A 115,343-nucleotide genomic window follows, 5' to 3' on the forward strand; every position below is an offset into this window, starting at 1 on the left:
CTCCATTGGTCCGGATTTCCCCGTGATCTGTAACCAGCCTCGGCAGATACAAACCTCACTTCACCAAAGGATTTTTCCCTTACAATTCTCTTAATTTCATTCGTGTATGGTTCAGACTGCAATCTATAGCCCACTCCAAGCTTCACTCCTGCTGCATTACAGGCATTGATAATATCATCGCATTCCTTCACACTAATAGCCATGGGCTTCTCGCAGATCACATGCTTCCCTGCCTTGGCTGCTCTAATACAGAATTCAGCATGCATGGAATTCGGCAACACCACATAGACAATATCGATATCATCATTATCAGCAATGGCATCGAAGTTGTCATAATTGTAAATATTAGCAGTAGGGATTCCGTATTTATCTGCCCATTGCTTTTCCTTCACGGGCGTTCCAGTTACCACACCTGCCAAATAACAATGCTGCGTATCCTGAAGTGCAGGAGCCAATTGGTAAGTGCTGTAACTCCCAAGTCCCACCAAGGCAACGCCAAGTTTTTTACTTTGGGGCGCACAAGCTGCACTCAGCGGAAATGTACTCATCAGAGCCGCAGCCCCTGCCCCTTTTATCATGGTTTTATTAAAGTCTCTTCTTGTGGCCATATACAATGTGAATAAGAACTGAATATAACCAGACCCGAACCATTAGCGACAAATAATTGACGAATGGAAGTATCTATTCATATTTAAGTGTAACCGCAGGGTTGATTTTCGCCACTTTTCGAGTGTGAAAAAGTACGGTACTCATGCAAATAATCAGGGTAACTGCTCCAGCAAATACAAAAGGCCACACTTGCAAATCAACACGATAGGCAAAGCCAGTTAGCCAAGCTTCAATTAAAAAGTACGAAGCCGGAATACTGATAAGGAAAGCAAGCAATATCAATAGCAAAAACTCCTTACTCACCAGTCCAATTATTTGTGCATTTCCAATACCTAGAACTTTCCTGATACCAAGCTCCTTTGTTCTTCTTTCAACACTAAAAGTCACTAAACCAAACACACCCAAGCATGCCACTATAATGGCCAAAACAGAGAATATAACGGTAATAGTGCCCAAAGTCTGTTCGGCTGCATAAACATGCTTCAGCCTATCATCTAAAAAGAAGAAGTCGAATGGTCTATCAGGCAGTACGGATGCCCATGCTTTATCCAAATCCGAAATGGACTGTTGCAGATTTTCACCATCTACCCTAACCGCCATATACTTTATAAACAAGTTGAAAGCGCCAGGCATGGTATTCAAATCAATTACAATTGGGCCTATGTTGTGGTGTTTTGAAATGAAATTGTAGTCCTCCACCACACCTACAACTTTCCCCATCAGTTCATTTCTATGGTAAAACTTTTTGCCAATAGCCTCTTGCGGACTGCCCCAACCCATGGCCTTTACCATTGCCTCGTTCACCACATGTGCTAGCGTATCGTCAGTTACGAATTCACGGTCGTAATCACGGCCAGCAACTAACTTAATACCCATGGTTTCCGTAAAATCGTGCCTTACAAAAAAGCGCGGAAATGGCTTAGAACGATCCATTCCTTCGTACTGATAGTTGTTCACCTGATGCTTCTCGCCTATCACTTCTTCCACTGCAGTAACCGATTTTATATAAGGACTTTGCAGCGCTCTATTCCTAAACCCTTCGTAGTGCTGCCCCATTCCCGACCTGATTACCGGAACCAACAACACGTTTTCCGACTCAAACCCAGGGTCTTCATTCAGCAATAATTTAGATTGACTAATAGCCACTACGGTACCAACTATTAAAAACATGCTGATGGCGAATTGTGCAGTTACAAGCACTTTTCTGAACTGAACACCACGGGCTTTCAACCTTTCCCCTTTTAGCACCGAAACGGTTCTAACGTTGGAAAGAATAAATGCGGGGTAAATACCGGATAGTAAGCCCACAATCAAGCCAATGGCAATGCCTCCGATTATAAACTGAGGTTGGAATAGTGTACCAAAAGCAATGGACTTGCCTATTAGATTATTAAAGGCTGGCAGCAGTAAGGCAACCAAGCCTAATGCCACCACTATGGCAATGAAAGTGAATAATACTGACTCAAAGATGAACTGGGTGATGAGTTGAGACTTTTTGCTTCCTAGTGACTTTCTCACCCCCACTTCTTTGCCTCTTTTGGCTGCCTTAGCCGTACTAAGGTTGATAAAGTTGACTGCAGCAATAAACAGCACAAAAACAGCAATAGCCCCAAAAATATAGATATTGTTGATGTTGCTATTGGCAGCTATTTCATAATCAAGTTTAGAATGAAGGTGAATATCTTCCAATGGCTGGAGCTCCATTGTAACGTCTTCTCGAATAAAATCGGGAAAGTACTTGTTAACAAAATCAGGCAATTTGGCTTCGAAGGCAGTTGCATCCGTTTCATGCTCTAACAGCACATACGTCCAGCACGGGTTCCAATACCAAGTTCTGGGCAGTGTGCCGCCATACCAATATTTTAAACTGGAAAATGAAGCAATAAAATCGAATTGAAAATGAGCATTGAGCGGAGCATCGGCTAAAACTCCGGTTACTTGTAAGGGTTGTTGGCCTTGAAATTCCAAAATCTTCCCCATAGGATCTTCATCTCCAAAGTACTTTTGAGCCATCGATTCGGTTATGAGCAAAGCATTCGGATTGTCTAGTGCGGTTCTCGGATTTCCCTGAACTAGCGCATAATCGAACATGGAGAGAAAAGAGCTATCGGCAAAAAAGAAACGCGACTCGTTAAATGCCTTGTTTGCTTCCTTATAAGCCAGCGCAACCGTTGGCGATTGAAAATTAAAAAACCGCACCTGTTGCTTCACTTCAGCGGGATATTCACCAGCCAAAGTCGGCCCCGTAGGAAAAGGCAGACTAGCAGAGTGTTCGCCCACACCTTCACTTTCAAAATTCTCGACCAACCGGTATATCCGGTTAGAATTTTCGTGAAACTTATCGTAACTCAATTCATCTTGAATAAAGAGCGCGATTAACACAAAGCAGGTTAAGCCGATGGCCAAACCACTGATATTGATAAAGGAAAAGACCTTTTGGTTGATCACATTTCGGTATGCGACCATTAAATAAGTTTTAAACATGTTGACCTGGGTTGTATTTCGAGTTCGTTTTAAAGCAAAAGGGCGTAAAAGATCAAACACTTCGAAGAAGTAGAAGAAGTTGGCCCAAGCCCTTCCCTTTTGCGCCAACCTTTCTGCGTAGAGTTCATACAAGTCCCCTCTCAACACCTCCAATTCCTCAGACCTACAAAGCCATCCGAACAGGCGATCGAGCCATTTGGGCGGTTTGTCTACACGCCTACTCATTCGCTAAGTTTATGTTGGGCAGTGTTTGATAAAGAGACGACCGCAACTCATAAGCATAATCCAACGCCTTGCGACCAAAGGCTGTTAATGTATAATACCGCTTTCTTCTTCCACCACGTTCGCTTGTTGCCCCACCTTCTTCCGACTTTAAAAAGCCTTTCTTTTCCAATCGGTTAAAAGCCGAATGCAATGCACCAATGCTAGGGTTTCTACCTGTTTTTGTTTTAAACTCATTTTTAATAGAAATGCTGTAGGCATCGTCACCCAAGGCACCAATAATTAAAAGCACAAGTTCCTCAAACTCACCAAGCTGCGTACTCTTCATAAAACAAACATACGCAAGCCGTTTTTATTTGTTTCCTATTCGTATAAATAATGAGTCGAATGCAAAGGTTGAAAGGACGAACGGCAGGGGTTGGAGAACTAACGACTACTAAAAACTACAATTAAGGTAAAAATATTTCTAGCCTCGTATTGACCTACAATCCATAATAACTACATTTAAGGTAAATTATAGATCATGGGTAAAAATCACTTGGGTGAATTCGAAGAGATTGTACTGCTTACAGTAGCCATTTTGCATGGAGAAGCCTATGGAGTAGCCATTATAGATGAAATGGAATCGAGGCTGAACCGCTCCGTGAGCATTGGCTCACTACAAACCGTGCTGCGTAGACTTGAAGACAAAGGCTACCTCTCCTCTGAATTCGGAGAAGCTACCAGCGTACGCGGTGGTAAGCGAAAGCGCTTTTTCAGTGTAACCACGGCCGGCAAAAAAGTATTGAGAGAAGCCAAAGAGCAGCGCATGAACCTTTGGAATGCCATACCCGAAATAGCACTGACCGATTAACGTCATGCGGTCACATGACGACATAAAACCACCCAGCTTTTGGCTTCGGTTCTTCAGGTGGTACTGCAGGGCCGAATATGCCGAAGACATTGAAGGCGATCTGGTCGAGCGCTTTGAAATGCGGGCGAGTAAACACGGTGCTAAGCAGGCAAAAAGGCGGTTCAGAGCAGATGTACTGAAACTCTTTCGCCCTAGCATGATCAAAAAATTAGAAGGAAATCAAAAACTCAATTATTACGGTATGTTCAAACACAACTTTAAAATCACTATTAGAAGCTTCGCAAAATACCGAAGCACCTTTATCATCAACCTTCTGGGCCTATCCACTGGCTTGGCCAGCGCCTTGTTCATTTACTTATGGGTACAAGCCGAAATGAGCATGGACAAATTTCATGAGCATGATGAACAGCTTTATCAGGTTATGCTAAACCATGAGGAGTCAGGAAAAATCAACACAAAAGATGGCACTCAAGGTTTGTTAGCCGCAGCCCTTGAAGAAGAGGTGCCCGAGATTGCCACAGCTATTCAAGCCACCCCTACTCATTGGTTCGGTCAAATGCCTTTGAGTACCGAAGACAAAACCATCAAAGCCATTGGTAAATTTGCCGATCCGGCATACTTCGAAATGTTCTCGTTCCCATTCATTCAAGGAGAACCCAAAACAGCACTGAAAGACAAAGGCTCAATTGTTATTTCCAATAGCCTTGCAACCCGGTTATTTGGCAGTCCAGAAGCCGCGTTTGGCCAAACAATCAAATGGCAGCTGCTCAACTTTACAGATGAATACAAAGTAGCTGGCGTTTTCAAAGACCTGCCTTCCAACACCACTGATGATTTTGAGTTTATTCTAGCTTTTGACAAGTTTCGCGATATTCTACCTCCAGAAGCTATTCACTGGGGCAACTACAACGCAGAAACCTATGTTTTGCTAGCTGAGGGAACAGACGTAAACGCCTTAAATGCAAAACTCAAAAGCTTTGTAAAGGATAAGGTAGAATGGTCTAATGTAGAGCCATTTGTTCGCCCGTTTTCCGATAGGTACCTCTACACCAAATATGAAAATGGCGTACAGGCAGGCGGAAGAATTGAGTACATAAAACTCTTCACCGTTGTATCGGTTTTCATTCTATTAATTGCCTGCATCAACTTTATCAACCTTTCTACGGCAAAAGCTTCTACCAGAGCAAAAGAAATTGGGGTTAAAAAGGCTATTGGCGCGAAAAGGAACAGCCTTGCAGTACAGTACTTGCAAGAAGCAGTACTTATGACGGTGATCTCTGTGATAGTAGCGATTGGCTTGGTGATACTGTTACTTCCACAGTTCAATCAAATTACTGGCCACCAGATTCGGTTAAATTTTGATCTTCCACTGATTTACATACTTATAGGAATTTCGGCAACCACGGGCCTTCTTGCGGGCAGCTACCCTGCCATTTTTCTTTCAAGCCTAAAACCAGTAGCTACACTCAAAGGAAAACTCAACGTTTCGTTTGGAGAAACTTGGATACGCAAAGGCTTGGTGGTTTTTCAGTTTGTGCTTTCCGTGGTTTTAATCTCTTCGGTATTGGTGGTCACCAAACAAATAGCCTTTATTCAGAAGAAAAACATAGGCTATAATAGAGACAACCTTGTGCTTTTTGCCAACGATGGAAAAATTGCTGATGACTTCAACACCTTCCTTTTAGACCTACAGAACATCCCTGGTGTAGTTAATGCCGGAGGAACTACCCACACCATTATAAGCGGTGGCAACTATACCACGGACTTCCATTGGGAAGGCGAGAACCCTGAAGTTCAAACCCAGTTTGGCAACATGACGGTAACCTACGACTTTATTGAAACCTTAGGCGTAGAAATTAAAGAAGGCAGAAGCTTTTCACGGGAATTTAGCACCGACACGGACAAACTGATACTCAATGAAAAGGCCATAGAAGTAATGGGCTATGAAAACCCTATTGGTAGAAAAGTAAGGCTTTGGGGCAATGACATGACGATTATCGGAGTAGTAAAAGACTTTAACTTCAGCTCATTGCACGAAGACATCATCCCTATGTTCTTTAAACTCGATAATGTTTCAACCTTCAATATCCTAACCCGCATTCAGGCGGGAAATGAAAGCAACACGCTAGATAGAATTGCTGAACTATACAAAACATACAACCCAGAATACGAGTTCGCCTACAGCTTTTTAGATCAGGAATTCGCCAAACAATATCTGGCAGAACAGCGCATTTCAAAGCTCACCAAATACTTTGGCATATTAGCCATAATCATTTCTTGCCTTGGTCTTTTCGGCCTAACTGCCTTTACTATAGAAAGAAGGTTAAAGGAAATAAGCATTCGCAAAGTACTTGGTTCCAACGCTTGGAGTATAATTACACTACTGAACAAGCAGTTCTCTATGCTAGTGCTTTTGGCCATACTCATTGGTCTGCCAATTAGCTATTGGACTACTAAAGAGTGGCTAAATGGCTATGCCTATAAAATTGAATTGCAATGGTGGTTCTTTGTATTAGCCGGAGCACTCACCCTGCTCATTGCTTGGCTCACAGTAAGTATTCAAACTTTTAAAACTGCCAAGCTCAATCCGGCCAAATCGCTGCGCACTGAATGATGAAAAATAGAAAGGCCGCTCAAATGAGCGGCCTTTCCTTTGACAAATATTCAACACACATATTAGTTCTAATTCAAAATAAGGTCGACCACGCGCACCCAGCCTTTTGGCCCAACACCCGAAATACCTTGTGCCGTTACATCGGCAAGTTCAGCCCATTCACCATCCGGTCGCTGCACTAAAAACGGATTATCTACAGCCGCCAGCATTTCTGCATCATTCTGACTATCCCCAATGGCAAAGGTTTCTAGGTCATCGTTTTCGCGCGCATATAGCTCTATCAGTATCTCAACTGCCTTGCCTTTATTAGCATACTTGCTTATCACAGTTTCAAACTTGCTACCAGGAATACTTCTAAACCCGTTGGCATCAATGGCAGTGTAAAAACTCTCACTCAAAGACCCTCTCAAAATGGTTTCGGAATAATCCCTGGCCTTAGCTCTTCTGGCCGATTTTAAATCCAAACCAGTAAGCATGGAAATTTCTTCGGGCGGAAGGTCTTCGTACATCATAAAATTTAGCCCCAACTGCTCTCTTTTCGCCAAAAGCACCGAACGAATACTATCTACCGACTTGCCCAAGCAAATCACCTCATAATCGCCAGTTACATAAGTATTGTAAGGAATTGATTGCTTAAAGTAGCCTTTTGGGATGTATATAGCTGAGCCATTTTCCACAATAAAAGGATCTCGAATCCCCAAGCTCTCACGATAAAACTCTTGTTCGTTTCGTGTTTTTGAGCTGCAAAAAATAACCGGCACCCCAGCCGACTTTAACTTTTCGATTGCTTCGATTGACTGCATGAATGAATACGATTTCAAGTCTAGCAGGGTGCCGTCTAAATCAGTAAATACAAGTTTCTTCATTTATTTTACTTCAAGCTTTTCGTGTTTTTCAGGTAAATGGTCGGTAGTCACCACCTTTTCTCTCATTAACCCATTTCTACCATTTATATACTTATAGTCCTTCAAATCGGCTTTCAAGTATTCAGCGTAAGCTGTCTTCTTAAGCGTGTCTTTAAACTTCAGCATATTCACTTTGGTAAGTGCAGGGTAATAGCGTAGCGTATTCGGCACCTCTTCACCCTCGGCAATCAATCCGCGGCTAATCAGGTCTTGGTGAATTTCTTCCTTTAAATGGTCGGGACAGATGGGTGAATGATAGATTGACTCCATCGCTTCCCTACTCATCGATTTAACATGCTCTTCTCCCTTTACTTCATGCAAGTGAGGGTTTCTACTTTCAATCTGATAAAACTCCACGCCTTGCTTCATTATTTCTGGTTGCGGAGAGCCTACAATCCCACCAAATCGCTCCAGCACATTAATGTAGTGGTAAGGCTCTATGGAATATCCCGAAGAATAATCGATGTTCATAGCCAAATCGAGCGACATGGCATGCTCACCAGCATTTCCTGTTTTGATAATTTCGGTACCGTAGCCAGTGTAGCTCGAAACCAAGCTGTTGAGAATTTTATTGGTATGCTCAGAGGCACGGCCCCTTTTTGCAAAAAACAGGTTCGACTCTACAATTTTTGGTTTGCTGTGCCAGGCAATGCGTACCATCGCATATTTCGACTTGGCTGCATACAAAGCCGCACTGTATTCCTGCACATATTCATAAACCGCCCCAGGGAAGTAATTATCAGAATCGATAAAGCCGATGTACTTTTTACCACTTAGATAAGCCAAAATGGTACTGAGAATCATTCCTTCGGCTTTACCATTACGCACCAAACCATTATCGTCTAAAATATGCGGATAACCCGCATTTTTACAGGCTTCCGCCAGCTTAGGGTCCTTTTGATGCACAATGAAGATCTCCTTCTTCATAAACTTGGCAATGTGCTCCAAGGCGTCTTTTTCAATTTTAAAACGATCGACCGGTGTTCGCTTACTGTTAGAAACTATAATCACCTGGCAGTGATGTGGAATACCAGCCAAAACCCCTTCTAGCAATTTGATTTTTTCGTCCTTAATCGGAACCACTATGGCCATTTCTTCCTGCACAGCCTGAATAGATTCGTAGGCCACACGAGTTATCACCCTTCTCTCCTTTTCTTTTGGTTCGTTCTTGGTGTGCTTTAGTCCAGCATCAAGCTCCCACACCTTTTGCACATCGTGAAACTTAATGGGACCAAATCGCTCAACTTCTCTAGGGATTTCAATTCTCATAACGTAAATCTAATCAACACACGTTAAATTTTAACCCAACTTTTTATTAAAAAACGCAAACGGTTTCTAAAACAGTTATTTTTTAAACCAATCAAACGATAATCAACAAAAAACTATCACCTACCCACCTATAGACAACCCTCTTCTGAGGTAATTTTTGAGATTCTTTAACAAACAGAGCAAATGAAAAGCCCGAATAATTTCTTTATTTCGTGACTTGAATATGAATGTGATGAAAAGACTGTTGGTTATTACCCTATTTACTTCGCTTGCTGTGCTAGGCTGCAAAAAGGACAATGCACCGGTTGCGACTAACTACTACTTTAACTACAAAGTGAGAATTAGTGACAAAATAGACGAACCAACCATCATCAATGGCTATTACGGCAAAGTGCGAAAGTACGAAGGCAACTTTATGCCTAGCCCAGATACAGAGGCAAGACAGCCAGAAGTAGCAGAAAACATTCTTCTATTCTTTGAAGCCCGTTTTGAAGAGGAAATTGCAGAAACTGAAATAACCAAAAACGGCACTACATTCTTCAATTTAAAAGCCATAGAAAAGAAAGGCATTCAACCAAAAGTGATTGTTTTCCCTAATGATGACGGCTTTTACCAAATTGACACCAACGGAAACGAATACATTGCCCTAATTCGAATTAACGCCAAACACGGCTATTACAACGGTGGTCTTCAGAAATTTGGCGGACTTAACAACGAACTCAAAGAGCACGAAATGCGCATTGATTACAATGCAACTTTCTAAGCGCAATTAAATTCTTCCAAAACACCTTCCCGCTCATTATGTTTGTCTTAAAGGCAATCAGTAATTGTGAGCGATATATCTCCGGCTTTAGCATGGTTTAAGTCCAAGGAATGGACGGCATTTGAGTTTCAGCAAGCAACTTGGCAAGCTTACCTTGCCGGTAAAAGTGGGCTATTAAATGCACCCACAGGCAGCGGTAAAACCTACGCTATTTGGCTAGGTTGCGTACTAGAAGCCCTGCAAAGCCCAAAAGTAGAAACGGGCCTTCAGGTAATTTGGGTAACCCCATTACGCGCACTTGCCAAGGACATTCGCAATGCCATGCAGTTAACCTGCAATGAAATGGGCTTAAACTGGGAAGTTGGTCTGCGCACAGGAGACACCTCGACCAAGGAACGCGCGGCACAGAAAAAACAAATGCCTCAAGCCTTGGTAACCACCCCAGAGAGCATACACGTGCTTTTAAGCCAAAAAGACGCAGCCAAGACCTTTAAAAAACTAAAGACCGTTGTTGTTGACGAATGGCACGAACTTATTGGAGGAAAACGCGGGGTCCAGATGGAACTTGCCTTAGCCTATTTCAGACACCTAAACCCAAAGCCTATAAAAACCTGGGCCATATCGGCCACCATTGGTAATCTGCAAGAAGCTGCCCAAGTTTTACTAGGCGACCTTTACAGCGACTGTGCTATAATTCGCGCCAATCTCAACAAAAAGATAGTGATAGAATCAATACTACCAGATGATGTAAAGTCACTGCCATGGTCGGGCCATTTAGGCACCAACATGCTCCCCAGCGTTATTCCGATTCTCGAAGCCAACAACTCCACCCTACTTTTTACCAATGTGAGGTCGCAGACAGAGGTTTGGTATCAAAAACTGATGGACAAAGCACCAGAGTTAGCAGGCTTGGTTGCCATGCATCATGGCTCATTAGATACTAAGGTGAGACAATGGGTAGAAGATGCTCTTCATGCCGGAAAACTAAAATGCGTGGTTTGCACCTCTAGCCTCGATTTGGGCGTAGACTTTCGCCCTGTAGATATGGTTATTCAAGTAGGAGGACCAAAAGGTATAGCCCGTTTCTTTCAGCGTGCCGGCCGTAGTGGCCATCAGCCAGGCGCCACTAGTAAAATCTACTTTCTACCTACCCACTCGCTCGAACTTATTGAAGCAGCAGTACTTAAAGAAGCCATTGCTAACAAACAATTCGAAAGCAGAAACCCACTTAAAAAATCGATAGACGTGCTGGTGCAGTACTTGGTTACACTGGCCGTTGGACCAGGTTTTTATCCAGAAACCACTTTGGAACAAATAAGACAAAGCCATGCATATGCTAAACTAACTGACCAAGAATGGAGCTGGTGCCTTGAATTTATAACAACAGGAGGCAGTTCACTTAGCGCTTATGATGAATACGCCAAGGTAGAAATTGAACCAGATGGCAGGTACGTTGTAAAAAGCCGAAAAACCGCCATGAGACATCGTTTATCCATGGGGACAATAGTTTCGGACCCCGTTATAAAAGTGCGTTATGCTGGTGGAAAGTACATTGGCACTGTTGAAGAATACTTTATTAGCCATTTGAAAATAGGAGACACTTTTTGGTTTGCGGGCAGAAATCTAGAACTGGTGAGACTAAAAGACATGACAGCTACCGTTCGCAATTCGAAGAAGAAAACCGGGCCAATTCCTCGCTGGGGAGGCGGCAAAGCATCATTCACATCTCTCCTTTCCGATGCCATGCGCCAAAAAATCGAAGACGCGTCAAAAGGAGTTTTTGAAGGCCCAGAAATGCAAAAACTAAAGCCATTACTGGAAAAACACGCAAAGCTTTCTGCCCTACCACACACCAACCAGCTTTTGGTAGAACAAATTAAGTCTGACGAGGGAACGCATATATACATGTATCCGCTCGAAGGCAAATACATTCACGATGTACTGGCAGCACTACTGGCCTACCGAATAAGCGTGAGCCAGCCAATTTCCTTTTCCATCGCCTCGAATGATTATGGTTTTGAAATCTTAACCGACCTAGACATTGAAATTGAAGACTTTTTAGAACTAGACCTCTTCAGTGAAGAAAACCTGATGGACGACATATATGCCAGCATTAACAATACTGAAATGGCCAAACGCAAGTTTAGAGATATTGCTGCCATTTCTGGGCTTATTTTTCAAGGTTACCCAGGTAAAAACGTTACAAACAAACACCTACAGGCCTCTTCCAGCATGATCTTCAAGGTTTTTCAAGATTATGACCCAGAGAACCTCCTACTGAAACAAGCCAACGAAGAAGTACTTTCGCTTCAGTTTGAAAAATCAAGATTGAAATCTGCATTATCGAGAATCAACCAACAAGAGATTATTGTAAAAAAGTTATCTCAACCCACCCCGTTCTGTTTCCCTATAATGGTAGACCGCTTACGAGAACGCTACACAAACGAACTACTATCCGAAAGAATAGCCAAAATGCAACTGGAGTTCGGAGACTAAGATACACCCTAGGACTATTCGAAAAGAAAACTCTAATTTCAAGCCACAAACCCACACAAAAGACAAGAAAGTGCAGAAAATTATGTTGAGCCTTGAGAAAGCTGCCTCAGCAAACTCTAAAAAAATCCACTTTTTTTCCTTTAACTAAATCCAGCTAGCACACCTGCTTCGTAAGGTTAAATAAGTGTTTATAGTATTTCAACTAATTAGGTTTTGGTTGATAAGGTTGAGTCTGATCCCGGTAATGTTATTATCGGGATCTATTTTTTATAGCCAAAGTTCTTTTGACAAACACAAAAGGATAATTTAACCACCCTCACAAACAGGTTATTACAATAAAATTCAGAATTTATTCTAATCTATTAAATCCAATCACCCAGGTTACTTAGTAAGTATGGTTACAACAAAAGAATAACAACCATGTTAAAACCTACAAGAAAATTATTTCAAAACCTTAGCAAAGTTCTCACTTTGGTATTTGCGTTTACAATTGTCGTTTCCTGCGACAATGATGACGATGCACCTGCCCCACCTTTGACAGGCGACAAAGTTACTTTTAGCCTTTCTGCCGTTGGCTCATCTGGTGTAATGGGTTCTGCAATCTTCGAAAAGAGAGAAGACAACACTACAATTTTAACGCTAGACTTGAGCGGAACCAGTTCGGGAGGCTCACACCCTTCTCACATTCACTTTAACACTGCTGCAGAAGGTGGAGACATAGCTGTTAGCCTTACTCCTGTAGATGGCAGCACCGGAATGAGCGAGACAACCATCTCGATGTTAGATGACGGTACAGCGATTACTTATGACGAGCTGATTATGTTTGATGGATACATTAATGTTCACAATAGCTCGAACGACTTAGCTACACTACTTGCACAAGGCGATATTGGAGAAAACGCCCTTACTGGCAACATGACCAGCTATGATTTGGCAGCTGTAAGCGACCCAGACATTATGGGAACGGCAACTTTTTACGAAAGAGCCAACAACGAAACCCTTGTTGAAATTAGCTTAATGAACGACCCTAGCGATAGCGATAGACCAATTCATATTCATGAAAACACCGCTGTTGAAGGCGGAGATATCGCTATTACCCTGAGCAACGTGATGAACGGATGGAGTAAAACTAACGTGGCATCGTTTGACAACGGCACCGCCATTACTTATACCGAATTAACCAATTACGATGGATACATTAATGTTCACGCTAGCGCAAATGATTTAGCAACCCTAGTAGCCCAAGGCGACATTGGACAAAACAAACTAACGAGCATGTCTGAGGAATACCCACTTTCATCGGTGGCAGACCCCGACATTTCCGGTACTGCAACATTTACCAAACGCATGAACGGAGAAACCTTGGTAACCGTAATGCTAGAAAATGATCCGAGTGACAGCGATAGACCCATGCACATTCACATGAACACCGCGGCTGAAGGCGGAGGAATTGCTGTAACCTTGAATAGCGTAATGGCCGGATGGAGCAAAACAAACGTAGCAATGCTAGATGCCGGTGGCGATATTACTTACGATGAACTAATTACGTACGATGGCTACATTAACGTACATGCCAGTGCTGATGACTTAGCTACACTGGTTGCCCAAGGTGATATTGGACAGAATAAGTTAACTGGCGAATCTAAAGCCTATACTTTAGGCGAAAAAGATGTAACAGGTATTAACGGTACATTCACAGTATACGAAAGAATGAATGGCGAATCTTTGGGAATTGTGGCCCTTAACGGAACCATTACAGGCGGCTCTCACCCTGGACACATCCACATGAATGCCGCTATAGAAACAGGCGGAATCGCATTCACCTTTAACCCAGTTGATGGCGCCACAGGCAAATCAGTAAACAATATTGCCATGCTTGATGACGGAACTGCCATTACGTATGATGAGCTATTGAATTACAATGGTTATGTGAATATTCACAACAGCACAGCAGACCTAGGTACAATTATTGCCCAAGGCGACATTGGCGCCAATGAGTTAACTGGTACTTCAATGAGCTACACCTTAAATGAGGTAGACCAACCAGGCACAAGCGGAACCATTACTTTTATGCAAAGAAAAGACGGTACTACGCTTTCAAAAATTGAATTGATGAATACCATGATCACAGATTCACACCCTGGTCATATTCATGAGAATTCTGCTGCCGAAGGCGGTGACATCCTATTCACATTTAACAATGTGGACGGAAGCACAGGCATTGCAATGACCAACATTAGAATGCTAGATGACGGCACAAGCATAACTTATGATGATATACTGAGCTTAGACGGCTATGTAAACATTCATAAGAGCGCTAACGACCTAGCTACACTTGTAGCGCAGGGCGATATAGGCAGCAACGCAAATTAATTAGATAGTTCTTTTTGTTTAAAAGAGGCTGTCTCAAAAGCTAAACGTCATTCCCGACACCCATCGGGAATCTCCTCAAACTAGATCCAAAGCCTGAAGGAGATTCCCAGTCAAGCTGAGAATGACGATATTAGTCGGCTTTTGAAGACAGCCTCTTTTTTTATACAATAGGTACTCTGTTAAAAACATTGAGACTTACCTTTGCAGCATGATCAAAGCCCTCAGCATTCTTGCCATTTTAGAAGGCATTAGCTACTTACTTTTACTCGGAGTGTGCATGCCATTAAAGTATATTTTCGGCATTCCAGAACCAACCTACCCTGTCGGACTCGCCCACGGTGTTTTATTTGTAGCTTACTGCGCCATGGTGGTATTTGTAGCCATAAGCATGAAGTGGAAAGCAAAAACCACATTAATGGCACTAGCCGCCTCCCTACTCCCATTTGCCCCATTCGTAGTCGAGAAGCGTATTTTAAGAGAATACACTGTTTCAAAATGAAACATTTCATCAGGCCAGCGAAACCAACAGAATTCAACCAAATAGGCGAACTCTTGGTCGAAGTATTCGGGAATATTCCAGGCTTTCCTACTCCCGAAACCCAACCTCGCTACTTTGATGTGCTCCGCAACATCGGGGAACTCATAAAACGCAAGCACACCCAACTGCTCGTTTGTGAAACAGCCGGAACAATAAGCGGTGCCGTAGTATACATTAGCCATATGAGTGAATATGGTTCGGGAGGAATAGCTCCCAAAGAAATCGACACGGCCGCCTTTAGGCTGTTAGCTGTCTCCCCACAACACAAAGGCAAAGGTATTGGCAAATCACTCTCACAATGGTGCATAGCAACCGCCAAAGCAGCCGGTTTTAAGCAAATGATCATTCATACAACCGAATCCATGCAAGTGGCATGGGGAATGTATGAGCGACTAGGTTTTAAACGGGCAACCGATCTCGACTTTATGCAGGAAAACCTACCGGTTTTAGGTTTTAGACTTATTTTCAACAAATAGCCAACTTTCCAAAACAGTTTTAACCTTCCACAGTTTGTTCATTTTGAATTAACTTTTAGATGAAACCTCATTTCTACCTCACACTCTTACTCTTATGCGTTTACTCAAGCGCACTAAGCTATCAAAACAAAGCTCAAATTGCTGGCTATGTTACTGATGCAAAGACAGAAGAACCGATCCCTGGAGCAACCATTCAGCTGGTTGGCACAACCCAAGGGGCTATCTCCGATGAGAATGGCTATTTCTTGATCAGCAACGTTGAGCCAAACACCTATACGCTTCAATGCTCATTTATTGGCTTTGAGAGCGTTTTAAAGTACGGAGTGATTGTTCGTACAGGCGGAAGCCCAAACGTTAATTTCAGCCTACAAGAAAGCGCTGAGGAGCTGGAAGAAGTTGTGATTACTGCCAACCCATTTGAAAAACTGGCAGAAACGCCCCTATCCATTCAACAACTAAATGCCGATGAGATTGCCAACTATCCGGGTGGAAACAATGATATCGCCAAAGTAGTACAGTCGCTGCCAGGGGTATCGGGCTCCATAGGCGGTTTCCGAAACGATGTGATCATTCGAGGTGGCGCGCCTAACGAAAACGTGTACTACTTGGACGGTATTGAGATACCAAACATCAACCACTTTACTACCCAAGGTAGCGCTGGCGGACCTGTCGGCTTGCTCAACGTAAGCTTCTTTGAAGGCGTGACACTTGCTACAAGTGCGTTTGGTGCCCAATACGACAATGCCCTCTCTGGCGTATTACAGTTTGACCAAAGAAATGGTAACAACCGCAGGTTCAAAACCAACTTTAGGGTAAGTAGTAGCGAGGCTGCTTTAACAGTAGAGTCCCCGCTATTTAAGGGCAACAATGAGACATCAAAAACATCGTTTATTGCCTCGGCCAGAAGGTCATATTTGCAGTTTCTCTTTCAAGCAATAGACCTTCCTTTTCTCCCAGATTACTGGGACTATCAGTTTAAAGTAACACATCAAATAGATAAGTATAATGAACTGATTTTTACAGGAGTTGGGTCAATCGATGATTTTAGTATAAATGTACCCGATGAGTATGACCCTGAACAACAGGCCACACTGGAGCAGGTACCCATTATAAATCAGCGGACTAACACTATTGGCGTGAGTTGGAAGTCGCGTTTTAAAGATGGTTCAGGCTTTCTGCAAACCACTTTAAGCAACAACACCTTAAACAATGATTTTCAGCGTTTTGAAGACAATGTAAACGAGAACGGGCTTTACTTTCAGAACATCTCTGAAGAAAACGAAACCAAACTGCGCGTAAACTACACCAAATTCAAAGGCGATTGGACTTTTATAACTACCGCCAGTCTTCAGGCTGTCTCCTACTCCAACAACAACATTGACCTGGTAAACAACAACAGCTTTAACGACAAAATTAGCTTTGCCAAGTACGGAGCCTCCTTTCAGGCAAGCAGGTCTTTGCTTTCTGATAGGCTCGATCTTTCAGCCGGAATTAGAACTGATGGCAACTCTTTTACCGACTCGGGCAACGAAATGTGGAATACACTAAGTCCACGTATTTCAGCCAGCTATACTTGGGATGCACAACGCAAGTGGTCAGTTAATGCATCGCTCGGCAGATACTTTAAGCTACCTTCCTATACGGTACTTGGCTACAGTGCCTCTGGGCAATTTGTGAATAAAGACACGGAGTACATCAGCAGTAACCATGCTGTGTTTGGGGTCGAATACTTGGCTACACCGTCATCGCGCTTTACTATCGAAGGCTTTTATAAAAAATACAACAACTACCCAGTTTCACTTGAGAAAGGAGTTTCGCTAGCCAACTTAGGTGGCGATTTTTCTGTAGTTGGCAACGAGCCTGTAAGCAGTATTGGCTTAGGCAGAACCTATGGACTGGAGTTTTTATATCAGAAAAAATTCACCGGTAACTACTACGCTATTCTAGCTTATACACTTTTTAAAAGTGAGTTTTCTGGAGTAACGGAAGACTACTTACCTAGTGCCTGGGATAGTAGACATCTACTCACTTTTACTGGTGGTTATAAGTTTGGCACCAACTGGGAGGCCAGTGCCCGCATGCGATTAATCGGCAAAACGCCTTACGCCCCTGTAGACCTTGACGCTACGCAAAACAGCTACCCGGCTATAATTTTGGACTACAACCAATTGGGTTCGGTATATCTTGATACGTTTAACCAAACCGATGTGCGAATTGATAAGAAATGGAATTTCAGCAATTGGACGTTTAACGTGTACGTAGAAATTCAAAACATCTTTGGGCAAAACATTCCTTCGCAGCCGGAGTATGGTTTGAATAGAGATGAGAATGGTAACATCATTCAGCCCGAAACGGTGGTACAAATTGCTGAAACCGACAACTCGAGTATTTTACCACAAATTGGGATTGTGATAGATTTTTAATTTAGATAACAACCTGTTGAGTGTTACAAAAGCCTTGGTAAGGACACCAAGGCTAGAAGGTCTCAATGAATGCCGATTAAGGAAAAAGCTTATAAATATCTTTTCTATGGGCAACTCTAGCAAACTCAACGCGAGTTCCATCAACAAAAACACCTATTCTATAATTACCTGAACGAATTCGAAACGCGTTTTCAAAACCAGACAATTTCTTGACTCCAGCAATACCATCTATAACCTCAACGGATTTGACGAGTTCAATGATCTCAGCTATGGATTTTAGGTCTTTTGACTTTTTAATTTTATCTAAATCCTTATAAAACTTTTTAAGGAAAACTACTTCCATCAGCCGTTTAGCTTTGACATAATTTCTTCTTCGGATACAGTTTCAGTTCGATCGGCTTCTCTCATCAATAGCGCAAGCCCAAGGTCTTCGCTATCCTCATCAGAGAGTACTTTTGACTTTACTCCTAACTTTTTCAATAGCTCAGAGATAAACTTTAACTCTTCGGAGCTTTTGGGATTAATAACTATAGAACTCATAATTCAAATATAATTAAATGCAAAAACGCATGCTAGTGTTATTAGTTCGATTATCCACTAACCATATAGCCATTAAAAAGCCTTGGTGAGGACACCAAGGCTGGCAGAAGAATTACCAGCAAATGTCTTGTACCTAACGGCACAATGGTTGGCTTTATATTCTATTGGCTACCCATGTGCTGTCCCTACGGGACAAATGGTTCGGGTAGGTTCTAGCTATGGAGAATTTAAGGTTCTGAAAAGTACGAAGCCCTATTATACTTTGCAGCCACTACCAAGTCCCAGAGGGACTAAATATTGGTAGCATATACGTACCTGGTTACCTACCGTGCCTTTAGGTACGGAACTCTGACAAACTAGCTAAAAAGCATAAACGCCTTGGTGAGGACACCAAGGCTGGCTGTAAAACACCCCATTAATGTGTTCTACCGGACATATAATTTGGACTAACGGCAGGCACAAATTCTCTGAAACAAATTCACCATTTACCTAATCCACCAATTAGCTCAGCCTACTCTGTTCTTGTCCACACTACAGTTTTGCCGAACATGGGTGCACCGATATAGCCACGAACTTCAAGCTTCTCTTTTTTTAAGCGCATGCGGCAGCTGTAAGTCTTACCTTCTTTAGGGTCGTAGATTTCTCCATCCTCCCACTGTCCATCGTCAAACACAAAATCCTTCACCAGTTTCATTCCAATAATCGGGCGGGTTTTGAGTGCGTCATCCGGGTTTTCCTTATCCAACTTCGGTTTTCCTTGCTCGTTCAATGGTTCCTTAAGCCAAACGATTTTGCCGTGGTATTTCCCAGCCTCTTTAAAAATCTCAATCTTCGCACCGCCATCATCGGTCATCCAAAAACCTAAAACATCATCGGGGTTATTTTGCATGGCCGTACCTAAAACAAACACGGTAACTAGGGCAAAAAGGGAAAAGGCGCTTTTCATCATCAATCTGAATTTTATATTTGAGTTTCAAATGTTCGTCTATCACAACGTGAGCATTCTAAAGTTAACATGACAATTCATAAAATTTTAGGTCAAACATTCTATTTACTTCCCGAACGTGCAATTTTCTGGAAAGAAACTGAACACCTGATTATAGCCGACTTACACTTAGGTAAGGCGGGACATTTCAGAAAATCTGGCATACCCGTTTCGGACTTGGTTCATTCTAAAGATGTTTACTTACTCGATAGACTAATTGATAAACACAAACCTCGAACCGTTGTTTTTCTTGGCGACCTTTTTCATAGCGAAGAAAACCAGAGTTGGACTCAGTTCCGCCAATGGTTAAAGAGCAAATCTGCAACCCACTTTCAGCTGGTTTTGGGCAATCATGATATTTTGCCCGAACAGTCTTACCGTCTACCAAACCTTGAGGTTTTAGAGCAATTAGAATTAGCTCCATTCACGCTTACGCACATTCCAGAGGATACCACCCAATATAATCTAGCGGGGCATATTCACCCAGCTGTTAGGCTTTCGGGCAAAGGCCGACAAAGCCTGCGCTTACCTTGTTTTTACTTTGGGTCAAACAACGGAATTCTACCAGCATTTGGACAGTTTACAGGCACTGCTCGCATTCCCATTACTAAGCATGACGATGTTTATGCCATTACCGAAGATAGTGTCGTTAAGGTGTGCTAACACACCTTTCTCAATTTATAAGCACCTCCACCTCTGCTCCGCTCAATTCGGTTTGCCCATTCGTTTCATTGAGTAAGTTGCCTTGAATCACCTTTATTGAAGCGCCCTCTTGAGGAAAAACCAACCTAAATGCCGCATCAGTTTGGGTTACAACTAAACGCACTCCCTCCGCAGTTTTTCGGTAGCTTATGCTCAGTTCGTTATCCCCTACTCGGATGCGCTCCAAGCTTGCTTCTTCCCAAGTTGAAGGCATTTTTGGCTGAATTACAGCCTGGTTTAAATGCACCATCGGCTCTATTCCAAAGAACTGTTTCACCAGAGGAACGGCATAGGAATAAATATTCCAAGCCTGGGCGTGCATTCCAAAGTCCGGACTTACTTCATACATGGAGCCCGGCAAAGCATAACTAAATGAATTGGTCATTCTTTGTAGATATTCCAACGCATTATCTGGCCTGCCATAGTTATTCTCGGCAATGGCTTGCACGCCTGTCGGTAGTGTCATTACGGCTCCGGTATAAGAGAATATTTTCATCTTTTTGGCAAAACCACTATCATCTGTACCAGCAGACTCATCGCGGTCAATTCCAGTTACAAACATTCCGAAAGGATTAACATACTTGCTTCCTGTATTCAAAGCCTTGATGGCTTTTTCAGGCTCAGCTACCCCGACTTCCATAGGTGTGTTGACCACCCAATTATGATAGAGTACAAAGCCTTGCTTCTTATTAGCAGGGTATTGACTAACGCTTCTTTGCGTAGCTTTCAACTCTTCTACAGCCCAAGGTTTATTTAAGGTATCAGCTCGAACGATAGCGCCTTCAATCAGGTGATTAGCGTCCTTTGCTCTGCCGATAAAATCAGCATACGAGCTGAATTCATCCACCCAAAAGTCGTTATTGATGATTTCAGCGAGCTTTTCGGCCTTGCTTCTGTAATTCTCTGCCTGCGCTGTTTTACCCAATACTTCGGCCATTTCTGCAGCATCTACAAAGGCTTTATAAGTATAGGCTGCCACATCAATCATTTCCGATTCTAAACCATGAATCTCCATCATGCCATAGCCATCAGCTAACAGGTTTCCATCTTCATCGTTTTCCTTCAATAGCCAGTCTAGGCCAGCCTCCACGGTCGGATAGTACTTTCTTAAAAAGTCCTTATCTCCCGTCCATTTGAACACCTCCCATATCAGCGTAGCATATTGTGGTGTTTCATTCAAATTACCTGGGTTGAAAACTACCCCGTTGGTGCTCATTTCGTGAATGATTTTGCCTGAACCATTATTCACTGCATTGGAAACGCTATCAATCATTTGAATGGTGGAATAGACAATATCCTTCATGCCGATAGCCATAGCACCTTGCAAGGCATATTCTGAATCTGCACCAAAGAACCATGGATAATCAGAGTTTCCGGCAGTAATTCCTCTACCCAAACCATCTACTTCATTGATGAGCCAATCGGTATTGTACTTGACCCAGCGGAAAGCTTCTTCGAGCTTCTTATCAGGAATAGTAAGTTTTGCCTTGTCAGCTATGGCCTGGTATCGGCTAGCTTTTGTTTGAAGCATTTCGCCAGCATTGGCCTGCACTTTCTTCAAGCTTGAAATAGCCTCAGCCTTCGACTCATCGGAACCTGCAATTACAAATGGGATAACCGCATTACCATAGGGCGGAATTTCAAGGGTGTAACTGAGCCATGCATTTGCACCCATTCCATTTCTTTCATAGTCGCAGGTGCTCGCGTTCAAGTCGTGACTCTCTGGCTCAAGAGTAGAGGCATAAACCACATGCCAGTCGTTATTTACATCCTTCCCTTCTATTCCTTGAATCGATTCATTCCACTTAACTTCATCTTTCGCATCAATCATCCCAGATCGTTCACCCAGCCACACTGGTCTTAGGTCTACAAAACCATTGAAAGTAAAGGTCAGTTTTTGGATTTTTTCGCTGTTATTGGTGAGCTCATATTCCACATAAGCTGCCTCTTCGCCATCGGGTACGAACTGTTTTCGAGTAGCTGTTAGCTTAAGTGCTTCAACCTCAAATTCATGAGAATTAGCGAAAGGATAGTTCACAAACTGTTTGGCACTATCGAGACAATAGGCTGCCCCGTCTTTACTGATTTGAGCCGAAAAGCCATCCATTAGTTTGATTGGGTGGTTCCAAATTCCGCCCATTTCGCCTGTAACATGCCAGCCCAAATCGGGGAAAGTACCATCTTGATGCCCCACCATATAGGTTTTATCACCGGGAGTCAGATATGGGGAAGCCAAATATTCCGGCTTGCCGACAATGCTTTCGGTATTAGATAATACTTGGGAAAAAGAATTGTTTTGAGGAGCATTATTGCACGCATAAATGCATAATGCTCCTAAGATTAAGAGGGGAAACTTCTTCATACAATCGATTTGAAAACCTAAGCTATGAGAATGCTCACTGTTTAGCAAAGTCGGTTGCGAAGAAAGTTAGTTAACTCAACAGATAAACAACCCGCCACAACCATCGGTAGTTACGGTGAGCGTTGAGGTAACACTACTACTTGCCCACGAACCGTAAAATTTAAAGGTGTAGGTGGTACAAGCTGATAATACCCAAGGTGTGCTGCCTCCATGGCTAATGGTACCGCTGTCGACCATAGTTCCACCCAACCAAATTTCGTACGGGTAAGTACCAACTATTGGCGATGTGGTTCCGTGGTAATAAACATTGGCGTTAAAACCATAACCGCATGGTGATAATGAAATTTCGGCCAAAGGTGCTTTGGGAATCGGTTCTCGTTTAGTTTGTGCATTAACATTTGCAGCAACACATGAGATTGCCACAATCAATAGTGTGTTGAATAATAGTTTCTTCATAGTTATAATTTATTCAGAATAAAATATAACTAAATAAATCATTCTTCCCTTAAAACATCCGCGGGATTCTCTCTGGATACTTTCAATGATTGTGCAATGGTAACCAGCCAGCTTAATGCCAGAAAGCCCATGAAAGCTGCAATGAAGATCAATGGGCTTATGTTTATCCTATATTTAAACTCTTCTAACCAACCCTGCATGGCATAATAAGCTATTGGAGAAGCCACAAGAAAGGCTATCAATACCAGAATGGAGTATTCTCTATTAAGCATAAGAATAAGCCTTTGGACTGAGGCTCCTAAAACCTTTCTAATGCTGACTTCTTTTCTGCGCTGTTCAAGGCTATAGATAGTCAATGCAACCAACCCAAGAAGGGAAATAATCAATGCGATTGTAGAAAACAGCTGGAACAGTTTAAACTGACCTTGTTCCTTCTTATAGAACTCAGCAATCTCATCGTCTAGAAAACTAAACTCAAAAGGCCTTCCAAAAAATGATTCATATCGATCTCCCAGACCCGCAAGCGTGGTTGAAAGGTTGTTCATATCTACTTTAACAAGAATGTTATGTATCCCCCAATCATTAAGGTAATAGATGGATATGGACTCAATCCCATCCTTTAAGGATTTCATATGGAAGTCTTCAACAATAGCAACTACCTTTTTCCCCACCTTATCATTCCATCCATAGATGCGTTTATCTTGAGGGTTATCAAGCGCACCAATACTTTGGGCCATGGATTTATTGATAATCACTTGTCCTTCCCTGAACTCTTCAATGGCTGAATCATACGCTTGCCAATAAACCTCCATTTCCATCACGTCTATAAAAGAGGCATCTCCAATTATGGCCTCTCCTCCAAGGCTGTTTGCATCCTTTCCATTTTCATTGGGTGCATCCATAGCCGTTATGTATGCATATCCACCTGGTTTAAACCCACCTAAACTTGCTTTCTGAACTCCGGGTATTTTCAAAAATTCTTGCTGCAAAGGAAAGTATGACTGTGTAGAATCACTATCTAACGTGACGCTGATAAGCGCTTCAGGAGCAAACCCAAGATCTTTTTGTTTCAGATAATCCATTTGGCCAATCATGATGGATAGGCAACAAATCAGGATAGCTGTAACGGTAAATTGGAAAAGCACCAAAAACTTTCTGAAACTTGTATGCTGTTTACTACCACTCGTTGATGACTTAATAATGGCGAGAGGCTTCACTTTCATTATTTGAATAGCGGGATATAAGCCAGAAAGTAGACCAATGACAACCCCTGCGACAATTACCCATAGAAAGAATGTTGAGCCAAAGTATTGAAGGGTTACATCTTTATCCAGCAGCGCATTGAATTGTGGCAATAACCTTTCTGTAACCGCAAAAGCAAGAACAAAAGAAAACACAACTACCACAATTGACTCTGCAAACTGATAAATCATCAACTGGTACCTCCCTGCTCCAATCACTTTTCGAAGCCCTATTTCCTTAGCCTTTTTAGCAGCTTGCGCAGTCACAAGGTTGATGTAGTTAATAATGGCCAATAGAAGTACCACTATAGCTATACCCCCAAACAACTGTAGATAACGAATGTCATTTTTCTCAAAAAATGTTACGACATAATCAGCATAAAGTCTTTGATCTGTGATTGGGGACAATCCATACACCTGATCCCTAGTCATTATGGTATAAGGGGTTTTGTCTTTAGCTTCATTGATTTTATCAAGCACATGGTCTAATGAAACATCTGGCTGCAAATTGAGATAGGTGATAACATTCCTTAAACCAGAAGTTTGCTCGAAATTATTCTTAAATCTTCCTTCCTGATAAGTAACCAACTCAAACTGAATGGTGCTATTTGATGGCGGATCTTTCACCAAACCGGTAATAGTGTACACCTCTTTTCCTTTTTCAATCAGCAGTTCTTCTCCAATCGGGCTTTTTTCTCCGAACAACTTTTTGCTTAAGGTTTCGGTAATAACAGCACTGCCTGAAGTAGCCAAAACAGATGAAGGCACACCATCAATTAGATCGAAAGAGAAAAACTCGAAGAAGTTGCTATCAGCTGATAACATACCTTTAAAGTTTAACTCCTTCCCTCCTCCTGAAGCTAAGGTCGTCTCGTCCTTAACGCTTATTCGAGAGAAGCTATTTAACCCAACAACATCATCTTTGAAAAACTGAACGTAATCGCTTGCAGTTACTCCCCTCCATTCTCTATCTCTATATTTCGATGTTACCCTATAAATATTCTCTTTATCCTGATGGAATTGATCAAAGCTGAGTTCATGCTTTATGTACAAGCCTATCATCAAAAATGCGGTTAACCCAACCGTTAAACCCAGCACATTAACCAAGGAAAAGACCTTCTCTTTACGAAGTCTTCTAAACACGAGAATGAGATTGTTTTTAATCATAGTGATTTGGACTATTCGTTTCGTAAGGTTTCTACTGGGTTAAGGCGGCCGGCTTTGAGAGACTGGAAAAGAATAGTAGCAAAGGCTATGGCAAGGGCACATACTCCGGCTACGACAAAGCCTATAACACTCAAATCAATTCTATTGGCGTAAGTATCGAGCCATAAGTTGACTCCATAAATGGCTACTGGTATGGAAACAATAAAGGCGAGTAGCACCAGTTTAATAAAATCGAGACTGAAAACATGAACAATATCTCTCACATTTGCGCCCAGCACTTTTCGTATTCCAAACTCATGTTGTCTTTGGTCGGCTGCAAAGGCAGCTAAACCAAAGAGTCCCAGACAGCTAATGAAAATAGCCAGCACTGTAAACACTATAATGGCATCCCCGTTTTGCTTTTCCTTGGTAAATATTGAAGCAAAGTTCTCGTCTAGGAATTTGAATTCGAACGCATTTCCTCTCAAGTCATCCCATGTAGCCTCCAATTTTGGCAAGGCATCCACCAGTGACTGAGCATTCAGCTTAATCGCCAGTTGGTTGGGTGTTTTAGGGTCATAAGCCATAATGGCTGGCCCTACTTTGGTTCTATAGTTGTCGATAAAAAAGTTTTCAACCACCCCAACTACGCGCCAGTAATTACCAAACACTTGCCCAATAGGATTGCCTTCCAAGCCAATAGCATTAACGGCCGACTCGTTGAGCACTACCAGCGAATCGGTTTGCATTTGATCTTCTGCGAACCAAGCTCCTTCAATTACATTTAGGTTAAGAACATCAGCAAAGTGTGGATCTGCCTGAAAAACATCAAGTGTCAATGTTTCTTCGGCACTCAACATAATTGAGAGTAGATTGGCTGAGTGCTCCGCAGGCATACGGCTTGTAAAACTGGCCGCTTCTACTCCTGGTATTTTCAGCAATTCATTGCGAATTGCAGACCTGTCATCATCCTTTTGTGGAGTATATGGAACCACCAAAACTTGCTCTTTATCAAAGCCAATGTCCAGTTGCTTTATATGCTGCAACTGATGGTAAACAAAGTATACACCGATAATCAGTGTTGAAGAAGCCGCAAACTGGACTACTACCAAACTATTTCGCAATACCCGGGCATTCCCCATATTCAGTACTTGCCCGAGTTTCATCCCTTTTAACAGCGGAATGATTTTCACCGATGACAGATAAAAAGCTGGGTAAACACCTGCCAAAAAGCCAACAAGGAACACCCCTAATAAGATAAGACCTCCAAGGCTTGGGTAGCTAATTATAGAAATACTAATTACTTCGCCCAATGACTGGTTGAGTAAAAATATGAACAGTTCACAAAGTCCCGCACCAATAATCGCTGCAAGCAATGTAATCACCACCGACTCTAAAAGAAACTGTATCACTAGCCCTCTTCTGCTCGTTCCCATCACTTTGCGCACACCAATCTCTTTGGTTCTCAATGATGATTTAGCCGTTGACAAATTCATAAAGTTGATGACTGCAATGATGAGTATAAAAACTCCGATGATAGTAAGCGTGGCGCGCGACTGTGGATCTCCATTAACGCTGAATTCAAACTCTACGTCCTCCTTCAAATGAATGTCGCGAATTGGCTTGGCAAAAAACTGAACCTTATTAGCCGATTGCAACCATTCATCTTTTGTTAACTGGCTATTGTTAACCACTGGATAGGCATAAGTTTTAGCTATTTCGTCAAGCCGATTGTCAATATCCTGCGGCTCCACCTGTTCATTCATCTTTACATATAGGTAGCCTGCAATCATCCACCACCTACCATCAGCATAAGATGGGTTGAAAAGATCTGAGCAGATAAAGTCAAAACTTAAATGACTTCTGTAAGTGGTAGCATCTAACAATCCAGTTACTATTACCTCCTCATTTTGGTACTGAAAGGTTTTGCCAACCACCTCCTCGGTATCAAATAGTTTTTGAGCATACTCCTTTGTAAGAACCACTTTGTGCGGTCCATCTAGTGCAGTAGCGGCATTGCCTTGTGCAAGTTTAAAGTCGAAAACATCAAAAAGGCCCTCAGTGCTTTTCAGTACACGTGGAGACCTTAGCTTCTTTTCACCAAGTGCTGCCCATGACGACCGGTCTGCAGTAATATTTAAACGCACATAGCTCTCTACACCAGGTATTTCATCTAGCTTATATTGCAAGTTGGGGGTTGAGGAAGCGCTTCGGCCCATACCCAAAAACTCCTCCTCAATTCTGTAAATTTTATCGTAGTCGGAAAAGCCCTTTTCATAAGTATTCTCCTGATAGAGGTATAGCGTAATTACCAAAAAACACCCTAACCCAACACTAAGCCCCAGTATATTCAGTAATGAAAGCAATGGGCTCTTTCTAATGGCTCTAAGCGATATTTTCAGGTAATGGCCTATCATAGTATAACTATTTATTCGTCTCTAAGTGATTGAACCGGATTGGCTGTGGCGGCCCGCATTGAACGATAACCTGTTGTGGTTAATGCAATAATCAAAGAGGCGACAATACTGATTATAAACACGAGCGGCCCAATACTAATGCGGTACTCATACTGGCTCAGCCAGATGTTCATAAAATAGTACGCCAATGGAGCTGCAAGCAGGAAGGCAACTCCCACGAGCAGGATAAATTCGAGCGAGAATCTTCTCATGATGTTAGCCACTGAAGCGCCCAGCACTTTGCGAATTCCAATCTCCTTCGCCTTTTGGTTTGCCATAAATGACACTAAGCCATAGAGCCCGAGGCAACCAATGAATATGGCTATACCAGCAAAAACTGTCAGCATTTGCGACATCTTTTGCTCCATCTCGTAGTAGTTTACTATCTGGTCATCTACATATTGGTAGTTAAACTCATATTCCTCGTTCACTTGGTACCAAATATTTTCTAATGAGGCTACTACACTTTCGGCATTGGCTGCATTTACCCTAACCCCCAGCGTACTGTAATTCTCTATGTCGTTAAAAAGCGCCACAGGCTCAATTGCCGCACTAAGTGTAGAAACGTGAAAATCCTTTACCACCCCTACAATTGGAGCCCTTCTGCCCCATATCTGCATGCGTTTGTTAATTGCCTCATCTGGTGAAAGGCCTATTTTTTTCACGAAAGTCTCGTTCACCACAAACTGGTTTGTGGTATCACTATCATTCAACCATTGGCCAGAGAGTAAGGTCAAACCGTAAGTATCCAAGTAGTTTTTATCTGCCATTTTCACCTGTGCAGTCATTTCATCACGCACGCTGTCATTAGCATATACATAAGCATCTGTTGCAGAAATAGACCCAGAAAATGGCGGTCGGAAATTGAAAGAGTAGTTTTCAACACCAGGAATATTTTGAATTTCAGACTCCCACAAATCAAGTGCTTGCTTATCGCGATTGGCCAAGCTGATATTGAGAATCCATTCCTGATCGTAACCCATATCTACTGAAAAGAAATACTTCATTTGCGTAAGGGCCACCACCGTTCCGAAGATCAAAACTTGACAAATAAAGAATTGAAAGAACACCAAAAACCGTCTGAAAGCCATACCGCCTTTTTTATGGGTGAGGCCACCTTTTAGCGCGAGAATTGGCTTGGTGCCCGAAAGCACAAACGCAGGATACAAACCGGCAAAAAGGGACACTGTAACTAATATTCCCAACAAATAAACCAACAAAGCCAAATCGGTAAGTGGCTTAAACGGTATGGTAATGCCCATAAAATCGTTAATTACCAGCGGCATTAAGCGCTCGGTTATTGCCATGGAAAGCAAAAGTGCAATAAGTGTTATCACAAAGGTTTCGCCCAAAAAGCGGAAGATTAACTGCTTTCTGTCGCTCCCCAGTACTTTCCGCATGCCCACCTCTTTGCCACGCTTAACCGACATGGCGGTAGACATATTGATAAAGTTTACACAGGCTGTTACAATCAAAAATGCTCCGATTATGATATAGGTATAGAGCATTGATTTTGGAATGATGCGATAGGAGAAATTGCTAAATCGCTCATCAAAGTGATATTCAGTAAATGGCGACAGCACAAAAGTGGTCTGCTCCCTTCTATCGGCATTCCAGTGTTTTTCCACAAAATCAGGAAACTGCTCCTCTATTTGGGCTGGCGTTACATTATTTTCTAACTGAAGGAAGGCCACATTATCGCTTGAAATACTTCCCCAACGCGTAAATTCTTCTGGATCCTGAGAGCGCTTGGTTTCCATGGAAATGAAAATACCGAAAGGAAAATCAGAGTCCTCTCTGTCGTCTTCCAAAATAGCTACTACCTTCAAATCGAGCTGTTTATTTAGCCGAATGGTCTTACCCACAGCCGACTCGTCCGGAAAGTATTTCTCGGCAATGGTCTTGCTAAGCGCAACTACATTGGGTTGCTCTAAAACGTCTCCATCCACACTCCCCTCAAGTGTTTTCCAAGTAAACACTTTAAAGAAGTTTGGCTCCACATATACCAACTCCGGGTCTTCCTCATAGTGCTTTACTTCACCTGCATTGCCTTTTACTGAAATGAGTCCGTAAGCCTCGTGAGCAACCAGCGTTACCTCTTTTATCCCTACGATTTCTTCCTTAACAGCAGGAGGCATTACCAAAGGCAAACCACCGCCTGTATACTGCCTACCATCAACCATATCGATATGACCAAGTCGATAGATTGAGTCTAAATCTTCATGATAGCGATTAAAGCTAAACTCCTGTTTTACAACCAGAAACATCACCAAACTACAGGTAATCCCCATGGTTAGGCCGAGTATGTTTATAATAGTGAAGGCCTTGTTTCTGGCAAAATTCCTTCTAAGTACGTTTAAGTAGTTTTTAAGCATGGCTTTGTTGTTATTTTGAGTTGACTGTTGTTATTCGTTTCTGAGAATTTCTGAAGGGTTTATGCGTCTGGTTCTTCCTATCTGAAGCACGATTACACTTAGTGAAATAACCAGTGTTGCAATTACTGCCGAAGAAAATGAGAATACACCTGGTTCTATTCTGTAGACAAACTGGGCAAGCCAATCGCTTATGAAATAGTACACCACAGGTGCAGCTAAGGCAAAACCAAGTAAGATCATGCCTATGTAGCTTCGGGCAAACAGGTGGAAGATCTCTCTATAATTAGCTCCCAAAACCCTTCTTAAGCTTATCTCTTTAATTCGCTGCTCTATGGTAAAGGTAGAAAGACCAACTATTCCCAGAATAGCGATGAAAATGGCCAGACTTGAAAAGAACAGAAACATTTCGCCAAGCCTTTGCTCTACGGAATACTGGCTATTATAGGCCTCATCCAAGAACTTATATTGCATCGGGCGACCAGTTTCCATAGCATCCCATTTCTCGGTTATTTGTGCTACGGTTTCCTTTACCTCGGTGCCTGTGAGCCTTACAAGTGCGAACTTCGAAGCATTGCCATTGAAGTATATTACCGAAGGTCGGATTTCGGATTTAAGCGATTCATTATGAAAATCTTTCACCACACCAATCAGCGGTAACTTTGCACCATCCAAGAGCAAGGTTGGATCGCTTTTGTCTTCCCAACTAAATGCCGCTAAAGCCGACTCGTTTACCACAATTCCTTGTGCACTTTTTGTCGGAAATTGTCCCGAGACGAACTCCATCCCCAAAGTATTTAGGAAATCTTCATCCCCATTAAAAAAGTCGGTAAGCACTTCTTTTTCTTCTTCAACACCCAATTCATCTTTGTTCAAAATACCGAAGTCAGCATATGAAATTGAGGAGTTGGCCATAGAAACACTTTCAATCCCAGAAACGCTCAAAAGCTCATTTTTAAAGACCTGAGCTTTTCCATCCATCTTATCGTGAAGGTCAACTTCCAAGAGTAATTCTTTATCGTAACCAAGGTTTTTGGTCTGAATAAAGCTGAGTTGCTGCTGAATAATTACCGTGGCAATAATGAGCAGCTGCGCGATAAAGAACTGCACCACCGTAAGCCCTTTTCGAAGCTTAGATTTGGACCCAATTTTACCTTGCCCTAAGGCATGCAACGGCTTGGCTTTAGACAGCACCAGTGCCGGGTACACCCCCGACAAAAAGCCCACAAGAGCCGTTGTACCAAACACCAATACAAAGAATTCAGCAGAGAAATAGTTGAGTACCATTTCCTTTTGGAGCACATTATTCACCCAAGGCAAAAGGCGCTCCGTTAAAGCGAAAGCGAGCATAGCGCCTATAAGCACAAGAGAGAATGATTCAACCAGGTAATACGATAAAATTTGGCTTCGAGAGGCGCCAATCACCTTTCGCAAGCCAACCTCTTTGCCCCTTTTAATGGATTGTGCGGTTGCTAAATTTGTGTAGTTAATTATTGCAATAACCAGTACCAAAAAGCCAATAGCACCGAATAAGTAGACATAACGAATGTCACTTGTATCACTACTTGTATAGTCTAAATCAGCTTTTAAGTGGTAGTCGGTAAGTGGTAATAAAAAGATGTTTTGATCAGTAGCGGTATTGGAGTAGCGTTGGCTATAAGGCATGCTCATGGCGATAGCCTGCATCTTTTCTTGCACGGTCGCCTTATCGAAACCGTTCTGCATCAAAAACCAGTTTTGGGCCGGAAAGTAACCCGCCTCATTATCCATTAACTTACTTCGCTTGTCAAAAAGCTGATTTTCGATCGATAGAAAATCGAACTGAAGTGTAGAGTTGGAAGGAACATCTTTAAGCACTCCAGAAATTACGTACTCGTCTTTTTCATCAACCGAAATAGCCTTGCCTAATGCAAGCGTAGCATCTCCAAAGTATTTTTCGGCCATAGTTTGGCTTACCAGCACCGACTGATTATCGGCCTCTGCAACACCATAGATTAAGGGAAAGTCAAAAACCGACAGGAAATCACTATTAACATAGGCCATGTCATTGTCCAAAAAGGTTTGGCCTCCGGCAGTCACCAACCTATTTCTAGATTGAAAGCTAGCCAGCTTCCGCACTTCAGGAACTTCCTCAGCTATTTGCTTAGCTAAGCCATAGGCCATTCGATCACTTTTCACCTTGTTTGTGCCCATTAAATGCCAGCTTAGGTAGATGTCTTCCTTTTGGTGGTGAAACCTATCGAAGCTCAGCTCATCGCGAATAAAAAGGGTAATAAGCAGCACGGTGGTTAACCCAAAGGTGAGGCCACCAAGATTGAGCAAAGAAAAAAGGCGCTCCTTCCTGAATTTTCTAAAAAAAGTAGTGATGTAAGTTCTGATCATAAGCTGAGTTTTCTATTCTGATCTAAGTGATTTTACCGGATTAGCAGTAGCCGCAGTTAGCGAACGGGCTGCAACAACTGTAAGAATGAATATTGCTGCTACCCCACCAACCAGTACAAAAGGTGCGACACCAATGTTTATGTGATAAACAAACTCATTCATCCATTGGCTTACTGCCAAAAACGCAAGTGGTATGGCAACCAAAAACGAGATTCCAATCAAGGCCAGCATTTCTTTACTCAATAACCCGAGGATTTGAGGTACCGATGCGCCCAACACCTTGCGAATGCCAATTTCCTTTACGCGCTGATCGAGCGTATAAGTAACCAAACCAATAAGCCCAAGAATGGCCACAAAAACGGCCAAACCTGTAAACAAGTTAATTACCTGGCCCATTTGCTTTTCTTTATCGAATAACTGATCGAATGAGCGCTCGAATAATTTATAGTCAAATGGCTCTTGTGTAAACTGCCCAAACACAGTTGCCGTAGTTTCTGTAGCTTGCTTAATATCTCCGCTAAACTTCACAGAAATAAGCGAATGGATTGGGCTGTAATAGAAAGCAACTGGCCCTATGGCTTTTCTAAAGTCTTCGTAGTGGAAATCCTTTACCACACCTACAACTTCAACATTACTACCATTTACACCAGCATCGAATTTGCGTCCCAATACATCACCTCCTAGATTTTTGGCCAATGTTTCATTTACTAACATGGCCTCATCATCCAACTCATCGCTTAAAAAACGACCAGCAACAAGTTCCATACCCATGGTTTCGGCATAGTGTGTATCGGTGTACTTATATTGAATGCGCTGCGATTGTGGATTATCCACTCCGTTTTCAATAATCACGTTAAAGGCCAACCCCGTAAGTTCATAATGGCTGAAACCAACCTCTTTTATTTCAGCATTTTTCAGCAATTCATTTCTAAATGCCTCTGCCGATTCTCCCAACTGCCCCTTTGTGTTATCAATCATCAACACATTGGTTTTATCAAAACCTAGGTCTTTTTTCATGCTAAAATGCAGCTGCTGACCAATAAAAACTGCAAAAATTGCTAGCGAAAGCGACACCGCGAACTGAAAGATCACCAGCCAATTTCTGAATGACTTACTCTTACCACCTGTATTGAAATCTCCCTTTAGAACAGCCGAAGGCTTAAAGTTGGTCAGGTAAAATGCCGGGTAAATACCAGCCGCAAAGCCTGTAAGCACAGCCACTGAAAAAACCGCAGCTACCAATTGGGGAAACTCGGTAATATTGGCATCAAAGTGTGCAAAGCCACCGCCCTGAAGCAATTGCAGCGCTGCTTCGGCCAAACCAAAACCAATGAGTACGGCCGTAAGAGCAATCAAAACAGACTCAGCTATAAACCTGGAGATCAATTGATTTCTGAATGAACCCAAAACAGATCTGATACCAATTTCTTTAGCTCTTTTGGAAGCCTGAGCGGTAGATAAGTTTACGTAATTGATAGCGGCCAGAAGAATTACAAAAACCGCAATCGATAAAAATACATAAAGATAGTTGGCGTTGCCCGACTCAGACGATTCAAACTGAATATTCGAGTTTAGATGAACATCCCTTAGGGGCATTACCAACAACCCTGATTGGTAAGTCTTTTTGAATTCATCCATTGGCTTACCCTCTCCATATCGACTATGATTAATCGGTAACATAGCCTCTTCAACCGCCATTTTAAGCTGTTCTTCCGTTACATTCTCCTTGGTAAACAAGTAGCTATAGCCAGTAGTAAAGGAAAAACTGTATTGATATGTATTCTGAAAATCTTTCGGCAACCTTCCCAAGGCAGAAAAAGGTAAGCTAACATTTGAAGGCAAGTCCTTAATTACACCGGTTACTTGAAAATCGTTTTGTGCAATTTGGGTGATCACGCTCACCTTCTGGCCTACTGGATTTGCCTTTCCAAACAGCTTTTTAGCCATTGTTTCCGTTAGAATAAGGCCATTTGGAACACTCAGGGAAGTTTCGGCATTGCCCAATACATAATCTTGTTCAAATACAGTATTGTACCCTTCCGTAGTGTAGAAAAAGTCTTTAATTACCAGACTTTTATCTGCTGCTGTTTTTATGGTAGCCGAAGGGTTGGGCATTAAGTTCACCACTTCTTCTACCAAAGGAGAATACTCCTTCACTTGGTTTAAATGAGCTATGGAAGAAAGCGCAAAGTTGTTAGCGCTCAGCCTGTAAATTCTATCATGATTTGCATAGTGCTCATCGTAAGTAAATTCACTTTTAACATACACCGAAATTAGTGTAGCTGCAGCAAAACCTATGGCTAAACCAATAATATTGATTGCAGCATAACCCTTGTTACGCTTTAAGTTTCTATAGATTGAAAGGAGGTGATTTTTTAGCATGATTATTCGCTTCTAAGAGAGTCTACAGGGTTACTAACAGCCGCTTGTAAGGAGCGTAAAACGGTGGTGACCATTCCTACCACCAGTGTAAAGGCCATGGCAATTACAAACACCCAAACATTCAATTCTATTCGGTACTCGAAACCCGAAAGCCAGTCATTCATAAAGTAATAACCAAACGGTACGGCTATTAAAAATGCAATGGCAATAAGCACCAACATCTCTCTGGAAAAAATGTTGAGGATTTGGTTTACAGAGGCGCCCAATACTTTGCGCACGCCAATTTCTTTCTTCTTTTGGTTGGCCATAAACGACACCAAACCATATAAACCAAGGCAACCAATAAGAATAGCAATACCCGAGAACAGCTGGAATAATGTAAGCACATTCGCCTCATCATTGTAGTTTTCCATAATCTGCTCCGAAAGCATGGTATAGTCAAAAAGAGTGTCCGGATACTGGGCCATCCAAGCCTGCTCAAGTGCAGCAATTAATTCACTGGTTTGGCCCTCGTCACCATTAAACTTAATGGCACCTTCGTAGAAATAATCTGGATAAGTTACCATTACCATTGGGTCTCGCTTTTCCTTCAGGTCTTTGTTATGAAAGTCCCTGAATACTCCCACCACTTTCTTCGGCCCTGCAAAACCAGAGCTTATTTCTTTGCCAATCGCCTCATTCGGATCATCCATTTCCATCAGCTTCAGCGCTTCCATCGAAAGCAAAGCTTCTGTTAGCGTATCGCCTTTCTTAATATCTCTTCCGGCCAATAGCTCAATCTCATACAGTTCCAAATAGTTATCATCTATTACCTTATAGGCTACGTCAAACTGCCCCTGTGTTTCAAGCGGAGCGTAACCAAAAGTAGAACCAATGTTGTTGGTTGAAAGCGGGCTCCCGAAGGCATAACTCACATTCTGCACACCTGGAAAACGCACCAGTTCATTGCGCATTACTTCCAATTTCGATGCTTCCGGACTCGGTAATGGGAAGGTGATAATCGATTCTTTCTGGAAACCTAAATCAGAATTACCAAAGTATTTCATTTGGCTGATTACCACCAAAGTACAGATAACCAGCACTTGCGAAATAAAGAACTGAAAGATAACCAGCCCTCTACGGGTATTGATATTTCCTGACATTGCCGTTTGGCCTTTTCCTCGTAAAACAGTTACCGGCTTAAGTTTGGAAAGCACAAAAGATGGATACAAGCCGGCAAAAAGTGTTACACCAACTATCACAGTCAATACTACCGACAGCAACTGCATGTCATTGAACAAGTCGAGCGAAAGATTATAGCCAACCAACTCCTCCATATTGGTCATTATCAGTTCGGCAACGCCCATAGAGAGCAGCACCGAAAGGATGGTGATCAGGAATGTTTCGCCCAAAAACTGAAGTATCAACTGCTTTTTATGGCCACCTAGCACCTTGCGAATACCAACTTCTTTGGAGCGTTTAATCGCCAAAGCGGTTGATAGGTTAACGAAATTCACGCAAGCAGTAAGAATCAAAAATACACCAACAGCAATTGGTACTGTTAGCAAATCAGGATTGACAGCCGAATTTTCATAAGTATTAAACTCAGGCTGAAAATGCATTTCGGCCAAACTCTGTACATGGAAACTAGTGGCGTTTTCTGACTCTGGAATATACTTCTTCGCAAAGTCTGGCAGTACATCTTCTATTTGCTTTTGAGTAACATTATTGTTGGCTAAAAAGAAAACCTGCGCATTGCTAGAGGTAGAAGTCCAAGACTCTGGCTGATAGAAATCGAAAATCTTAGCAACTTCTTCGTACTCCATAATCAATTTAAAAGGCACCGAAGCATTTTTTGGCGGATCGGCAACCACACCGGTTATAAACACCTCCACCTTATTGTTCATTTTAACCGCTTTGCCCAACACGCGGTCGTAGCCACCATCTGTTACGCCAAAAAACTTTTCGGCAAGCGAAGTTGAGATTACCGCTGAACCTGGCTTGTTAAGTGCCGTTTTCGGGTCGCCAATTTTCCAATCATAATCGAAAAGTTTAAAAAAGGTAGAATCGGCAAAAGCGATGCCGTCTGGTTGTTCATAGTGCACCCAATCGCCTGTTAGGTTTTTCACACTCAACTGATTTTCGCCCGTATAAAATGTGCGGCAAGCTGTTCCCAGCTCGGGATAGTCGATCGAAAAAGACTTGGCAAAAGGGTTTGGCACCCCTCCTTCCAGGTCGACCATATTTGGGCTTTCTACTCTTTTTGTAAAGCGATAAAGCCTATCATAGTTGGACAAATAAGTATCGAAGCTCTTCTCGAAAATTACGTACTTAAAAAGCACCAAAGCTGCGCTAATCCCCAGTGCCAGACCAAGCACATTAATAACAGTGAAAGAGCGATTTCTTTGAAGATTTCGGATTGCGGTGATGAAATAATTTTTGAGCATAAGTGTTGTTTTGCGCTTTTCCTTAGCCAAACGGAGTGCCAAACTCGTAAAACACTGAATAACTGTAAGTTGAAAACTATTTTCATTTTACACTTCCGGTTATCCGTTTGTTTTCAATACATTTAGGTGTTTGAAAACAAACACTTTTCATGGCCAAGATAGAAGCTAAGATACTGGTTGTTGACGATGATATTGATGTATTGAATACTGCGCGCATTTATTTAAAGCAGCAGTTTAGTTTGGTACAGATTGAAAACGACCCACAAAATATCCCCTTGCATTTTGAGCGCGATTCGTTCGATGTGGTGCTGCTCGATATGAACTTCCGCAAAGGAGAAAACGATGGTTCTGATGGGCTTTTTTGGCTCAACAAAATACTCGAAATAGACCCGAATGCTATCGTTATTTTAGTCACCGCTTATGGCGAATTCGACTTGGCTGTGCAGGCTATAAAAGCTGGCGGCACCGACTTTATTACCAAACCTTGGAAGAATGAAAAGCTATATGGCACCATTACTTCTGCCCTACAACTGCGCAAAAGTAAGCTCGAAGTTGATAGGCTAAAAAACACGCAAAAAACGCTCGAAACGGACATTGACTCCAAATACGAAAACTTTCTGGGCGATAGCCCTGCCATGCAGCAAGTTTTCTCGCTAATAGACAAAGTAGCACCAACCGATGCTACCGTTTTAATTTTGGGTGAGAACGGAACGGGTAAAGAATTGGCCGCACGTGCTTTGCACAAAAGATCGAAGAGGGCCAATAAAGTGTTTATAAAAGTGGACCTTGGTTCCATTAGCGAAACACTTTTTGAAAGCGAATTATTCGGCCATGTAAAAGGCGCCTTTACCGATGCTAAGGAAGATAAACCGGGGCGTTTTGAGTTAGCCTCGGGCGGTACGCTTTTCTTGGATGAAATTGGCAACCTATCCCTCCCACTTCAAGCCAAACTACTATCGGTGCTACAACAGCGAAAAGTAAGCAGAGTGGGTTCAAATAAAGAAATCCCAATAGATATTCGTTTGGTTTGCGCCACCAATATGCCGCTTTACGAAATGGTAGACTCCGGTAAATTCAGGCAAGACTTACTGTATAGAATTAATACCGTAGAACTGAACATGCCATCGCTTTCGGAGCGTACGGAGGACATAGAAATTTTGGCCGCGCACTTCATTAATGTATTTGGCAAAAAGTACAATAAGGACAAAGTGCGAATTGATGCGGCAACCATAGCTAAGCTGAAAAAGTACTCTTGGCCAGGTAATATTCGTGAGCTAGAACATGCGATAGAACGCGCCATCATTCTAGCCGATGGCAACAAACTCAGCACGCAAGATTTCCTACTCAACACCTCTAAAGTAACCGAGTCGAGCGACAGTGAAATAATGAACCTGAGTGAGATGGAAAAACGACTGATTTTGAAGGCTTTGGATAAGCACCAAGGCAACGTAACACGTGCCGCCAAGGAGCTCGGCATCGATCGACTGGCACTTTATAGAAGAATGCAGAAGTACGGGCTGTGAGGGGTGACGGAAGACCGAAGACGGCCTGCCTACACAAGTTGCGGCAGGTAAAAAGTCAGAAGACTAGAAGCTAAAACAGTGGCATCCCTTCAGGGATTAAGGGTGAGAAGACGGGAGACCGAAGACGGGAGTCGGGAGTCGGAAGTCGGGAGTTTTAACTAGGCTGGTTAATTAGCACTAGACAAAAGAACTGAGAAAGAGCTGTCCCTTTAGGGATTAAGGGTAAAAAGCCGGAAGACCGAAGACGGCCTGCCTACACAAGTTGCGGCAGATAAAAAGCCAGAAGTCGGAGAAGCTAAAACAGTAGCATCCCTTCAGGGATTGAGGGTGAAAAGATGGAAAACAGAGAAACTAAAACAGTGGCATCTCTTTAGGAATGAGGGCTAGCATTAGAAAAACAACAACAAACAAGTCGATTGTCAATTGACCATTGACCATTGACCATTGACAAAACATGGTATCAAAACGATTCGCAATTCTGGTAATTCTTCGCATCATTTTATTGGTGGTAACCATTACTGCCTTGGCCTTTATTTTCGCCAAAACAGAGCTATTTTTCAATCAGATCATCCTGCTGGGCATTATCGTTTTACAGGTAGCCGAACTTATCCGCTTTGTCACCTACACTAACCGCGAATTAGCCCGTCTGCTACTTGCCATTCGCTATGCCGACTTCTCCATTAGCTTTAAAGGCAAAAAGCATGGTAAATCCTTTGTAGAACTGCAAAATGCATTGGTTGAAATTGTAGAAGCCTTTAAAAAGGTAAGTGTTGAAAAAGAGGCTCAATTTAAGTTTTTACAGGTAATTGTAAACACTATGAGAATTGGTGTAGTGGCTGTAAAAGAAGAACACACCATTGAATTAATGAACCAAGAAGCCGAAGAAATTCTCGGTATAAAAAAGCCCAACTACCTTAAGCAGCTCAAACAGCTTTCTCCCCGTTTTGTGGCAGAAACAGAAGAAACAGGAGACAATGAACGCAAGTTGATTGAATGGCAAAAGCAAGAGAAAAAGCTGCAACTCTCCATTCAGGTAAACCGACTAAAAATCTTAAACTACCGCTACTCTATCATCACTTTCCAAAACATTAAAAGTGAGATTGAGCAGAAAGAAATTGAGGCCTGGCACAAGCTTATCCGCATACTTACGCACGAGATAATGAACTCTATTACACCAGTAACTTCTATGACGGAAACGATGATCATGCTGCTAGAAGATCAAGGACAACCAAAGCATGCCGAGGCACTTGACGATGAAACACTGGAAGACCTACGTTTTAGCCTAAAAACCATCCAAAAACGTAGCGAGGGTCTTTTACACTTTGTTGAAGACTACAGAAAACTTACCCGAATAAAGCATTTAGCACTCGAAACCGTAGAAGTGGAAGACCTGCTTGGCTCAATGGAAATACTGATGAAAGCAGAACTGGAAAAAAACGGCATCCAGTTAACCATACAGTCTCAACCGGGGCTTAAAATTAAAATGGACCGTAAGCTGATAGAGCAAATCTTGCTGAACCTGATCACCAACGCGCGCCATGCCTTGGCAAACCAGTCAGCACCACAGCTTACGCTAAAAGCATTCTCCAACGCGAACACTAAGTTTATAGCGGTAACCGATAATGGCACCGGTATAGACCCGGCCAAAATGGATCAAATTTTCATCCCTTTCTACTCCACCAAAGCCGAAGGCTCTGGCATTGGGCTTAGCCTTTCCAAACAAATTATGAAAAAGCACAAAGGCGACCTTTCTGTAAAATCTACCTTGGGAGAAGGTGCCACATTTCAATTGGAGTTTTTGAGGTGATAACTAGGTAATAGCCTCCAATTCGGTAGTGAGTTAATCAAAATGAAAATATGCGGAACGCTACAAAAATCGATACAATATCAATTGTAAAAATTGGTTATTGAGGAGTTATTTAGGAAGTTCCATATATAAACGAGTTACAGCCCATACGGAATATGAACAAAGAGCATCTCTTCAAACATTCAATTTCCAAAAATCTCGATAAAACACTTATTGAATTGGGTTATTCAAGAACACGTGAATACAAGGGTCTTTTAGAATATCGCAACTCCAAAAACATTCTAAATTTTATCTTTGAATGGAATAGAGACTATAGTTTTTATTGTCAAATAGAATTTGCTGGTGAACAAACAGACTACCCTCTTTCAAGCGTGATAGAAAGACTGAAAAACTCAACAGACACCAAGCCAGCTAAATTTGACACACAATTTGGAGAACGTGTAAACAAATGGACAAAAGAACTTAAAAATGATATACCAAAATTGGGTATTCACCTTCTGACCAAATCTTCAGAAGTAATTTACAAACTCAAAAATGAAATTGAACAACAAAGCTTGGAATACAACCAACTACTCGAACTCGAGGCTCTAAAACGATCAGCCGATGAAGCATGGAACTCTAATAACTATCAGAACTACATGAATGCTGTCAACGGCAAACTAGGGCAACTGCCATTATCTTATTCCAAGAAATTAGAAATTGCCAAGAAACAGATTATGAAGAATAACGGGCTGTAACAAAACCTAAAGTGCAGCACCTCATAAAGCTTCGGTTTTCAAAAGACCATTTAATCTAAGCCTTACCGCAAAGCCTCGTGGAGAAGGCAACGGCTGTGTAAGTGTTGGCCAGAGGCCAATTTTAATTCTATATCACGCGGGCGTTCCCTCCTACTTCTGTACTTCCTCGGACTTTGCTATATTTCGTTACATTAAACAAAACACAAAAGCGGCAGCCGAACATTAGCCTGACCGTTGTGAAGAATCACTGATGACGAATAATCCAATTTCAAAACACAAATGAGAACTTTTTTATTATTGCTTTTAGTCATATTCTGCGACCACTATGCTAACTCCCAACAACCAGACTATAGCCCAAAATCTTTCCTAAATAATGGAGACACGGTAGAACTAGCTAACAAGATCAGACTTGCGCAAAACCAATCTGTCAGATTTATTTCTGCAAGAACTGAAGTAATGGATATTGATGATAATAAAACAACTCATGTAAAAGCTGAATTGGATTTGTTACTATGTATTGTAGGAGATTTCTCGAAGAAACTGAAGAATGGAAAGTACCAAACGTTTGTCTTTCTTCAACCACAAAAAATGCCAGTCAGAATCTGGGAACAAGATTATGTAAATGACACACTAAGTGGGAATTGGAAAACCTATAACATTGAAGGAAAACTAGTAAGTGAAGAAATGTACGAGGATAACAACTTGCAAGGCATCTCACGATTTTATCAAATAGATGGTAAAACTCCAATGTCAGACATCGAATATAGTAACAACAAAATCATTGAAAGAGAATATTCCGATTCTGGGGTACTACTACAAGAAAGGCCATATGTAAATGGGAAATTAAATGGAACTGGCACTCGCTATTATGAAGATGGAACTCTTATGGAAGAAGTAGATTTTACGAATAGTGAGTTTAATGGTCATTACAAATATTTCTATCCAAACGGAAAAATTTGGGTCGAGACCATATACAAAAACGGAAATCCATGGACCGTAATAGGCAATTATTTACCGACAGGCAAAGAGAGAGATGCCGGTACATTAAAGAATGGTAACGGAACACTAATCTATTATTCTGAAAGTGGGGATGTAAATGAGGTTCACGAATACAAAGGAGGTATAAGAATAAAATGAAACTCCTCACAACAAATACTATCATTCATAAGCTAACTAAGCTGTTTGCAAAGGCTAGTGTGATCAGATACATTTATAGAAATTTGAAAAGTCCCGCTTACGGATGATAGCCAAAACGTTCCTACAGTTTCCACTCACCGGTCAATACAGAAAGACACCGTTTACCTGTATTTTAAGGTTCTAAGGATTCAATAAAAGTATAGAATTTTCGGAGCAGACCACTTCCCTACTTTAAGCGGTACAAGGGAAAGCGAAACACCGCTCACTTTTAAACTCCCTACCACCGATAGCCATGGAAATACTGGGATGCTGAGGTTCAGTTCAACATGCTAAGGATTCTCAAACCGCTTAGCACTTTTCTATAAATTCAGCTCACCTAAAAATCAGGCAACCCCATACGCTAGTTATGGTTGAGAAGCATACTAACTTTTATTTCACTATCATTACCCTAAATTCTATCACCATAAAACCTCATTGTGAAGTACCTGTATTTATTCACCCTAATTGCTTTCTTTTCTTTCTCACTTCAATCGCAGAGTGGAAACCTGACTACACAGGGCTATCAATTTCTAACTAGCATAGACAATTCATCTGTTATTGAGAGCATTCAGGAGAACCCAATCAGAAGTTTTACAATAGACTTCGGGCAGAGCTTTATCAGAAAGGTAACAGTAGATTTCAACCGTGCTTCAGGAGAACTTATCAACAGCTATTTAGTGCGATTCGAAGACCCTATGGCCAGGACTATCATTGAAGAATCTCTAAAAGACCCAATGAGCGTCAACTACATAAAACAAATGGATTATTTGAATGAAGATAGCAGCCTGAGCACTTCATTTATATATAACGCCATGGGGCTTAGCCAGTACATTACCATAGATGAAAAAGGAAATAAAACTATTAGAATTTTCGAGTCAGGAAATGCAACTGAAATCTTTCAAACCACTAATAGAAATGGTAAAGTAACAGATGAAAACGAGTTTAACGGCTACTCCAAAACTTACTACAACACCAACGTATTTACAACAGGAAATAGTGAGCCCACCAAACAAACTGCCGCTGAAGGCGAGCGAGTTAACGGACTGAAAACCGGAACATGGAAGTTTTACCATCCAAATGGACAATTTCAGAGTGAATGCACCTACTCAGAAGGTTTGACTAGTGACTATTGCAACGTTTATTTTGAGAATGGAGAGCTCTTCAATAAAGTTGATGTAAAACTGGGAGGAGAAGCGACCTCTACCTATTACTTTCCTTCTGGAAAGACAAATGCCACGTTTAAGATGACAGACTATGTCAACAATGGAGCCTCTGTGATATACCAGGAAAATGGAAACAAAGAGGCAGAGGGCCAGTACAAAAACGGCTTCAAAAATGGGCTCTGGAAATTTTATTCGGCCGATGGCGCTTTAGCAATTGAAATTGAACATGCAATGGACAAATACCACGGCACTCTGAAGTACTATTCCCCAGACGGCAAAGTGCTTGACACTGAAGAATACCTATATGGCTACAGGGTGAAGTAATCGTAAAAACTAGCTCACTCATACTCTTTTTGCCCTTTTTTGGTATTCCTCACCCACAAACCATCTGCTCCGAAATACAATTGCAAAGGTTGGTTATTGCGGAATTAATTGGAAAACCCCATTACAAACGAGTTGTAGCCAACTTAAGACAAGGGTGTAAATTAAACCTTTCGATAAAATAAAATTCTAACATCCAGTGTCTAAGCAGAAAACGGTACAATGAAAAAAGTAATTGCAAGTGTGATAATCGGAGTTATGGTATTGATAGTCGCTTGTTCAAAAGACGACAACGGTACGATCGAACCAATTGACCCATTTGCTGAATTGAATTTGCCTGACCAATATTTCAATTATGCAAATATTCAACTCCCCAACCATTACACAAGCAACGGATTCCCTTCACAATTTCAATTTCAGCAAGCAGCTACTGAATATGACAATACGCCAAGCGATAACCCGATAACTGATGCGGGAGCAACATTGGGAAGAGTACTTTTCTATGACAAAAAATTAAGTGCAAATGGAACAGTTTCTTGTGCTTCTTGCCACCAAGCTACACATGGATTTTCTGACCCGAAGATTTTAAGTGAAGGCTTTGATGGTGAACAAACAAGAAGGCACTCTATGGGAATAGTAAATGCTCGATTTTATGCCACTGGAAAATTCTTTTGGGACGAACGTGCCGAAACTTTAGAAGATCAAGTTTTAATGCCTTTTCAAGATGATGTAGAAATGGGGTTGACGCTTCAAGAATTAGAGAATATTGTGAGCAGTCAAACTTACTATCCAACATTATTCGAAAACGCTTTTGGAGATAACTCAATTAACAGTAATAGAATTTCTAAAGCATTAGCCCAATTCATTAGAAGTATGGTTAGTACAACTTCACGATACGACCAAGCTAGAAGTGAAGTATCTTCTCCTATTATGGATTTCCCAAGCTTTACAGCCCAAGAAAATCAAGGAAAAGAATTATTCTTTCTACCTAGAAGATTAACCAACGGGCTCAATGGAAATTGTGCCGCTTGCCACGTTTCAGAGGCATTTGTCGGTCCTATTCTAAGAAATCAAGGCAGAACAACATTTGCTACAATTAACGGACTTGATTCAAATTCAACAACAGATTTGGGCGTAAATGAAACAACAGGAAACCCTAATGACATTGGTAAATTTAAGGCACCTTCCTTAAGGAATATTGCGATTAGACCGCCCTATATGCACGATGGACGATTTGCCACTTTAGAAGATGTTATCAATCATTACAGTTCAGGCATTCAAAATCATTCAAATTTGGCTTCGCCATTAGTCAATTCAAGTGGTCAAGTTGGACAATTCAACCTCACAGAGGTAGAAAAAAATGCTTTGATTGCCTTTCTTAATACGTTAACAGACGACCAAATGCTTAACGATGAAAAATACAGCGACCCATTTAAATAAAAAGCTGGTTACAAACAGTTTATCTTAACCAAAGTCCTCAGGGATACCTCTCGCCCCCATTTCAAGACTCTTACGGTTTAATAAAGCATAGAATCTTCGGCTCAGGCCACCTCCCTATTTTATTATCTTCTATCTTTATAGTCTGTTTTACTAATTCATATACTACCCAACTCTTCCAAATCTGGAGGAGATTCCTAATTGCTTGAGCGTCTCGCGTCATCAAGATTAGGACAATTACACCCTTTTATTTCATCATCATTTAATCAAAAGGATCGAATCTTTTGTCGACTCCCCTATTGCGTTTTGCCAATGCTTTACGTAATAGTTCAATTCATAAACATGAAAAGTAAACAGCTAATAAGCAGCAACATAGATCTCTTTTATACCAAGGCATCGGAAGAAACCAGACTGAACAAAGGAATGGGAATATTCGAGTTTGAAAGAGTAAAACAACTAATACAAAGACATATAACCGAAGGCCGCTCTCTAACAATAATGGACATTGGCGGTGGAACAGGAAAATATGCGGAATGGCTAGCAAACAATGGACATCGGGTGCACTTGATTGAGCCTGTACAGAAGCATCTACAGATCGCTCAAAACAGGGCAAACAAGTTGAAAAACAAATTCAGGGTGCATTGTGGCGAATCGCGAAAGCTGAATTTTAAGGCTAACTATGCTGACTTGGTTATTCTTCATGGCCCCCTTTATCATCTTCAAAACGAGCACGATAGAAACCAGACCATTCAAGAAGCCAAAAGAGTATTGAAGAATAACGGAATCATTTTAGCCTTTGCCATCAACTATACAGCATCTACCTTGGTGGGGCTATTACATGGCTTAATTCACAAAAGAGCATTCTTTGAAATGTGTGCGGAAGAACTGAGCAGTGGAATACACAATCCACCCGATGACTTTCCATGGCTTTTAGCCGAAGCATATTATTACAATCCAGAACAATTGAAAACAGAGTTCGATAATCAAGGATTAAAGTACCTTAACACCTACGCAGTGGAAGGGTTGGCTTGGTTGGACAAAGATTTTTTCGCTAGCATGGCAGATGATGAGCGAAAAGACACCCTAATGAGGTTATTATCACTTACAGAAAACGATCCTCAACTATTAGCCTTTAGCCCACATATGATGATAGCCACGCAAAAGCAACATTTCGGATAAATGGATAAGTGTTTAAAACAAAGCCCCAGTTTGATAAATCTAGCTTGGGGTTTTGTTTTGACTCATTCAGTCATTCAACTTTTGAGTTTTAAAAAACGCTTCCTTACCCTTTTCGGTCAGGTATGGATAGACTACCTCGAATAATAGCGCGTGATAATGATCAACAACAGACTCGGTATTATTCAGCAAAGCAGCGGCATTTATCCAGTTATCGCCAAGGATATTCATTCGCTCGTAAAGCCTTTTATATTCATTGGTAAACTCTTCAGGCCTCAAAAGCCCCTCGGTTATCATATTTGTGAACAGCGCCAAAAACTGTTGTTTACGCGTTTGCTGTAACCCAACATAGTGTTGTTTTAGCTCATCATCTGAATCTAGCACCGCATATAAGTCTTTGGTAATAAACCTATAGTCGTATAAAACGCGCATAGAAATAAGTGAGCTTTCGCTCAAAAAGGACATTATCGGTTGGCTTTGCACCAGTTGACCGATTTCAATATTCATACGCTCTACCAGCTGAAAGTATAAAGCAGAAACGATGTCACTCTTCACCTTGTAATGGTAGTTAAGGTTACCCTGGCTAATATTCATGGCCTTGGCGATTTGGCGCAGGGTAACTTCCTTCAGCCCATTTTTATTGAATAATTCTAACGCGGTGGCCAGTATTTTCTCCTTTGTTTTCATAAAATTAGTACACTTGACCTATTTTAGTATATTTGACCTAAAATTACAAAATAGGTGGAAATTGCAATCATAGGTGGCGGTATAACTGGTCTCACTACCGCCCTAGCTTTAAAACGACTAAATATTGACGCAACGGTATACGAAAAAGCACCGCAGCTCAACGAAATTGGTGCAGGCGTATGGCTACAACCCAACGCCATAAGGGTGCTGCAATGGCTAGGCATAGCGCAAGAAGTGCAGTCGCAAGGCTTCCTGTTGAACAAAATGGAAATTACCGACAGTCAATTAAAGCCCTTCAAAAAGATAAAAAACGATGTGGTTTCAGACCAATTCGGTAATCAAACCATCGCTATTCACCGAGGGAAATTACAACGCCTGTTGCACGACAAGCTTAGCCAGCATTCAGCGGTTAAGCTAAACAAGGCCTTCCAATCTTTCAGCATTGAAAATGACCGAGTGCATATTCAGTTTGAAAATTCAGCAACCACAGCAGACACCGTACTCGGTGCCGATGGCATTCACTCTAAAGTCCGCAGTGCTATGGGTCTTCCTACTCAGTTAAGAAAATCAGGCCAAATATGTTGCAGAGGTATTGCCAACTTTCAGATGCCCAAAGCACTACAGCACGAAGGCAAAGAAGTTTGGGGTAATAAACTACGCTTCGGCTTTTCACAGCTATCGAAAGAAACTGTTTACTTCTTTGCAGTGATCAATAAATCGATTTGCCCGAATGAACTGAACAGCGCTACTTTGAGCACGTTATTCAAAGATTTCCACCCTGTTCTTCTTGAGCTAATCAACAATGCTTCAGGCCTACATATTAGCGAATTAATGGACCTGAAAAGGCTGGACAGTTGGCACAATTCAACTACCTGCCTGTTGGGCGATGCAGCCCATGCCACTACCCCGAATATGGGCCAAGGTGCTTGCCAAGGAATAGAAGATGCGTACTACATCAGTCAGCTGCTCAATAAACACCTGGGTGCCCCAATAGACGCCTTCCAAAATTTTGAAGATAAAAGAAGAGCTAAAGTAGACTACGTGGTGAATAATTCGTGGCGTTTCGGCAAAATGGCGCACCATGCCTTCGGCCAAAAAGTATTAAAAGGAATGATGCAGCTTACTCCAGAGAGCATGATGAGCAATCAAATGAATAAGCTATACAGCATTGAAGAGATTCAATGAATTAATAAACACCGCTATGAAAGAGAGACTAACATAGCCATTTACCTGCTATTTGGCGCTTTATTATATCAACTAAGGCAAGTTTTCCGTCCGCAATACTCCCCAAAACATTACCGATTAACCACGATTTTATATCCTTGGCCGCGCACATTGATAATAGCAATAGCTTCGTCACTCTTCAGCTTCTTTCTTAACCTAGAAATAAAAACATCGAGGCTTCGTGAGTTAATAAACGAATCACTTCCCCACACACTCAAGAGTAAGCTTTCTTTGGTTAGCAAAACCTCTTTATTAATGCAAAGCAAACGGAGCAGCTCCGTTTCTCTGGCCGTAAGTTTCACCTGTTCTTTATTATTCACCAGTACTTCAAGCCTGTTTGGTCTTAGCTCCGAATTGCCAATTGGAAAGCTTGTAAGTTCACTCTGCTTGTTTGAGACCAACTGAACACCGTCAAGCACTACCTTCACCCTCATCAATAGCTCTTCCATACTAAAGGGTTTTCTGATATAATCGTTGGCACCAACCTTAAATCCCTGTACCACATCTTTGGCTTGTATTTTCGCAGACAGAAAAATTATTGGTGTGGTCTTGTCTACCTGCCTTATAGTTTGTGCAGCATCAAACCCATTGAGCTTCGGCATCATAACATCCAGAATAATCAGGTCAGGAGTATGTCTTTTAAATAGTTGAATAGCCTCTTCGCCCGTTCTGCCGTGATGAACCAAGTAGCCCTCGCCTTCCAACCCTTCTTTTACCAATAATGCCAGCGATGCTTCGTCTTCAACCAATAGTATTCTGCTAGTTCTCATCCCCTAGGTTTAGCTTTATTTCAAACACACTACCGTTAATGGAGGAGCTGATTAAGCCTAAACTCCCCCCTAGGCTTTCCATTATGGACCTTGAGACAAATAATCCAACCCCTAACCCTTTAATGGATTCGTGTGCTAATAAAGGCGCACGGTAAAACTTATTAAAAATCGCCTCTTGGTGTTCCGGAGGAATACCCCGGCCATTATCCTCAATTCGAATAACTAGCTCGCTCATACTCTTTTTAATATCCACAGCCAAGCATGCTTGCCCTTTGTCACAATACTTAATGGCGTTGTCAATTAAATTATTCAGTACTGTTTTCAATAGCTCCTCATTTGTCACCACATTAACTTTTTGGTCACCCGAAAAGGAAGTTTCAAATGGTATTGAGCTCACCAACTTATTGTAGGTTAAAACCTCATTAATCACGCTAACTACCTCAACCATTTGCTTGGGCACTTCGGCCTTCACATGTTTATGCAAACCTGAATTCAATACGTTGTGGGTTATATCGGTTATGCGCTTAAGCTCCTGATCAGCAATCTTAAGGTATTTTGACTCATCATTTTTGTTTCGCTGTCTTTCACTCTCCAGTGCCAATTTGAGCGTTGCAATTGGTGTGAGCAGTTCGTGAGTTACACTATCGATAAAGTCGTCCTTTAGCTTAGACAACTTGCGCTGTGTGTATAAAGATCTAACCAATAATAAGAAGCTGAACAAGACCATTAAAAATAATAAAAAAGCCCCAATCAGTAGTGCCAGAGAGCGTTTAAGCACCTCGAAAAACGGATTCTGGAACACCGCATATATGTAGTCATTTTCAGCCCCACCAATCAGTTCCTTGGGCATGGTTATCATTTCCTTAAGCGAGCTGTCCACTATTCCCTCATCGGTTGTTATTAAAAGCTCAAAATCGACATCAATAAAGGCCTCGTCAAGCTTTCGCTTCAATGTGTTTTTCAAATAATCCTGGTCTATTGAAACCGTATCTCTATAGATGTCAAACCGATTGTGCATTATACTGTGTAATAGCCAATAGTGGTTATCCTGATTGGTGTTGTTCAGAAAATAGTGGTTAAAAAGAGCCTCTTCGGTCAAAGAGTCAATCGGAAGGCTAGCACGTTCGGTGGAAATAGAAGCTTCATAATTTTGTTCTACAACATTATAAATGCTCAATGAAGGAGCCTCATCATTTAAGTCATATTCAATTTTAACAATGGAGGTATCGCGTAAATCATCAATGTACATCTGGTTGAGTCTGCTACTCCGCTCTGCTTTAGCCGAATCTAAACTTTCGGTAAAGAACTGGTTTACATCTTGCCTAAACTCGGCTCGCTTATCTAAATAATCACCTTGAATTAGTATGGCTTGAAAAACCAATATACCCAATAGTGAAACACAAATGAGCAGTATGTGAAGATTGTTTTTATTTCTCATACCGGTGAAATTAGACTTATCTAAAGCCCTTCTAAAATCTGTTAACATAGATTTACACTTCGCATAGAACCATAACACTAGTGAAGATATGAGGTAGAATATTACTTGTTATTTAAAATTCTCAGAAAACTGAAAAGGATTAAAGGTGTAGTAATTTGTTGGCTCCTTAGCTCTCCCCACCTAAACTAATTCATCAACTATTGGTTGTTTTAGTGTATCTTAAACTTAATGAACAAAAAGCTCCGCGCACTTCTCATCACCCTACTGTCAATTTTTATCGGAGGCTTCCTATTTGTCACCTTCTTTTTAGAAGGCATTATGCGAAAGCAACTCTCCGCCAAACTCGATGACACCTTTCAGCAATACTATCAAATCAGTTTTGAGGATAGCCGCAACGGACTTAATGGACTGAAGCTCAACATCAAACTATTGGGTGTAAAGTTCACCACCGATACGGTAGAAAACCCTCTGGCTGCGCAGCTTCCCGCCATGTTCTTCGATACGGACGAGTTCGACATTCTGGGCATTCACATGATGGATCTGCTATTTAGAAGCAAGCTTAGCATAGACCAAATTGGGTTGAAAAACCCACAGCTTTTAATGGTTGCCCCAGAAAGAGGTACGCTTAGCCTCAAAGCACCCCAAAAGGGTGATTCGAATATTAAAGACTTACTAAAGTCGCTCACTTTTAAAGAGGTAATGATTGAAGGCGGCAGTGGTGCGCTCGTTTATGGAAACAATACCTTAGACACCCTTTATGGTGGAGACAATCTCTCGCTTAAAGGACAATCACTCACTTTGGACCTTGAAAAAACAGGCGCTGTAAAAGACTACATGTCGATTGATGGGCTAGTAATGTCTCTGGAAAACGCGCTCTTTATTCCACGCTTTTCTCCCTACCGATTTGCCATGAATAGCAGCGAAATGGACTTGAAAGAAGGCAAACTAACTAATGCCGGAGTTAAGGCCTTGCCCAAACGAAACCTCTATCAGGCCAGTGTAAACCAAGACTTTAGAAAAACTATTTTCAATATCAGCATAGACACTATAGACATCACTGGCCTGCACTTTAAATCGCTGCTGCATGAGAATACGATCAAAGCTAAAAACATAGCGCTGATTCAGCCTGATATTACGCTTTTTCAAAACATGAACATTCCGCGCAATGAGCAGAAAGAGAAGCCTGTTTTTGGTGAACTGATCACAAAAATTCCACACCATTTGGATATAGATTCCGTGCTGATAGCGCATATGAACCTGAAGTACGAGGTACTAGCCAAAGAACAGACACAGCCCGCCACAGTGTACTTTGAGAACGTAAACGGGTATTTTGCCAACTTTAGAAAGAACGAAAATGTAGCAGACACCATCTACTCCCTGCTAGAAGGCAAGTTTATGGGCGAAGGAGACCTATCGCTTTCGGTAGACTTTCCACTTTCGGCACCGGAAACACAAACTTATTCAGGTCACATTTCGGCCATGTCCTTCGAGAGCTTCAACCCAATTTTTGCCAGCATGGGCAAAATCAACCTGAAAGATGGAAAGATCAACAACATTTACTTTACGGGAAAGTGTGACAAATACCACAACACCGGCCAAATGATCTTCGACTATCAAGATTTGAAAGTAGAGTTTAAAAACAAGCACGACAAAACTAAATGGCTCAAGTCGGGCATTGCCAATCTGCTAGTAAAGAATAACTCGCATGATGAAAAGTCTGGCGATCGATACTCCGTAAACTATCACTACACGCGGCCGCTATATATTGGCGAACTGGGCTTTTTAGTGCGCGGCCTAACCGATGGCGTTGCTCAAGTGGTTATGCCAAAGGCCATGTACAACATCTACAAGAAAAATTGAGCAAGGCCTCAGATTTTTAAACCATTCGCTATATTTTCGATAAACCATAACAGCTTATGCACTTCGATGTATTTACCATTATTACAGTTCTAACTGTTCTTTCGGCACTTTTTGCTTTTATTAATACCAAGTTCTTAAAACTGCCTTTTACCATAGGACTAATGATTATTGCCATGTGTTTTACACTGGTTATCATTGGATTGGGTCACTTTAACAACAGCGTAATGGTAAACGCCAAGGAGCTAATCAACTCGATCGACTTTAAAACGCTATTGCTGGAGGTAATGCTGAGCTTCTTGCTTTTTGCCGGAGCCCTACACACCAAACTCGATGCATTGGCCAAACACCGAGGCCCAATTATGCTATTCGCTACCTTTGGAGTGGTGGTTTCTACCTTTATCGTTGGCGGAATTTTCTACTATGTCGCCATAGCGGTCGGCCACCAAATAGATTTCATTTACTGCCTGCTGTTTGGCGCACTTATCTCCCCTACCGATCCCATTGCCGTTTTGGGTATTCTTAAAGAAGCGAATGCGCCTAAAAAACTAGAGATCAAAATTGTAGGCGAATCGCTATTTAATGATGGTGTTGGCGTAGTGGTTTTCTTGGTGATTTTCTCCATTGCCCAAAAGGGAATTGCTGCCGTAGATGCTGAAGAAGTTGGCTTCCTATTCTTCGAAGAGGTATTTGGCGGCATAGCGCTTGGTCTTGTAATGGGCTGGCTGGGCTTTAAGCTAATGAAAAGCATTGACCACTACGAAACCGAAGTACTGATTACTGTTGCCTTAGTGATGGCTATTTACACCATTGCCCATGCGGTGCATTTCTCCGGCCCGCTAGCGGTAGTTGTTGCAGGTATTTTAATCGGAAATAAATCGCCAGAAATTGCTTGGTCTAAAACCACACAAAACTATGTAGACAAGTTTTGGGAAGTTATTGACGTATTTCTAAATGCAATCCTATTTGTGCTTATCGGTTTCGAATTGCTGATTATCACCATAAACGGTGAATATATATTGCTTGGATTGTTGGCCATTCCTGTAACCTTAATTGCCCGCTATATCGCCCTAAAAGGGCCAATTATGCTGTTTAACAAAAAGCTAGAGTTCATCCCTAAAACAGACATGATTATGACTTGGGGTGGAATAAGAGGCGGTATCTCGATCGCCTTGGCACTTTCGCTTCAACCAGAAATGGAGCGCGAACTATTTGTAACTGTCACCTATGTAATTGTGGTTTTCTCCATTATAGGCCAAGGTTTAACCATTGGGCCTTTGGTTAAGCGAGTGATTGGGAAGAGTGAGGTTAAATAAAACAATGTCTTATGGGGCTAATTAATTGAACTTTAGCCCCATTTACAAGAAATATAATGCCAAACCCGTTACCGAAAATTTAGCTCCCAACAAAGAACATATGTGTAAAGCATTCAACCTTGGCTCCGCCAGCTTTGGTGTCCTCACCAAAGCATTTACCTACCCAAACTAATACACACCGCTTTCGAATAAACCAAAGCATCGCCAGTTACCACAGTAAAAGTTTGTCAAAGGGAGTTAAGCCATTACCGCAATAATCAACTGATTTATTGCTCTATTTTCCCTTAGCCTGAAACAATGGGCAATAAATTTACTTTCATTACAGAAGCCTTCTTACAAATATGAATGTACTTCTTACCGGTGCTACCGGCTACATTGGCAAACGACTTTTACCTGTGCTTGTGGAACAGGGCCATCACGTAATCTGCTGTGTTCGCGATAAGCAGAAATTCCATGCTGGCCCTTCGGTGTCCAAAAGCATTTCCATTATTGAAGTAGACCTCAACAAACCCGAATCGCTCAAAAACATTCCGAACAACATAGATGCAGCCTACTACTTAGTTCACTCCATGTCGACCTCCATAGACTATGAGGAACTTGAGAAAAATGCCGCCATCAACTTTAGAGAACGCATAAATGATACTCAAGCCAAGCAAGTAATTTACCTAAGCGGAATTGTCAACTTTGAAACCCTTTCAAAACACCTTAACTCACGAAAAAACGTTGAGATAGCCTTAGGAAAAGGCAGCTATGCACTCACAACCATACGTGCCGGCATTATCATTGGATCTGGCAGTGCCTCGTTCGAAATAATACGCGATTTAGTCGAAAAACTACCCATTATGGTCGCTCCAAGGTGGTTGAAAACCAAATGCCAGCCCATTGGCATTTCAGATGTAATTTGCATTCTAACGGGTGTTTTAAACAACGAAACCACCTTCAATACCAGCTACGACATTGCCGGAAATGAAGTATTGAGCTACAAGCAAATGTTATTGGATTTCTCTGAGGTAAGAGGCTTAAAAAGATACATTTGGACAGTCCCCGTAATGACTCCCAAGCTTTCCTCCTACTGGCTCTATTTCATCACCTCCACTACTTACTCCTTAGCCGTTTCGCTTGTTGATAGCATGAAGGTGGAAGTAGTGGCCAAAGACGATAAGATTCTCCGCTTATTGAATATAAATCCACTACCCTACAAGGAATGTATTAGGCGCGCATTCCGAAGAATTGAACAGAACGAAATTGTTTCTAGCTGGAAAGACTCCACGGTAAGCGGTAGACTCGACTATAAAATTTCAGACTACATTAAAGTACCTACTTACGGCTGCTTTAAAGACCTGCGTGTACGCAAGGTGAGCAACGAAGACAAAGCCATTGATAGAATATGGCGAATTGGCGGTGATACTGGCTGGTACTATGCCACCTGGCTATGGAAAATAAGAGGCTATTTGGATAAACTTGCTGGGGGTGTTGGTTTAAGGCGGGGAAGAACAAATTTAGACCACATTCAAGCAGGCGATACGCTCGATTTTTGGCGTGTTATTTATGCCGACAAGGAAGAAAAGCGGCTATTGCTTTTTGCAGAGATGAAGCTACCCGGTGAAGCTTGGCTGGAATTTCAAATTAAAGATGGTGAACTCCACCAAACAGCTACATTCCGGCCTAGGGGACTTGCCGGCCGACTTTATTGGTACGCTGTTTTACCTTTTCACGGACCAATTTTCAAAGGTATGGCCAGAAAGATCTGCGCTTAATTGTGTAGTACGAGTTTCGGTATCCTCACAAAAGCGTACCGTTATCATCAACTTAAGCACCTAAAAGAAAGTAACCCACACCGCCTCAAAAGCATACCATCACCGCCAGCTTTGGTGAACTAATAAAAGGTATGCCCGCACCGCCAGCTTTGGTGTCTTCACCAAAGCACATACCAACCCAAACTTTGACAAACTGATGCTAGCAACTTTACAATAAGCAGGACCATCATCACTTACCCCAGCCAAAAGTTTGTCAAAGCGGAAGGCCACTGGTTACGCTATAATCGCCAAAGTTTTTAAGCACAATAGAAAACTTTTAGCCTGATTTCTTAAATTGACTCAATGCATGACTATGTAACCAGCCTTTTCACCACATTTATGGCCTTTTTTGCCATAATGAATCCTTTTGCCAACTTACCAGTGTTTCTAAGCTTGACTAAAAAGACATCGAAGGAAAAAAGGAATGAAATCGCTTCAAAGGCCTGTATTAATGCTTTTTTTATTGTTGCGGTGTTTATGTTCGGGGGCAATTACATCTTCAACATATTTGGCCTAACCATAGAAGCGCTGCGTATTACGGGCGGCATTATCATTTTCTATATTGGCTTCGAAATGCTACTAACGCAAAGTTCCAAAGTACAGTCGAACGACACCGACAACATCGATATTGGTATTGCCATTTCGCCTTTGGCCATACCCATTCTGGCTGGACCAGGAACCATCGTTACAGCTATTAACCTCACGGCCGACCAACCAATTAAGCATGTGGCTACTGTAGCCCTAATGTTTGCCGGAATCTGCCTATTAACCTATTTAACCTTTCGGTCGGCTACCTATTTCTATGAAAAACTTGGAGAAAATCTGATCCAAGTAATCTCCAAACTGATGGGACTAATTCTTGCCGTAATTGGCATGGCAATGCTCATTGGCGGAATTAAAGAAGCATTTAACATTAGTTAAATCATTGGTATAAATGAAGAAGGCCATTCCAAACTTACTCTTCTTTATTGCGGTGTCGGTTTCTTTAATTTGCCTAGCTTCCTATTTTGCAAAGTGGCACTGGAGCCTCGATTTACTAAGTCATTTTCGTTTTCAGTACTTAGTAATTTTAAGCATTTCAACAGGCCTACTTATATTTTTAAAGCGAAAGAAGGCAATACTCTTTACCCCAATCGTGCTCTTACTGCTTATAGAAATTCTCCCCTTCTATTTTGGTGGAAAAAAGGTTGTCAGTACAGAGGACAGTGTAAAGCTATCTTCGATTAATCTGCTAAGCTCCAATAGTGCCTTTTCTGAGGTTATTGCTTTCGTAGCAGCAACCAACCCAGATATTCTAGTACTTCAAGAATATAACGGTAAATGGCACACCGCGCTTTCCAGCATTTCCTCAAATTACCCGTATCAGTTAGCCATTCCACAAGAAAATAATTTTGGCATTGCAGTATTTAGTAAGCTGCCCTTTTCTGAATTAAAAATGGTAACTATGGGTAGCGCACAACTACCATCGATAGTTGGGGAATTCAACTTAAACGGTACCAAAACCACACTAATTGCAACGCACCCCTTGCCGCCTATTGGAGCCGAGTATGCCAATTTGCGAAACAATCAATTGGCAGCAATTGCAGCGTTTGTTCAGTCAAATAATCACGAGACTATACTGGTTGGAGATTTAAACACCTCTTCCTTTTCCCCTCACTTTAAATCACTGCTAAAAACTACTGGCCTAGTGGATAGCAGAAAAGGCCATGGACTTCAGCCAACATGGCCGGCAAACATCACTCCCTTAAGAGTGACTTTGGATCATTGCCTAGTAAGCTCAAGGCTGTTGGTTAAAAGCAGAAAAATAGGAGAGCGAATTGGCTCAGACCACCTACCGATTGTTGTTGAGCTGGGGGTTAATTAACTCCATCTAATCATTGCTCCTAGCTGGTGGTAAAGCTCTGTGAATTCTGTCAACTAGTTTACTGAACGGCAGACTCTGCAGATACACTTTCCCTGGCCCTGTAAGGTTGACTAAGAAAAGTCCTTCGCCACCGAAAAGCGCATTTTTAAAGCCTCCAATAAACTGCACATCGTAGTTAACTGTAGGGGCAAAACCAACCAAGCAGCCTGTATCTACGCGTAGTGTTTCACCCGGTTTTAAATCGCGCTCTATTATGGTCCCACCTGCATGAATAAAGGCCAAACCATCGCCAGTGAGTCTTTGTAAAATAAAGCCTTCACCACCGAAAAGCCCTGCTCCAAATCGCTTGGTAAAAGCCACTTCTATTTCGATACCATGCGCTGCACATAAAAAGGCATCTTTTTGGCAAAGGAACTCCCCTCCTTTCTGCAAAAGATCAATAGGCACAATTTTACCAGGATATGGTGATGCAAAGCCCACTTTTTCCTTCTCCCTGCCCTGATTGGTAAAGGATGTAATGAAAAAGCTCTCTCCGGTAAACATGCGCTTTAGCCCCTTCATTAAACCGCCACCCGTTCCGGTGTCCATGTTAATGTGCTGATCCATGTACATCATGGTTCCGGCCTCTGCCCTAACCGTTTCATTCGGATCGAGAATTATCTCGACCAACTGCATATCATCACCAATTAGGTTGTATTCAATTTCGTGTGCCATAATTTGGGTAATTAGTTAAATGGGTAATTATTCGTTTATTATTCGATGATGTAATCTACTACTACCAAGTCTTCAATAATACCACCGTGTGTATCGCCAAAATCCTTATGTGCGGGATGTGGTAAATATTCATCGCGTGCCTTAGCATTTTCAAAGGTCAACTGAAAAATGTGCGTCATGCCTTTATCGAAACCCTCGGGACTGTTATTCAATCCCCACTCAAACGCTTTGATCTGCGGAATGTCTTTTTGAAGTCCTTCGAATGCTTGAATAAGGGCTTTCACCTGTTCTTCGCTAGCATCGGGCTTAAATTTAAACGACACCACATGCCTTAGACCTTCTGCCGGAACAGTATTACTGGAACATGCCGTCATAATTAAGGCAATGGTTATACATAGCAATAGCTTTTTCATTTTCGATTGATTTAGTGATCATCAATGCAATTTATTGAATCGGGTGAAAAACAATATCATGCTACCGTAAAAGCTGACCGCTATTCTAAAGTCTGTGGTATCAAAACAAAAAGAATCTGTCCGTTAAATGCAGTGCAATCAACAAACAGATTCTTTCGGTCGACCATTTCTCTAAGGAGAAATTTTCTCCCTCAGGATGACGTTAGCCATCTACAGCCGTATGGTTTTAAGATAGATTATCTATCAATTTCGATTGGAATGCCTTTTTGCAATACCAATCGATCGATAAAGAACTCCATCATTCTTTCTCTATCCATTGCCGTGTGGCCTTTATCTGGACCTACTTGCACCTCAAAGCTCTTTCTTGCTTTTTGCAAAGCGTCAATTAGCTGTAGTGAATTAGACGGGTGCACATTGTTATCACTAGTTCCGAAAAAGATCATCAACTCGCCATCCAAGTCTTTGGCCATATTCATCAGGCTAGAAGCTTCATAGCCTTCCAAGTTATCTTCCAAGGTGCTCATATAGCGCTCAGTGTAAATGTTGTCATAGTTTCTCCAGTCTGTTACTGCCGAGTTTGCAACAGCGGCATGGTATACGTCTGGGTACCTTAAAAGGCTGGTTGCTGCGGTAGTTCCTCCGTAAGAAGTTCCGTAAACCCCTACGCTCTCTTTATCGAAATACGGTCTGTTATAAAGGGACTTAATACCAGCGGCAAAGTCGTCCATTTCTACAATCCCAAGGTTTCCGTACAGCTGGTCTAGCAGCTCTTTACCTCTACCGCGTACATTTCTACCATCAATATTGGCTACTAAGAAACCGTACTCTGTCAAAGCATCAGGGTAAGTAAATGTTTCTCTGAATGCATTAGTAGCCGGGCCACCGTAGTTGCTCAAAATTAGCGGGTATTTTTTGTTCGGGTCGAAGTTGCTTGGGAAGTGCAACATACCGTGTAGCTCAGTCTCACCATCGGCCGAAGTAAAAGTGAATACCTCCACTTTTTTCAAACCAAGCTCATTGAATTTGGTCATATCACTCTTGGCCAATTCAGCCACCACTTTGCCTTTGGCATTAATTAGGTTAGTGAATGGAGCCACATCGTGCGTTTGTGCCACATCGACAAAGTGTTTGCCGTCAGGTGCAATGCTTACACTGTGGTTATAGGCAGGATCTGTTAAACGCGTATCCTTTGTTCCATCAAGCTTTACACGGTGCAACTGCATTTTCATGTGGTTTTCTCCACTTCTTGCCATGTAGTAAACCTCACCAGCTTCTTCATCAACCTTCACAATGTTCGATACCTCAAAGTCGTGCTGAGTAAGTGCATTGATCAAAGTGCCGTCAAAATTGTACAGGTAGTAGTTATTGAAACCAGATCTTTCAGAAGCCCAGATAAAACGCTGACCATCGGCCAAAATCTCCATCTCAGGGGTGTTTTTAGTAAAGCTTGGCAACCACTCCTCGCGCACAACCACTCGGGTTTTACCTGTATTAGGGTCGGCAGCTTTGTACTCCATTATATTTTGTCTACGGTTGGTGCTGTGGAAAAGCAGCTCCTTACCATCAGGTGTCCAGTCAATACCATAAATGTAGGTACCAATTGGACCATCCTCGTAAGCCTTACCATCGCGGATATCTAACAAGGTAGTTTTCTTGGTTTCCAAATCGTACACCATTAGGTCTACCGGCTGGTTTTTAGCACCAACTTTCGGGTACGACATTACTTCTAACGAATCGTATGCCTCTAACTGGTTTAGTAAAACGTAATAGGTGTCAGTAGTACTTTCATCAAATCGGTAGAAAGCTACTTTCTTGCTATCTGGTGACCACCACATTGCTGTGCTTTGGCCAAGCTCTTCACCATAAACCCAAGTAGCAATTCCGTACTTTAGTCGCGTCTGCTCGTTTCCATCTTTTGTAATAGCCACCACATTGCTACCATCGGCATTGCTAATGTACATGTTACGGTCTTTGGTGTAGGCTTTCAACTCACCGTTTGGCGAATCGGCCGATGCATACTGGCGGCCACGGGCTACGCCTCTCCATCTTCTTTGCGGACGTGTAGCATCACCAATTTCAGTAGTTTCTTTTTTGCGCACATCGTAGCTGTAACGCTTACCATCTTGGTTGTATTCGAATGACTTTCCATCCTCAGCCCACTCGGCATAAATAGCTCCTGAAACTACAGAAGACCTAATTTGTGGGGCAATCTCTCTGTACCTGTCGTAACCAGGCATTTTCTGGAGCTTGTCTTGCGCACTGATGTTCGCACTTAGCCCAATAAAAAATAGCAGTGCTAAACACCACTTGGTTAAATTATTTTTCATGAATAAATTTTGATTTGAATCCTTCATTTCTAGCCTTTAATACTACGCTTTTTCAGCTTAAAAACGCAAGGTAAAAACGACTAGCGGACTACTTATAATTTAAATGAAAGTGATTACCCATCGTAATGCAAGGCCAGCCCAAACGATTAAAATACCCAATCGGGATTTTAGACGCCTCTTATCGTTGGCAAAATAGTACCCAAAGAAAGCTAGGTACAGCACACCAAACGGGAGCTTTGGAACATAGAAGGGTAACCTTAGCGCAGTCAACAGGCTAAACAGTACTACTACCAACCCCGTAATCACAAAAAATGACTTATGGTATGCCTTTAAATTCAAGGAATGTGATGGCTCTACTGCTGCGATTATGGAAACAAAAGCAAACACATAATGACCGAAAGGACCTATGCCTATTACCGGATCGAGATAAAGTACACTGGCTAGAGCTAGTGCAATGGTAGTGAGTTTGGTAACTCGTTTGTTGGCGTTAGTAACTAATAGTAGTGCAGCTATAGCACATACTACTGTAATGGTTGAGGTTAGCATGTTGGTGCATGCAATGTATGAAAAAACCCCTGAAAATCAGGGGTTTCATCTTATCTGTATGTTAAAGTCTGTTTTAGATTTAGTAACAGGAATTAGTTCTTTTTTACTGGCCTTTTCCACCTTACTGGTGCCGCTGGCTCAGGCTTCAATTCAACTCCTTCTGTTTTTAGCAGCCTCAATGCTTCTTTTACGGCTTCCTCTAATTGTGGGTCTTTACCATCTACCACTAGTTTTGGCGTTTGTTCCACCAAGATATCTGGCGCAATGCCTAAACCTTCCACATCCCATTCGCCATCAACATTATAAAAACCACCTCTAGGTGCCACCATTCTACCATTATCGATAAATGGAGGGGTATCCCATGTTCCTACTAGTCCGCCCCAAGTTTTGGTGCCTACTAAAGGCCCAATCTCCATTTGGCGGAAAAGGAATGGCAGTAAGTCACCACCTGACCCAGCTCTTTCGTTAATAATCATCACCTTAGGCCCCCAAATACCAGCACCTGGCGAAGGAAATGGCCTATTACCTGCCACTCTACTATTGAAGTATCCTTGGATTTTTCGCGACATGATATCTACCATGTAATCAGCCGCTGAGCCTCCACCGTTGTTTCGTTCGTCAATCACAGCGCCTTTTTTATCCTGCTGCGCGAAATAATAGCGGTTGAAATAAGTATAGCCAGGCCCACTGGTGTTCGGCACGTAAACGTAGGCCAGCTTGCCATCAGAAAGCTCGTCAACCATTCTGCGATTCCCTTCTACCCAATCGAAACTGCGTAAATTTCGCTCATTAGAAACCGTTTTTACAATTACCTCTCTGGCTCCATCCAAACTTGCTTTACTATTTAGCGAAAGAGTTACCTGTCTATTGGCAGTTCCTACCAAATAACTGTAGAAATTACTATTCTTATTTAGGGGTTCGCCATCTATGGCCACTATGTAATCGCCTTCATTTACATCAAGGCCGGGTTGAGCCAAAGGAGCCGTTAGACCGGGGTTCCAGCTTTCTCCATTATAGATCTTCTCGATCTTGAAACCATTTTTATCGAGCACAACATCTGCGCCCAATAAGCCTACCCTATCACTTTCAAGCGAAGGGTAATCTCCACCAGAAACATAAGAGTGACCGACAGCTATCTCACCACTCATGATGTCTACCACATAGTTGAGATCCGATCGGTGTCTTACATGATCTATCCATGGTGAGTACCACTCCCAAACCTCTTGCCAAGGAGCACCATGCGTGTTATCTACATACAAGAAGTCGCGCATGTACCTCCAGCCTTCTCTAAATATCTGTTTCGCCTCTTCGCGTGGATCAACCTTAATTCTTACACCGCTAATATTTAATCGGCCATCTCCTGGTTTTTTGGCGCCTCCGCTGGTAGAAACTATCCCCCAACTAGCACCAGCACGGTACAATAAGCTCTTTTTATCGGCTGAAACAACTCCCTCACTAAAGCTTGGCAAGAAAGTTACGCTCTTCTGCTCTTCGATTGAATAGCGATTTAACTTGGTACCTTCATTAGGCACAGATTCGGTGAAGAAGAAATGACCCTTTGGCCCGGGCAGCATGCCGCCATACGATCTGGCAGGAACATCAATTGCTACAATGCGCTGCGCAATTCCGTCAACATCAATTGTAACGCTTACCTCTTCCTTGCTTTCCTTTTTCTCTTTTTCGCCAACAGGCTCTTCATCGCTTTTGGGCAAGAAAGGCGTTTTACCATCCTTGTTTAGCACGATAAGATAAGGTGAATAAGTAACCGGGGCATTGTAAGAACTCATATCGAGCCAGCCGCTGCCCAAGCCATAGGTAGTGCTGGCCAAAAAGTACAGGTAGTCTCCCGACTCATCCCAAACAGGTGTCATAGCATCTGCCATGGCATCGGTTAGTTGGTGGGTTTGCCCAGCTTCAATACTATGAACCTTTACCGCTTTGTATTGATTTGGCTGTAGCTGCACATAGGCAATCCATTTGCTATTGGGCGACCACTCTGGATTGAGCGAACGTGTAGGATGCGCATATAAGTCTGTATCTACTTTTTTAGCCTCGCCAGACGCCACATTTACATACCACAGGTTGTAATCTGTATCAGTGTAGGCTATGAACTTACTATCGGGCGACCATTGCGGACGGAAGTAAAAAGTCTGGTTTGGTAGGGTAATTACCTTTGGCGCTTCCGTTGCCTTTTGGTCTGTTACCATTAGCTGGTATTCACCATCAGGGTCGGCAAACCAAGCTACTTTTTCACCATCGGGTGACCATATTGGCGCCCTATCGGCTACTCCGCTAGTATTTGTAAGGTTTCTCCAGTTTCCATTTTCTTTAGGAACAGTGATGATATCTCCTCTAAACTCGAAGATGGCACGTTGGCCAGTAGGCGAAATCTGGGCATTGCGCAAATCGAATGCACGTGCATCTACCCATCGTGGAGAGCCCCAATTCATATCGCCTGCAACATTTATATTCAGCTGCTGGGCATTGCCTGCTGCCGGATTGAGTAAATGCAGATAGCCTCCTTGCTCATAAACAATCGAGCCGCCTCCTGCATCTAAGTTTTTCACGTCAAAGTCGGCATGAAAAGTAACCTGTTTAAGCTCATCGGTCTTTGGATTAAAGCTCCATATGTTATTGGCAAAGTCTCTTTCGGACAGAAAGTAAACAAGTCCATTTAACCATACAGGGCTTGTATGTCTTTCATTGTCTGGCTGCGGTGTTTTCTTTAAAGCCAGCGATTTTAAGTCAACAATCCAGATTGGTTTAGCTTGACCACCTCGGTAGTTACGCCATTCAGGATCCCAGAACGAAATCTGCTGATAAGCTATCATTTTACCATCTGCAGATAGCTGCCCGTCCACAGCACGTGGAATTTTCAATGCTTCTGGCTGACCACCGTTTACAGAAACGGTAAAGAATTTGGATTCTTTGGTTGGCACACTCTCTCTGGCCGAGGCAAAGAGTACTTTACCATCGGGTGTCCAGCCAGTAACATTGTCGGCTGAAGGATGATAAGTTAGGCGAGTTGGTTCACCACCAGTTGCAGGAATTACGTAAACATCGGCATTCCCATCATACTGCCCAGTAAAGGCAATCATTTTACCATCTGGCGAAAAGTGCGGGTTAGTTTCTCCGCCAATGTTGGTTGTTAGCCTTATGGCATTACCGCCATTCTTCGGCACTTTCCATAAATCATTGGCATACACAAAAACAATGTCGGTAGACGACACCGTTGGTTGTCTTAAAAGCATGGTGCCTTGTGCTGAAACAGTTTGGTACAAAACAACTGTAAGCAAGCCAAAGCATGCTCTAATAAGCATTTTCAACTTCATTGTAATAGGTTATTGGTTTTTAGAAAGGTAACTATAAAACACTCAATAGAATACCACAGTTACACCAAAGGCTGCAAAACAATAAGTTGATGTTTGTTTTGAGTTGCTACAGATAAAAACGAAATTCCCATTATAGAACTGAATATACTACCATGCAAAAAATAAAGAAAGTCTGTATTTACTGTGCCTCTAGCGATAAAATAGACCCACTTTACAAAGAAGCCACAAGGGTTTTGGCCAAAGCTTTGGTAAAGAACAACACAACCATTGTGTATGGTGGCGGTGCCCGTGGGCTAATGGGCGAATTGGCAGATACAGTAATTCAAGAGCATGGTAGAATTATTGGGATAATGCCACATTTCATGAAGGAAGTGGAGTTTCATCATAAGGATGTGAACGAGTTTATTTTTACTGCCGATATGCACGAAAGGAAAAAACAGTTTATGGTGGGAGTTGATGCCCTAATAACACTGCCCGGAGGCTGTGGCACCTTGGAAGAACTCATGGAAGCCATTACCTTAAAAAGACTAGGCATCTTTACAAAACCAATTGTAATCCTGAATATTAACAACTACTACGATGACCTTTTGAAGATGCTCGACCACAGTATTGAAGAAGGCTTTATGAACGAAAGACATCGCGGTATTTGGACGGTTTTCGAAGACCCGAACAAAGTACTGGAAGCCATTCAATCTAGCGAACCTTGGTCAAAGGATGCAATAAAGTTTGCTCAAGCCTGATTTTTCAAATACATATTTTTGCGGTTCAAATAACAAACCTTATTATTTAAACCATATCAAATTTCGTTCTTGTCAATCAGGTTAAATCGCGCTAAACTGCGATGATTTTAATCTAATTCGACCTCAGATTGCGCCTATTTATTACAACAGTATTATCACTATTGTCTAGCGTTTCCTATGCCGATTCGCCTGGGGTTGATGTACACTTTCAAAACAACGTAAGGCTTTACTCTGAGGGTGAATACGAAATCTCCGATCGCCAGATTTTAGTTTATCGAGACGACATGAATGCCATGGAGTTTGAGGACGTGCTGAACCTAGCGCCAAACGAATTTATTTCTCTCAAAGACATCAGTTACTTTGACAATACTAAAACACATTGGGCATTCTTTCAGATAACCAACCCCACGGAAGAACCACACCTATACATTTTAAAAGGTGGCCGAAATGCCAAAGAAACCTACTTTATTGAATCAGAAGATGGTTTGGAAGTAAAAAAGACTGGCTACTTTTTTGCTGCCAACGAGCGCGATATTTTAGATAACTACCATACCCAAGTTTCGATTAACCTCGCTCCGGAAACTACTAAAAAGGTTTACGTTAAAATTGAAAGCCCTGATAACCTACCGCTCAATATCAGCTTTAAGCTAACTCCTGAATCGCAATGGACAGCCGAAGTAAGACGCAAAAATCTCTTCGAAGGTGTGTTTAGCGGGGTGTTGATAGCCATTTTTATTGTCAGCATGTTCTTTTACGTTACCAGAACGAGCAACGTATTTCTTTATATTTCTCTTTATGCGCTTTGCCACTTACTCTATTTCGGGCAAATACATGGTTTTTTTGAAGTCTACCTGCTTCCTAACACCAGCAACGTGCTTCCGCCCATCTGGCAAGTACCTCTACTCAGTATAGCGTTTTACTACTTTTTTGCACGCGAATTTGTTGAAAGCAAGGTTTACCACCCTAAGTGGGATGTTGGCCTTAAATGGCTATCCTACTCAGGCATTGGGCTTTTTGTATTGATTAATATATACCTGCTGTTTACCAACGACTACTGGATGGTAGGCAACATTCTGTACGGCTTCATTCTCCTCTCAGGAATCGTTAGTGTAGCCTTCCTTTTCGTGGTCAATCAAGATGGCAACCCTATTTCCAAATACTTTATTTACGGTACCACATTTTTAGTTTTTATAGCCATTCTATCGGCAATTAACGAATTACTCTACTTCACCAATTCGGCTCCAATAATCGTTCAAACGGGTATTTTAATCGAAACGGTGATCTTTAGCCTTGGGCTTGCTCACAAAATAAAACGCGATGTTGAAGACCACTACATTACACAGCGGTCGCTCATTATTCAGCTTCAGCAAACAGAAAAGCTTCATGAGAACATTAACCAAGAACTAGAGGAGCAGGTAGCAGAAAGAACCCAGTTAATCAAAGAACAGAACATTGAGCTAGAGGAAGCGAAGCAAGTTGCAGAAAAGGCCACTCAAGCCAAATCGGACTTCCTTTCGGTAATGAGCCACGAAATTCGCACACCACTCAATGCCATCATCAGTCTTTCTCATATTATGGAGATGGACAATAAAGACAATGAAATGGTGGAATACATTGATGCTTTGAAGTTTTCTGCCGAAAGCCTTCATTCACTCATCAACGATATTCTCGATTTCAACAAAATTGAAGCGGGTAAACTACGCTTAGAACAAGTGGAGTTCTCTTTAATTGATCTGCTAAAGAATATTTCCGAGACCTTTAAATATAAGGCGCATAGCAAGGGCATAAAACTCTTGATTGAAGTTGGCGAACATACACCCGATAGGCTGATGGGCGATCCTACCCGATTGACCCAGATCTTCAACAACCTATTGAGCAATGCCATAAAATTCACCCATGAAGGGCACGTTTTACTAAAAGTCTTTTTGAAAGGAATTAAGGACAACACGGCCAACATTCACTTTGAGGTTGTAGATACTGGAATCGGTATTCCTAAAGATAAACTCGAAACGATTTTTATGGAATTTGAACAGGCCGACATGTCCACTACCCGTGAGTATGGCGGCACCGGTCTTGGCCTTTCTATTACCAAAAAGCTATTGCACATGATGGGTAGCAAGATTCAGGTAAAAAGTACGGAAGACCAAGGTTCTAATTTCTCTTTCAACATTCCTTTTGAGATCAATAAAACCTTTACGTTGGTTTCTTATACCGACCCCGAAAACAATAAGAACCTCGAGCAGGCCAAGTTTTTAGTGGTAGATGACAACGACATGAACCGACTTGTTTTAAGAAGGTTGATGAACAACTGGAATGTCGATTTTGTGGAAGCATCGAATGGAAATGATGCCATAAGACTGTGTAATGAAATAAAGTTCGACTTGGTGCTTATGGATATTGAGATGAAGCCGATTAATGGCTTTGAAACACTAACTTTGATTAAGTCGGAGAGCAAACTGAACGCTGCCACTCCATTTATTGCCATGAGTGCTTACCAGCCCGATGACTTTGATGTAAAAATTAATGAAACCGAGTTTGCTGCAATTGTAAACAAACCATTCGACCCAGAGGATTTATTTGAGCGTATTATCAAAAACCTAAACCAGTAATGGACCAGAGAACAAACTATAGCACAGGCAGCCCTTGGGAAGACATAGTTGGCTATTCAAGAGCAGTAAAAGTTGGCAACGTAATAGAAGTAACAGGCACAGTTGCCGATGACAAAGGACAACTTTTAGGCGGTAATGACCCTTACCTTCAAACCAAGTTCGTGCTTGAGAAAATTAAAGAAACGCTTGAAAAGGCTGGCGCAACGCTAGAGCATGTGGTTAGAACGCGAATATTCGTAACCAACATAGAACAATGGGAAGCCATTGGAAAGGCACACCAGGAGTACTTTGGCGATATTAAACCCTGCACCACCATGGTAGAAGTTTCTAGATTAATTGACGACAAGTACTTGGTAGAAATTGAGGCTACCGCCATTATTGAGAGCTAATTCCCAAGTTCTTCTAACACAAAAAGCAACTCACTGAGCATCATCGCTGTAGCACCCCAAACCTTGTGACCATCCACGTCAAAGTAAGGCGAGTGAATGGTGTATTTGCCAAACTGCATCGTCTCAATACCACGCTGTGACTGGTCTTTTAATTGACTCAGGCTAACTTCTAATATACTCTCAACTTCTTTCTCTTCGAGTTTATACTCAGGTGGCTGCTGCAAGAACCCTACTGTTGGCAACACCTTAAAATTACTAGCAATAATAAATAGCTCTGTAAGTGTTCCTAATAACTCTACCTCATTTCGCGCCACACCTACCTCCTCCTCTGTTTCGCGGAGTGCAGTTTCAATAAGATCAATATCTGATTTCTCTTTTTTTCCACCAGGAAAACTTACCTGCCCACTATGATGTCCATTATACTCTGGCCTTTTGATCAAGGGAATCCAGAAATCATTATCTCTTTCAAATAACAAGACCATTACTCCACCGAGTTTAGGCGGAAAATTGAGGTTCGCCCTAAACCTACTCTCATCAATTGGCTTGGGCGCCATCAATATCTGCGCATCTCTACCAGGCAACGGCTCGTTCAAACGGTGAGACAACTGCTCCACAAAAACTTCAAAATCCTTCATTCACAACTAATCTGTTTGAATAATTTCCTTAATCAAACTACTTTTCAGTTAATTCGTTCCCTTATTCAGGAATATAAAGGCCATAATTTATGAAACTCGCCAAAACCGGTTTTATCCTACTCACATTGTTATTTTCCACAAATGCTTTTGCCCAGCAGGCAACCCTAAAAATGGCAAAGTTGAAATACAATGGCGGTGGCGACTGGTATGCAAACAAAACCGCACTACCCAATTTGGCCAAATTTTGTAACGAAACGCTAAACACCAACTTTAGCGAGCAAGATGCCAGCGTTGAGGTAGGCTCTCCTGAGCTTTTTAACTACGCCTATCTTTACATGACAGGCCACGGCAATGTAGTCTTCTCTCCTTCTGAGGCCGAGAACCTACGCAACTACCTAATGGCCGGTGGCTTTTTGCACATTGATGATAATTATGGGCTCGATGCCTACATAAGGTTAGAAATGAAAAAGGTTTTTCCTGAGTTAGAATTTATTGAATTACCCTTCGATCACCCGATTTACAAACAGAAGTACACCTTCGAAAACGGGATTCCCAAAATTCATGAGCACGACAACAAACCTCCGCAAGGTTTTGGCCTGATTTATGAAGGTAAGTTGGTATGCTTTTACTCCTACGAAACCGACTTGGGCAATGGTTGGGAAGATCAAAGAGTACACGATAACCCTGAAGAAGTAAGACAAAAAGCATTGAAAATGGGAGCCAATATTATCTCCTATGCTTTCACCCAAAACTAATATTAGCAATTAAGCCGAAAAACTAATGCATTAGTTTGTAAACTAGGCGAATAGTTCTAATATTGATTAATATTTGAATTAAGTATACTATTATGAAAGAACTCACTAAGGCAGAAGAACAGGTAATGCAGATTTTGTGGGACATTGAACGCGGATTCGTTAAAGATGTACTCGCAAAAATGGAGGAGCCCAAGCCTGCATATAACACTGTTTCTACCATCATAAGAATTTTAGAAAAGAAAGGCTTTGTAGGCTACAAAGCATACGGTAAAACACACGAATACTTCCCTTTAATTGATAAAAAGACCTATAGCAACTTCTACCTAAAGAACTTTATCGGTGGATATTTTGGCGGGTCGTTCCAACGTTTGGTGAGCTTTTTTGCCAAAGAGAACGAAATGGATATGAAGGATTTTGAGAAGTTGATGGTACATGTAAAAGATGATTTGAACGAAGAAGACAAGTAAAAAATGAAGAAGCACCCCACCATAGAGCTTTTAGAATCACTTAACGGTGCACTGATATACGCTTTAGAGGCTGTAACCTGCTTGGCCATCTTCTATCTGTTTTATCACTTCTTTCTTAGAAAAGAAAAGCACTTCCACTTCAACAGAGTATTCTTACTTGGGGCGCTCGTATTATCATTTACCTTCCCTTTATTGGAAATCGACTACAACCCGGCCAACACGCCATCGGTGCTTAATTCAATTCATGCAGTTGGCAACGAGGTAAGCAGCGAACCAATAATAGAGGCAGAAAAAGCTTATTCTTATACCATTACGGCAAAGTCGCAAAGGCCTTTCTTACTTTGGTGGGAGGCCTTGTTAATCCTTTACATCATTGGTACGTTCTTGGGTGGTTTAAAGCTTTTCATTCAACTACGCCAATTCAAAGATGCCATTTGGTACAAGCGACATGCTACCAGATTTAAAGACAGTTACTTTTTGGTAAATACTGACGGTACACTGCCTACCTTCGCTTTTTTCAATTACCTGTTTTGGGATAATACCGCAGAACTTTCTGAAACTGAGCAATCACAAATTATCGCTCACGAGCAAGCACACATCAAGCAAAAACACTCTTACGACATTATCCTTGTAGAGGTATTAAAAATCATCTTCTGGTTTAATCCATTGATGTATTTATACAAGATGTTGCTTGAAGAAGTACACGAATATGCAGCCGATAGGTCTGTAGCTAAAAACAACGGGGCTGGAGCCTACTCTAAAGTATTGGTGCAAATTGTATTTAAGAGAATGGGCCTAGAGCTCGCTAGCCACTTTAACAAAAACCAAGTGGTAAAGCGTATCGAAATGCTTGAAAAACCATTTCATAAAAATTGGGCTAAATTCTTACTCCCAATTCCAATTGCAGCCCTCCTATTCTTCATTTTCTCTTTCGAAGCGGTGTTAGATACTAGCAAAGTTTCCGTAAAAGAGTTTGAAATAGAAACAGCCAGTCAGCTAGTTTTGGAGCAGTCTCCAGAGCCAGCCATTGGTGTGAGCGATTGGAGCGACTTTCTTGAGCAAAACATAGTTTATCCGCAAGAAGCTAAAAAAGCTGGTATTGAAGGAGATGTGGAGCTTTCATTTAGCGTAACTCCGCAAGGTAGAATTGAAGGCCTAACCTTTGACAAAAAGCTAGGTCATGGAATTGAGCTTTCTATCATTGAAGCCCTTCGTAAATCGAGTGTTTGGAAGCCAGCTGTGGTTAATGGCCAGGCAACTACCGCCAAAGTGAGTTTACCAATCAGCTTTAAAAAGGCTTAATACTTTCGCTTAAAGATTTCTGAGTAAATAAACGCTTTTTTGGCGCCATCTTCTTCATAGAAGTCTTCTAGCAATTCATGAGTATCAATCTCGGGATCTTCATCTTTGTCAACACTCAAAATTGGTTGCTGCATTAATCGATGGCTAGTTCGCTCTTGCTCACGATTATAAACACTTGGCTGTGGCTGTTTAACCACCGGTGCCGGCTTGGGCTTAGCTTCTTCCACAACTACTGGCTGAGGCACTACTTCAGCCTCTCTTCGTTTACCTGTAAACTCCTCCAATAATTCTTCAAAAGTTGGCTGAGGGCCCGTTCGTTGAGGCTCAGGAGAAGTTTCATCTGGTCTTTTAGCACCCTTTCCTCCCTTCTTTTTTGTAGCAGTAAAGACGAAGTAAATTATACCGAAAATTATATACAGGAGCGTGCTAAAGTCAATATCCATGGTATTAGCAAATCTAAGGATTTATTCTAATTTTGCTAGCTACACTTTTTGCTATAACCGCTAGTCAATGCAGCTTACCAAACTGGAAATTAAAGGATTCAAGAGCTTTGGAGATCGTGTTGTTATCAATTTTGATGAAGGCATTACGGGCATTGTTGGTCCAAATGGTTGTGGCAAATCCAATGTAGTAGACTCTATCCGTTGGGTGCTGGGTGAGCAGAAAACCAGAATGCTTCGCTCCGAAAAAATGGAGAACATCATTTTTAACGGAACAAAAAAACGTAAGCCCACGCAACTAGCCGAAGTATCGCTTACCTTCAAAAACACCAAAAACCTACTCCCCACCGAATATACAGAAGTAACCATTACCAGAAGGTACTACCGCACAGGTGAATCAGAGTACTTATTAAATGGAGTTTCGTGCCGCCTGAAGGACATCAGCAATCTGTTTATGGATACTGGTATTGCCAGCAATAGCTATGCGATTATAGAGCTAAAAATGGTAGACGATCTTTTGAACGATAAAGAGAACTCTAGAAGAGACTTGTTTGAAGAAGCGGCCGGTATTTCCAAGTTCAAAAAGCGCAAGAAGGAAACGCTCAAAAAGCTAAAAGATACCGATGACGACCTCGACCGTGTAGAGGATTTGCTCTTCGAGATAGAAAAGAACCTTAAATCGCTCGAAAAACAAGCAAAGCAAGCCGAGAAATACTACCGCATTAAAGAGGAGTACAAAGCGGAAAGTGTTCATTACGCTCGAAAGACAGTAGAAGAAAAGAACCGTAAGTTCAAAACGCTTGACAAGAACATTCAAGATGAGAACGACAGAAAACTTGAAATAGGCCAGAAAATAGCCACACAGGAAGCCGCCATTGAAAAAGGAAAGGCTGACATCATCTCTAGAGAAAAGCTTTTAGCCAGCAGGCAAAAAACACTGAACGAACACGTTCATAAAATCAGGCAATTCGAGAGCGAACGCAAAATCAAAAACGAACGTCTCACCTTCTTACAAGATAAAAGTGATAACCTACGCGATCAGCTTGAGCAAGACAAAAAGAGCAATGAACGCGCAGCTTTTAGCCTGGAAAGCCTAAGAAAAGAAAAGGACGCTAGCGAAAAAGAATTCAAAGCCATTGAAGGTGATCTTTCTTCTTTTAAAGAAGCTTACGAAGACCAAAAAGAGGTTGCCAATGACGCGCAGCTTAATTTTGAAGAACAAAACAGGCAGTTTAGCAGCAAAAGAGAAAAACTCTATACGCTCCGAAAAGAGATTGAAATCAAAGAAATTCAGCTCGACACGTTGACCAATGAGCTGGAGAAAACGCAAACAGACACTACTGAGCAAGCCGAAACAGTGGCCACGTTTGATGAGCGACTAAGCGAACTGGAAGAAGACTTAAACGACAAACGCGCAAAACTCGAAAAGCGCAAAGCAGAAGAGGAAAAGCACCGCAAAGCCACTGCCGAAACGGAAGAAACCATTCAAACCGTTCGCGAAGAACTGACTAAAATTAGTCGCCAACTCGATGCAAAGAATAACGAATACAACCTTACCAAGTCGTTGGTTGAAAACTTAGAGGGTTTTCCTGAGGCCATCAAATTCCTTAAAAAGAAAGCCAACTGGAACAAAAATGCCCCTCTCCTTTCGGACATTATTACCTGCGATGAGAAGTACCGAGTAACCATTGAGAACTACCTCGAAGGCTACATGAACTACTACATTGTAGATACTGAAAGGCAAGCCTTTGAGGCCGTAAATATTCTAAGCGATGCCTCACGCGGTAAAGCAAATTTCTTCGTGCTCGATGCCCTGGATCGTTACGAGGCCAAAGCCACCAAACTTTACGACAACGCCATTCCTGCTACGGAAATCGTAGAGTACGACCCAAAATACCGCAAACTCATAGGCTATATTTTGGAGAATGTATTCATTGTAAAAGGCGGTCCTGGTGAGATACCGATGGACGAAGAAGCGGTTTTTATTACTGAAAGCGGCAAATACACCAAGCGAAAGTTTAGCGTTTCTGGTGGGTCCGTAGGCCTTTTCGAAGGAAAAAGAATTGGCCGAGCAAAGAACTTAGAGAAGCTTCAGAAAGACATTAAATCTTTGGAGTCTCAGTCGGTAAAGATCAAAGACAGGCTTGACGAAAAACAACGCGAGTTAGCTAAACTCAAAGCCGATACTTTTAAATCAGAGATTGAGACACTTCAAACTGAGTTTAATCGGGTAAACGAAGAGTACATCTCCATTAAGACCAAAAAGGAGCAAATCGCGCAAATGCTTTCGAGCCACAAGACGAAGCGCGAAGACATTTCCACCAACATTGAATCCTTAACCAACGCCTTGGATCACTTACGACCTCAGGTTGAAGAAGAAGAAGCTGCCTTTAACGAAATTCAGGCTACCATTGGCGAACTGGAAGCCATGGCCAAACGCGAAAGTCAAAAGCTTTCAGAAAAATCGCAGGCTTTCAACGAAAAGAACCTGATTTTCCACCAAAAACAGAATAAGGTGGAAAGCCTAGCGCAAGAGATTAGCTATAAGGAAACGGCCTTTGAAAGCAGTAAACAACGTATTTCCAAAAACCAACAAGAACTAGAGAAAAACGAGTCGGAAATCAGGCATTTGATTCAAAATACAGAATCGAACGAGGGCGACCTGATTGACATGTACGATGAAAAGGAAAGCATTGAAAAAGGCGTAAACGAAGCAGAAAAGGAGTATTACGCACAGCGTGGCGATATAGATGTTTCGGAAAAGACTTTAAGAGAGCTACAACATAAGCGTGAGCAAGTAGACATGCTTTTAATGGAGCTTCAAAATAAACTGAGCGAAACCAAACTGGAGATGAGCTCGGTTAAAGAAAGGCTTTCGGTGGAATTTAACCTGGACCTAGACGAGATTCTGAAACAAGAAATTGAAGAAGAGGACGATAGGACAATCGAGGAACTTCAGGCAGCTGTACTGAAAAAACGCGATAAGCTTGAGCGAATGGGGCCAATTAACCCGATGGCCATGGAAGCTTACGATGAAATTAAGGAACGCCACACCTTTATTTCTGAACAAAAAGCCGATTTAGAAGAAGCCAAAGGCTCTTTACTTCAGACCATTGACGAGATTGACACGGTTGCCAAAGACACCTTCCTAAGTGCTTTTGCCCAAATCAAAGAGAACTTCATCAAGGTATTCCGTTCGCTGTTTACCGAAGAAGATGACTGTGATTTAAAGCTTGTTGATCCGGACAATCCGTTAGAATCGCCTATTGAAATTATGGCGAAACCAAAAGGTAAACGTCCGCTTACCATCAACCAACTTTCTGGAGGAGAGAAAACGCTCACGGCTACTTCCCTACTGTTCTCCATTTACCTGCTCAAACCAGCACCGTTCTGTATTTTCGATGAGGTAGATGCACCACTAGATGACGCCAACATTGACAAATTCAATACCATCATCAAGAAATTTTCGGCCGAGTCGCAGTTCATAATTGTTACGCACAACAAGCGTACAATGGCTTCTACAGACATTATTTATGGTATTACCATGATTGAGCAAGGAGTTTCTCGTGTGGTTCCTGTTGACTTAAGAGAATTAGCCGATTAAATTAGGGGAAAAGCGCGCTATGAAACGACTGCTATCACTCCTGACCTTTATTTTACTCAACAACATTATTATGGCACAAGACACAGCGCCAATCAGCTTTTTGGCTTTGGGCGATTCATACACCATAGGTGAAAGTGTTTCTGAAACAGAACGCTGGCCCGTACAATTAGCAGCTGAGCTGGTAGAGAGAGGCTACTCCGTAAAATCTCCGAAAATAATTGCCAAAACTGGCTGGAGAACAGACGAATTGATGGATGCCATAAATGCCGATGAACAACTTGCAGAATCGTATGACTTGGTTTCCCTGTTAATTGGCGTGAACAACCAGTACCAAGGCAAAACCGTGACCAGCTACGAACCTGAGTTCGAAGCCTTACTGGTTAAGGCAATTGAGTTGGCTGGTGGAGATGCCGACAGAGTTTTTGTGGTTTCAATTCCCGATTATGGCAAAACACCTTTTGGTAAAGAAAAACGAGAGCAAATTGAAGTTGCCATAGACAAGTACAATGAGGTGAATAAGTTTTTTGCTAAAAAGTATGGTGTGAAATACTTCAACATTACCCCTATTTCTCGCAGGGCTGCTTTTCAAGAAAACTTAGTGGCTTCCGATGGCCTGCACCCTTCTGGCGAAATGTATACCGAATGGGTAGACCTTATGATTTCGAAAGTAGCCAGAATGCTTAAAAAATGAGCAGACTTATCTATACCGTTGCCCTAGCGCTCGCTTGCCTTTTTAGTGCGATTGGCCAAACAACAGGCCCTAAAAGTGGACATTTGATTATCGCTGGAGGCGCTTTACGTGACACCGCAGTCTTCAACAAATTTATTGAATTGGCTGGTGGAAAAGGAAAGGCCAATGTTGTAGTTATACCAACTGCTGGTGGTTACAATGTAGATGCTACTGCAAGAGAAAACCTTACCAATCAATGGATAAGCCGAGGAGCAGCTAAAGTAACCGTACTCCATACAACTAACCCTAATGAGGCAGACACACAAGCCTTTGCTGCAGCGATTGATGATGCCGGTGGTGTTTATTTTCCTGGCGGAAGGCAATGGCGCCTAGCCGATGCATACCTCAACACCATTGTGCAAACAAAGCTTTTCGGTTTGCTCGACCGAGGTGGTGTAATTGGTGGTTCTTCTGCTGGAGCAACCATTCAGGGCTCTTATTTGGCCCGAGGAGACACCAAAACAAACACCATAATGGTGGGCGATCATGAGGAGGGCTTCGGCTTTGTTAAAAACATTGCCATAGATCAACACACCCTAGCCAGGAACCGACAGTTCGATATGTTTGACGTACTGAACGTTTACCCGACATTACTAGGCATTAGCATTGATGAGAATACGGCAATGCTAGTTTCAGGAAATAGTTTTGAAGTAATAGGGCAAAGCTATGTGCTAATTTATGATGGCACCCATTGGGATCAATCCAAGGGCGAATTTGTAAAGAACAAACCTAACCAAGAGCGTTTCCACCTACTTAGGAAAGGTGGGAAATACGATATGAAGAATAGAGCTGTAATCCGCTAACCGCTAATTTCTAACCTAAGTTTTACTTTGAGTTCATTTCGCACCTTAATTAGACCAAATAGCTTTTTTGGGGGTGATATCTCAAGTTCATTAAGGTCAATTAAAAAAGTCCCTTCCAGATAGTCGGTGTCGCCTTCAATAATATTCAGCTCGAAAGGTAGTGCCTCAATTTGATGGTCTTGGGCTATTAAGGTAAGGCGAATATCTCCGGCATAGCCAATTCCTTGTTTGTAGAAATCTTCTACCACAACTTCTATATTAGGATACTCATCTCCCCTTAACGTTTTCACAAAATCCTTATTGAGCATGCGGTTACCACAAGAGAACTCTTTTACCGGTAGTTGAAAACCAAAAACATCAACTTCTGGATTCTTCCCCACAGACACCTGAGTGATAGAGTCCATTTGGTAAACACACGAAAACCGGCCAATTGAAGTAGAGCCATCTATAAAAACTGATTTCCTCACCAGCTCGAAAGATTCTTGCCCTTTCAAAGCCAATGAGGAAATCAATAATAAAAGTGTAATTGTATGCTTAAATGTCATTCGACTTAAAGCTAACGGTTGTTTAAATTAGAAGCTAATTACGGCCTCTAAAACCACTCCGTTGAACTTACCATCTTGGTATCGAGTATTTGCAAATCCATCGCCAGAGTACTCCTGATTTACGTATTCAAGCTTCATCAACACATTGTTAGTCATAAACCAACCTCCACCAAGGTTCAATCGGCTAATCTCGTTGGTTGCTGCCGCATCAGATCTTTCGCCACTTACATTGTTGTAGCGTCCGCCAAGGTACCATTGCTCTGCTGCTCCAAATCTGTAAAGCGCTTCTAACCCAACTTGGTTAAACCCTCCGCCAACGGCATCATCTCCATTGTTCACAAATTCAAACACTCCAAAGAACTCCAAACCTTTAAACTTCACAAACGGGTTGATCTGGAAGGCAGTTTGATAAGCAAAACCCGGGTTAAATCTTGGGTCAAAATCCGATCCTCCATTCGCTACAGTAGCCAAAGTTTGGTAATATCTACCACCAGCACGGTCACCACCATATATGTAATCGCGAGTACCTTTATCAGAGCTTGAGTACATAGAACCTGTTAAGCGTAATCTCAAGTCATTGTTAATTTGGCTATCCCAACCGGCTTTACCGTAAATCACAATTCCATCATCACCTTTTATTGGGCTCTGGTTTAATCGCCCGTTAGTAACACCAGCTACAAATATCCAGTCCGATGGGAACACCCCTACTTCCAAAAACGGCTCAGTAGTAAATGCATCCATGATATAGTTACTCACAAACGGGTTGTAAATGGCCATGGCATTGTCAGATCTTCTAAATTGGGCATCACCATAGTTAATTTGATCCATACCAATTCGAATTGTCGCTATTTCCATAAAGTCGGAAAGGAATCCTTCTTTGATAAAATCCAGCTTATCAATTTGTAGGTAACCACCTTTTACGTAAGCTTCGGCATGGTGGCGAGAAGACAAATAAGTTCTCAAGTGCATGCGCATACCATCCGCTAACTGTACGTCCAGGTTCAGGTTGGCAGTTGGCAGGTTAAAATTGGAACCTAGGTCAACCAATGGATCGCCAACAACTGAATTCTCGTGGCTTAATCCCTGAAACTGTAGCGCAAAGTCACCACCTACCCTAACTTTTACACCATCAAATTTTACGGTGTCATTTTTATATGTCTCAAAAACATTCAATCCTTGTTTGCCCGGCACCCTATAATACTGAAGCAATTTGCGATTATCTATCTGGGCAAAACTCATGACACTGCTAAACACAAACAGTATCAGAAATGTGATTTTAAAGTTTTTCATGGCCTTATTATTTTATGAAAGTTGATTTTATTTCAAGAGAAACTTTGTCTCCTGTTTTTACAGTCCCCATCAAAGCTTTTGGTGGGTCTATTTTAAAGTCGGTTAGTAAAAATTCTGTGGTCCCTGAAACAGTTATTTTGTCTCCGTTTTGGCTTACGTTGCCTTCAAAGGTCACTGGCTTGTTCACACCTGCTATGGTTAAACTGCCAGATATTTTGTCCCCCTCAACTGCAGAAACAGTAAATGAAATATCAGCGTAATCTCCTGTTTTCAGCGCCTTATAGGCATTTTTATCCATGCCTCCTTTGCCACTTTTCAGTGATTCAGCTTGTAACGTAACATTGCCAGAGACAATGCTTCCATCTGCATTTACAACACATTGGCCAGAAGCTTCTGCTCCTTCCATGTGCCAATCGTGTAATGTGGAAGTTCCTAATACCTTAAAGCTCGATTCTTTGGGGTTGAGTTTATAGGTAGTTTGTGCCTGTGCCTTAAAACCAAAGCATAAGGCAGCCAAAAAAAATGCGATCAGAGTTGTGGTTTGCTTTTTCATATCTCGCTCGTTTGAACAATTCAAAAGTACCAAAGCACACCCCTCCAAAGCGTGATGGCTATCACTCAATTAAGTGATAGATATTACAAAAAAACCTGACATATGTCAGGTTTCAATGGTATTATACTGGTAATTAATATTTTACAGCTTGACTATTTCTCTTCTTCAAGCACCAAATTGATTTCTAATTGCAAATCGTCTTTGGCTTTTATAGTACCTGCCAAAGCAGACGGTGGATCTAACTGAAAATCAGTGAATTTGATATTTCCCTTTGCTGTCACATACAGCTTTCCACCTTTCATTTCACTGGTAAAATCAAAAGTCTGATCGCTATCGTACCCCGCCACATTCAAAATTCCCGAAATTTTACCTGCCGCTGGCATATCAAAAGCAATGTATGAAATGATCGGGTTGGCATCGGGCTGAAGTGTTTTCATAGCATTTTTTGTCAAGCCAGATTTAGAACTCTCTAGGCTCTCTGTTTTGAGCGTAACCACTACCTTCTTAATATTTGTAATGGTGCCATTCTCTACAAACAGTTCGGCACTCCCCTTAATCTCTTCAGAAACAAGGGTGAAATCGTGCAAGTTAGAGGTTCCGCTAACGGAAATCTTATTACCTGTTTCGGCAATAGTAAAGCTTGTTTGTGCCTTTGAAGTAATGACTAAAAACATGAAGGCTACAAGCGAAAGTATTTTGGTTCGGTTATTCATAATTGAAAAAATTTGCTGTTCAAATTAAGCATCTTCGGCACAATTTCCATTGCTCACATGCCAAAACTCCTACTAAAGAGGTAAATCACTTTTTGGAAAAAGAATTTATAACTTCATCAAACTTTTTTCAAAGCCCGATCATCCTTGTATTGAATGTCCTAAAACATGAAGGAAATCAACCTGATGCCACAATCTGACTTTCTCGTAGCTGCAGCACGATCGGGCGATATTGTTGCCATAAACCAGCTGATAAAGCTATGGCAAAAACGCATTTACAACTTTGCGCTTAAATACTTTGGCGACCACGATCAGGCCATGGAAGTAACTCAGAAAACATTCATTTCCATGAATAAGAACCTGGGTAAACTTAAGGACGATGGCAGTTTTAAACCCTGGCTATATCGCATTGCTACTAATTATTGCCACGAGGAAGTAAGACGGCAACAGAAGAAATGGGTCTTTCCATTTATGAAAGTTCAGGGTAAAGAAGACCAAAGTAAAATTGCCGACACCGAGTCTGAAAGCAGTTTTGCTAATCCGGAAAAAACTTTGGGCAATCAGGAACTGAAAGATTTATTAAAAAAAGCCCTTGCTACCCTGCCCGAAGAACAGCGCATGGTGGTAATTATGAAAGAATACGAAGGGCTAAAGATTAGAGAAATTGCAGAAGTGATGGCCATTTCTGACAACACAGTAAAGTCTAGACTTTATTACGCTTTGGGCAGCCTAAAAAAGCGCCTTGACGAATGGAATATAACACGAGAAAACATTCATTATGAGCTATAAACCAACTAATGAGCAACTTTTGGCCTATTTGTATGGCGAATTGGATGCCGATGAGTTTCAGCGCATATCAGACTATTTGGAAGCTCACCCTGAAGAACGGGCGAAGCTTCAAGAGCTGAGTGAAACCAGAATGATTTTTAATGAATTGGACGATGAAGAAATTCCATCGCCAATTGTGGTACAGTCGGAGCACTTGCACAGCGAATGGAGCTACTGGCGCAAGTATGTAGCAGTGGCCGCAACCCTATTGTTGCTTATGACTTTCGGCTGGCTTACTGGCTTTGGCCTCCACTACGATGATGAAGGTTTGGCCTTTGGTTATACTACCATTCAAAAAGGCCTTACCGAGGCTCAAGTTGCCGGCATAATTGAAGAAGACCGCGGCATTATGATGGACTATATGCGCAGCTACATGACTAATATGAGCGACTCGCTAAACAGCAATCTGCAGGTGCTTCAGGCTTCTATGACCAATGAAGACCTTATAAAAGAAGTAGTAGCCAGTGAAAAGCAAAAACTTATGAACGATATGATAGCCGTGAGCGACCAGCTTTCTGACGACTATCGCGAAATAATGCGTCAATTAATCGTGAGCTTTTCAAACAATTATCAAAGCCAGCGCATCGAAGATTTGAACAGCATACAAGCAGCATTAACCAATTTGGAGGATGCCACATACAACCGACAAGTTGAATTGGAAGACGAACTGGTAAACCTTGCCACGCAGCTCGATGCCGTAATTGTAAGCCTTAACAACAGATAATATCATGGTCAAAAACTCAAAATATCTTTTGCTCGCCCTACTTATGGCGCTGGTGAACCTTGCCGCTGGTCAAATTGGCAAAGACACCTACAGCCCCATGAAGCGGGACAGCGAGATTACACGGATTACACTCGAAAACTACTTTAAAAAGTATACTGACGACCAGCTGCTAAATCGGGTAGTAAAAACAGCAACACATTACCAAGCGGGCGAAGGTCTTAAGGTAAATATAGACGCGAGAAACGCGCGCATCATGTTCGACAACGGCATTGTTTGGCACTCTAAACAGCACGCTGAAATTATGGACACCTTTTTTGATGAGGAAATGGTGAGCCTACAACAGGAACGACTGATTACGTGCTTGCTAGCGTTTTTGAGGGACTTTAACAGTTATCTACCCCAAATATCGAGTACCGAAGCCTACACCTTCGACTTTGAAGTGAGAGACCCGGTACGAAAAGATGAAACACCTGAAGAAACAGAAAAGTCTAAACTGAGAACTTACAAACTGAGCATAACCATACAACAAAAGGATGTGGCCAGCTTAAAGGCTGAAACAACAGACTTAAACACACTTAGAAACAAGATTACAATAGAAAAAAGCAAACTTTAATATCTGAATCATGAAAATTAAAACAACAAAACGCATCAGCATTTGGGTAGTCGCCACAATTATTGGCTTTACTGCTACCCTATCTGCTCAGCAAGCAGTAACTGTTGAAGGATACGCGCTAGATGCATTCGGAAGGCAAACACAAGATCTTTCGGAACTCCCTAAAATGGAACGCGATATCGTTATTCTGAAAAATGTATTGAATGAATTGTTCGCTGAAGGTGAATCCTTCATTTACCGAAGAGATGGTGTAAACGGCATCTATATTCCGGGAAGAGGCGTAATCTTTAACATTAGCGCTTACAACCAGTTTGGTGGAGTACTTTTCCCTAGTAACGATGCCACGGCTGTAATAGTAAATGGCGAAAAAGAAGAGGGTGATGTTGATGTAGAACAACTCAATAAAAAGCGTAAAGACAAACTGAACAAAACCGCCACAGAGTTCTTGCTAAATTATGGCAGCCTACTCTCTGAGCTAAAGCCAAACGAACGTATTATGCTCAATGTGGATTACACCGAAATGCAAAACTTGGAAAAGGTTAAAAGCAGCGGCCAAGGGGTAGTTTACGCTAGGGTTTTAAACCGAAATGCCGGCAAAAAGCGCATGAGCACTTCCATTAGCTACAGCGACCTAGAAGCCTTTGTTGATGGAGACATCAACCAGTCGGCTGCCGAAGGGAAAATCAGTCAGAAAATAGTAGACCTTGATGAAGAAACTACGCCTGACGCAAAAATTATGGCAGGCATTCTAGACGACCTATTTCAAAGCTCGCTCGATGGTAAACTAAAGCGCAGAAGCCGCACCAGCTACAGCTACTTTGAAGGCTTTGGACTGATGTTCGACATGAAAATGAGTAGCACAAACGGCAGATCTTCTGTGATTTTTGTAGAAAGAGCCGACCTAGCAATTACCAGAGCTGATGCTAAAGACGATGATGCTGAAGCAAAAGTAGACGACTACTACAAGCAACTTGAAGAAGACTTTCCTGCCTTTGAAACCATGGTAAAAGAAAGCATTCTAGAATATGGCAGAACCTTGCGCAGCGTTAAGCCAAACGAGGTGGTAGTGGTAAACATTGACTTAGGCACAAGCTACCGCAAAACCAAACTACCAAGAAGCTTACAATTGATGGTTCCAAAAAGCACTATTACGGCATATGCCAAAGGCAACAAGTCACTAGAAGATGCTAAAAAAGAAATAGACATTAAGAAGTTAACCAGCAGTACTTCTACTGAAATGGGATTCGGAACAATAGAATATGTAGCTCCTGACGCGCCTACAGCAACACCAAGCAGAGGGTATGGCGCCACGGTAATCCAAGGGCAAGGCAAGCGAAACTAGCCTTCAACGGTATTGCACAAAAAAAGCTCGGCTGGTCACCGAGCCTTTGTTTTTTCTCAAAGCATCAATTCGAACGATACCTTAGACCCTTCAGCATTAATAAGTGTGCGGAATGTATTCATTTTCAAAAGTACCATCGGCATACAAAGTAAGAATAGCATAACCAGGAGGTGTCTCTAAATAGTAGCCTTTCCCGGCCGACTCTTTATCTCCTTCTCCCCACCAGAAGCCACTCATGGCACCATTGCAACAATACTGCACACCATTGTAAACCGCATAATCATCAAGGTGATTATGACCGCTCAAAAAGGCTTTCACTTTATCATTATGCTTCCAAAACAAGTCTTTCAACTCCTTAAAGTCGCCATGTGCGCCACCTACCAAATGCGGCCCAACACCCGTAGCCGGATAGTGCGACATCATAACCACAGGCGTATTTGGAGCGAGTGCATCCAAATCGGTTTTTAACCATTCCATTTGGGCTGCATCAAGGGTCGTTCCATCATTGTTTCCATCAAGAATCACAAAGTGCCAACCTGCCTTATCGAAGCTGTAATAGCGGTTAGAAATCCCCAATCGCTCCACCACGTAATTCTTACCGTACATCTTATCCGACTTGTTTGGGGCAGCCCACCACATGTCATGATTACCCAAGCAGCTATGCACCTCAAACTTTTTCTTTACACCGGCAATACCTTCATCCCATGCAGCCCAAAGTTCGGTAACCCTATCTCGTGTTATGTCACTATAATCGGCAGCCATTATCGAGTCTCCTCCGTTTAAAAAGAAGTCCACTTTATGCTTCTTCACTATTTCTTCCAAGCAGGCTTGAAACCTTGATACCGCTTCTGGTGTAATGTGTACATCGGTAATATGCGCCACTTTTAACGCTACTTTTTTGTGTGCTGTAGTAGCCACAGCCATTGGAGCTACAGCGCCAGCACCTATGGCCAACCCTGTTTGCTTTAACCAATTCCTTCTTTTCATGTTGAGGTAGTTTTGTTGAGTTAATCACTCAAAACTATCACCTCTACTTAAGCAAAAGTACTTTCATACGTTATCGAATTATTAAATAAATTAAACGGTCGTTCAATCTATTTTTCTTACATCTGAACATCACGAATTACAGGGTAAGGCTCAGGAATAGTTTCTTCCAATTCATCAATCATTTCCCTAATATCGATTTCAATCCCCCTGGCCATAGTGGTAATGGGTACATCGTTTGGCGAACCCTCAAACGGATTTTCACCCACTGTACCAATGCGCTGCATGGTGTTAAAAATCCAACTAACAATTACACCAAATGGAATTGACAGCCACACAAAGTATTCCCCTATCAATGGAAAATTCTCAGATAAGTTTATCCCAATCTTGTGAAACTCGGGCACTATCCCGAAAGGCAGAAGCAGTATGAACATGTTCACAAAATCGTAGCTAAGTGTGGCATATTGGCGTGGGTACGGAAAGTTTTTAATACGCTCTGATTTTCCTTGAAGGGAGAAGAATTCCTTCAGTACATTTTCCATCTCCAAAAACGAAAACTCCCAAATGTACCCCGCTTCTTTCAATTCCCTAAGCTGCTTAGACATTAGGGTGAGCACAGCGTTTTGTTTATTCTTTTTGGACATTATATAAGCCACATCTTCCTCAGGCAACACCTTACTGAGTTCTTCCTCAATCGGTACATTCAGTTCAGGAAGTTTAAAAGCATCAAACCACTCTTTATTTGTCCCTCTATTAGCTACGGTTTCCCATGGTTTGTTTTGTCGCATGGCATAGCGCAAGGCGGTCAACCAGGCAATATTCTTATATACCAACTTAGTGCGCTCAGCCTGCAAAGCTTCTTCGGTTCTGGGTACTTTAGCATGCTCATTGGTCACCATATCTCGGGCCATCATTGCCCAAGTTCTAGAGTTGTTCACTATTCCACCCCAGATAATCCTCGCCTCCCAAATTCTACCATATGCGGCATTATTCTGAAAACCAATAAGAAAGGCCACCGCAGTACCAATTAAAGCAATTGGAGTCCATGGCAACTGCAGCCATTGCAACCCGACTACTTCATACAAAACGGTTACAATTGCCGTGAAAATGATGAAGAAACGCGTTTCGTTTCTGGTCCATCGCAACATGGTCCACTTAGAGTACTTCTTTTTAGTATACATTCAAGAGAATTGAGGTTGAAAAAAATTGTCTCAATTAATATAGTGATTCATATAAAAACTTAATCGGCTTTAGGGCGTAGAATCATTATTTCGATAAATTCAAGCAATAATTATTACCATGAAACGCTTATTCTATTTCTTACTCCTTATTGTGCTAATTGCCTTTGTAGCCATTCAATTTGTTGATAGACCTGAAAAAATTGCTGAGCCTGTAACTGAAAACGACATTATAGAACAACTGAATGTGAACCCAGAAATGGCTGGTTTATTAAAAGATGCTTGCTATGATTGTCATTCAAACCAACCGAAATACCCATGGTATGCTAAAATAGCCCCTGTAAGCTGGACCATTGCAGAGCACATTGAGCATGGCCGCGATGAGCTAAACTTTTCTGAATGGGGTACCTATAGCAAACGTAGAAGAGACCATAAGCTTGAAGAAATGGTAGAAGAAGTTGAGGTGGGCAATATGCCGCTACCCAACTATGTGCTTATGCACCCAGAAGCCAACCTGACTACCGAGCAATTCGAAATGCTAAAAAAATGGGTGGGCGAAATGCGCGAACAGATAGCTCAGGAACCTGATGGAGAGTAACATGCAGAACAACCACATCAATTACATAGAACTTGCTGCCAGCGATTTGGAAGCTGTTAAACAATTCTATAGCCACGCCTTTGGATGGAAATTCACCGATTATGGCCCAGAATACACGGCTTTTAATGAAAGTGGATTAGATGGAGGTTTCTACAAATCGGCTGCACCAGTAGTAAATGGCGCCTTGGTTGTGCTCTATCATGAAAATTTGGAAGAGATTCAGAAGACCGTAGTAGCGCATGGAGGCAAAATCGCCAAAGCAATATTCTCCTTCCCGGGAGGAAGAAGATTCCATTTTACTGATCCTGCTGGTAACGAATTGGCCGTTTGGTCCGACAAATAGTCCTAAGCTTTACGAATATAAGCAGCCAATAAACCTAGTGCGCTAGGCTGACTCTTCTGCTGCGGTCCGAAAGAAAAGGAAGTCTTTCTCGGTTAAGGTAAATTCCACCTTCACCAAATAAGCTCGAGCTTTGACAGACTTTCAGTCATTAACTCCTAGGGGTACTATACCCGGAACACCAAGTCTATCAAAGTTTTCAGCGCAAGCCGGCTGGTCTATTAGTTCAGAAATCTCCAGCCTTGGTATCTTCAGCTAGGCATTAGCATTAAACGAGGTCTCACCTGAAGTGAGTCCTTGAGTCAGGTCTTGATTCGTTTCATAATCATTCCCTGATTTGTAAAAACTAAACATTTCGTTTTGATTTTATTTAAGTTATTCTACATTTGTAGAAACACATTTACATTTATAGAATGAACTTACCAAAATCAGAAGAGCAGTTAATGCTCGTTTTATGGAAACTCAAAAAGGCCTTTATGAAGGATATTGTAGAAGCCTACCCTGAGCCCAAGCCAGCAAACACCACGATTGCCACGTTGCTAAAGCGACTTCAAGACAAAAAAGCGGTTGGCTTTACCAAATACGGTAGCGTGCGCGAATACCATCCGCTAATTGCAAAAGATGACTACTTTTCATCACAAATGAGTGGTGCCATTAAGAACTTCTTTAATGACTCGGTGGCACAGTTTGCCTCCTTCTTTACTTCAAAAGACAACTTGACTGATGAGCAATTAGAAGAGCTAAGAAAGATTGTAGATGAACAAATTAAAGCACGCAAAAAATGATAGCGTATCTATTCAAACTCATACTTGCCAGTGCCATTCTGTACGGATTTTACTATCTGTTTTTAAGGCAAGAGCGCATCTTTCATTTCAACAGGTTCTATCTATTACTAATTCTTCCTTTGTCTCTGATACTTCCTCAGCTAACTGTAAAAACAAGTTATGTAGAAGTACCTGCTGTATATCAAGCACCAATTGAAAGCAGTAGGCCAATTGCCAGTAGTTTTGACCTACCAAACAACTCAACGAAAGCAGTTACTACCACACCAACCGCAGCCCCTCCCCTTATTACCTGGCAAGAATCCTTAGCCACCCTATTCATTCTGATAAGCGCATGTTTACTTGTAAGGCTCATTCGAAACCTGGTTAGGCTAAGGCAATTTCGTAACAGTGGCGAAGTAATTCAAGAGGGTAAACATACACTGTGCTTGAGGGAAGATATTTCCAGTTCATTCACATTCCTGAACACCATATTTACCAATAAAACAGAATTCAAAGCAGGTAAACTGCCCAAGGAAATATTGGCTCACGAGGCAATTCATGCGGCACAAAAACACAGTGTTGACATTATACTAATGGAGTTGCTCAACGTTTTCCTTTGGTTCAATCCGGTACTTTACCTCATTAAGCAATCCATAAAGCTGAATCATGAATTTCTGGCCGATAATGGGGTGTATACCAAACACAATTCTATACCACAATACCAGCAGACCTTATTGCATTACGCTAAAATAAATGCGAACAACGAACCACTTTTAGCCAGTAGGCTAACCTATGGCGAAACAAAAAAACGATTAAAGATCATGGTTAAATCAACAAACAAACACATTACCAGAGCAAAAGTAACTTTGGCGTTTATAGCCATTGCAGCAACTGCTTTCTTTCTAGGCAGGGAACGAGTAGTAGCGCAATTCGCTGAACCACTTAAACATCGACAATTATTTAATATTGAAGGCGACTCAATACGGCTTGGAGAAAAGCTAATCCCAAAGGTAAGCATGAGTCCAAGTACAAAACTAAAGTACATAACCAATGAGGGAACCGTTAGAGAAGCCGAATATGGTAACCTCTCAAAAAACGAGTTAGAACGTTTTGCGAGTCCAGAAGCGGATGGAAGCATTTTAATCATAGATAAAGAAACCGGAGTACTTAAATGGACCAACTATCGGGAGTTGGTTGATGGAACAACCAAGTTCAACTTCTCATTAGATCTAATAAAAAGTAATGTTCAAATAGAACAAGCACCACCAGCACCACTCTTAATAACACTAGGATCAAAAACTTGGGTAAAAATAAGAGACAAGAATAATAATTGGATTTCAAAAGGCTACAATGATTTAACTCTTGAGGATCGTATGTTAATGAGTGATTCCACTTCAGAAAGTTATATCGTCATCCCTCCGGCTGAGCAAATGCAAGTAAAACAGGGCTTCATAGATGAACTCAGCGGCAATTTGCGCTACAAAGTCTGGGTGAACAATTCTTTGATTGAAAACAGTCAACTAAAGACATATGATCTTAATAAATTCCATCATTACTACCGCGTTGATGTTAGACAGAAGGACGAATACCCTGACATAGACTTCTTGATTGTATTCAAAACCAAAGACTACTGGTGGGCATCGGATGAACCCCAAGGAAAACTCTATCCCTTTCCTCTAAAATGGAGATCAGACTTTGAAGTTATCAAGGAAAAGGACTTAGAGAAAATAAATAGCTCCATACACCCACACACCATTGTTCGGTTTACGAACGAGAATGAAAAAACCGTAGAGAAAAAATTCTCAGAACTATCAGAAGCGGATCAAACTAAGTTTAAAGCCGGAGATTTTAAAAACCAGCAATTCTTTTTACCCCCACCTCCACCAGCATATATATCAGAAGAAATGCTGAATGAGTTTGCGAACAATGATAAATATCAAGTGTGGTTAAACGATAAACAAGTAGCTCCTAAAAGTCTAAAAGATTATAGCCCGAATGATTTCCATCATTATCGGAAGATACCTTTGAATAACATTTCTAAAACTAGGATTGTATTCATCACTCAGGATCATTGGAAAAACTCAGGATTGGCTAATGGTACTTGGGTAAACTACCTTGTAATAAAGGATAATGAGCCGAATAAAAAAGAAAACCCAGAGCCTCAGGAACCAACGAACAGGTTTCCTGCATACATCTTTCATGACAATTCAAAAATCAGAAAGCTAGACAAAACAGGTAGAGTTATTGAAAATGATGGTGATGTAGAAGTGGCGAAAGTACAGTTCTTTATTCCTCCAACTAAAGCCAAGCCGGTAACCTCTAAAGAACTAGAGAAGCTACTTTCCAACGAAAACTACACACTTTGGGTTAACAATACACTTGTCAAAGACAAGTCAAATTTAGCTATTGCCCCTTCTCAAATACACCATACTCAAGACATATCAGAAGGACAACAACACTTTGTGAACCTTATTACTACTGACTACTCAGAGTTGGACAAAATAGAAAACGGCTTTTGGCTCACCATACCAGAAAGCTATGCTGATGAATTTATTCCGAAATACTTAGAAACAGAAGACAAAAAAGACCGCAAGCAAGAGGCAAATATCCAAGGGCGTAAGAATGTAAAAGATCTCCCTCAAGAATATTTGACCGAAATAGAAGAATCAGCAAAGCCCCAAAACGGCCAACACGAAATGGTTATACCGACCAATTTAGTAGTGATGTTTAAAAGTATTGAAGGCAATTGGATTGAAAGTAAGATAAACCAACTCTCTGAAGAAGAATTCTCCTACTTTCAAACACCAGCAGCCAAAGCTCATATTTACTCTACACACATGGGAATGACAACACCATCTCAATTTCCATTACAAGCATTAGGCAATGATAACTGGAAAGTATATGTCAATGATGTTGCCATTAATAAATCGGAATACAAGCTATTTGATTTCGAAAAGGATTTTGTAAAAGCCGTACCCAATGCCCCCGCTCCTAATCACCCTGATTACATTGAAAATGTCAGCCAAGTAGCTTTCTACACAGATGATTACCCTAAGCTTGAAGAACTGAAAGGCGATGGCTGGATAAGGTTGGATTATTTACCAGGAAAGAAGGTTTTTAAATCACCAAGTGAATAAGTTCAGCTTTGACAAACTTTCAGTCACTAACTGCTGTGGGTTAAACAGAAACTGATCATAACAGAAACACCAAGTTTGTCAAAGTTTTCAGCGCAACTGGACCTTTCTATTAGTTCAGAAATCTCCAGCCTTGGTATCCTCTGCTAGGTATTAATCAAGGTCTCACTTGAAGTGAGGCCTTGATTAGGAAAAACAGCAACAAAAAACCCTGACTCCTAGCGGAATCAGGGTTTATATTTTCATTCAAACCTGAATTACTTATCGATAGAGCCCATTACACGCTTCATAAATTCATTCAGCGCTTCTTTCTTAGGCTTGCCCTCTTTTATAAGTCCTTGTACTTCAATGGCTCCGTAAAGGTTAGAAATAAGCTCTCCGATCACATCGAGTTCTTCATCCTTTAGGTTTTCGCATTCAGTCAAGTCCTCAAGGGTTTCAATGGCCTCTAGCACAAAGTCCTGATCGTTCTTTTCGATAAAATCAGTAACATGCTTAATTAGCGGCAACCTCATCGACTAGTTCTTTTAAAGATTCGAATTTGTTTGTTTGAACTTGGTTAACGAACTCACCACCTTTGAAAGCAGCAAAAGTTGGTAAGTTGTTTACCTGTGCAAGTTTTCTCGACTCCGGAAACTTCTCAGCATCTACAATTACAAATGTGGCATCTGTAATTTCGTTCGAAAGCTTCTTGAACTTAGGCTTCATAATTCGGCAGTTGCCGCACCAACTTGCCGAAAACTGTACGAATACCGTTTTGTTCTCAGCTACTACTTCTTGCAAATTATCTTGTGATAGTTCTGTAACCATTTCTGTGCTATTTTTTAGTTATTGCTCAAGTATGAAGCAACGCCTTTTCTATCTGCATTCATCGCTTCTTTTCCTTCTTCCCAGTTTGCAGGGCAAACCTCACCGTGTGTTTGAACGTGCGTGTAAGCATCGATCAATCTCAGGTATTCGTTTACGTTTCTACCTACAGGCATGTGGTTAATTCCTTCGTGGAATACAGTACCTTCCTCGTCAATTAGGTAAGTAGCTCTGTAAGTTACGTTGTCACCTTCCAACATATCAAGACCAATTTCCTCATCGAATCTTACATCTGTAATGTCAAGAATATCAAGCGTTCTAGCTAGGTTTCTGTTGCTATCGGCCAATAGGCTGTAAGTTACGCCTTCAATTCCACCGTTGTCCTTTGCAGTGTTCAACCAAGCAAAGTGTACCTCAGCAGTATCGCAAGATGCACCTACAACTACGGTGTTTCTCTTGTCGAATTCAGGAAGTGCAGCTTGGAAAGCATGCAACTCAGTAGGGCACACAAAAGTGAAATCTTTTGGGTACCAGAAAAGCAAAACTTTCTTGTTGTTTTTTACAGCTTCTTCCAAAACGTTTAGTTTGAAAGTGTCGCCCATTTCGTTCATGGCGTCTACTGCAAGATTTGGGAATTTTTTACCTACGTAAGTCATGTTTTATTCGTGTTTTAGAATTAGTGATAGTTCTTTTTACTAATGATGCTGCGAAATAAGTGATAAAAACTTCAGGTCAAAAATGCCTTATATACTCTTTAACGATACGTTATTTATAAAACCTATATAGTATATCGATTGCATAAATAACACTTTCTATAGGTACAAGAGCCTCAATAACATAGGTACTTGGGCATGCTTTTACTTAAGAGAAATATTCTCTTGAATCGAATGGAAATAGTAAAAATTTATTCTTCCGAAAAGCTTTTAAATGTCTTTCGACAAAAAGCTCAACTCCTTACCTTAGCCGCACTAAACCTACCTTGCATGCCCATTTTTGAAGACCAGCTTTTTGAAGGAATAACCGCCACAGACATTAACCTTGGCGACTACGAATACTGCACTTTTAAGAATTGCAATTTCGCCAAAGCCAACTTTTCTGCTTACAACTTTATGGAATGTACTTTTGAGGGTTGCGACCTGAGTGGCGCCAATATTCATGAGGCAGGTTTGAAAACCGTGGCATTCAAAAACTGTAAACTCCTTGGTGTTCAATTTGAAAGATGTAATCCCTTTTTACTCGAAATGCGCTTTGAAGGCTGTCAATTAGACCTTTCCTCTTTCTATCAACTAGTGCTAAAAAAAACACTTTTCGATAACTGCAGCATGAAGGAAGTAGACTTTAGCAATTCGGACCTCTCAGCAGCCCGTTTCAATAATTGTGACTTGTATGGCGCAGTTTTCGAGCGCACTAACCTAACCAAAGCCGACTTATCTTCGGCCACCAATTATGGCATAAACCCAGAGGTTAACACCATAACCAAAGCCGTTTTTAGTTTGCCCGGCCTACCTGGCCTTCTAACGAAATACGGTATTAAGGTGGTTTAAGCTTGTCGCTAAATGCCCTTCTCTAAACTTGCCTTTACAAAATCGGTAACCAAATAAGCTAAGCCTTTGCCAACTACCTCCCCTTCGAATGGATTTTGAGGAGCTGCTTCCGAAAGATGCAGGTAAGCCACATTTAAGCCTTCGGCACATTTGCGCACATAGTGGCGCGCCTGCTCAAGCGAAAACCCGCTAGGTGATGTAATGCTCGCAGGCATCATTCTTACAGCCTTTAGGTCGAGCTCTACCCCACTCGGAATTACATCGTGGTACACAAAACCAATCGATTCTATAAGTCGCTTGTCCAAATAAGTGATCTGCTCCAAAAACTGATAATGAATGGTTTCATCAGCCCCCATCGTTTTGAGCATATACTCTGGGTTATAGTTTTCATGCAAACCAAAAACCGCGTACTTATTTAAATATCCCTGCTGCTTAGCATAAGAAAATCCATTGCCGCTATGCCGCCCCTCCAACGATCGAAAGTCTGCCTGAGCGTCCATATTAATGCAGTTAAGCCCCTTTTTTAATTTATGGGCAGCACTTACGCCTTTCAAAATCGGGAAAGTATTGTTTTGCCCGCCACCAATAACAATGGGAGTTAAACCCAAAGCTATAATTTGCTGAATAACAGGGCTCACCAATTCATCCAGCTCATCGCACAGCACATGCAACTTTTGATGGTAAAAATCAGATCCATCTTTTAGCTGACTGGCTTTTTCTTGAAGCTTTTCAGTTTTTATTTCTCCAAAAAGCACGAATTCTTTCCCACTTAAAAAACGATTACTCTGAATATTCAAAAAGCCATTGAGAAAGGCATTAAAAGCGGTTTCGGCCCCACTACGACCAAAATTACCGAGCGCCCCAATGCTTTCTGGAATACCCAAAATTGCGAATCGCGCACCTTTTTTCTTTTGTTCTTCCAGTTTTCGAACATTGCTTGGCTCATATAGGTTAATTTTTTCGCCTAACTTGGTTTCACCTTTTCTGACCTTAACAAACCCATGTAATTGTTCCTTCGTAAAGAAATTCAGCTCTTGCATAAGTCAAATATCAGAAATAACAAACTGAAGTACATACAGAGATCATTATGCTTTTTTAATAATTTCTTTATTACTTATATTCACTAATACTCAAACCAAAGTACAGAATGACCTACGAATCGCAGCAAGTGAAGATTTTTGTGGTAGAAGATGACCCCGTTTACCAAAAAATGTTGCGCTACATTGTTGAGCTGAACCCCGACCATGTAATACAAACATTTTCTACCGGCAGCGAATGCTTGGATCACCTTAATGAAAACCCCACCGTAATCACGCTTGACTATAGCCTACCCGATATGTCGGGCGAAGAGGTTCTGAAAGCGATAAAAACATACAACAAAAACATCAACGTTATTATTGTTTCGTCTCAAGACAGCATTAATACAGCTGTAGAGTTATTAAAACACGGTGCCTACGACTACATTACTAAAGATGCAGACACCAAAAACCGCTTGCTCAATTCTATTAATAACGCAAAAAAGAGTACCTCACTCATCCGTGAAATCAATCAGTTGCGTGAAGAAATTGGCCAAAAGTACGACTTTGCCAAAAGCATAATTGGTGAAAGCTCTGCCATGCAGCGCGTTTTTAAGCTGATGAGCAAAGCCATAAATACAAACATTACGGTTTCTATTACCGGAGAAACGGGTACGGGTAAAGAAGTAATAGCCAAGGCCATTCACTACAACTCCGAAAGAAAGAAAAAGCCATTTGTGGCTGTTAACATTGCTGCTATTCCAGAAACACTGATTGAAAGTGAACTATTCGGCCACGAAAAAGGTGCGTTTACGGGTGCTTTAGCCAGGCGAAAAGGAAAGTTTGAAGAAGCACACACAGGCACACTCTTTTTAGATGAGATTGGCGAAATGGACATTAACCTGCAAGCCAAACTATTGAGGGCCTTGCAAGAAAGAGAGGTAACAAGAATTGGTGGAAATGAAGTGGTGAAATTCGACTGTAGAATTTTGGTAGCCACACATAGAAACCTTCCCGAAGAAGTAAAGAAAGGTAACTTTAGAGAAGACCTTTACTACAGGCTTCTTGGTGTGCCAATTGAGCTACCACCTTTAAGAGACAGAGACAAGGACATACTGCTTATTGCACAGCATTTTCTGCAAGAATTCTCTTCAGATAACAACATGGGTAGAATCAGAATTAGTGCTGAAGCCCAAAAGAAGTTACTCAACTACACCTTCCCTGGTAATGTGCGCGAGCTTAAGTCTGTAATTGAGCTATCGGCAGTAATGTGCGATGAAAACGTGATTGAACCGAGTGACATTACTTTGAATACCATGCAAAAGGAAGGGCAATTCCTATGGGAAGAAATGACACTAAGGCAATACACTTTTAAAATAATAAGACACTACCTAGAAAAGTACGACAACAACGTACTTAAAGTGGCCGACAAGCTGGATATCGGGAAATCTAGTATTTACAGGTATTTAAAAGAGATGGAAGATTAAGCCATCACCGACTCCCTAAAAATACTATCAATAGACTCCTTGAGCTTTTTCAGTTCAAGGGGTTTTTCAAAATACCCCACAATATCCGTCATGCTTATTTGCGCAGAAAGCAATTCTGGCTTAAAGCTGCTCAGCACCATTACAGGAATTTGCTGATAAACCGCATGCCCTTTTAGAAAGGAAATCAATTCAACCCCATTCATTTCTGGCATGTCAATGTCAGTCACAATTAAATCGACAGGTAAAACTTGCAGTGTCTCTACCGCTTCTTGACCATTCTCCACAACGGTTACTTCATAAGCCTGAGATAACACAAAGTGAAGGAGTTTTCGAAACCCAAGATCATCTTCTACAACAAGTACGCGTTTCTTCATTTCTTCAGTATTCGACCACGCAATTTACTGAAACCGTGCCAAAAACAAACACTATTAAAAACGAGGTTTGAAGACACTAATCAGCATAAAAAACTGAATTAGAACAGTAAAGCGAAATCCCATGCTGATTCTTTGAATCCCAAATTTGGACAGCAACAGCTTAATGAACTCCATGAATGGCTATCCATTTACTACTGATAATGTTTATGTTTGGGCAAATTAATTCAGAATATGAAGCAACTTCTCACACTTTCATTTTTAGCCTTTTTAGTCTTTGGACTACAAGCACAACAAAGGCCATTAACAGAACTTACCGTTCAGGAGATTATGCAAGAGCCAGACGAGTTTATCGGCACCTCTCCTTCTAGAATTTCATGGTCAAAAGACAGTAAGCATATTTTTTTCCAGTGGAACCCAAATGTAGGGCCGTTTTCAGAAACCTACATGGTGCCTGCTAGTGGTGGTACCCCAGAACAAGTAGAAGATAGCAGCGAAGGCTGGCCAAGCAACTACACTTTCAATTCTGACAGAACAAAGATCGCCTTTGAACGAAACGGTGATATTTTCATCAAAAACCTAAAGTCTGACGAAGAAACACAAATTACAGCTACCAATGCCCGTGAATCTAGCGTAGACTTTCACACCGACAACATTGTATCATTTATTAGCGATAACAACCTTTTTACCATCAACCTAGAAACCGGCCTAATTAGCCAACTCACCAACTTTCAGGTAACAAGCGAAGAGGAAGAAGAAAGACGCGGCAACAGAGGCGGCAGTGAAGGAAACAAGGAACAAGACAACTGGTTGAGAAAAGACCAAGCCCTAACCTCAAGCTACATAAAAGACCAACGCAACAGACCACGCAGAACAGGAGGTTTTTCTCGCTTTATGGACAGAATGAGCGAGGGTAGAAACCCAATTGAGCTAGAAAATGTGCGCAGGCTATCGCTTTCTCCTGACGGAAAGTTTGTAAGCTATATGGTTTATATAGCGCCAGAGAACCCTGCTAAAAGAACTGTTGTACCTGATTTTGTAACACAATCGGGATACACAACCGACCTTAACACCCGTGCCAAGGTTGGTGGTGAGCAAGGCCACATAGAAATGGGCATTTACAGTGTAGAAGGCGACAGCGCTTACACTATTGACGTTGCCCAACTACCTGGCATTAAAGACCTACCAGATTACGTAACGGACTACCCGGAAAAAGAATTTGAGGCAACAGAAAGACAAGTTTCTACCAATGACATGATTTGGTCGGCAGACGGCAAGTATGCCGTAGTTCACTTCGCTTCTATCGACAACAAAGACCGTTGGATCATGCGTTTGCTACCTGACTCAGGTCAGCTTATTGAGATCGATCGTCAAAGAGATGAGGCTTGGATTGCCGGCCCAGGTATTGGTAGCGAATACTCTTCAGGAACTTTCGGCTTTCTTCCAGATAACAAAACCATTTACTTCCAATCAGAGACTAGTGGCTACTCGCATCTTTACACCTACGACATCAGCAAGGGGGTAAAAAAACAACTTACCGAAGGCGATTATGAAGTTTACGATCCGTTCCTATCAAAAGATGGAAAGACCTGGTACTTCACTGCAAACATGAAGCACCCCGGCATTCGCCACTTCTACAGCATGCCACTTAAAGGTGGAAAACCAACTCAAATCTCTCAGAAAGATGGTTGGAATGAATTTGAGCTTTCTCCTGACGAAAAACTACTGGCCGTTCGCCACTCTTACATAGACCAGCCTTACGAGCTTTTTGTACAAGACAATAAAGCCGGTGCCGAAATGAAACAATTAACGGAGAGCTTGAGAGAAGGCTTCCAAAAATACGATTGGTATAAACCAGAGGTAACTACTTTTAAAGCAGAAGATGGTGAAGATGTACATGCAAGAATTTACAAGCCTGAGAACCCGAATGGTGCAGCAGTAATTTTTGTGCACGGTGCTGGTTATTTACAAAACGTACACTACGGTTGGAGCAGCTACTTCCGCGAGTTTATGTTCAACAACCTATTGAGAGCAAAAGGCTATACCGTGCTAGATATTGACTACCGCGCTAGCGCTGGCTATGGTCGCGATTGGAGAACTGGCATTTATCGCTACATGGGTGGAAAAGACCTTTCTGACAATATTGATGGCGCCAAATACTTGGTAAAAGAACACGGTATTGACCCAGATAGAATAGGTATGTACGGTGGTTCATATGGCGGCTTTATCACTTTGTTCGCTATGTTTAAGCACCCAGATGTAATTAGCGCTGGTGCTGCCTTAAGATCGGTTACCGATTGGGCGCATTACAACCACGGTTACACTTCAAACATTCTGAATACACCAATTGAAGACCCAATTGCATACAAAAGAAGCTCCCCTATCTACTTTGCCGATGGCCTTGAGGGCGACCTTTTAATTGCGCACGGCATGGTAGACACCAATGTGCACTTTCAGGATGTAGTGCGCTTGGCACAAAAACTAATTGAGCTTGGAAAAGACAATTGGGAAATGGCCGTTTACCCGGTTGAAAACCACGGATTTACTACGCCAAGTGGCTGGACAGACGAATACAAGCGTATTCTTAAGCTGTTTGAAAACACAATTGGTAAACAATAACCGAATACTATGAATAAACTAAAATTATTTGTGCTAGCAGGGCTTATTGGCCTTGCTTCCTGCACTACTCCAGAGCAAGAAACACCAAAGAAGAGAGGCCTTGTTACAGAAAAGGCAATGGTAGTTTCGGCTCACCCCCTCGCCTCTGAAATAGGCAAAAACATTATGGAACAAGGTGGCAACGCTGTCGATGCAGCTATTGCCACTCAATTTGCGCTAGCAGTGGTTTACCCAGGTGCGGGCAACATTGGTGGTGGTGGTTTTATGGTCAGCCGAATGGCGAATGGCGAAATTGCTACGCTAGATTATCGCGAAAAAGCTCCGTTAGCAGGTGGTAGAGATATGTACTTAGACGAAAATGGCGATGTAATTGACCGCTTAAGCACCAGAGGCCACTTGGCGGCCGGTGTACCAGGAACAGTTGCCGGTTTAGCAGCTGCTCACAAAAAATACGGTAAGCTCGATTGGAAAGCCTTGGTTCAACCTGCGATAGACCTAGCAGCAAACGGCTGGGAACTGACAGAAAAAGAAGCTGGCAAACTCAATGGAAATGCCGAAGCATTTAGGACCTATAACACCGTAATGCCTGAGTACTTTTTGAAAAATGAGGGTGAAGAATGGAAAGCTGGTGATATGGTGAGTAACCCTGACCAAGCCGCTACCCTTACCCGAATTAGAGACAACGGACGAGATGGCTTCTATAAAGGTGAAACTGCCAAGTTGATAGTGGAAGAGATGGAACGTGGCAACGGCCTTATTTCATTGGAAGACTTAGCCGGTTACGAAGCCGTTTGGAGAAAGCCCATTACTGGACAATACAGAGATTATGGCTTTATTTCAATGCCTCCACCATCTAGCGGTGGTGTGGCCATAGCACAACTTTTCAATGCGGTTGAGCCCTTTGACCTTAAGGAAATGGGTTTCCATTCTACTGAAAGTATTCACTTAATTGCTGAAGCAGAAAGACGTGTTTATGCCGACAGAGCTGAACATTTGGGCGATACTGACTTTTGGGATGTGCCTAGAGATGGCCTTACGGAAAAGGCTTACATGACAGAGAGAATGAAAGACTTCTCTGGCGAGAAGGCGACCCTAAGCAGCGATATTAGTGCTGGTTCGCCTGCGGGCTATGAAAGCGATGAAACCACTCACCTATCGGTGATTGATGGGGACGGAAATGCAGTTTCAGTTACCACTACTTTGAATGGCGGCATGGGCTCGAAAGTCTTTGTTGGTGGTGCAGGGTTCTTGCTCAACAACGAAATGGACGACTTTAGCATTAAGCCGGGCACTCCGAATATGTACGGCCTTGTAGGTGGCGAAGCTAATGCCATACAGCCAGGTAAACGCATGCTAAGCTCTATGACGCCCACTATTGTAACCAAAGGCGACAAGCTTTATATGGTGGTGGGTACTCCGGGCGGATCAACCATTATTACTTCTGTTTTTCAAACGATATTGAATGTAGTGGAATGGGATATGGGCATGCAAGAGGCGGTTGAAGCACCTCGCTTCCACCACCAGTGGCTACCAGATGGTATTATGTACGAAAGAGACGGGTTTGATCAGGCAACACTTGACGCGCTGAAAGCCAAAGGACATGAATTCTTCGATCGTGGAGCTATTGGCCGCGTAGATGCCATTTTAGTATTGCCTGATGGTAAACTTGAAGGTGGGGCCGATCCTAGAGGAGATGATAAAGCAGCTGGTTTTTAACAAGTCCGCACACGGAATTAAAAACATTACAATGTAACTTGAGGAGCGATGAAAGTCGCTCCTTTTTAATTTAAACGATAAGTAAATGCCATTAAGAAAAGCCATACCTGTTCTTGCAGCCCTAAATGTTCCGCGTTTAGCCAATTGGTACAAAGACAAACTCAATTTTAAGATTGGCTTTTGCGATGAGGGTTATGGCATCATCGGCCGGGATGATATTATTATCCATTTTTGGCATGCCAACGATGAGATATTCCCTAAAAACACCTCTTGCTACATTGATGTTGATGAAGTAGACGAGTTATACGAAGAAATGAAAGCTGCCGGAGTTGTTCACCCAAATGGTCCGCTTAAAAATCAGCCACATGGTATGCGGGAGTTCGCAATACTAGACTTGGACGGAAATCTTATCCGATTTGGACAACCACTAGAGGACAACTAAGCATGGGAGAGGCGAAAGTTTTTGAGCTAAACATTACTGTTGAGCAGCAGCATTTAGATGAAATGAATCATGTAAACAATGTGCAGTACCTTCAGTGGGTACAAGATGTGGCCAAAGCACATTGGGAGCATGCTGCAAAACCGGAATGGCTAGCAACTTATGCATGGTTTGCTGTGGATCACTTTATTGAATACAAAAAACCAGCATTTTTGGGCGAAGCGCTCATTGTAAAAACACACGTAAAAGCGTTCACTGGTGTAAAATCGCACCGATTGGTTAGGATATATAAAGCTGAAAACGGAGAGTTAGTAGCACAAGCCAGCACTAATTGGTGCATGGTAAACAAAGCGACACAACGCCCTGCCAGAATACCCCAAGAAATGATTGAAGCCTATTTTGAATCCTAGCGAAGTTTAAAATGCATGCGGATGTTTCAGCTTTTGCCAATGCTCTCGCCTACTACTTAATAATTACAAACTCTACTCTCCTGTTCATTTCGCGGCTAGTAGGATTATCGTTATCGCTTACTGGCTGTTCGCCACCATAACCTACAAACTCAATTCTTTCACCATCAATTCCCTCGGCAATCATGTAATGGCGCACGGCTTTTACACGGTCTTCCGAAAGCTTTTTCAGTAGTCTTGCATCTCCACGATTGTCTGTATGACCTTCCAGCCTAATAGCCATTCCTGGGTTGTCCTTCATCATTTTAACCACCACATCTATTTGGCTATGGGCAACTTCTAAATCACTAAAAATATCGCTCCCTCTGTTAAAGAGCACATTTTCAATTGTCATTTTAGTACCCACATCTTCTGGGGTCAAAAAGAAGGTTTCCACACCACTTTCAAACTCATTGCTCATGGCTTGCGTGGTAGCAAAAGCTTCAAATTGCTCGGTATACTTTAAATAACCGCCAGCCTCAATGGTTACATCTACTTTTGTTTGCTCTTCAAAAGCTTTCATAAACTTGCCACCATTCTGCTCTAACTGCCCAGTATTCACTCTTAACTCTTGCCCGTTGTACTCGAAAAGCACATCTGCACTCACTGGTTTTTCTGTGCGTTTATCCAACACCTGAAACGTCATTACCACCATGGTTTCTTGCGTAGCCTCAACCTCTGGTTCATCCGCCACCTCAATGGCGGCAGGCTGTTCTACCACAGGTTCAATTGGCGAATCCATCTCATAACTCACAATATCTCCAAGCCCTTCAGAGTCTTGCGTACTCGACAAGTATGCATTATTTCCCTCAAAAGGAATGGAAAAGCCTAGCTCCACTCCTGCAGTATTGATGGCATCACCCAAGTTTTGCGGTTCAGACCAGTTGGTCCATGAGCCATCCATTCTTTCTGCAACAAAAATGTCGCGGCTACCTTTACCGCCATGGCCGTTCGAGGCAAAGTAGAGTTTCTTGTTATTGTGGTCTAAAAAAGGCGTCCATTCTTCCGCATAAGTATTGATCACATTTCCTAAGTTTTGCGGTTGACTCCATTCGCCATCGGCTTGCGCGAAAGAAACGTACAAGTCTTCATTACCTTCCGTTAAATAAGACTTTATGGCCATTATTAGTACTTTCTCATCGCGTGAAATAGTGGCACTCATGTGCGGAGAATCATTCTGTAAATAGCGGATGCGCAATCTTTCTGGTTCAGACCACTCGCCATTTACGAGTGTACTCATGGCCACGCCATTTCTTAAAGTACCAACGCCATTTCCGCTGTCATCTAAATAATTGAGCAAGTACATACGCGTTCCATCGGCAGAAAAGCCCACCACGCCATTCAAACCTTGGTGGTTGATGACCTTACCAGCATGCACAGGCTTGGTGTAACCAGAGTCCGTCACATTGCTATACCAAATATCACCCCTGTCAATTACCCCACCAATATTGGCAGCGTGCCCCGCACGAGTAAAGTAGAGTCTATTACCATCGGGGCTAAGCACCGGGTTAAACTCATTATAAGCGGAATTAATATTTTCAATTTTCTGATGCTGAACCTCTTGCGCCTTAGCAGACACAAATGCGAACAACGTAAGAAAACATACGGCTTTAATCTTTCTGAACATAGGGGAATTCATTCTCTGATCATCGAATTAACGACAAATCGAAACGGATATTCAAGATAGTGTGCTTAAAAATTGTTAATGCAAACTAAGTAAATAAAGCTTAGAGTTGATAGTACATTTCGGCTGAAAAACAGGCCAATACCTCTAAAAATAGATTTCTTGTGCCAAGCGATAAGTATTGGCGTGCGCCTCTACAATGTGCGCTATTTTCTGCGAGTAGCCGCCACCCATACTCGCTACCACGGGTATGTTGTTGTTAAAACAAGTCTGAAGTACAGTCCTGTCACGCTCTTTACACCCCGCAATGGTCATACCTAGGCGACCAAGTTTATCAGTTGCCAGTACATCTACCCCCGACTGAAAAAAGACAAAATCAGGAGCCACCGCATCCATCAATCGGGGCAGGTTCTCCCTAAGAATTTTCAAGTAAGCATCATCTTCAATTCCATCAGGCAGGCCAATATCTAGATCAGACTTTTCTTTGTGCATGGGATAATTGGCCGCGCCATGCATACTGAACGTAAAAACACGAGGCTCCTGCTCAAAAATCTGAGCCGTCCCGTTTCCCTGATGTACGTCTAAATCAACAACCAACACTTTTTTGGCCAGTCCTTCATCCAGTAAATAATTAGCAGCAATGGCAATGTCATTCAAAAGGCAAAACCCCTCGCCTCTATCGGTAAACGCATGGTGTGTACCTCCAGCAATATTCATGGCAATACCGAACTCTAAGGCATACTTAGCAGCCATTAGTGTCCCGTTCATTATGGTCACCTCTCGCGCTACCAATTGTTGAGAAAGCGGAAAACCAGTCTTGCGTTCCTCCTTCCTATCGAGCGACAAACTCTTCAACTTCTTCCAGTAATTGGCGTCATGCGTTCTTAAAACAAGCCCTTCGGGTAGAGCGGCTGGCGCAAAAAAATTCTCATGGCTTACTGTTCCCTCATACAACAGCTGCTCAGGTAGCAAGTTGTATTTCTCCATCGGAAAGCGATGATTCTTAGGCAGCGGGTGCGCATAAATTTCAGTCCAGGCTATTTTGAGCATTTTGGATTAAAAAGCCAAAACTGAGCAAATATGTTTTAGATGCCACAACTTTAATTGGAAATTAGCTTTGCAAACAAAAAACGCCAGCTAAAACTAGCTGGCGTTTAATTCATTTATCATTATTTCAATTAGGCCTCTTCAAATTGGAATGAATAAAGCGTGGTATCCAGCTTGAGGGTTTCTTCATTAAAATCATTAATGAATTTCTGAATCACCTCGTCTGTAATTTCTTCCACATTCAATCCGGCATCTAAACCAATACCAAAATCAATGTTTTCATCAATATCTACGTGCTCCTGAACCTTCACGGTTTCCTCTTCTTCCAGCTCGTCCATCACCTCTGTTAGGTAAAGTCCAATTTCCTCATCCAGGTCATCTAAAGGTGTAATGTCACCGTTCTCATCCTCCTCATAATCAATGGCCTTAAATTGCGGGAATTTTTGAGCTACCTTATGCTGGGCAAGATCGAATACTTCACTATTGTGTTGCATTCGCAAAGTGTAGAGCGCTGCATCGTAGATTGCCTCCTTACCGTTAAAAACCCCAATAAAGTAGAAGTTTCTAAACTCTTCATTATTGTCATCCGAATCGATAACGACAAAATTTTTACCGGCTTTGGCAATCTCCTCCTTCAATTTCTGGATCTCTTTTGAGTCAAATCCGAGGTTGTCTTGCATAATATTGTTTTATGATTCTTTTATTAATTTAAATAATTCTTCAAAATTTCAAAAACCCAGCTTCACTTGCTCTTTAACTTTTTTCACTCGGTTATCAAATTCATGTGCGTGATAATCTACATCTCCATATTTAGTGGCCTCCAAATATTGTAAAATCGGCTCACTATGGGCGACAGTTTTACCAGTTTTTAAGCCCACATATTTCATTGTGGTCCACATTAAGGTTTTGAGGTGCGACTTCTCATCATCCATCATTAAATACTCCAGCACCACGGTATCTTCATTATACCAAATCAGTCGGGTTACAATTTTAACCCACTCGCCCACCATGGCCGATCTTAAATAGGCTATGTGATGATTATAAACAACCCAAACAGCATCAAACTGTTTTATAAGATCCTTTAATTCAACACCATAGAGCTTTGGCACCTGATCTTCTCGGGCATTGAAAAAATAGTCGAAATACTTGGCGTTATTCAGGTGATTGAGCGGATCGCAGTCTTGAAAACGAACCACTACACGCGATTCGGTTTGTTTGGCGTATTCCTTAGTCGGGTCAATAAAAAACATTAGAGGTATCGGCTATTTATAATGGAAATATGATGTGCCACATGGCCAGCTGTCATTGCAGCCAAAGCCCTTACCGAAACAGGAAAACCACTGGCATTTCCCATATTCATTTGTTGATCTTCGGTAATATTCTCAAACAAACAAATGGTGGCTACCCTTAAAGACACAAATTCATCGATAAAAGATGAGAAAGGGCGCTGAGCTATAGCCGCATTATTCAAATAAACATCCTGATCCATTGCTGGCATATCCTGTCTATCGCCACGAGCAAAGCACAGTGCCCGATAGGTAAACACACGTTCAGTATCATTTATATGCTGCATCAATTCCTTAATAGTCCATTTACCAGGTGCATAAGCAAAATCGTGCTTGGCTTTGGGTATTTGCCATAAAAAATCGGGAACCGACTTAAGTTGCTTTTTCAGAGTAACCAGCACATCGCTATCGTGCAGCTGGTTCATATATGGCTGGTAGAATGGATTATATTCTGTTTCGAGGGGCTTTACAATCATGGTAGGAATGCTTAGTCTTTGTCAATCCAAGTGGTATACGTTTTATAGTTTTCTGGTGTTTTGTCAATCACCTGGCGCAGCTTCGCATCTATATCTTTTATCTTTTTGGCAGGCGTACCGGCATACAAACTGTTAGGTTCTACAACTGTGTTTGCTAATACCACCGCACCAGCAGCAATCATGGAACCTTCTTTAATTATGGCATTGTCCATTACAATCGCCCCCATACCAATAAGCACGTTGTCTTCCACCTGGCAACCATGTACAATGGCATTGTGCCCTATGGAAACATTGTTACCCAAAATGGTTTTGGAATGATTTAGCGTACCATGAACAACGGCACCGTCCTGCACATTACAATTTTCTCCCATGGTAATGGAACAAACATCGCCACGTACAACAGCATTAAACCAAACATTGCAATTGTTACCCATGCTTACATCGCCCACCACAGTGGCATTTTCGGCCAGCCAACAATTCTCACCCATACTGGGTTTTATCCCTTTTACTCCTTTTATCAGTGCCATGTAAAAAATATATGTACCTACATTGAACTTTTGTAAACCTTCATTAGTTATGTTTGCGATTCAAAAAAATGGGGCTCACAAAAAGTCCTGACACGAAATAAAGAAACATAACGGAATCGATAATTAAACAGCTATGAAAATTTTAAAATCAACTTTAGCTCTAGCCCTACTCGCAGCAGTAGTATTGAGCTGTGGATCGAACGGTAAGACCGTAGAAACAAGCGATGCCAAAGCAGTAAAAGCAAACGCAGAAGCAACTGCAATTCCTGTAGCGACTACCGAAAGCATTGTAACTTGGATTGGATCTAAACCAGCAGGTAAGCACAATGGTACTATTGGCATTACTGAAGGAAACGTATTGGTAGATGGCAACAAAGTAGTTGGCGGTACATTTACAATAGACATTAACTCTTTGACTGTAGTTGATTTACCAGCAGACTCTGAGTGGAATGCTAAATTGAAAGGTCACTTGCTTAACGCTGACTTTTTTGATGCAGCCAACCACCCAACTGCTACTTTTGAGATTACTGAAGTAAGCCCATTTGCTCAAGCGGAATTAACTGCTGACAAAGCGGAGTTTGAGTCTGAATTTACCCCTGCTTCGCTTAGCGAAGTAATGGTTGAAAACCCAACGCACTTTGTTTCTGGTAACCTTACAATGAGAGGTACTACTAAAAACATTACTTTCCCTGCTTCTGTAAGCATTGAAAATGGCCAAGTAAAAGCTGTTGCCAACTTTAACATTGACAGAACCGATTGGAAACTAATGTATGGTGACGAAGCAAGCGTAGCTGATAAAGCAAAAGACGAATTTATTTACAATACAGTAAACGTTGGTTTTGAGCTTAAAGCTGGAACTGGCGCAGCGCTGTAACAACAACAAACCTATAGATAGCAAAAGCCCGTGGAAACTCGGGCTTTTTTTTGGGCTTTAGTTTCTATTACATTTGCGCCATAATCACGGCATTGCAGCGCTTTATCTCATACCAACAATTCAACAAACCAGACTGGACTTTAAAAGCCCTAGACTGGGCGCAGCACTTTAGTCATTTTGCGTATTACCAGCACAACAACATCAGTTATCCGCACAACGGCTTTCGGCAAATCCTGGCTATTGGCGCTAAGCGCACGCTAAGCCAAACAGCTAATGGAGCCTTCGAAAATCTAAGGGCGTTTCATCAGAACAAGTGGCTTTTTGGCTATTTAGGCTACGACTTGAAAAATGATACCGAACGATTGACGAGTGAAAACACCGACCACGTTCAATTCCCTGACATTTCATTTTTTGAAGCCGAACACATCATTTTCTTTGGAACAAACGGAGTAGAAATCCACTCGGATAATGAATCGCTTTTTGAAGAGATCAGCAAGCATGAACCCCTCTTTTCCAAACCGAGCTTCTCTCACTCTACTCCCGCTATCGATCAGGATACTTATGAAAAAACTGTAGCCAAGCTAATTGACCATATAGAAGCCGGAGACATTTATGAGATTAACTTCTGCCAAGAATTTCATGGTAAAGTGGAAAGCTTTTCTCCACTCCAGACCTACTTGGCACTAAACGAGCTTTCCCCAAAGCCATTCTCGTGCTTTCAGCGATTTAACGAGCACTATATTATTTGTGCATCACCCGAAAGGTTTTTACTGAAAGAAGATGATAAGCTCATCTCACAACCTATAAAAGGCACAAGGCCACGAGGTGCCGATTCTGCTACCGATGAATTACTTATTTCGGAACTAAGAAATGACGAAAAGGAAATTGCCGAGAACATGATGATAGTAGACTTGGTAAGAAACGATTTGGCCAAAAGCTCCAAAAGTGGCTCGGTAAAAGTCGAAGAGCTTTTTGGTATTTATTCCTTTCAACAAGTTCATCAAATGATCTCAACAGTTATCTCTGAGAAGAAAGAAACGGTAGACTTTGTTGAATGCATTAAGAATGCTTTCCCTATGGGCAGCATGACGGGCGCTCCGAAAGTGATGGTAATGAAACTGATAGAGCATTATGAACAAAACCGCAGGGGAGCCTTTTCGGGGGCAGCAGGTTACATATCACCCAGTGGTAATTTCGACTTTAATGTTTTGATTCGCAGCCTGTTCATTAATGCAAAAACCGACACCTATTCTTTTCAGGTTGGCAGCGCCATTACCTACGATGCCGTACCCTCAAAAGAATACGAGGAGTGCCTTGTTAAAGCCAAAGCACTACTCGCAATTCTAACGGCTAATAATTAGCCTAATTATCTCCGTTGTAATATTCTAATGCTTTTGGCATAGCTTCGTTTAAGCGCTCAATTCTGGTTTCGTGAGAAGGGTGCGTTGACAGAAATTCTGGCGGCTGGTTGCCTCCGCTGTCAGCCGACATTCTTTCCCAAAACTTTGGTGCTTCCTTCGGGTCGTAACCAGCTATGGCCATAAACACGATACCCAGCTCATCAGCTTCCGACTCGTGTGTTCTTGAGAAGCTCAAAAGCCCTAAGTCTGAACCATAGCCAACAGATTGATAGATGAGCTTTTCAGCCACACCAGGGTTTTCCCCCAAAGCAATAGCGCCAACCGTCATCCCCACTTGCTTTGCGTAAGTTTGGTTAATGCGCTCCTCTCCATGTTTAGCAATCGCATGTGCTACTTCGTGCCCCATTACAACTGCCACACCAATATCATCCTTACAAATTGGCATTATGCCCGTATAAAACGCCACCTTACCGCCAGGCATGGCCCAAGCATTTACCATTTCATCATCTTCTATCAGGTTAAACTCCCAATTAAACCCCTGCAGAAGTTCTTCATATCCATTCTGTGTTAGGTATTTCTCTACTGCTCCTTTTATTCTATCGCCTACTCGTTTAACCCTAGCAACTTGTTCTTGATCCGTAGAAAGCTTCACAGAGTCCATTAAATGACTATAAGTATCTGAACTCATTGCAATAATTTCCTGCGAATCTGGTGCCCCGGGCACTCCTGTAAGTTGCTTTCTGCCTGTAATAGGCACAGTTGTACATGCATACGCAGTAGCTGCTAGCACAATGGCACCAACTACTTTATACAATTTGTTATTTCTCATGCTATTTCGGTTAATCATCTACTATTAAACAAGGTGTACGCGGTGTATTGTTTAAAATTATAACAAGTACATCTAAAGAGTAACAGAAGTTTTGAAATAATTATTACTGCTCGTCTCAAAATTGGAATAGCGCTTTAGAAAAAGCAGCTTTTCGCGCACATACAACACCTTCGTACAGATTCACATACACAAAGCACCATTTAGCACACCTTGATAAATTATGATACTAACTAATAGTTTCATTATAGGCATAATACATGAATATTAATTTGTTGTTAAACATGTAAATATATTTACATTCCAAGAACATTAAAAGCAAAAAGCCTTGTAATTAAAAAAGTGAAAAGTTAAATTCAATACCCTAATACATAGACACTTATGTATTAGACCGAACTAACTCAACCATTTAGCACTTATGAACAGGCAATGCATTTGTACCCTTTGTTTATATGCATTTATGCAAGCGGCCTTTGCTCAAACTGGTCCAGGAGGAGTAGGCACTTCTGGCGGTGGTTCAAGCCTAAACATTTGGTTTGATGCAAACCAACAAGCATTCACCTCAGGCACCACTCTTGCTACAAATGGCCAAACAGTAGAAAGCTGGAGTAACTTAGGGCTAGCATCAGGCGCTGCAACATCATCATCTTCAACGTTTCGCCCCACTTTTTCTTCGAACGCTCTCAACGGATACCACTCCTTAACCTTTGATGGTTCCAACGACTCATTCAGCTTCACTCATACGATTACCAATTCCGGAACACTCTTCGCAGTGGCCTCCGGCAGCTTTAACAGTGGCACTGAAAGGGTTTTGATACGACTAGGAGAACCTGGCCTAATAGATTATAGCAATGCTATGCGAATGACTTCTTCTACCAATATGCAAGCAAGGCTGGACAACGGTGTACAAATAGGAACAATTAACCAGACCATTACGAGCGGCACTACCTACCTATGGTCCTATAACCATAGAACAATAGGTAGTTCTCAACTTTTTGCCAATAGTAGCTCTTCAGGAACAAACTCCCTTGGCATAGCGCTAGGCATTTTTGGATCAACCACATCTATTATTTCAGGCGGTGACTTTTGGGATGGAAACATTGCTGAAATCATACACTATTCAGGGGTTGTAAACGCTGCCGAGCGCATAATAATTGAGAACTATTTAGCGGCCAAATACGGGATTAGTCTATCGGCCAATGACATTTACAATGAAGATGATGGCGCCAATGGAGATTACGACCATGATGTTGCAGGAATAGGACAAGCATCAGATGGTAGCAGTCACACAGATTCTCAGAGTACAGGAATACTAAGAATTCTTGGAGCTAATGATCTCGACAACAACGAATTCTTGTTTTGGGGACATGATAATGGGGATGCCATAGCCACAGAAACATCAGATGTACCAACTGGCGTACAAGCAAGATTTCAGAGAGTTTGGCGAATAAGCGAGCAAGGGGATGTTGGTAGCGTAAATATTCGGTTTGACCTGAGTGCTTTCACCTCTGTAACAGCTGCTGATTTAAGGTTAATAATAGATGCTGATAATGATGGTACTTTCAACGATGAAACAGCTATTTCTGGTGCTACACATCTAGGTGACGATATTTATCAGTTTGCGAGCGTTTCTGCTCTAGGAAACAACCTTAGACTCACCATTGGAACTGCCGATACCAATGACACACCGCTCCCAGTAACCCTAGTGAGTTTTAATGTTGAAACGACCGAAACAAACACAGTAAATATTCAATGGGCAACCGCATCAGAAACAGACAACAGCCATTTCACTATTGAGCGAAGTATAAATGGAACTGACTTCGAAACACTCGCATATGTTGACGGTGCCGGAAGTGTAGAAGAGCTACGCACCTACCAATTCTATGACCTTTTCCCTGTAAAAGGAACTTCTTATTACAGACTGAGACAGACAGATTTCAATGGGCAATTTACTTTTTCAGAAGTCAAAAGGGTATTAATAAAAGAATTGCTGGCCAAATCAATTTGTTACCCCAACCCTATTAACAGAGGAGAGAACCTAAAAATCTCGCTCTCAAACCTACCTAACCTACCATTTCTTTCTATTTGCTTGGTTAACAATAAAGGTAACATCGAATGGCAGCATCATCTCGATAGCTTGGTTACCAACCTTGATCTAGAGCTGGAGACCTCCAACTTATCAGCAGGTATGTACAACATTCAATTTAGTCCGGTCAAAAAACTTTCGAAAAGAGTCATCATCAAATAACACGGCACCATTCCTACCCTTCCTTGTAAAGCCCTGTTGACTACCAAAAACCACCCCTGACTTCGAAACATACATATATCAAACACTCACATACAAATACCCTCTGTTTAAACCAATATTAACCCTATACACATTAAATTAATTTAACATTAAATTGTAGTAAAGCACTTTTGATATAACTATTAATAAATTTTTATTCTACTATTTCAATAAAATTACATCAGTTTTATATTGTTATTTCTTCAAGTTCGGAATACCTTTAAGCACGAAAGAGTAATCTTTTAACCTTAACCAAACGTAACCGACTCAACCACCAGCACTCATGACCAGAGCGTGCATCTGCATTATGTGTTTGTTTGTGTATGCACAAACACTTAATGCCCAAACCGGACCTGGAGGAATTGGAAATACCAACGGGTCTTCCAATCTAGACATATGGTTCGATGCCAACCAGCTAGCTTATAATGACGCAGGAACAAACCTTGCGACCGATGGTCAAACCGTGCAGAGCTGGCACAATCTTTCTGGCTCAGGTTCTACCAGTAACGCTTCCAACGTTACCAACCTACCAATCTTCACCGAAAATGCGCTCAACGGATACCCAGCACTCACATTTGATGGTGTAGACGACCTACTTGACTTTACTTATACCACTGTGGGAACGGGAAGTATTTTCCTAGTGGCATCAGGCAGTAACCCAACCAACGTACAAAGACGCGCCATCAGACTAGGCGGACCCGCATCAAACTTTAGAGTAACCTTAGGCATGCCGGCAGCTTCTAGCTTTAGGGCAAGGCTTTTTGATGGAACTACCGCCACTCCTTTGTCTACCACTGTTTCAGCGGCAACGCCTTACGTTTACAGTTACAACTACTCCAATGGAAGCTCTGTAGAACTATTTGTTAATGGCAACCTAGCGGCAAGTAACAGCACTGTTGTTACGGGCACACCAGGAGTCAGTGGTACTGCTCGAATTTCATCGAGTGCCTTATGGAACGGCAATATTTCTGAGATCATACATATTGCCTCTGGGGCTAACACTGCCGAAAAGATTATTATTGAAAACTATTTAGCAGCCAAATACGGGCTATCGTTATCTACAAGCGACATTTACGATGAGGACAATGATGGCTACGACCATGATGTGGCCGGAATAGGCCAAGCACCAGATGGCTCAAGCCACACCGACTCGCAAGGAACCGGAATGGTAAGAATAAACGGAGCTGACAACCTTGAAAATGGTGAGTTTCTATTTTGGGGACATGATGGAGCCGATGCGCTAGCAACTGAAACTGACGATATACCTATGGGTGTAGAAGCACGCTTTCAAAGGGTGTGGAGAGTTAGCGAAGAGAACACTTTTGGTGTTTCGGTTGATGTGGGTAGTGTAAATGTATTATTCGACTTAAGCGCTTTTTCATCTGTAACAGCAGCTGACTTGGTGCTATTGATAGATACAGATAATGACGGCACATTTGCAGACGAAACTCCAATTACGGGTGCCACCGACCAAGGTGATGGCATGTATCAGTTTGCAGGCATCTCTGCTTTAACCGACAATACGAGGTTCACTATCGCCTCTGCCGATACAGAACAAACTCCATTGCCAGTAGTATTGGTAAGCTTTGATGTTAAACCAACAAGTGACAACAAAGTGATGCTAAACTGGGTAACAACCTCAGAAACCGACAATAGCCACTTCACCATTGAAAGAAGTAAGTACGGCAATAGCTTTGAGGCAATAGCCTATGTAGATGGTGCCGGTAGTGTTGAAGAAGTGAGGCGCTATCAATTCGAGGACCCTTTTCCATTTAACGGAAACAATTATTATCGCCTAAAGCAAACTGACTTCAATGGCCAATTCACCTATTCAGAAGTGGAAAAAGTAATCATTGAAAACAACTCATTCAATGCCACCTTTTATCCTAACCCTGTAAACCAAGGCGATGAACTAACCTTCTCAGTTCAGTCTAGCGATGGTGAACTAAAATTCATTGTAATCAACGCCCAAGGATACATTGAAGCAACACATGAAGTTACAGTTGAGTCACCAAACCAAAGCATTGCGCTAAGCACCTACGACCTAACTCCCGGCATTTATTCCCTGCTTATTCAAGCGTCTACCGGCAAGACAATTACAAAAAGGTTAATTGTACGCTAAAGCGTGCCACTATCTTTAGCCAAAAGTTAGTCTTTCTAGTTACAGTCTAATAAATTTGGGCTTGCGGCCTCGTTAACGCAAAGCCTGAATTTCCTTAAACTAAAATTCCTTTCGAATGAAAATCATCGCCATTGGACGTAACTATACGGCACATATTGAAGAGCTAAATAATGAAAAGCCTAGCGAGCCCGTTATATTCATGAAACCAGACACGGCCGTTCTCCGTAACAATGCACCTTTCTACTATCCTGAGTTTTCGAAAGACATTCATTTTGAAGTAGAAATCTTGGTAAAGATTAACAGAGAAGGTAAATTCATTCAGGAGAAATTTGCTCAAAAGTATTACGATGAAATTGGCATTGGAATTGATTTCACTGCAAGAGACGTGCAAAGTAAACTGAAAGAAAAAGGTTTACCTTGGGACAAGGCAAAGGGCTTTAATGGCGCTGCCCCTATTTCAGATTTTGTTAAAAAGGAAGACTTTGATTTAACCAACCTGAACTTTTCATTAACCAAAAATGGAGAAGAAAAGCAGCAAGGAAACACGAAATTGATGCTCTATACAATAGATGAAATCATTGCTTATGTATCGCAATACTTCACTTTAAAAAAGGGAGACATCATATTTACCGGTACACCAAAAGGTGTTGGACCAGTCGCGATTGGCGATAAACTAGAGGCTTACATTGAAGGGAAGAAAATGCTAGAAGTTGAGATTAAGTAAATACGTATTCTTATTTATTACACTATTTACCACAGGGCTAAATGCCCAAGTAGTTTACGATGGTATTGACGAAGGCTATTATGCTTTCCCTATTTTACCGGAAAAAATAAACTACCTATCGGGCACCATGGGCGAGCTACGCTCTTCTCATTTTCATGCAGGCTTAGATATTAAAACAGAAGGCCGTACTGGGCTCGAGGTTTACTCAGCCGCCAAAGGTTACATTAGCCGCATTCGCATTGGGCCTGGAGGCTACGGCAACTGTCTTTACATAAGTCATCCAAATGGCACCACTACAGTTTATGCCCACATGGACAAATTCTCTCCAAAGGTTGCCGAATATGTGCTGCAACAACTGTATGACAAAAAAACACATGCCACTAACCTATTCCCTCCCAAAGGCCAATTCACTTTTGAAAAAGGAGATATAATCGGCCTATCGGGCAACACAGGCTCTTCTACGGGGCCACATCTACACTTCGAAATAAGGAACATAAACCACGAGGTGCTCGATCCTCTAAGAATTGGCTTCAGTCAAATTAAAGATAACATTGCCCCTACAGCGGTA

At 41.8% G+C, this 115,343-nt stretch carries 95 protein-coding genes (2 of these 95 running past the window's edge); 51 read left to right on the top strand and 44 right to left on the bottom strand.

All coding sequences use genetic code 11. From position 1 onward, the window contains the following. The 3 genes from BMW98_RS13010 to BMW98_RS13020 form a co-directional block, all read right to left on the bottom strand. Nucleotides 1-608 carry the 5' portion of a Gfo/Idh/MocA family protein gene (locus tag BMW98_RS13010; protein ID WP_222843644.1) on the bottom strand. Its footprint begins 517 nt before the window's first position, so the window shows 608 of its 1,125 coding nt (coding positions 1-608); the start codon lies at nucleotides 606-608; its stop codon lies off the left edge, out of view. Nucleotides 609-681: 73 nt separating this feature from the next. Next, a complete protein-coding gene (locus BMW98_RS13015) occupies nucleotides 682-3,318 on the bottom strand; it encodes an FtsX-like permease family protein (protein ID WP_090259015.1) in 2,637 nt (878 codons plus the stop codon). After that, complete coding sequence (locus BMW98_RS13020) at nucleotides 3,311-3,643, bottom strand: PadR family transcriptional regulator (RefSeq protein ID WP_090259016.1); 333 nt, start codon at nucleotides 3,641-3,643, stop codon at nucleotides 3,311-3,313. Before BMW98_RS13020 ends, BMW98_RS13015 begins: the two co-directional genes overlap by 8 nt. A gap of 195 nt (nucleotides 3,644-3,838) precedes the next feature. Between BMW98_RS13020 and BMW98_RS13025 the strand changes: the two genes are divergently transcribed. After that, nucleotides 3,839-4,168, top strand: a complete 330-nt coding sequence (locus BMW98_RS13025; protein WP_090259017.1) for a PadR family transcriptional regulator — start codon at nucleotides 3,839-3,841, stop codon at nucleotides 4,166-4,168. Nucleotides 4,169-4,172: 4 nt separating this feature from the next. Continuing rightward, entirely contained in the window at nucleotides 4,173-6,782 is a 2,610-nt protein-coding gene (locus BMW98_RS13030; RefSeq protein ID WP_222843645.1) for an ABC transporter permease, read from the top strand. Between the two features lie 68 nt (nucleotides 6,783-6,850). Here the strand turns inward: BMW98_RS13030 and mpgP are convergent, their stop codons facing one another. Both mpgP and mpgS read right to left on the bottom strand, forming a co-directional pair. After that, nucleotides 6,851-7,648, bottom strand: a complete 798-nt coding sequence (gene mpgP, locus BMW98_RS13035; protein ID WP_090259018.1) for a mannosyl-3-phosphoglycerate phosphatase — start codon at nucleotides 7,646-7,648, stop codon at nucleotides 6,851-6,853. Beyond that, the gene (mpgS, locus tag BMW98_RS13040; protein ID WP_090259019.1) at nucleotides 7,649-8,956 is read right to left on the bottom strand and encodes a mannosyl-3-phosphoglycerate synthase; all 1,308 of its coding nucleotides are present in this window, start codon (nucleotides 8,954-8,956) and stop codon (nucleotides 7,649-7,651) included. It lies immediately after the preceding gene. A gap of 232 nt (nucleotides 8,957-9,188) precedes the next feature. Between mpgS and BMW98_RS13045 the strand changes: the two genes are divergently transcribed. The 6 genes from BMW98_RS13045 to BMW98_RS13070 all read left to right on the top strand — a co-directional run bounded on the left by BMW98_RS13045 (nucleotide 9,189) and on the right by BMW98_RS13070 (nucleotide 18,025). Then, a complete protein-coding gene (locus tag BMW98_RS13045; protein WP_139177547.1) occupies nucleotides 9,189-9,719 on the top strand; it encodes a hypothetical protein in 531 nt (176 codons plus the stop codon). Between the two features lie 66 nt (nucleotides 9,720-9,785). Continuing rightward, nucleotides 9,786-12,215 carry a ligase-associated DNA damage response DEXH box helicase gene (locus BMW98_RS13050; protein WP_245733588.1) on the top strand — a complete coding sequence of 810 codons (2,430 nt, stop codon included), beginning with the start codon at nucleotides 9,786-9,788 and terminating at the stop codon, nucleotides 12,213-12,215. A gap of 420 nt (nucleotides 12,216-12,635) precedes the next feature. Continuing rightward, complete coding sequence (locus BMW98_RS20540; RefSeq protein ID WP_185116631.1) at nucleotides 12,636-14,588, top strand: CHRD domain-containing protein; 1,953 nt, start codon at nucleotides 12,636-12,638, stop codon at nucleotides 14,586-14,588. A 208-nt stretch (nucleotides 14,589-14,796) separates the two neighbouring features. Further along, the gene (locus BMW98_RS13060) at nucleotides 14,797-15,087 is read left to right on the top strand and encodes a DUF3817 domain-containing protein (RefSeq protein ID WP_090259022.1); all 291 of its coding nucleotides are present in this window, start codon (nucleotides 14,797-14,799) and stop codon (nucleotides 15,085-15,087) included. Further along, a complete protein-coding gene (locus BMW98_RS13065) occupies nucleotides 15,084-15,602 on the top strand; it encodes a GNAT family N-acetyltransferase (RefSeq protein WP_090259023.1) in 519 nt (172 codons plus the stop codon). The genes BMW98_RS13060 and BMW98_RS13065 overlap by 4 nt, the downstream gene beginning before the upstream one ends. Nucleotides 15,603-15,661: 59 nt before the next feature. After that, nucleotides 15,662-18,025, top strand: a complete 2,364-nt coding sequence (locus BMW98_RS13070; RefSeq protein ID WP_090259024.1) for a TonB-dependent receptor — start codon at nucleotides 15,662-15,664, stop codon at nucleotides 18,023-18,025. 76 nt (nucleotides 18,026-18,101) lie between these two features. Here the strand turns inward: BMW98_RS13070 and BMW98_RS13075 are convergent, their stop codons facing one another. The 3 genes from BMW98_RS13075 to BMW98_RS13085 form a co-directional block, all read right to left on the bottom strand. Further along, nucleotides 18,102-18,368 carry a type II toxin-antitoxin system RelE family toxin gene (locus BMW98_RS13075; RefSeq protein ID WP_090259025.1) on the bottom strand — a complete coding sequence of 89 codons (267 nt, stop codon included), beginning with the start codon at nucleotides 18,366-18,368 and terminating at the stop codon, nucleotides 18,102-18,104. Beyond that, nucleotides 18,368-18,565, bottom strand: coding sequence for a hypothetical protein (locus BMW98_RS13080; RefSeq protein WP_090259026.1), 198 nt, complete (start codon nucleotides 18,563-18,565; stop codon nucleotides 18,368-18,370). Before BMW98_RS13080 ends, BMW98_RS13075 begins: the two co-directional genes overlap by 1 nt. 511 nt (nucleotides 18,566-19,076) lie before the next feature. After that, nucleotides 19,077-19,514 (bottom strand): DUF2147 domain-containing protein, encoded by a 438-nt coding sequence (locus tag BMW98_RS13085; protein WP_245733590.1) that lies wholly within the window; start codon nucleotides 19,512-19,514, stop codon nucleotides 19,077-19,079. A 66-nt stretch (nucleotides 19,515-19,580) separates the two neighbouring features. On the opposite strand from BMW98_RS13085, the gene pdeM reads away from it, so the two are divergent. Then, nucleotides 19,581-20,213 carry a ligase-associated DNA damage response endonuclease PdeM gene (gene pdeM / locus BMW98_RS13090; RefSeq protein WP_090259027.1) on the top strand — a complete coding sequence of 211 codons (633 nt, stop codon included), beginning with the start codon at nucleotides 19,581-19,583 and terminating at the stop codon, nucleotides 20,211-20,213. A 10-nt stretch (nucleotides 20,214-20,223) separates the two neighbouring features. Here pdeM and BMW98_RS13095 read toward each other — a convergent pair whose 3' ends face one another. From BMW98_RS13095 to BMW98_RS13130, 8 genes are all read right to left on the bottom strand, one after another. Continuing rightward, the gene (locus BMW98_RS13095; RefSeq protein ID WP_090259028.1) at nucleotides 20,224-22,614 is read right to left on the bottom strand and encodes an alpha-L-rhamnosidase-related protein; all 2,391 of its coding nucleotides are present in this window, start codon (nucleotides 22,612-22,614) and stop codon (nucleotides 20,224-20,226) included. Between the two features lie 75 nt (nucleotides 22,615-22,689). Next, nucleotides 22,690-23,070 carry a hypothetical protein gene (locus BMW98_RS13100; RefSeq protein ID WP_090259029.1) on the bottom strand — a complete coding sequence of 127 codons (381 nt, stop codon included), beginning with the start codon at nucleotides 23,068-23,070 and terminating at the stop codon, nucleotides 22,690-22,692. Nucleotides 23,071-23,108: 38 nt separating this feature from the next. Then, nucleotides 23,109-25,478 carry an ABC transporter permease gene (locus tag BMW98_RS13105; RefSeq protein ID WP_090259030.1) on the bottom strand — a complete coding sequence of 790 codons (2,370 nt, stop codon included), beginning with the start codon at nucleotides 25,476-25,478 and terminating at the stop codon, nucleotides 23,109-23,111. Between the two features lie 11 nt (nucleotides 25,479-25,489). Further along, the gene (locus BMW98_RS13110) at nucleotides 25,490-27,874 is read right to left on the bottom strand and encodes an ABC transporter permease (RefSeq protein WP_090259031.1); all 2,385 of its coding nucleotides are present in this window, start codon (nucleotides 27,872-27,874) and stop codon (nucleotides 25,490-25,492) included. Between the two features lie 11 nt (nucleotides 27,875-27,885). Next, nucleotides 27,886-30,288, bottom strand: a complete 2,403-nt coding sequence (locus tag BMW98_RS13115; RefSeq protein ID WP_090259032.1) for an ABC transporter permease — start codon at nucleotides 30,286-30,288, stop codon at nucleotides 27,886-27,888. 30 nt (nucleotides 30,289-30,318) lie between these two features. Beyond that, nucleotides 30,319-32,667, bottom strand: a complete 2,349-nt coding sequence (locus tag BMW98_RS13120) for an FtsX-like permease family protein (protein ID WP_090259033.1) — start codon at nucleotides 32,665-32,667, stop codon at nucleotides 30,319-30,321. Nucleotides 32,668-32,679: 12 nt separating this feature from the next. After that, nucleotides 32,680-35,049 carry an ABC transporter permease gene (locus BMW98_RS13125; RefSeq protein ID WP_090259034.1) on the bottom strand — a complete coding sequence of 790 codons (2,370 nt, stop codon included), beginning with the start codon at nucleotides 35,047-35,049 and terminating at the stop codon, nucleotides 32,680-32,682. Between the two features lie 2 nt (nucleotides 35,050-35,051). Continuing rightward, nucleotides 35,052-37,475 carry an FtsX-like permease family protein gene (locus tag BMW98_RS13130; RefSeq protein WP_139177550.1) on the bottom strand — a complete coding sequence of 808 codons (2,424 nt, stop codon included), beginning with the start codon at nucleotides 37,473-37,475 and terminating at the stop codon, nucleotides 35,052-35,054. 149 nt (nucleotides 37,476-37,624) lie between these two features. On the opposite strand from BMW98_RS13130, the gene BMW98_RS13135 reads away from it, so the two are divergent. The 7 genes from BMW98_RS13135 to BMW98_RS13165 all read left to right on the top strand — a co-directional run bounded on the left by BMW98_RS13135 (nucleotide 37,625) and on the right by BMW98_RS13165 (nucleotide 46,818). Next, nucleotides 37,625-38,998, top strand: a complete 1,374-nt coding sequence (locus BMW98_RS13135) for a sigma-54-dependent transcriptional regulator (RefSeq protein WP_090259036.1) — start codon at nucleotides 37,625-37,627, stop codon at nucleotides 38,996-38,998. A gap of 454 nt (nucleotides 38,999-39,452) precedes the next feature. Then, nucleotides 39,453-40,805 (top strand): sensor histidine kinase, encoded by a 1,353-nt coding sequence (locus BMW98_RS13140; RefSeq protein ID WP_090259037.1) that lies wholly within the window; start codon nucleotides 39,453-39,455, stop codon nucleotides 40,803-40,805. A gap of 218 nt (nucleotides 40,806-41,023) precedes the next feature. Then, nucleotides 41,024-41,542, top strand: coding sequence for a hypothetical protein (locus BMW98_RS13145; RefSeq protein ID WP_139177553.1), 519 nt, complete (start codon nucleotides 41,024-41,026; stop codon nucleotides 41,540-41,542). Between the two features lie 279 nt (nucleotides 41,543-41,821). Further along, nucleotides 41,822-42,679 (top strand): toxin-antitoxin system YwqK family antitoxin, encoded by an 858-nt coding sequence (locus tag BMW98_RS13150; protein ID WP_090259039.1) that lies wholly within the window; start codon nucleotides 41,822-41,824, stop codon nucleotides 42,677-42,679. A gap of 476 nt (nucleotides 42,680-43,155) precedes the next feature. Next, entirely contained in the window at nucleotides 43,156-44,205 is a 1,050-nt protein-coding gene (locus BMW98_RS13155; RefSeq protein ID WP_090259040.1) for a toxin-antitoxin system YwqK family antitoxin, read from the top strand. A gap of 219 nt (nucleotides 44,206-44,424) precedes the next feature. Further along, entirely contained in the window at nucleotides 44,425-45,642 is a 1,218-nt protein-coding gene (locus BMW98_RS13160) for a cytochrome-c peroxidase (RefSeq protein ID WP_090259041.1), read from the top strand. A 339-nt stretch (nucleotides 45,643-45,981) separates the two neighbouring features. Then, entirely contained in the window at nucleotides 45,982-46,818 is an 837-nt protein-coding gene (locus BMW98_RS13165) for a class I SAM-dependent methyltransferase (protein ID WP_090259042.1), read from the top strand. Nucleotides 46,819-46,884: 66 nt separating this feature from the next. Here the strand turns inward: BMW98_RS13165 and BMW98_RS13170 are convergent, their stop codons facing one another. Further along, entirely contained in the window at nucleotides 46,885-47,502 is a 618-nt protein-coding gene (locus BMW98_RS13170; RefSeq protein WP_090259043.1) for a TetR/AcrR family transcriptional regulator, read from the bottom strand. Between the two features lie 54 nt (nucleotides 47,503-47,556). Between BMW98_RS13170 and BMW98_RS13175 the strand changes: the two genes are divergently transcribed. Next, complete coding sequence (locus tag BMW98_RS13175; RefSeq protein WP_090259044.1) at nucleotides 47,557-48,687, top strand: FAD-dependent oxidoreductase; 1,131 nt, start codon at nucleotides 47,557-47,559, stop codon at nucleotides 48,685-48,687. A 110-nt stretch (nucleotides 48,688-48,797) separates the two neighbouring features. Here the strand turns inward: BMW98_RS13175 and BMW98_RS13180 are convergent, their stop codons facing one another. Beyond that, on the bottom strand, nucleotides 48,798-49,496 hold the full coding sequence (locus tag BMW98_RS13180; RefSeq protein WP_090259045.1) for a response regulator transcription factor: 699 nt from the start codon (nucleotides 49,494-49,496) through the stop codon (nucleotides 48,798-48,800). Beyond that, nucleotides 49,486-50,934 (bottom strand): sensor histidine kinase, encoded by a 1,449-nt coding sequence (locus tag BMW98_RS13185; RefSeq protein WP_162844724.1) that lies wholly within the window; start codon nucleotides 50,932-50,934, stop codon nucleotides 49,486-49,488. The genes BMW98_RS13180 and BMW98_RS13185 overlap by 11 nt, the downstream gene beginning before the upstream one ends. Nucleotides 50,935-51,162: 228 nt before the next feature. On the opposite strand from BMW98_RS13185, the gene BMW98_RS13190 reads away from it, so the two are divergent. From BMW98_RS13190 to BMW98_RS13210, 5 genes are all read left to right on the top strand, one after another. Further along, a complete protein-coding gene (locus tag BMW98_RS13190) occupies nucleotides 51,163-52,794 on the top strand; it encodes an AsmA family protein (protein ID WP_090259047.1) in 1,632 nt (543 codons plus the stop codon). 56 nt (nucleotides 52,795-52,850) lie between these two features. Beyond that, the gene (locus BMW98_RS13195; protein ID WP_090259048.1) at nucleotides 52,851-54,107 is read left to right on the top strand and encodes a cation:proton antiporter; all 1,257 of its coding nucleotides are present in this window, start codon (nucleotides 52,851-52,853) and stop codon (nucleotides 54,105-54,107) included. A 341-nt stretch (nucleotides 54,108-54,448) separates the two neighbouring features. Continuing rightward, entirely contained in the window at nucleotides 54,449-55,864 is a 1,416-nt protein-coding gene (locus BMW98_RS13200) for an SDR family oxidoreductase (RefSeq protein ID WP_090259049.1), read from the top strand. 342 nt (nucleotides 55,865-56,206) lie between these two features. Next, complete coding sequence (locus BMW98_RS13205; protein ID WP_090259050.1) at nucleotides 56,207-56,824, top strand: MarC family protein; 618 nt, start codon at nucleotides 56,207-56,209, stop codon at nucleotides 56,822-56,824. A 13-nt stretch (nucleotides 56,825-56,837) separates the two neighbouring features. Beyond that, on the top strand, nucleotides 56,838-57,767 hold the full coding sequence (locus BMW98_RS13210; RefSeq protein ID WP_090259051.1) for an endonuclease/exonuclease/phosphatase family protein: 930 nt from the start codon (nucleotides 56,838-56,840) through the stop codon (nucleotides 57,765-57,767). Between the two features lie 6 nt (nucleotides 57,768-57,773). Here the strand turns inward: BMW98_RS13210 and BMW98_RS13215 are convergent, their stop codons facing one another. The 5 genes from BMW98_RS13215 to BMW98_RS13235 all read right to left on the bottom strand — a co-directional run bounded on the left by BMW98_RS13215 (nucleotide 57,774) and on the right by BMW98_RS13235 (nucleotide 65,099). Then, nucleotides 57,774-58,481: a TIGR00266 family protein gene (locus BMW98_RS13215; RefSeq protein ID WP_090259052.1), complete on the bottom strand. Its 708-nt coding sequence runs from the start codon at nucleotides 58,479-58,481 to the stop codon at nucleotides 57,774-57,776. 38 nt (nucleotides 58,482-58,519) lie between these two features. Then, nucleotides 58,520-58,894: a Dabb family protein gene (locus BMW98_RS13220; protein ID WP_090259053.1), complete on the bottom strand. Its 375-nt coding sequence runs from the start codon at nucleotides 58,892-58,894 to the stop codon at nucleotides 58,520-58,522. A gap of 236 nt (nucleotides 58,895-59,130) precedes the next feature. Then, entirely contained in the window at nucleotides 59,131-61,221 is a 2,091-nt protein-coding gene (locus BMW98_RS13225; RefSeq protein WP_090259465.1) for a S9 family peptidase, read from the bottom strand. Between the two features lie 99 nt (nucleotides 61,222-61,320). Next, nucleotides 61,321-61,767 (bottom strand): hypothetical protein, encoded by a 447-nt coding sequence (locus BMW98_RS13230; protein WP_090259054.1) that lies wholly within the window; start codon nucleotides 61,765-61,767, stop codon nucleotides 61,321-61,323. A gap of 92 nt (nucleotides 61,768-61,859) precedes the next feature. Next, nucleotides 61,860-65,099: a S41 family peptidase gene (locus tag BMW98_RS13235; protein ID WP_090259055.1), complete on the bottom strand. Its 3,240-nt coding sequence runs from the start codon at nucleotides 65,097-65,099 to the stop codon at nucleotides 61,860-61,862. A 152-nt stretch (nucleotides 65,100-65,251) separates the two neighbouring features. On the opposite strand from BMW98_RS13235, the gene BMW98_RS13240 reads away from it, so the two are divergent. The 3 genes from BMW98_RS13240 to BMW98_RS13250 all read left to right on the top strand — a co-directional run bounded on the left by BMW98_RS13240 (nucleotide 65,252) and on the right by BMW98_RS13250 (nucleotide 68,837). Next, nucleotides 65,252-65,839 carry an LOG family protein gene (locus tag BMW98_RS13240; protein WP_090259056.1) on the top strand — a complete coding sequence of 196 codons (588 nt, stop codon included), beginning with the start codon at nucleotides 65,252-65,254 and terminating at the stop codon, nucleotides 65,837-65,839. Nucleotides 65,840-65,967: 128 nt separating this feature from the next. Beyond that, entirely contained in the window at nucleotides 65,968-68,448 is a 2,481-nt protein-coding gene (locus BMW98_RS13245) for a hybrid sensor histidine kinase/response regulator (RefSeq protein WP_139177556.1), read from the top strand. Next, complete coding sequence (locus tag BMW98_RS13250; protein WP_090259058.1) at nucleotides 68,448-68,837, top strand: RidA family protein; 390 nt, start codon at nucleotides 68,448-68,450, stop codon at nucleotides 68,835-68,837. The genes BMW98_RS13245 and BMW98_RS13250 overlap by 1 nt, the downstream gene beginning before the upstream one ends. Here BMW98_RS13250 and BMW98_RS13255 read toward each other — a convergent pair. Continuing rightward, a complete protein-coding gene (locus tag BMW98_RS13255) occupies nucleotides 68,834-69,472 on the bottom strand; it encodes an NUDIX hydrolase (RefSeq protein WP_090259059.1) in 639 nt (212 codons plus the stop codon). The two genes, BMW98_RS13250 and BMW98_RS13255, sit on opposite strands and share 4 nt — an antisense overlap. Nucleotides 69,473-69,561: 89 nt before the next feature. Here BMW98_RS13255 and BMW98_RS13260 point away from each other — a divergent pair, with 89 nt between their 5' ends. The 3 genes from BMW98_RS13260 (at nucleotide 69,562) to BMW98_RS13270 (ending at nucleotide 71,996) form a co-directional block, all read left to right on the top strand. Continuing rightward, complete coding sequence (locus BMW98_RS13260) at nucleotides 69,562-70,227, top strand: DUF4159 domain-containing protein (RefSeq protein WP_090259060.1); 666 nt, start codon at nucleotides 69,562-69,564, stop codon at nucleotides 70,225-70,227. Between the two features lie 92 nt (nucleotides 70,228-70,319). After that, nucleotides 70,320-70,694: a BlaI/MecI/CopY family transcriptional regulator gene (locus BMW98_RS13265; RefSeq protein ID WP_090259061.1), complete on the top strand. Its 375-nt coding sequence runs from the start codon at nucleotides 70,320-70,322 to the stop codon at nucleotides 70,692-70,694. Nucleotides 70,695-70,697: 3 nt separating this feature from the next. Further along, on the top strand, nucleotides 70,698-71,996 hold the full coding sequence (locus BMW98_RS13270; protein WP_090259062.1) for a M56 family metallopeptidase: 1,299 nt from the start codon (nucleotides 70,698-70,700) through the stop codon (nucleotides 71,994-71,996). On the opposite strand, the gene BMW98_RS13275 is transcribed toward BMW98_RS13270, so the two are convergent. Beyond that, nucleotides 71,993-72,439 (bottom strand): hypothetical protein, encoded by a 447-nt coding sequence (locus tag BMW98_RS13275; protein ID WP_090259063.1) that lies wholly within the window; start codon nucleotides 72,437-72,439, stop codon nucleotides 71,993-71,995. The two genes, BMW98_RS13270 and BMW98_RS13275, sit on opposite strands and share 4 nt — an antisense overlap. A gap of 67 nt (nucleotides 72,440-72,506) precedes the next feature. Here BMW98_RS13275 and smc point away from each other — a divergent pair, with 67 nt between their 5' ends. Genes smc through BMW98_RS13290 form a run of 3 tightly spaced genes read left to right on the top strand, consistent with a single transcriptional unit; the run spans nucleotide 72,507 to nucleotide 77,573 of the window. Further along, nucleotides 72,507-76,040 (top strand): chromosome segregation protein SMC, encoded by a 3,534-nt coding sequence (gene smc, locus BMW98_RS13280; protein ID WP_090259064.1) that lies wholly within the window; start codon nucleotides 72,507-72,509, stop codon nucleotides 76,038-76,040. A gap of 19 nt (nucleotides 76,041-76,059) precedes the next feature. Beyond that, nucleotides 76,060-76,731 (top strand): SGNH/GDSL hydrolase family protein, encoded by a 672-nt coding sequence (locus tag BMW98_RS13285; protein WP_090259065.1) that lies wholly within the window; start codon nucleotides 76,060-76,062, stop codon nucleotides 76,729-76,731. Then, nucleotides 76,728-77,573, top strand: a complete 846-nt coding sequence (locus BMW98_RS13290) for a cyanophycinase (RefSeq protein WP_090259066.1) — start codon at nucleotides 76,728-76,730, stop codon at nucleotides 77,571-77,573. Before BMW98_RS13285 ends, BMW98_RS13290 begins: the two co-directional genes overlap by 4 nt. Here the strand turns inward: BMW98_RS13290 and BMW98_RS13295 are convergent. From BMW98_RS13295 to BMW98_RS13310, 4 genes are all read right to left on the bottom strand, one after another. Continuing rightward, on the bottom strand, nucleotides 77,570-78,118 hold the full coding sequence (locus BMW98_RS13295; protein WP_090259067.1) for a hypothetical protein: 549 nt from the start codon (nucleotides 78,116-78,118) through the stop codon (nucleotides 77,570-77,572). The two genes, BMW98_RS13290 and BMW98_RS13295, sit on opposite strands and share 4 nt — an antisense overlap. A gap of 27 nt (nucleotides 78,119-78,145) precedes the next feature. Next, nucleotides 78,146-79,408 (bottom strand): hypothetical protein, encoded by a 1,263-nt coding sequence (locus tag BMW98_RS13300; protein WP_090259068.1) that lies wholly within the window; start codon nucleotides 79,406-79,408, stop codon nucleotides 78,146-78,148. A gap of 7 nt (nucleotides 79,409-79,415) precedes the next feature. Continuing rightward, nucleotides 79,416-79,961: a YceI family protein gene (locus BMW98_RS13305; protein ID WP_090259069.1), complete on the bottom strand. Its 546-nt coding sequence runs from the start codon at nucleotides 79,959-79,961 to the stop codon at nucleotides 79,416-79,418. A gap of 152 nt (nucleotides 79,962-80,113) precedes the next feature. After that, nucleotides 80,114-80,674, bottom strand: a complete 561-nt coding sequence (locus BMW98_RS13310) for a YceI family protein (RefSeq protein WP_090259070.1) — start codon at nucleotides 80,672-80,674, stop codon at nucleotides 80,114-80,116. A gap of 165 nt (nucleotides 80,675-80,839) precedes the next feature. Here BMW98_RS13310 and BMW98_RS13315 point away from each other — a divergent pair, with 165 nt between their 5' ends. From BMW98_RS13315 to BMW98_RS13330, 4 genes are read left to right on the top strand one after another with little or no spacing between them, the layout of a single operon-like run. Continuing rightward, nucleotides 80,840-81,460 (top strand): RNA polymerase sigma factor, encoded by a 621-nt coding sequence (locus BMW98_RS13315; RefSeq protein ID WP_245733591.1) that lies wholly within the window; start codon nucleotides 80,840-80,842, stop codon nucleotides 81,458-81,460. Beyond that, entirely contained in the window at nucleotides 81,450-82,223 is a 774-nt protein-coding gene (locus BMW98_RS13320; RefSeq protein WP_090259071.1) for an anti-sigma factor family protein, read from the top strand. Before BMW98_RS13315 ends, BMW98_RS13320 begins: the two co-directional genes overlap by 11 nt. A gap of 4 nt (nucleotides 82,224-82,227) precedes the next feature. Then, nucleotides 82,228-82,836, top strand: coding sequence for a hypothetical protein (locus tag BMW98_RS13325; protein WP_139177558.1), 609 nt, complete (start codon nucleotides 82,228-82,230; stop codon nucleotides 82,834-82,836). A 10-nt stretch (nucleotides 82,837-82,846) separates the two neighbouring features. Then, entirely contained in the window at nucleotides 82,847-84,178 is a 1,332-nt protein-coding gene (locus BMW98_RS13330; RefSeq protein WP_090259073.1) for a hypothetical protein, read from the top strand. A 96-nt stretch (nucleotides 84,179-84,274) separates the two neighbouring features. Here BMW98_RS13330 and BMW98_RS13335 read toward each other — a convergent pair whose 3' ends face one another. Both BMW98_RS13335 and BMW98_RS13340 read right to left on the bottom strand, forming a co-directional pair. After that, nucleotides 84,275-85,165, bottom strand: a complete 891-nt coding sequence (locus BMW98_RS13335) for a metallophosphoesterase family protein (RefSeq protein ID WP_090259074.1) — start codon at nucleotides 85,163-85,165, stop codon at nucleotides 84,275-84,277. Between the two features lie 116 nt (nucleotides 85,166-85,281). Beyond that, nucleotides 85,282-86,343: a bestrophin family protein gene (locus tag BMW98_RS13340; protein ID WP_090259075.1), complete on the bottom strand. Its 1,062-nt coding sequence runs from the start codon at nucleotides 86,341-86,343 to the stop codon at nucleotides 85,282-85,284. Between the two features lie 118 nt (nucleotides 86,344-86,461). On the opposite strand from BMW98_RS13340, the gene BMW98_RS13345 reads away from it, so the two are divergent. The 4 genes from BMW98_RS13345 to BMW98_RS13360 all read left to right on the top strand — a co-directional run bounded on the left by BMW98_RS13345 (nucleotide 86,462) and on the right by BMW98_RS13360 (nucleotide 91,179). After that, nucleotides 86,462-86,938: a heme-binding domain-containing protein gene (locus tag BMW98_RS13345; RefSeq protein WP_090259076.1), complete on the top strand. Its 477-nt coding sequence runs from the start codon at nucleotides 86,462-86,464 to the stop codon at nucleotides 86,936-86,938. Beyond that, a complete protein-coding gene (locus BMW98_RS13350; RefSeq protein ID WP_222843646.1) occupies nucleotides 86,928-87,281 on the top strand; it encodes a VOC family protein in 354 nt (117 codons plus the stop codon). Before BMW98_RS13345 ends, BMW98_RS13350 begins: the two co-directional genes overlap by 11 nt. 410 nt (nucleotides 87,282-87,691) lie before the next feature. Beyond that, nucleotides 87,692-88,063 carry a BlaI/MecI/CopY family transcriptional regulator gene (locus BMW98_RS13355; RefSeq protein WP_090259078.1) on the top strand — a complete coding sequence of 124 codons (372 nt, stop codon included), beginning with the start codon at nucleotides 87,692-87,694 and terminating at the stop codon, nucleotides 88,061-88,063. Continuing rightward, entirely contained in the window at nucleotides 88,060-91,179 is a 3,120-nt protein-coding gene (locus BMW98_RS13360; protein ID WP_090259079.1) for a M56 family metallopeptidase, read from the top strand. Before BMW98_RS13355 ends, BMW98_RS13360 begins: the two co-directional genes overlap by 4 nt. 254 nt (nucleotides 91,180-91,433) lie before the next feature. On the opposite strand, the gene BMW98_RS13365 is transcribed toward BMW98_RS13360, so the two are convergent. The 3 genes from BMW98_RS13365 to BMW98_RS13375 are packed head-to-tail and all read right to left on the bottom strand — an operon-like array spanning nucleotide 91,434 to nucleotide 92,639. After that, on the bottom strand, nucleotides 91,434-91,691 hold the full coding sequence (locus BMW98_RS13365; protein WP_090259080.1) for a DUF6952 family protein: 258 nt from the start codon (nucleotides 91,689-91,691) through the stop codon (nucleotides 91,434-91,436). Beyond that, entirely contained in the window at nucleotides 91,672-91,986 is a 315-nt protein-coding gene (locus BMW98_RS13370; RefSeq protein WP_090259081.1) for a thioredoxin family protein, read from the bottom strand. Before BMW98_RS13370 ends, BMW98_RS13365 begins: the two co-directional genes overlap by 20 nt. 14 nt (nucleotides 91,987-92,000) lie before the next feature. Next, nucleotides 92,001-92,639 (bottom strand): peroxiredoxin, encoded by a 639-nt coding sequence (locus tag BMW98_RS13375; protein ID WP_090259082.1) that lies wholly within the window; start codon nucleotides 92,637-92,639, stop codon nucleotides 92,001-92,003. 327 nt (nucleotides 92,640-92,966) lie between these two features. Between BMW98_RS13375 and BMW98_RS13380 the strand changes: the two genes are divergently transcribed. After that, a complete protein-coding gene (locus BMW98_RS13380) occupies nucleotides 92,967-93,527 on the top strand; it encodes a pentapeptide repeat-containing protein (protein WP_090259467.1) in 561 nt (186 codons plus the stop codon). Nucleotides 93,528-93,535: 8 nt separating this feature from the next. Here BMW98_RS13380 and BMW98_RS13385 read toward each other — a convergent pair whose 3' ends face one another. Next, a complete protein-coding gene (locus BMW98_RS13385) occupies nucleotides 93,536-94,567 on the bottom strand; it encodes a formimidoylglutamase (protein ID WP_090259083.1) in 1,032 nt (343 codons plus the stop codon). A 107-nt stretch (nucleotides 94,568-94,674) separates the two neighbouring features. On the opposite strand from BMW98_RS13385, the gene BMW98_RS13390 reads away from it, so the two are divergent. Beyond that, nucleotides 94,675-96,030, top strand: a complete 1,356-nt coding sequence (locus BMW98_RS13390) for a sigma-54-dependent transcriptional regulator (RefSeq protein WP_090259084.1) — start codon at nucleotides 94,675-94,677, stop codon at nucleotides 96,028-96,030. Here the strand turns inward: BMW98_RS13390 and BMW98_RS13395 are convergent. After that, nucleotides 96,027-96,404: a response regulator gene (locus BMW98_RS13395; protein ID WP_090259085.1), complete on the bottom strand. Its 378-nt coding sequence runs from the start codon at nucleotides 96,402-96,404 to the stop codon at nucleotides 96,027-96,029. The genes BMW98_RS13390 and BMW98_RS13395 overlap by 4 nt on opposite strands. Nucleotides 96,405-96,635: 231 nt before the next feature. Between BMW98_RS13395 and BMW98_RS13400 the strand changes: the two genes are divergently transcribed. The 4 genes from BMW98_RS13400 (at nucleotide 96,636) to BMW98_RS13415 (ending at nucleotide 101,585) form a co-directional block, all read left to right on the top strand. Then, the gene (locus tag BMW98_RS13400) at nucleotides 96,636-99,020 is read left to right on the top strand and encodes a S9 family peptidase (RefSeq protein WP_090259086.1); all 2,385 of its coding nucleotides are present in this window, start codon (nucleotides 96,636-96,638) and stop codon (nucleotides 99,018-99,020) included. A 9-nt stretch (nucleotides 99,021-99,029) separates the two neighbouring features. Further along, the gene (ggt, locus tag BMW98_RS13405) at nucleotides 99,030-100,736 is read left to right on the top strand and encodes a gamma-glutamyltransferase (RefSeq protein WP_090259087.1); all 1,707 of its coding nucleotides are present in this window, start codon (nucleotides 99,030-99,032) and stop codon (nucleotides 100,734-100,736) included. Between the two features lie 85 nt (nucleotides 100,737-100,821). Beyond that, the gene (locus tag BMW98_RS13410; RefSeq protein WP_090259088.1) at nucleotides 100,822-101,178 is read left to right on the top strand and encodes a bleomycin resistance protein; all 357 of its coding nucleotides are present in this window, start codon (nucleotides 100,822-100,824) and stop codon (nucleotides 101,176-101,178) included. A 2-nt stretch (nucleotides 101,179-101,180) separates the two neighbouring features. Further along, nucleotides 101,181-101,585 carry an acyl-CoA thioesterase gene (locus BMW98_RS13415; protein WP_090259089.1) on the top strand — a complete coding sequence of 135 codons (405 nt, stop codon included), beginning with the start codon at nucleotides 101,181-101,183 and terminating at the stop codon, nucleotides 101,583-101,585. Nucleotides 101,586-101,637: 52 nt separating this feature from the next. On the opposite strand, the gene BMW98_RS13420 is transcribed toward BMW98_RS13415, so the two are convergent. From BMW98_RS13420 to BMW98_RS13445, 6 genes are all read right to left on the bottom strand, one after another. Further along, nucleotides 101,638-103,248 carry an OmpA family protein gene (locus tag BMW98_RS13420; RefSeq protein WP_162844723.1) on the bottom strand — a complete coding sequence of 537 codons (1,611 nt, stop codon included), beginning with the start codon at nucleotides 103,246-103,248 and terminating at the stop codon, nucleotides 101,638-101,640. A gap of 144 nt (nucleotides 103,249-103,392) precedes the next feature. Then, nucleotides 103,393-104,295 (bottom strand): histone deacetylase family protein, encoded by a 903-nt coding sequence (locus BMW98_RS13425; protein ID WP_090259091.1) that lies wholly within the window; start codon nucleotides 104,293-104,295, stop codon nucleotides 103,393-103,395. Nucleotides 104,296-104,423: 128 nt separating this feature from the next. After that, the gene (locus BMW98_RS13430) at nucleotides 104,424-104,972 is read right to left on the bottom strand and encodes a hypothetical protein (protein ID WP_262922691.1); all 549 of its coding nucleotides are present in this window, start codon (nucleotides 104,970-104,972) and stop codon (nucleotides 104,424-104,426) included. 48 nt (nucleotides 104,973-105,020) lie between these two features. Next, complete coding sequence (locus BMW98_RS13435) at nucleotides 105,021-105,542, bottom strand: acyl-CoA thioesterase (RefSeq protein WP_090259093.1); 522 nt, start codon at nucleotides 105,540-105,542, stop codon at nucleotides 105,021-105,023. Next, nucleotides 105,542-106,054: a DinB family protein gene (locus BMW98_RS13440; protein WP_090259094.1), complete on the bottom strand. Its 513-nt coding sequence runs from the start codon at nucleotides 106,052-106,054 to the stop codon at nucleotides 105,542-105,544. Before BMW98_RS13440 ends, BMW98_RS13435 begins: the two co-directional genes overlap by 1 nt. An 11-nt stretch (nucleotides 106,055-106,065) precedes the next feature. Next, the gene (locus BMW98_RS13445; RefSeq protein ID WP_090259095.1) at nucleotides 106,066-106,581 is read right to left on the bottom strand and encodes a gamma carbonic anhydrase family protein; all 516 of its coding nucleotides are present in this window, start codon (nucleotides 106,579-106,581) and stop codon (nucleotides 106,066-106,068) included. Nucleotides 106,582-106,714: 133 nt separating this feature from the next. On the opposite strand from BMW98_RS13445, the gene BMW98_RS13450 reads away from it, so the two are divergent. Beyond that, nucleotides 106,715-107,455: a YceI family protein gene (locus BMW98_RS13450; RefSeq protein WP_090259096.1), complete on the top strand. Its 741-nt coding sequence runs from the start codon at nucleotides 106,715-106,717 to the stop codon at nucleotides 107,453-107,455. Between the two features lie 50 nt (nucleotides 107,456-107,505). After that, on the top strand, nucleotides 107,506-108,816 hold the full coding sequence (locus BMW98_RS13455) for an anthranilate synthase component I family protein (RefSeq protein WP_245733592.1): 1,311 nt from the start codon (nucleotides 107,506-107,508) through the stop codon (nucleotides 108,814-108,816). A gap of 1 nt (nucleotide 108,817) precedes the next feature. On the opposite strand, the gene BMW98_RS13460 is transcribed toward BMW98_RS13455, so the two are convergent. Further along, complete coding sequence (locus BMW98_RS13460) at nucleotides 108,818-109,645, bottom strand: M48 family metallopeptidase (RefSeq protein ID WP_090259469.1); 828 nt, start codon at nucleotides 109,643-109,645, stop codon at nucleotides 108,818-108,820. Nucleotides 109,646-110,102: 457 nt separating this feature from the next. Here BMW98_RS13460 and BMW98_RS13465 point away from each other — a divergent pair, with 457 nt between their 5' ends. From BMW98_RS13465 to BMW98_RS13480, 4 genes are all read left to right on the top strand, one after another. Then, nucleotides 110,103-111,890 (top strand): DUF8202 domain-containing protein, encoded by a 1,788-nt coding sequence (locus tag BMW98_RS13465; RefSeq protein ID WP_090259097.1) that lies wholly within the window; start codon nucleotides 110,103-110,105, stop codon nucleotides 111,888-111,890. A 322-nt stretch (nucleotides 111,891-112,212) separates the two neighbouring features. Beyond that, nucleotides 112,213-114,051, top strand: a complete 1,839-nt coding sequence (locus BMW98_RS13470) for a T9SS type A sorting domain-containing protein (protein ID WP_090259098.1) — start codon at nucleotides 112,213-112,215, stop codon at nucleotides 114,049-114,051. A gap of 115 nt (nucleotides 114,052-114,166) precedes the next feature. Then, nucleotides 114,167-114,775 (top strand): fumarylacetoacetate hydrolase family protein, encoded by a 609-nt coding sequence (locus BMW98_RS13475; RefSeq protein WP_090259099.1) that lies wholly within the window; start codon nucleotides 114,167-114,169, stop codon nucleotides 114,773-114,775. Next, nucleotides 114,762-115,343 carry the beginning of a M23 family metallopeptidase gene (locus tag BMW98_RS13480; RefSeq protein ID WP_090259100.1) on the top strand. The gene runs 1,326 nt beyond the window's last position, so only the first 582 of its 1,908 coding nucleotides appear in the window; it begins with the start codon at nucleotides 114,762-114,764; the stop codon falls past the right edge of the window. The genes BMW98_RS13475 and BMW98_RS13480 overlap by 14 nt, the downstream gene beginning before the upstream one ends.

The sequence above is a fragment of the Roseivirga pacifica genome (assembly GCF_900111145.1).
GTDB lineage: Bacteria > Bacteroidota > Bacteroidia > Cytophagales > Cyclobacteriaceae > Roseivirga > Roseivirga pacifica.

What these genes read in the sequence shown, in the direction of transcription:
- BMW98_RS13105 (WP_090259030.1), bottom strand. Translation starts at nt 25,478, where the DNA reads ATGATTAAAAACAATCTCATTCTCGTGTTTAGAAGACTTCGTAAAGAG.
- BMW98_RS13335 (WP_090259074.1), bottom strand. Translation starts at nt 85,165, where the DNA reads ATGAAAAGAAGGAATTGGTTAAAGCAAACAGGGTTGGCCATAGGTGCT.
- BMW98_RS13305 (WP_090259069.1), bottom strand. Translation starts at nt 79,961, where the DNA reads ATGAAAAAGCAAACCACAACTCTGATCGCATTTTTTTTGGCTGCCTTA.
- BMW98_RS13345 (WP_090259076.1), top strand. Translation starts at nt 86,462, where the DNA reads ATGAAACGCTTATTCTATTTCTTACTCCTTATTGTGCTAATTGCCTTT.
- BMW98_RS13420 (WP_162844723.1), bottom strand. Translation starts at nt 103,248, where the DNA reads ATGTTCAGAAAGATTAAAGCCGTATGTTTTCTTACGTTGTTCGCATTT.
- BMW98_RS13355 (WP_090259078.1), top strand. Translation starts at nt 87,692, where the DNA reads ATGAACTTACCAAAATCAGAAGAGCAGTTAATGCTCGTTTTATGGAAA.
- BMW98_RS13160 (WP_090259041.1), top strand. Translation starts at nt 44,425, where the DNA reads ATGAAAAAAGTAATTGCAAGTGTGATAATCGGAGTTATGGTATTGATA.
- BMW98_RS13340 (WP_090259075.1), bottom strand. Translation starts at nt 86,343, where the DNA reads ATGTATACTAAAAAGAAGTACTCTAAGTGGACCATGTTGCGATGGACC.
- mpgP (WP_090259018.1), bottom strand. Translation starts at nt 7,648, where the DNA reads ATGAAGAAACTTGTATTTACTGATTTAGACGGCACCCTGCTAGACTTG.
- BMW98_RS13410 (WP_090259088.1), top strand. Translation starts at nt 100,822, where the DNA reads ATGCCATTAAGAAAAGCCATACCTGTTCTTGCAGCCCTAAATGTTCCG.
- BMW98_RS13460 (WP_090259469.1), bottom strand. Translation starts at nt 109,645, where the DNA reads ATGAGAAATAACAAATTGTATAAAGTAGTTGGTGCCATTGTGCTAGCA.
- BMW98_RS13210 (WP_090259051.1), top strand. Translation starts at nt 56,838, where the DNA reads ATGAAGAAGGCCATTCCAAACTTACTCTTCTTTATTGCGGTGTCGGTT.
- ggt (WP_090259087.1), top strand. Translation starts at nt 99,030, where the DNA reads ATGAATAAACTAAAATTATTTGTGCTAGCAGGGCTTATTGGCCTTGCT.
- BMW98_RS13445 (WP_090259095.1), bottom strand. Translation starts at nt 106,581, where the DNA reads ATGGCACTGATAAAAGGAGTAAAAGGGATAAAACCCAGTATGGGTGAG.
- BMW98_RS13095 (WP_090259028.1), bottom strand. Translation starts at nt 22,614, where the DNA reads ATGAAGAAGTTTCCCCTCTTAATCTTAGGAGCATTATGCATTTATGCG.
- BMW98_RS13265 (WP_090259061.1), top strand. Translation starts at nt 70,320, where the DNA reads ATGAAAGAACTCACTAAGGCAGAAGAACAGGTAATGCAGATTTTGTGG.
- BMW98_RS13085 (WP_245733590.1), bottom strand. Translation starts at nt 19,514, where the DNA reads ATGATGAAAAGCGCCTTTTCCCTTTTTGCCCTAGTTACCGTGTTTGTT.
- BMW98_RS13190 (WP_090259047.1), top strand. Translation starts at nt 51,163, where the DNA reads ATGAACAAAAAGCTCCGCGCACTTCTCATCACCCTACTGTCAATTTTT.
- BMW98_RS13015 (WP_090259015.1), bottom strand. Translation starts at nt 3,318, where the DNA reads ATGAGTAGGCGTGTAGACAAACCGCCCAAATGGCTCGATCGCCTGTTC.
- BMW98_RS13230 (WP_090259054.1), bottom strand. Translation starts at nt 61,767, where the DNA reads ATGCTAACCTCAACCATTACAGTAGTATGTGCTATAGCTGCACTACTA.
- BMW98_RS13255 (WP_090259059.1), bottom strand. Translation starts at nt 69,472, where the DNA reads ATGAAGGATTTTGAAGTTTTTGTGGAGCAGTTGTCTCACCGTTTGAAC.
- pdeM (WP_090259027.1), top strand. Translation starts at nt 19,581, where the DNA reads ATGACAATTCATAAAATTTTAGGTCAAACATTCTATTTACTTCCCGAA.
- BMW98_RS13200 (WP_090259049.1), top strand. Translation starts at nt 54,449, where the DNA reads ATGAATGTACTTCTTACCGGTGCTACCGGCTACATTGGCAAACGACTT.
- BMW98_RS13330 (WP_090259073.1), top strand. Translation starts at nt 82,847, where the DNA reads ATGAAAATTAAAACAACAAAACGCATCAGCATTTGGGTAGTCGCCACA.
- BMW98_RS13270 (WP_090259062.1), top strand. Translation starts at nt 70,698, where the DNA reads ATGAAGAAGCACCCCACCATAGAGCTTTTAGAATCACTTAACGGTGCA.
- BMW98_RS13110 (WP_090259031.1), bottom strand. Translation starts at nt 27,874, where the DNA reads ATGATAGGCCATTACCTGAAAATATCGCTTAGAGCCATTAGAAAGAGC.
- BMW98_RS13380 (WP_090259467.1), top strand. Translation starts at nt 92,967, where the DNA reads ATGCCCATTTTTGAAGACCAGCTTTTTGAAGGAATAACCGCCACAGAC.
- BMW98_RS13020 (WP_090259016.1), bottom strand. Translation starts at nt 3,643, where the DNA reads ATGAAGAGTACGCAGCTTGGTGAGTTTGAGGAACTTGTGCTTTTAATT.
- BMW98_RS13135 (WP_090259036.1), top strand. Translation starts at nt 37,625, where the DNA reads ATGGCCAAGATAGAAGCTAAGATACTGGTTGTTGACGATGATATTGAT.
- BMW98_RS13115 (WP_090259032.1), bottom strand. Translation starts at nt 30,288, where the DNA reads ATGCTTAAAAACTACTTAAACGTACTTAGAAGGAATTTTGCCAGAAAC.
- BMW98_RS13195 (WP_090259048.1), top strand. Translation starts at nt 52,851, where the DNA reads ATGCACTTCGATGTATTTACCATTATTACAGTTCTAACTGTTCTTTCG.
- mpgS (WP_090259019.1), bottom strand. Translation starts at nt 8,956, where the DNA reads ATGAGAATTGAAATCCCTAGAGAAGTTGAGCGATTTGGTCCCATTAAG.
- BMW98_RS13045 (WP_139177547.1), top strand. Translation starts at nt 9,189, where the DNA reads ATGAAAAGACTGTTGGTTATTACCCTATTTACTTCGCTTGCTGTGCTA.
- BMW98_RS13275 (WP_090259063.1), bottom strand. Translation starts at nt 72,439, where the DNA reads ATGGATATTGACTTTAGCACGCTCCTGTATATAATTTTCGGTATAATT.
- BMW98_RS13065 (WP_090259023.1), top strand. Translation starts at nt 15,084, where the DNA reads ATGAAACATTTCATCAGGCCAGCGAAACCAACAGAATTCAACCAAATA.
- smc (WP_090259064.1), top strand. Translation starts at nt 72,507, where the DNA reads ATGCAGCTTACCAAACTGGAAATTAAAGGATTCAAGAGCTTTGGAGAT.
- BMW98_RS13395 (WP_090259085.1), bottom strand. Translation starts at nt 96,404, where the DNA reads ATGAAGAAACGCGTACTTGTTGTAGAAGATGATCTTGGGTTTCGAAAA.
- BMW98_RS13100 (WP_090259029.1), bottom strand. Translation starts at nt 23,070, where the DNA reads ATGAAGAAACTATTATTCAACACACTATTGATTGTGGCAATCTCATGT.
- BMW98_RS13360 (WP_090259079.1), top strand. Translation starts at nt 88,060, where the DNA reads ATGATAGCGTATCTATTCAAACTCATACTTGCCAGTGCCATTCTGTAC.
- BMW98_RS13250 (WP_090259058.1), top strand. Translation starts at nt 68,448, where the DNA reads ATGGACCAGAGAACAAACTATAGCACAGGCAGCCCTTGGGAAGACATA.
- BMW98_RS13225 (WP_090259465.1), bottom strand. Translation starts at nt 61,221, where the DNA reads ATGAAAAATAATTTAACCAAGTGGTGTTTAGCACTGCTATTTTTTATT.
- BMW98_RS13030 (WP_222843645.1), top strand. Translation starts at nt 4,173, where the DNA reads ATGCGGTCACATGACGACATAAAACCACCCAGCTTTTGGCTTCGGTTC.
- BMW98_RS13450 (WP_090259096.1), top strand. Translation starts at nt 106,715, where the DNA reads ATGAAAATTTTAAAATCAACTTTAGCTCTAGCCCTACTCGCAGCAGTA.
- BMW98_RS13365 (WP_090259080.1), bottom strand. Translation starts at nt 91,691, where the DNA reads ATGAGGTTGCCGCTAATTAAGCATGTTACTGATTTTATCGAAAAGAAC.
- BMW98_RS13120 (WP_090259033.1), bottom strand. Translation starts at nt 32,667, where the DNA reads ATGATCAGAACTTACATCACTACTTTTTTTAGAAAATTCAGGAAGGAG.
- BMW98_RS13025 (WP_090259017.1), top strand. Translation starts at nt 3,839, where the DNA reads ATGGGTAAAAATCACTTGGGTGAATTCGAAGAGATTGTACTGCTTACA.
- BMW98_RS13130 (WP_139177550.1), bottom strand. Translation starts at nt 37,475, where the DNA reads ATGCTCAAAAATTATTTCATCACCGCAATCCGAAATCTTCAAAGAAAT.
- BMW98_RS13425 (WP_090259091.1), bottom strand. Translation starts at nt 104,295, where the DNA reads ATGCTCAAAATAGCCTGGACTGAAATTTATGCGCACCCGCTGCCTAAG.
- BMW98_RS13260 (WP_090259060.1), top strand. Translation starts at nt 69,562, where the DNA reads ATGAAACTCGCCAAAACCGGTTTTATCCTACTCACATTGTTATTTTCC.
- BMW98_RS13320 (WP_090259071.1), top strand. Translation starts at nt 81,450, where the DNA reads ATGAGCTATAAACCAACTAATGAGCAACTTTTGGCCTATTTGTATGGC.
- BMW98_RS13390 (WP_090259084.1), top strand. Translation starts at nt 94,675, where the DNA reads ATGACCTACGAATCGCAGCAAGTGAAGATTTTTGTGGTAGAAGATGAC.
- BMW98_RS13385 (WP_090259083.1), bottom strand. Translation starts at nt 94,567, where the DNA reads ATGCAAGAGCTGAATTTCTTTACGAAGGAACAATTACATGGGTTTGTT.
- BMW98_RS13370 (WP_090259081.1), bottom strand. Translation starts at nt 91,986, where the DNA reads ATGGTTACAGAACTATCACAAGATAATTTGCAAGAAGTAGTAGCTGAG.
- BMW98_RS13310 (WP_090259070.1), bottom strand. Translation starts at nt 80,674, where the DNA reads ATGAATAACCGAACCAAAATACTTTCGCTTGTAGCCTTCATGTTTTTA.
- BMW98_RS13235 (WP_090259055.1), bottom strand. Translation starts at nt 65,099, where the DNA reads ATGAAGTTGAAAATGCTTATTAGAGCATGCTTTGGCTTGCTTACAGTT.
- BMW98_RS13300 (WP_090259068.1), bottom strand. Translation starts at nt 79,408, where the DNA reads ATGAAAAACTTTAAAATCACATTTCTGATACTGTTTGTGTTTAGCAGT.
- BMW98_RS13205 (WP_090259050.1), top strand. Translation starts at nt 56,207, where the DNA reads ATGCATGACTATGTAACCAGCCTTTTCACCACATTTATGGCCTTTTTT.
- BMW98_RS13465 (WP_090259097.1), top strand. Translation starts at nt 110,103, where the DNA reads ATGCAAGCGGCCTTTGCTCAAACTGGTCCAGGAGGAGTAGGCACTTCT.
- BMW98_RS13375 (WP_090259082.1), bottom strand. Translation starts at nt 92,639, where the DNA reads ATGACTTACGTAGGTAAAAAATTCCCAAATCTTGCAGTAGACGCCATG.
- BMW98_RS13415 (WP_090259089.1), top strand. Translation starts at nt 101,181, where the DNA reads ATGGGAGAGGCGAAAGTTTTTGAGCTAAACATTACTGTTGAGCAGCAG.
- BMW98_RS13430 (WP_262922691.1), bottom strand. Translation starts at nt 104,972, where the DNA reads ATGCAAGACAACCTCGGATTTGACTCAAAAGAGATCCAGAAATTGAAG.
- BMW98_RS13475 (WP_090259099.1), top strand. Translation starts at nt 114,167, where the DNA reads ATGAAAATCATCGCCATTGGACGTAACTATACGGCACATATTGAAGAG.
- BMW98_RS13080 (WP_090259026.1), bottom strand. Translation starts at nt 18,565, where the DNA reads ATGAGTTCTATAGTTATTAATCCCAAAAGCTCCGAAGAGTTAAAGTTT.
- BMW98_RS13180 (WP_090259045.1), bottom strand. Translation starts at nt 49,496, where the DNA reads ATGAGAACTAGCAGAATACTATTGGTTGAAGACGAAGCATCGCTGGCA.
- BMW98_RS13440 (WP_090259094.1), bottom strand. Translation starts at nt 106,054, where the DNA reads ATGATTGTAAAGCCCCTCGAAACAGAATATAATCCATTCTACCAGCCA.
- BMW98_RS13220 (WP_090259053.1), bottom strand. Translation starts at nt 58,894, where the DNA reads ATGAAAAAGCTATTGCTATGTATAACCATTGCCTTAATTATGACGGCA.
- BMW98_RS13170 (WP_090259043.1), bottom strand. Translation starts at nt 47,502, where the DNA reads ATGAAAACAAAGGAGAAAATACTGGCCACCGCGTTAGAATTATTCAAT.
- BMW98_RS13185 (WP_162844724.1), bottom strand. Translation starts at nt 50,934, where the DNA reads ATGAGAAATAAAAACAATCTTCACATACTGCTCATTTGTGTTTCACTA.
- BMW98_RS20540 (WP_185116631.1), top strand. Translation starts at nt 12,636, where the DNA reads ATGTTAAAACCTACAAGAAAATTATTTCAAAACCTTAGCAAAGTTCTC.
- BMW98_RS13070 (WP_090259024.1), top strand. Translation starts at nt 15,662, where the DNA reads ATGAAACCTCATTTCTACCTCACACTCTTACTCTTATGCGTTTACTCA.
- BMW98_RS13285 (WP_090259065.1), top strand. Translation starts at nt 76,060, where the DNA reads ATGAAACGACTGCTATCACTCCTGACCTTTATTTTACTCAACAACATT.
- BMW98_RS13060 (WP_090259022.1), top strand. Translation starts at nt 14,797, where the DNA reads ATGATCAAAGCCCTCAGCATTCTTGCCATTTTAGAAGGCATTAGCTAC.
- BMW98_RS13075 (WP_090259025.1), bottom strand. Translation starts at nt 18,368, where the DNA reads ATGGAAGTAGTTTTCCTTAAAAAGTTTTATAAGGATTTAGATAAAATT.
- BMW98_RS13125 (WP_090259034.1), bottom strand. Translation starts at nt 35,049, where the DNA reads ATGCTAAAAAATCACCTCCTTTCAATCTATAGAAACTTAAAGCGTAAC.
- BMW98_RS13315 (WP_245733591.1), top strand. Translation starts at nt 80,840, where the DNA reads ATGAAGGAAATCAACCTGATGCCACAATCTGACTTTCTCGTAGCTGCA.
- BMW98_RS13215 (WP_090259052.1), bottom strand. Translation starts at nt 58,481, where the DNA reads ATGGCACACGAAATTGAATACAACCTAATTGGTGATGATATGCAGTTG.
- BMW98_RS13470 (WP_090259098.1), top strand. Translation starts at nt 112,213, where the DNA reads ATGACCAGAGCGTGCATCTGCATTATGTGTTTGTTTGTGTATGCACAA.
- BMW98_RS13150 (WP_090259039.1), top strand. Translation starts at nt 41,822, where the DNA reads ATGAGAACTTTTTTATTATTGCTTTTAGTCATATTCTGCGACCACTAT.
- BMW98_RS13165 (WP_090259042.1), top strand. Translation starts at nt 45,982, where the DNA reads ATGAAAAGTAAACAGCTAATAAGCAGCAACATAGATCTCTTTTATACC.
- BMW98_RS13350 (WP_222843646.1), top strand. Translation starts at nt 86,928, where the DNA reads ATGGAGAGTAACATGCAGAACAACCACATCAATTACATAGAACTTGCT.
- BMW98_RS13240 (WP_090259056.1), top strand. Translation starts at nt 65,252, where the DNA reads ATGCAAAAAATAAAGAAAGTCTGTATTTACTGTGCCTCTAGCGATAAA.
- BMW98_RS13325 (WP_139177558.1), top strand. Translation starts at nt 82,228, where the DNA reads ATGGTCAAAAACTCAAAATATCTTTTGCTCGCCCTACTTATGGCGCTG.
- BMW98_RS13435 (WP_090259093.1), bottom strand. Translation starts at nt 105,542, where the DNA reads ATGTTTTTTATTGACCCGACTAAGGAATACGCCAAACAAACCGAATCG.
- BMW98_RS13140 (WP_090259037.1), top strand. Translation starts at nt 39,453, where the DNA reads ATGGTATCAAAACGATTCGCAATTCTGGTAATTCTTCGCATCATTTTA.
- BMW98_RS13295 (WP_090259067.1), bottom strand. Translation starts at nt 78,118, where the DNA reads ATGACATTTAAGCATACAATTACACTTTTATTATTGATTTCCTCATTG.
- BMW98_RS13290 (WP_090259066.1), top strand. Translation starts at nt 76,728, where the DNA reads ATGAGCAGACTTATCTATACCGTTGCCCTAGCGCTCGCTTGCCTTTTT.
- BMW98_RS13400 (WP_090259086.1), top strand. Translation starts at nt 96,636, where the DNA reads ATGAAGCAACTTCTCACACTTTCATTTTTAGCCTTTTTAGTCTTTGGA.